This is a genomic window from Streptacidiphilus sp. EB103A (assembly GCF_041261405.1).
Classification (GTDB): domain Bacteria; phylum Actinomycetota; class Actinomycetes; order Streptomycetales; family Streptomycetaceae; genus Streptacidiphilus.
Genome location: NZ_JBGCAQ010000032.1, coordinates 1 through 99,187, shown reverse-complemented (window position 1 = coordinate 99,187; position 99,187 = coordinate 1). Strand labels below are relative to the sequence as shown.

Sequence of the window (99,187 nt, the reverse complement as noted above, 5' to 3'; positions counted from 1 at the left end):
CCGCTCGGCCGTCGCATAGTCCCCCCGTTCCTGCGCGATCATCCCCAGCTGGTGGTAGGCACTGGCGAGACCGGCGCGGTCACCCAGCTCCTCCTTGATGGCCAGCGAGTCCCGGTAGTACCGCTCGGCCGTCGCATAGTCCCCCCGTTCCTGCGCGATCATCCCCAGCTGGTGGTAGGCACTGGCGAGACCGGCGCGGTCACCCAGCTCCTCCTCGATGGCCAGCGCGTCCCGGTAGTACCGCTCGGCCGTCGCATAGTCCCCCCGTTCCTGCGCGATCATCCCCAGCTGGTGGTAGCTGCCCGCGAGACCGGCGCGGTTACCCACCTCCTCCTCGATGGCCAGCGAGTCCCGGTAGTACCGCTCGGCCGTCGTATAGTCCCCCCGTTCCTGCGCAATGATCCCCAGCTGGTGAAGCCAAGCAGAGCGAGGGTGGGAGTGGTCAGGATGCCAGGCGAGGGTCTCTTCAACCAAGCGCTGCTCCCAGTCCCAGGCACCCCAGGTATGCAGTTGCGAGCAGACCGTTTGGCTGCAAGCGTCAGCCTGATCGATGTCACCCGCCTCGAAGTAGTGGCTGCGGGCTTCCAGGAGTTGGGTGATGTCCGCAGCGCGGTCCTGCGGCCACACGCCGACGCGCCACATCCAGTAGGCGGCGGCCCGGCGGTGGGCGGCGATCAGCGCCTCGGAATCGGTGCGACGGGTCAGCGCGTCGGCGGTCCAGCGGTGCACCACCAGCCCGGTCGGCGCTGAGCCGGCCTCGTCCTGCGGCGCGGGCGCCGGGGTGACCAGGCCGAAAGTCAGCAATAACGCCAGGCCGTCCTCTGCCTGTTCATCCAGAGCAACCGGCGGCCGAGCCCTGTCCGCTTGGTCGCGCCGGTATCGGGCGAGGGTTTGGGGCGACAAGCCGAAGCCGTCCTCAGGTCCGGCTCCGGCAGCGCGGGCCTGGTTAACCTGCTGGTGCACGTCATTGATGCGCCGGACTAGTTCGGGGTCGGGGTCAGGTGGTCGGGTGAGGGCGGACAGCTGCCAGGCCGCGCCAGTGCAGTCGACCGGGGCGCGATACACCGCCAGGCCATCCAGCAGCAGCCGGGCCTGGGAAACTTGGTTCACACGGTCCAGCAGGCCGTCGAGGAGGACATCATCGACCGCCAAGGTGACGGTCTCGGCCAGGGCCCGGTCCAGGTCCCCCTCCACTCCGGCCAGCCACCGCTGGGGGCGGTGGATGCCGCGCCGCTCCAGCGCCGCCTCCATGCGGTCCGCGACCTGCGGGAACCGGGCCTGGCCACCGCGTAGCAGCGCGTCCAGGTATTCCAGGGCGCGGGGGTGGCCGCCGACGTCGGTGTAGGCGCGGCTCTGCTCGGCCGGGGTGAGGGCGTCCAGGCCCGGCAGGCGCCAGATGAGTTTGCGGATCTCCGCCTGCGAGAGCGGACCCAGGTGGTGGACGGCCAGCCTCCGATGAGCCCTGCCTGGGAGGATGAAGGGCTGGCGGCTGGTGACCAGAAGCCGGGCTTGCGGTCCGGCTGCCACCCAGGCACTCAGGAAGTCCGCGAGCTCACCGTCGGCCACTGCGAACCCGTCTCCGGCGGCGGCGAGCAGGTCCTCGGCGTTGTCCACGAACAGCAGTACCGGCGCCCGTCCCAGCAGCAATTGGCGGACCAGCTCCCACCGCTCCCGCCACGGCGGACGCGCATCGCTCAAGGCGATCGCCAGCCGGTGCAACGGGTCGTCCTGGGGCAGAGCGGTCCTCAGGCAGTGGGCTGTCAGCCGGCGGCGTAGTTCCTCAAGAATCTGGTCCACTGACAATGTCGTGGCGGCGGAGACGGGCACGACCACCCCGGCGTCGGCGCCCAGCTGGTGGAGGAGTTCCGCGGCCAGTGTGGACTTGCCCACCCCGCCGATGCCGTGGATGACCACTCCGGCCAGCAACGGGGCGCGCAGCGCGCCGAGCAGGTGGCGCAGTTCGGTTCGGCGCCCGACGAAGTCCCCCACCTGGCGGACAATCATCGAGGGGTCGAGGACCGGTTCCGGGGGGGCCTGGACCTGGGCGGTGCCGTGGCTGCGGTCGAACAGCGGCAGCGGCGGGCCGGCCAGGAACAGAGCCGGGGTTGCCCACTCCGCCAGCATCGCGTGCCGATCGCTGGAGGGAAGCCGGCGGCGCGCGCGCTCCAGCAGGTGGCGGGCTCTGGACAGGGCGGCCAGCGGCTCGGGGTGCTCGGCGCGGGCCAACTCCGCATACAGGTGGGCGGTCAACTCCGTGGCATAGGGATCGGTGACCGCGTCTGTCATCGCCAATACCGCCGGCACTCCGCCGGCCAGCAAGTCCCGGGCCAATCCGGCCCGCGCCCGGCCCGCCGCCGCCAGGGCGGTGTCCTCCCCGTCCTCCTCGCCAGGGCCCGCAGGAGTCTGGGCGGTCGAGCAGCCGGCCAGGACCACCAGCGGAACCCCCCGGCCCGGCGGCAATGCCTCGGTCAAGAGCCGCTGCGCCTCCACGAGGTCGCGTTGGCCGCGTTCGTCCTCCAGCACCAGGAAGCCCGGGGCGGCGTGGCAGGACAGGTGCAGCACATGGAAGCGCTCCTGCTCCAACGCCGCCCGGATCTCCGCCAGGCTGCCCCAGTTCAACACCCGCACATAGGCCCCTTGGTCGGCACGGGCCGGGTCGACCGTGTCCAGGATCCGCGCCAACTCCCGCTCGTAGTCCAACAACTCGCCCCCACCACGCTCCGGACTGGCCACCACCGCCAGGATCCGCAGCGGGCCGGGCACCTGAATGGCCACCGGAGCGATCTGGCGGGCGACGGTGCGATACAGCTGCACCTGATCGGACAGCACAAGCGGCTCCGTCAGGCCAGGGACGGTCAGAGTCTCCCAGGGCAAATCCACCCATCGCGGCTCGTCCACTCGCAGCCCCAGTCGCAGCTCGACATTGCGGGCCCGCACCGCCTCCACCTCTTGCCTCAGCGCAGCGCCCGCCGCCCCGTCCAGGAAGCCCTCGCCCAACGCCTTGCCCACCGCGAGCAAAGCCGCATGCATCGCGCTACCAGCAACCGGCGCTCCGTCGCGCGTACCCGTGCGAGTCACGATGCCGCGCGCAGCCTGCACCCGAGCCCGGTGCAACTCCCAGACCAGCCGCTCCAAGCCATGATCCACACCTTGAGGCGGATGCGTGGCCTCGGACCCTGCCGTGGAGAACACCACCGTCTGCGCGTCCAACCGCAAACCCGCTTGCACCGGACCGTCCGGACTGTAGAGCACGCCATCGGGCGCAACCACCGGGCCGCCACGCGCTGGACGCCGCCCGGTCGGAAGCCCCCGTACCGCCCGTTCCAGTTGCTCCACCAGGTTCTCGTACTGCCCGGGGGATGCGACGGTCCGAAAGTCGACGTACAGCCGGGACGCAATGAACGCGGGCAGATTAACTTCGCCTAGCAGCACGGGAATCACCCGCTGCTGAGCTGCCACGCTCGCAGCGAGCGCCGCCGCGAACTCCTCGTTGCACCAGCCCGAATCCACCCAAGACTGGCTCACCACAGCGACCAGAACGTCGGCCTTGGCTAGGCCCTCCTGCAGCCGAGCGGCCAAGAGCTCCCCGGCCACCAACTCCCACCGGTCCAAGAACACCTCAAGGCCCAGCCGGTGCAAATTCTCGGCCAGGGTCGTCGCCCACGGCCCATCCTCATGCGCATAGGAGACGAACACATCGAAACGCACGGTACCTGCCACGACGTACCCCCGTACCGCTCAAGCCCCGGAAGCGCCGTCCCGATCGCCGCTCGTAGGGTCTGAAACGTTAGAGCACACGCCACGCCCATGCCGCCAAAACGGTAGAAGACCACCCACACAGCCCACGCCGCCAACCAACTGACGGATGCGAATCATCACATGGCAACCCATCTTCAGATGGGGGCAGCCCTTGGTCACTGTCGACCCGTTGTCTCGCCACTGGCCCACGTGGGAGCGGATTTACAGACCGCGCTGCGAACCTGCTCCGACCAGCCGGGAAGCGCTTATCGCGGGCCTCCATCCCACATATCCCCTGCGGCGCGGTGGTGATGGTGTGTCAAGTGACGGCGGTGGGGCGTGTCACAGGTCTAGTGTCGTAGGCCAGTCCGGGTTGCGGCGTGGGGGTGCGGGCGGGATGAGTGGCGAGGATGTTGAGCGGCGGGTCTTCATCAGCCACGCAGGACCGGACCGGGCCTGGGCCGAGTGGGTGGCCTGGCAACTGGAGGACGCCGGCTACACCACCGAACTCGACTACTGGGACTGGGCGGCCGGCGAGAACTTCATCCTCAAGATGAACGACGCCCTGAAGAGCGGCCGGATGGTGGCCCTTTTCTCCGCCGCCTACTTCGAGCCCGGCCGCTTCACCACCGACGAGTGGACCGCTGTCCTGGCCGCCAAGGACAAGGGCAAACTGGTGCCGGTCCGGATCGATGCCACCGAGCCTCCGCCGATCCTCGCCCCGATCCTCGCCGCCAGCATCCACGGCCTGGAGGAGGCGCAGGCCCGCGCCGCCCTCCTGGGTGCCGTCGCCGGGCCCCGCCGCCCAGACCACGAACCCGCCTTCCCCGGCCCCGGCGGCGGCCGGCTGCGACGACTGGGGGCGACCAGCCCCCGCCTGCCCGGCACCCTGCCCCGCGTGTGGAACCTACCCGCCCGCAACGCCGGGTTCACCGGCCGCGACGACGTGCTCCTGCGCCTGCGCCAGGCCCTCACCAGCCACACCACCGTCGCGCTCCAGGCGGGGGACGGACGCGGGGGTATCGGCAAGACGCAGCTCGCACTCGAATACGCCTACCGCTTCGCGGGCGACTACGAACTCACCTGGTGGATCCGCGCCGAAGAACCCGGCCTGATCCCCGACCAGCTCACCGCCCTCGCGGTGCGGACCGGCGCCGCCCCCGCCGACACCACACCGGCCGACGCCTGGGACGCCCTCGCCGCCGACCTGCGCAGCCGCGGCCGCTGGCTCCTGGTCTTCGACAACGCCGAAGACCCCGCCGCCCTGCGCCCCTACTTGCCCGGCGGCACCGGCCATGTCCTGATCACCTCACGCAACCGCCAATGGCACACCATCGCCCACGCCATGGATGTCTACGCCTTCACCCGCCCCGAATCCGTACACCTGCTCCGCACCCGCGTCCCCACCCTCACCGAACAGGACGCCGACCGCCTCGCCCAAGCCCTGGACGACCTCCCCCTCGCCCTGGTCCAGGCCGCCGCCAGCCTCGACAACGGCCTCACACTCACGCAGTACCACCAGCTCTTGAACGCACAGGCCAGCGCCCTGCTCGACCAGGACCCCCCAGACGACTACCCGGTCTCCCTCGCCGCCCAGACCCGCCTCAGTCACCAGCGCCTCACCCACGACAACCCCGACGCCGCTCTCCTGCTCAACGCCTGCGCGCTCCTGGCCCCCGAACCCTTCCCCCTGCACAACTGCACAGCCCACAACGACGCCCCCGCCACCCTGAACACCCTGCTCGGCAAACCCCTGAGTATGAAGAACGCCCTGACCGCCGTCACCCGCCACGCCCTGGGCCGCGTCCAGGACGGCACGCTCCAGCTCCACCGTCTCACCCAAGCCATCCTCCGCGACCAACTCGACGACCAGCAGCGCACCCAAGCCGCACACAGCGCCGAAGCCCTCCTCGTCGCGGCACGACCAGGCGACGTCGAGGAACCAGCGAACTGGCCGGCGTGGAGCGACCTTGGCCCCCACCTGCTCACCGTCGATCCCCACGACATCACCACCGAAGCCGGCCGCGACGTGGTCCGCGATGGCTGCGCGCGACTCATCGATCGCGGCGACGCCATGACCGCTATCCACCGCCTAGAAGAACTCCACCAAGTCTGGGGCGAGCAACTCGGCCCGGACCACGAAGGCACACTGTGGACCGCCAACTACCTCGCCAACGCCTACAGCGCGGCCAGCCAGCACGAGCGCGCCCGCGAACTGGACCAGGACACCTACCAGCGCCGACGCCGCATCCTGGGCGACGACCACCCCGACACCCTCGCTAGCGCCGGCAACCTCGCCATCCGGCTCGCCGCCCTGGGCGACACCCAGGCCGCCGCCGACCTCGCCCGCGACACCTACCACCGCCGCAAAGGCACCCTGGGCGACGACCACCCCCACACCCTCACTAGCGCCCACAGCCTCGCCATCCGGCTCGCCGCCCTCGGCGACACCCAGGCCGCCGCCGACCTCGGCCGAGACACCTACCACCGCCGCAAGCACACCCTGGGCGAAGACCACCCCCACACCCTCGCCGGCGCCCACAACCTCGCCATCGACCTCGCCGCCCTGGGCGACACCCAGGCCGCCGCCGACCTCGGCCGAGACACCTACGACCGCCGCAAAGGCACCCTGGGCGAAGACCACCCCGACACCCTCACTAGCGCCCACAGCCTCGCCATCTGGCTCGCCGACCTCGGCGACACCCAGGCCGCCGCCGACCTCGGCCGAGACACCTACCACCGCCGCAAGCACACCCTGGGCGACGACCACCCCGACACCCTCAGCACCGCCCACAGCCTCGCCAACCGGCTCGCCAAGCTGGGCGACACCCAGGCCGCCGCCGACCTCGCCCGCGACACCTACCACCGCTGCAAGCGCACCCTGGGCGACGACCACCCCGACACCCTCAGCGCCGCCCACAACCTCGCCATCGACCTCGCCGCCCTCGGCGACACCCAGGCCGCCGCCGACCTCGGCCAAGACACCTACCACCGCCGCAAAGGCACCCTGGGCGAAGACCACCCCGACACCCTCAGCACCGCCCACAACCTCGCCATCGACCTCGCCGCCCTCGGCGACACCCAGGCCGCCGCCGACCTCGGCCAAGACACCTACCACCGCCGCAAGCACACCCTGGGCGAAGACCACCACAACACCCTGGCAAGCCAAGGCTTGCTCGCGCGACTCGAAGAAGGACAGACCGGCGGGAAGGACGACTGAACGGGTTCAGTGACTGCCGGGCACAGCTGCGAACAGGTTCGGCACCCCACATGCGCTGGCGAGAAGGTCCGCGTAGGCCGCCAGCACCCGACGTGTATCCGTGAGCGCGTCGCGAACCTCAGGCCCATGCCGGCGCAGCACCTCCCGAGTGGTGCCGAACAACGAGTACAGACTGCTAAGCGCCTCCCGAAGCAACCCCTCATCCGTGCCCAGCGGCACCACCGAGACCCGGGTCACCAACTCCACATACAACTCCCACGCAGCACGCCGCTCCGCATCGTTCGGCTCCCACGTCCCAGCAATCTCCAGGACATGCAGATTCAGCTTCACGTCCACACTCTTCGGAGCCCGAACCATCCCCACACCTCCACTCACCAACCCGACGCAGCCACGCTACCCGCGCAGCCGCACGACAGCGCCGGAATCTGCCACCACAGCCAGTGAAGGATCCGGCGCGAGGCCCACTCAATCGAGCACGTACACACGAGAGCGAAAGGGCCACTCCAGTTGACCCGCAGCTTTACAGACCGCTTGCCGAACCCTTGCTGACCAGCTGGGGAGCCCCACATATCCCCCACAGCGCTGCTCACCCTGTTCACTCCTGCAAGGCGCGCAGGCACAGCTCGCGCTGTTCGTAGCCACCGGCGACACCGGCCCCGACCGCCGCCCAGAACGGGCGTGCGTCACGCGCGTGTCCCCCGAGCGTGTGCCACGACACCCCCCTGTGGTCAGCACGCAGCGAGGCGAGTCCAGCCGAAGCCAGGCCGCACCGCTCGTACCGCGGTTCCGTGTAGGGCCAGTCCAGCCAGCCCAGGCGGCAGCGTCTGCACACCTGGTAGTTGACCTGGAATGCGAAGTCATCACCAATGACCGGCGCCCGCATCCGCCAGTTGGGCCGGTCCCCGGAACCTGTGTCCTGCCAGGGCGTACCGAGAATCGGGACCTCTTGATAGCCCATCAATCGTCCGTACCGCCCGCGACTCAGCCGCAGGAGCACTACGCGCCACAAGCTACGGCCGGGCGCCCTCCCGACCTGGTCAGCCTGCCCGGCGATCCAGCGGGCCAGTTCTCGCTCGTCACCGATAGCCACCCGCCCATGGTGCCCAAGCAAGCCACCAGCGGGAACCCGTGCGGCAGGATAGGAGGTGACCGCCACGGTCCAGAGCCGACGAAGGGACGCGCACGTGCCGCAGGCCAATCCGAGAGGTACGTATCTACAGATCTCCGAGTCACTGCGTCAGGACATCCAGGCGGGGAAGATCACCGATCGGCTTCCGTCCAAGGCAGAGCTAATGCGCCTGCACGGCGTCGGTGCCAGCACAGTGGAGCGCGCGCTGGCCGTCCTGACGGCGGAGGGGTTGCTGGAGTGTCGGTCCAAGGGAGCGGCGTGTTCGTCGCCGGCACCGGCGACCGCCGTCCACACACACCTGATGCCGAGTAGCGACGACCGAGCCCGTAAGGCGATGGACCGCGTGTTCCGTGCCCCCGATCTTGGGCTTGACGGCCCACAGACGGCCCCGGAGCCGTAAAACGACCGGAGGCCGACGGTTCGTGCCGGCCTCCGGCCTTCCGTACTGCTTTACCCCTGTGCTGAGCTGCGGTTACAGCACCGGGAGGTTCTTGCGGAGCTCGAAGGCGGTGACCTCGGAGCGGTACTCCTCCCACTCCTGGCGCTTGTTGCGCAGGAAGAAGTCGAAGACGTGTTCGCCGAGGGTCTCGCGGACGAGTTCGCTGCGTTGCATGAGGTCGATGGCCTCGCCGAGGTTCTGCGGGAGGGGTTCGATGCCCATGGCGCGGCGCTCCATGCTGCTGAGCGCCCAGACGTCGTCGTCGGCGCCGGGGGGGAGCTCGTAGCCCTCCTGGATGCCCTTGAGGCCGGCCGCGAGGATCACCGAGTAGGCCAGGTAGGGGTTGCAGCCGGTGTCCAGCGAACGGACCTCGACCCGGGTCGAGCCCTGCTTGCTGGGCTTGTACATCGGCACCCGGACCAGGGCGGAGCGGTTGTTGTGGCCCCAGCAGATGTAGGACGGGGCCTCGCCGCCGGCGCCCGCGGAGCGCTGGGAGCCGCCCCAGATCCGCTTGTAGGAGTTGACCCACTGGTTGGTGATCGCGGCGGACTCGGCGGCGTGCTTCAGCAGCCCGGCGATGAAGGAGCGGCCCACCTTGGAGAGCTGGTACTCGGCCCCGGCCTCGTGGAAGGCGTTGCGGTCGCCCTCGAAGAGGGAGAGGTGGGTGTGCATGCCCGATCCCGGGTACTGCGAGAACGGCTTGGGCATGAAGCTGGCGTTCACGCCCTGCTCCAGCGCGACCTCCTTCATGACCGAGCGGAAGGTCATGATGTTGTCGGCGGTGGACAGCGCGTCGGCGTAGCGCAGGTCGATCTCCTGCTGGCCCGGGGCGCCCTCGTGGTGGCTGAACTCCACCGAGATGCCCATCGACTCCAGCATGGTGATGGCCTGGCGGCGGAAGTCGTGGCCGACACCGCGCGGGGTGTGGTCGAAGTAGCCGGAGTGGTCCGCCGGGGTGGGCACCGAACCGTCGCCGGGGAGGTCCTTCAGCAGGAAGAACTCGATCTCCGGGTGGGTGTAGAAGGTGAAGCCCTGGGCCGCGGCCTTCTCCAGCGTGCGCTTGAGCACGTAGCGCGGGTCGGCGTAGGACGGGGAGCCGTCGGGCATCAGGATGTCGCAGAACATCCTGGCCGTGCCGGGCGCCTCGGAGCGCCACGGCAGTATCTGGAACGTCCCCGGGTCCGGCTTGGCCAGCATGTCGGACTCGTAGACCCGGGCGAAGCCCTCGATCGCGGAGCCGTCGAACCCGATGCCCTCCTCGAAGGCCTGGTCCAGCTCGGCGGGGGCGACGGCCACGGACTTCAGAAAGCCCAGGACGTCGGTGAACCACAGCCGGACGAACCGGATGTCGCGCTCTTCGAGTGTGCGGAGAACAAACTCCTGCTGCTTGCCCATGGCGACAGTCTCACCTCTGCTCTTTACGTTTACGTTACGTGGGGGCGGCCACCAGGGGGCAGCGCTCCGCGCGCTGACTCGTCCGCTTGTCGCATCATTGCAGATTCAGCGCCGGGAACAACTCCGTGCACGCAGCGCCGCGCGTCCCCGGGCGGGCGTCAGCGGTCGGGTCTCAGCGGTGGACACGACCGAAGAAGGTGGGGTAGTAGCCGGTGGACAGGACCGAGATCCGGACGTCCTTGCCCGGACGCGGGGCCTCGATGTAGCGACCGCCACCCAGGTAGAGGGCGACATGGTGGATGCCGGTCACCCGGCCGCTGTACGACCAGAACAGCAGGTCACCGCGGCGGAGGTCGGCTGCGGCGATCGGGCGGGCGGCCCGGAACTGGTCCGCGGACACCCGGGGCAGATGGAGGCCGGCCCGCAGGAAGGCCTGCTGGACCAGGCCGGAGCAGTCGTAGCCGTCGGGGCCGTTGCCGCCCCAGACGTACGGCTTGCCGAGCTGTGCCTCGGCGAAGGCGATGGCGGCGTCGAGGGAGGCCGTGCTGCCGACCGGGGGCGGTGGGGACTGGGGCGGCGGGGATGTCGGTGGGGTCGGGCTGCTGCTGCCGGAGGTGTAGCGGAGGTAGATGTCGTAGTGCGTCGTCCAGCGCCATTCACCGTGGTGCCGGAACCAGTAGCGGTGGCCGTCCCAGCCGGCGTGGGAGGGGGCGGGCTCGGCGCCGGCCGGCGCGGCGGTGGTCAGGGTGAGGGCGGTGCCGCCGACCGCGCCGCCGACGGCGACCAGGGCGCCGGTCGCGGCGAGGCGCAGCCTCGGACGGTGCCGCGCCGGGTGCGCCGCCAAGGGGGCGGGCGGAGCGGCGGGGGCGGTGCAGCGGGAGCAGCGGCAGACGCCGGGGTCGAGGGTGGCTGCGTCGAGGTCTATGAATCCGGGGGTCATGCGGCGGTGGCTCCGTTCGCGGAGGTGGCGGTACGGGGGGTGACGACGGTCGATGACGGGGCGTCGGGGGCCGGCGCAGGAAGGGCTGGGGCCGGTGCCTGTGCCGTCAGGAATGCCGTGACCAGGTCGCGGAGGAGGGCGGTGCGGGACTCCGGCGGCAGGGTCAGACCCTGGCTGTGCTCCAGCTGGGACACCGTCAGGGCGGCGGTCTCCAGGGCGTCGCCGACGATGACCTCGCGGGTGCCGGCGTCCAGCTCGGCGAGTCGGCGGCGGCGCATCGCCGCGGCGAAGTCCGCCGCGTAGTCGAGGGTGAGGGCCTGGGCCGAGAAGACGGTGATGCCCACCGGCGCGGTCTCGGCGGCCAGCAGCCGGGTGAGCTCGCCGCCCAGCCACTGCCCGTCGCGCAGGCTGGGGCCCGGACTGGCGAAGCTGTCGCACGGGAGCGTCGCCGCGACCCGGCACAGCGCGGCCTCGGCGACGGCGGACAGATAGGCCTGGTGGTCCGGGACCGCGAGGCGGGCCCGCGCGGTGTCCCGTACCGTCCAGACCAGCAGCAGTTCGGCCCGCAGCGGGGAGCCCTCGCGGTCGGTGGCGGCGATCGGCTCGCTGCGCCAGTGCCGCACCCTGACGTCCACCGAGCGCCGCTTGAGCAGCGGGTTCACCCAGACCAGGCCGGTGCGGCGGACGGTGCCGCGGTAGCGGCCCCAGCGGGTGAGCACCCGGGCGCTGCCGACCGGATTGGCCATCAGCCCGAACACGGCGACGGCTGCGACCAGGGCGCAGCCGACGAGCAGGCCGCCGGCCCCGGCGCTGCTCAGCGGAGCACCGGTCAGTGCCTCGCTGAGCCGGGCCGCGCCGGGGAGGCCGCCCGGCAGCGCCTGCTGCCGGGCCTGCACCAGGACGGCGGCGACCGTTACGCCGAGCAGGGCCACCAGGGCGACCCAGCCGGGGAGCACTCCCCTGGCCGGACGCTCCCTCAGCTCGCTGTCCACGCGCGGCGGTCGCCGTACGGCCGAACTGCCGAGGGCTGCGGCAGTGGAGGGGGTAACGGTTGCGGAGGGGCCTTCGACAGGGCTGGTGTGCTGATCCACGTGGACGGTCTCCCTCTTCGGGCCGTGGGCCCGGGTCAGATGCGGCAACGCTGGAGTCGGCTCTGCCGAGGATGGGCTGACGGTATCTTTATTTCGGACAAATCGTCAATACAGCTATATCTCATCCCAGATAGGGTGTCCCCGCTCGGAATGGTGGCGGAAACCACCCCCTGACGACCCGTCCGGCCGCATCCGAAGGGACATAGCGTCGATTAGACGATTAGAGTGAACGAGTGCCTTCTCTTCGCCTTGCGCTGAATCAGATCGACACGACCGTCGGTGACATCGCCGGGAACAGCGAGCTGGTCGTCCGGTGGACCCGACACGCGGCCGGCCAGGGCGCCCAGCTGGTGGCGTTCCCGGAGATGGCGCTCACCGGCTACCCGGTGGAGGACCTGGCGCTGCGCCCCTCCTTCGTGGACGCCTCCCGCGCCGCGCTGGTGGCCCTCGCCGAGCGGCTGGAGGCCGAGGGCCTCGGCGGTACCGCCGTCGTCGTCGGCTACCTCGGCAAGTCGACCACCGCTTCGCAGCGGCTCGGCCTGCCCGTCGGCTCGCCGCAGAACTGCGCGGCGCTGCTGCACGGCGGCCGGGTCGTCACCCGGCTGGCCAAGCACCATCTGCCCAACTACGGCGTGTTCGACGAGTTCCGCTACTTCGTGCCGGGCGACACCCTGCCGGTGTTCCGGCTGCACGGCGTAGACGTCGCCCTCGCCGTCTGCGAGGACATCTGGCAGGACGGCGGCCGGGTGCAGGCCGCACGGCAGGCGGAGGCCGGGCTGCTGCTGGTGGTCAACGCTTCGCCGTACGAGGCCGACAAGGACGACGTCCGGCTGGAGCTGGTGCGGCGGCGGGCCGCCGAGGCGGGCTGCACCCTGGCCTACGTCAACCAGGTGGGCGGTCAGGACGAGCTGGTGTTCGACGGCGACTCGGTCGTGGTCGACGCCTCCGGCGAGGTGCTGGCCCGGGCCCCGCAGTTCGAGGAGGGCTGCCTGCTGCTCGACCTGGACCTGCCGGAGGCGACCGCCGCAACGGACTCCCGGGAGCACAGCAGCCGCTTCGTCGCCGACGGCCTGGAGGTCGTCCGCACGGTGCTCTCCCAGGACGTCCTGCCTGCCCCCGCCGAACCGGTGACCGCAGGTCAGGGCCCTCGCCTCGGCCAGTTGGAGGAGATCTACGGCGCGCTGGTCGTCGGGCTGCGCGCCTACGTCCAGAAGAACGGCTTCAAGTCGGTGCTCATCGGCCTGTCCGGCGGCATCGACTCGGCGCTGGTCGCCGCGCTCGCCGTGGACGCCGTCGGCGCCGAGAACGTCCACTGCGTGTCCATGCCCAGCGCCTACTCCTCGCAGCACTCCCGCGACGATGCCGCCGAGCTGGCCCGCCGCACCGGGCTGCACTTCCGCACGGTCTCCATCGAGCCGATGTTCAACGCCTACATGGACGCGCTGGGGCTGACCGGCCTGGCCGAGGAGAACCTGCAGTCCCGGCTGCGCGGCACGCTGCTGATGGCGATCTCCAACCAGGAGAACCACCTGGTGCTGGCCCCGGGCAACAAGAGCGAGCTGGCGGTCGGCTACTCCACCCTCTACGGCGACTCGGTCGGCGGCTACGGCCCGATCAAGGACGTCTACAAGTCACTGATCTTCCGGCTGGCCCGGTGGCGCAACGAGGCCGCCGCCGAGCGCGGCGAGACCCCGCCGATCCCCGAGCACACCATCAGCAAGCCGCCCAGCGCCGAGCTGCGCCCGGGCCAGGTGGACACCGACTCGCTGCCCGACTACGACCTGCTGGACGCCGTGCTCACCGCCTACATCGAGCAGGACAAGGGCCGCGCCGAGATCCTCGCCGAGGGCTTCGACGCCGCGGTGGTGGACCGGGTGATGCGGCTGGTCGACACCGCCGAGTACAAGCGGCGGCAGTACCCGCCGGGCACCAAGATCTCGTCCAAGAACTTCGGCCGGGACCGCCGCCAGCCGATCACCAACCGCTGGCGCGAAGGGTCCTGAGCAGAAGTCAACGGGTGCGGGTCAGAGCTCGATGCGGGCGGCGATGGGGAGGTGGTCGCTGCCCGTCTGCGGGAGGGTCCAGGCGTCGGTCGGCGTGACTCCCTTGGTCATGATCTGGTCGATCCGGGCCATCGGGAACGCGGCCGGCCAGCTGAAGCCGAAGCCCGCCCCGGCCGAGCCCTGGGCCGAGCGCATCTGCGAGGTGATGGGGGCCAGGCTGCGGTCGTTCATGGTCCCGTTGAGGTCGCCGAGCAGCACCACCTTGGAGAGCTTCTCGGCGGCCATCGCCTCCCCCAGCGCCTCGGCGCTGCTGTCCCGCTGGTTCGCGGTGAACCCGCCGTCGAACTTCACCCGGACGGAGGGCATGTGGGCGACATAGACGGCGACGTCGCCGTGCGGTGAGGCGACGGTGGTGCGCAGCGCCCGGACCCAGCCGATCTTGATGTCCACCGGCCTGCTGTCGGAGAGCGGGTACTTGGACCACAGCCCGACCGTGCCCTCGATCACGTGGTACGGGTACGCCGCCGCCAGGTCCTGCCGGAAGGTGCCGACCTGGTTGGTGGACAGCTCCTCCAGCGCGATGACGTCCGGCTTCGCCGCCTCCAGAGTGGCCACTGTGCCGGGGATGTCGGAGTTGGTGGCGTTGACGTTGTGCTGGACCACGGTGAAGTCGTAGGAACCACCGCCCTTGTTTGTGAGCAGTGCTCCGAACAGGTTGACCCAGACCAGCACCGGCACCAGCAGCACGACCAGCGCCGTCGCCGAGCGCCGCAGCAGCCCGAGCACCAGCAGCACCGGCACGGCCAGGCCGGCCCAGGGCAGGAAGGTCTCCACCAGGCTGCCGAGGTTGCCGACGCTGTTGGGGAGGCCGGAGTGGAACAGCAGCAGCAGCGCCAGGGCCAGCGCGAGGGCGGCGAGGACCCGGCCCCGCCGCCAGGTGCTGCGGCCCCTGCCGTCCTGCCCCCAGCCACCGACGCCCGGGATCCGCGACCCCTTCGCAGCGGTGCGCGGCTGTGCTGTCTCTGTCTGTGCCATGGATGAACCCCAACGCCGTTCGCGTACCCACCGGCAACCCTAGGGGGTACGGGTGGGCCGGACTCCTCTGCGCTTCAGGACGCGCTGGGGCACGGCAAAGGTTCCTTTCTGCGGCAATTGCGGCTATCGGGCCAGGTCGCCGGGGGGTGCGATGCCCTGGAGCACGGTGTCCACGATGGTCGCGCTGAGCATCGGGTCGTCCAGCTCCGCGTCCGGCCGCAGCAGCGTCCTGGACAGCATCGGGCCGATGACCAGCTCGCCGAGCAGGTCCAGCTCGACGTCGCCGCGGATCTCGCCGTTCTCGACGCCACGGGCCAGCAGCTCCCGCATCCGGGCCCGGCGCGGTTCGATCACCTGCTGGTGGTAGCGGCGGTAGAGCTCGGGCATGGAGCGCAGCTCGGTCGACAGCATCGCCAGCGAGCTGTGCGCGCGCCGGGCCAGCGCCGCCTGGCGCAGGTACTCCAGGGCCGCGACCAGCGCGTCCCGCACGCTGCCCTCGTGCCGCGGCGGCTCCGGCTCGTCGACCCGCTGCAGCACGTCCAGCAGCAGTTCCTCCTTGTTGGGCCAGCGGCGGTAGATGGTGGCCTTGCCGACCCCCGCCTCGGCGGCGATCCCCTCGACGGAGAGCAGCGCGAGCGGGTAGCCCTGCTCGATCAGCCGCAGCACCGCCGCCACGATCGCCTGCTCGGCCGCCTCACTGCGCGGGCGCCCGCGGCGCGGCGCGGGGGCGGCCGCCGTCTCTTCGCCGGTGGGGGTCACGGGCCTATCCTTCCGGGTTCTCGGGGACGGCCGGCGGCCTGCCGGGCAGGAAGGAGAACGCCACCACGGCGCCGATCGCCGCCACCCCGCCTGCGGTCAGCGCGGTCACATGCATGGCGTGGATGAAGGCGTCCTTGGCCGGGTCGACCAGGGCGGCGGCACGCGGGCCGATCTTCTCCACCACGCCCAGGGTGCCCTCGATGGACTCCCCCGCCGGGGTGCGGTACTGCACGGGCAGCGCCGCCAGCTTGTCCTGGATGCCGCTGCGGTAGGTGGTGGACAGCATCGCCCCCAGCACCGCGACCCCGAGCGACCCGCCGACCTGGCGGAAGGTGTTGTTGACGGCGGATCCGGAACCGGCCTTCTCCCTGGGCAGGGTTCCCATGATGGTGACCGTGGCGGGCGGCATCACCAGTGCCATCCCGGTTCCCTGGAAGAAGGAGAGCACCTCCAGCACCCAGATCCCGGTGTCCCGTCCGAGCAGCAGGAAGCCGGCGAAGGTGGCGGCGATGAGCAGCATCCCGGTCGCGCAGGTCGCCCGTACCCCGAAGCGGTCGACCACGAGGCGGGCCCGGGGCGACACCAGCAGCTGGGCGGCGGCGAGCGGGAGCAGCAGCAGGCCGGCCTGCAGCGGCGAGTAGCCGCGCACGCTCTGCAGGTAGAAGACGCCGAAGAAGGTGACGCCCATCAGTGCGAAGAAGGTCAGCCCGACCGAGACCACGGCGGCGGAGAAGTGCCGGTTGCGGAACCAGCCCATGTCCAGCATGGGGGTGCGGCTGCGCAGTTGGTGCAGCACGAAGCCGGCCAGCACCAGCACGCCGACCACGATCGGCAGCCAGGACTGGGTGACGGTGAAGTCGGCGACCTGGCCGCCCTTGATGATCCCGTAGACGAGTGCGACCAGGCCGACCACGGACAGCAGCACGCCCAGCGGGTCGGGCCGGCCGGGGTTGGGATCACGGGAGTCCGGGACCAGCCAGACCATCCCGACCAGTGCCACCACCACGATGGGGACGTTGACCAGGAAGACCGAGCCCCACCAGAAGTGCGCCAGCAGCAGCCCGCCGGCGATCGGCCCGATCGCGATGGCCAGGCCGACCGCGCCGGACCAGATGCCGATGGCCCTGGGCTGCTCCTCGCGCTCGAAGACGTTCATGATGATGGCGAGGGTGGCCGGCAGCACGAAGGCCCCGCCGAAGCCCATCGCGGCGCGGTAGCCGATCAGTTCGGCGGGCGAGGTCGCCATGGAGCAGAGCAGCGACCCGGCGCCGAACACCACCATGCCGAACAGCAGGGTCCTCTTCCGCCCGAGCCGGTCCCCGAGCATGCCCGCGGTGAACAGCAGGCCCGCGAAGACCAGGGTGTAGGAGTTGACGGCCCATTCCAGCTGGCTCTGGGTCGCGCCGATGCCGGTGGGGGCGGGGCTGGCGATGGTCTTCATCGCCACGTTGAGGATGGAGTTGTCGAGCACGACGACGAGCAGGCTGAAGATCAGTACGGTCAGGATCCCCCAGCGGCGGCGGTGCACCGCCTCGGGGATCCGGCGTCCGGTGCTCGCGGACGTCCGGGATGTGGTGGCCATGGGCACCACGCTACCCCTATTTACGATACGACCCCGTCTCGTATCGTAAAGATTGGGCAATGCCCCGCTCTTTGCGGGCAGACGGCGACGTGTCAGCATGGAGGGGAATCCGGGGACGCCCTCCGCGGCGCCACGAGACGACCAACAGGAGATCAGCCATGCAGCACGGTTCGCTCCCGCCTGCCCAGAAGTCCGCCCAGACCGGTGTCGACAAGCCCGCGTCCGACAAGGCGCCGCAGTCCCTCTACGGCGGTGTCACCTCCCGCCGCGTGACCGTCCGCGACCTCGCCGCCGCCAAGCAGCGCGGCGAGCGCTGGCCGATGCTCACCGCCTACGACGCTCCCACCGCCGCCGTCTTCGACGACGCGGGCATCCCGGTGCTGCTGATCGGGGACTCGGCGGGCAACTGTCACCTCGGCTACGAGAACACCGTGCCGGTCACCATGGACGAAATGGTGATGATGTCCGCCGCCGTGGTGCGCGGCACCAAGCGCGCCCTGATCGTCGCCGACCTGCCGTTCGGCTCCTACCAGGAGTCCCCCGCCCAGGCCCTGCGCAGCGCGGTCCGGCTGATGAAGGAGGCCGGAGTAGGCGCGGTCAAGCTGGAAGGCGGCGAGCGCTCCGCCGCCGCGACCGAACTGCTGGTGCAGGCCGGCGTCCCGGTGATGGCGCACATCGGCCTCACCCCGCAGTCGGTGCACGCCTTCGGCGGCTACCCGGTCCAGGGCCGCGGCGACGAGGCGGCCCACCAGCTGCTCCGCGACGCCAAGGCCGTCCAGGCCGCCGGCGCCTTCGCCGTCGTACTGGAGGCTGTCCCGGCCGAGCTCGCCGCCGAGGTCACCGCCTCGGTCCACATCCCCACCGTCGGCATCGGCGCCGGCCTCGGCTGCGACGCCCAGGTCCTGGTCTGGACCGACATGGCCGGGATGACCGGCGGCCGGGTGCCCAGGTTCGTCAAGCAGTACGCCGACCTCCGCGCCACCCTCGGCGACGCCGCCCGCGCCTTCTCGGCCGACGTCATCGGCGGCACCTTCCCGGCGGAGGAGCACACCTTCCACTGACGGACCGTCTGTTCCCAGGCGTCGTCCGGGTCCCCGCCGGGACCCGGACGAATCCCGGGCGACGGGCGGGGCGCAGGGATGAGAGGGTACGCGACATGGAACGACAGAGGATTTCTGCCATCGCGCACCGCGACCACCCGATAGCCGCCCCGCTGGACCCCGACTCGGCCGACCGGCTGGTCCGCTGGGGCCTGCCGGTCGGGGACGAGCGGGTGCTCGACCTCGGCTGCGGGCGCGGGGCCTGGCTGGAGTTGGCGGTCAACGGACGCCCCGACATACAGGCGGTCGGGGTGGACCTGGACGCCGAGGTGATCGAGGAGGCCCGCAAGGCACTCGCCGGGGAGAACGTCGAGCTGGAGGTCGGGGACGCCGCGGCGTTCACGTCGGAGGAACCGTTCGAACTGGTGCTGTGCATGGGCGCCACCCACGCCTTCGGCGGACTGCTGCCGACCCTGGAGGCCGCGCGCCGGCACCTGGCCCCCGGCGGGGCCGTGCTCGTCGGCGACGGCTACTGGGAGCGCGAACCCGGTCCGGCCGCCCTGGAGATCTTCGGCGACGGCAGCGGCACCGACCCCTACACCGACCTGGCGACCACCGTCGACCGCGTGGTGCAGGCTGGCTGGACCCCGGTCTTCGGCTACACCAGCACCGCCGCGGAGCTGGACGAGTACGAGTGGTGCTGGACCGGGACGCTGTCCGAGTGGGCCCTGGACAATCCCGAGGACCCCGACAGCCCGACGGCCCTGAAGGCGGCCCGGGTGCACCGCGAGGAGTGGCTGCACGGCTACCGGGGCACGTTCGGCTTCGTCTCCCTCCTGCTGCGCAGGACGGACGGCGGGGCCTGACGAACAGTTGATGGACGCCCTCAGCTGGAACGCACTGCCGAACACGGTCGTTCCAGTGGTTGACACCTGGGTGTCGCTTGTCGCGGGGGAGGCGAGGCGGCATGATCGGCACTCCCCCGCCCTTCGGAGCCACGCACTGATGACCTACACCGACGCCCGTCCCACACCCTCGACCGACCGGAAGATCAGCGTGATCTTCTGGGTGCTGGTCGCCGTTCTGGCCGCCTCCGGGTGGGCCCTCTGGAGCGGATGGGGCAACGCCAGGGTCGGCGTCTTCCTCTTCGTGGTGGCCGGCTGGCTGATCTCGCTCTGCCTCCATGAGTACGCACATGCGCGCATGGCACTGCACGGCGGCGACATCTCGGTGGGCACCAAGGGCTATCTCACCCTGAACCCACTGAAGTACACCCACCCGATCTACAGCTTCGTGATGCCGCTGATCTTCATCATCCTGGGCGGCATCGCACTGCCCGGCGGTGCGGTCTTCATCGAGCGCGGCCGGATCCAGGGGAAGTGGAAGCACAGCCTGATCTCGGCGGCCGGCCCCGCCGTCAACCTGGTCCTCGCCCTGGTGCTGCTGCTCCCGCTGAGCCAGGTCGGCGTCGACACCGCCCACCCGGCGTTCTTCTCGGCCCTCGGGTACCTGGCGATGCTGCAGCTGATGGCAGGCATCCTCAACCTGGTCCCGATGCCCGGGCTGGACGGCTACGGAATAATCGAGCCCTGGCTCTCCTACGAGAACCGGCGCGCGTTCGGCAACCTGGCCCCGTACGGGATGATGATCGTCTTCCTGCTGCTGTGGAACCCGACGGTCAACAACTGGTTCTTCAACGACGTGATCTTCCGGGTACTGGGCTGGTTCGGCGACAGCGCACTGTTCGCCTCGGTCGGCTCCGGGCTGTTCCACTTCTTCAACATCCACCTGGGCAGCCTCTTCGGGAGCTGACCACCGGTCGGCCCCGCCGGGCTCACATCCGGGCGCGCCGCAGCTGCACCCAGCCGACGTTGCTGGCGATCCCCGCCAGCAGCACCCAGACCAGCCCGATCCAGAAACCCGCGAGCACCGAGACCACGGCGGCGACCAGGGCCAGGGCGGCCAGGACGAAGGCAAGCAGGGCGAAGCGGGGCATCGGGGACTCCGGGGAGCGGGACAACGGAAAGGGCCGGACGAGGACCATTGTGTCCGACGCCCGGCCCGACCCCTCCCAAGGGGTCTCAAATATCGGTGACCCGCAGACCCGCGTGGGCCTTGTAGCGACGGTTCACCGAGATCAGGTTGGCGACCAGCGACTCCACCTGGTGCGCGTTGCGCAGCCGTCCCGCGAACACCCCGCGCATCCCCGGAACCCGGTTGGCCAGCGCCTGGACGGCGTCGGTCGCGGCCCGTTCCTCGCCCAGCACCAGCACGTCGATGTCGACCTCCTCCACCGCCTGGTCCAGCAGCAGCACCGCCGAGAGGTGGTGGAAGGCGGCCGTCACCCGCGAGTCCGGGAGCAGCGCGGCGGCCTGCTGGGCGGCGCTGCCCTCCTCGGGCTTGAGCGCGTAGGCGCCCTGCTTGTCGAAGCCCAGCGGGTTGACGCAGTCGACGACGATCTTCCCGGCCAGCTCAGCGCGCAGCGAGGCCAGCAGCTCCGCGTGGCCCTCCCAGGGCACGGCGACGATCACGATGTCGCTGGTCGCCGCCGTGGTCGCATTGTCCGCGCCCCGCACGCCATGGCCCAGCTCGTCGGCCTTCTCCTGGGCGCGCTCGGTGCTGCGGGAGCCGATCACCACCTGCTGGCCGGCCTTGGCGAGCCGGTAGGCCAGGCCACGGCCCTGCGGCCCGGTGCCGCCGAGTACGCCGACGACGAGGCCGGAGACGTCCGGCAGGTCGTAGGGGCTGCGGGCGGGGGCCGGAGCAGCGCCGGCTGTGGTCTCTTGAGGTGCAGTCATTCCCGAATACTCCCATCAGCGGCGCCGACTACGGCAGCATGAGGGGCATGGATGCGGCCAGGGTCACAGTGCTGCGGGAACTGCTCGCCGGATCGGGCTGGCTGGAGCGGACCCAGGGCTTCGCGGGCGCGCTGCGCGGCGCGGTCACCCGCCCCTCCGCCGCGCCCGGCGGGCTGCTGCTGGTCGGCGCCGACGCGGAGGAGCCCTGGCACCTCGCCGCGCACCTGGACGACGAGGCCGCCTGGAGCGGGCTCCCGGCACTCTCCCCCACCCTGCTGCGCCGGACCGTACCCCCCGGCGCACCCCCGCATCTCTCCGTCCCGCTGCGACGGCTGGAACAGGCCGGACGCGGCGAGACCGTCCTGGTCGTCGCACCCGGCGGGTCCGACGGCGGCCTGCTGGAACGGGTGCACGACGCACGACGCGGCGGCGCCACGATCCTGGCCCTGGAGGCCGACCTGGGCACGGCCCACGGCGAGCTGCGCGGGCTCGCCCATGAGGCGCTGACCGTCCCCGACGGCGCCGGGTCGCCGAACTTCGACATCGTCCAGCACCTCGTCAGCGCGGCCGCCGGCGAGCCGTCAGCCCCCGCACGGCGCGGCCGCCTGCTGCGCGGCGCCCTGGCTCGCGCGATGGACCGGCTGACAGCCACGCCGCCACCGATGCGCTGGTGAGGGCAGTAGCCACGACCGCACCTACCCCCTCCGCCCCCGCACCCCCGACGCGACCGCCACCGCACCTCCCGCCGCGGCGAGGGCGAGGGCGGCGAACAGGCGGGCGGAGGGGCCCAGCGGGGTGGTGGGGAGAAGGGCTGCGGCCAGGACCGCGGCGGTGCCGCCGTAGGCGGCGAGGAGGGTGACCGGGCGGCGGAGCAGGCGGAGGCCGGGCGGGCCGGCGGCCACGGCGTCGACCGCGAGGAGGTAGGTGAGCAGCAGGACCGCGTCCACTGCGGCGAGCCAGGCCGGGGGTGGGTCGGTCGCGGCGAGGACGATGCACAGCACCGCGAAGGCGGTGTTGCGGTGCCGGGCCAGCCGCGCGAACCAGCGATAGCCGGTGGCGACCGGACGTGCCGCCAGCGGGGCCGCCGCGTAGCAGGCCGCAGCCAGGGCGAAGAGCGGCACGACCAGGTCGGGCAGGGGCCGGCCGGCCCAGGCGGTGGGGTCGGTGACCAGCAACGCCAGTGCGCAGCCGAGGAGTTGTACCGGACGGTCCAGCGTGGGGGTGGTCAAGTAGCCCTCCCGGAGAGGCGGCTGCGCAGCAGCGGGGCGAGGGACAGGTCGAGGGTGTCGCCCAGCCAGGGGACGACCGGGATGCCCTTCTCGACCAGGCTGAAGCGGACCGCCTCGCGGTCCAGCCGCCACAGCCGCAGGGCGAGCTGCTCGACGGGGTCGTCTGCCGCGATCCTGGGGTCGCCGATCGGGATCTCCACCACCGCTATCGGGTTGCCGCGCTCGGCGAGGCCGCCCAGCACGTCCATGATCCGGTTGTCGGCCAGCGGTGTCACCGCGTACACCAGTGCGCCGTGCGGGAGCGCGGGCGGGGGGAGCCGGTTGAGGTCGGGCGTGTGGAACGAGAGATCCCGGCGGACGTCCAGGACGGTCTGCACGATGCGGTAGAAGTAGGCGTCGCCGGTGCCGGGTTGGAGCCAGTGGAGCTTGCCGCCGACCGAGACGATGCCGACCCGGTCGTGGCTGCGCAGATAGGTGCGGACCAGGCCGGCGGCGACCCGTAGCGACTCGTCCAGGCTGGAGGCTCCGGTGACCGGATCCGCGACGTCGCTGAAGGCGTCGAGCAGGATCACCGCGTCGGCGGTGCGCTCGGCCGCGAACTGGTTGATCTGGATGCTGCCGCGCCGGGTCGTGGACGGCCAGTGGATGCGGCGCTGGCGCTCGCCCCACACATGCGGCCGCACCCCGATGACCTCGATGCCCTCGCCGGACTGGCGGGCGGTGTGCTCGCCGAGCCGGTCCGGCAGCCGGACCGGGATGGGGGTGAGGCTGCCGTCCGCCGGCACCGGGAAGACCTCGATCTCGCCGAGGTCGACCCGGACGGTGGAGCGGGCCAGCCCGCCCGCGTCGTAGAGGTCGAGGTCGACCACGCCGAGCGACCAGCGACCCCAACGGGCCGCGGTGAAGCCCAGGGTGACGACGGGTCCGGTCACGTCCACGGAGAGCAGCTCGGAGCCCGGGCCCGGGGCGACGCCGGGATCGATCCACCCGGCGGTGCCGTCGAAGCCGACGGTGATCTTCGCGGTGACCGTCTCGCCCTCGAAGTAGCGGCGCGAGGCGACCTCCGCGCTGGCCCTGGCCCGGTCGGGACGGCCGCCGGCGCCGGCCAGGACCAGCAGGCAGGCGGGGCCGACGGCCAGCGCGAGCAGCCAGGGCTGCCCGCTGAGCACGGCGGCGGCCGCCGCCGCGGCGGCCACGGTGGCCAGCCGCAGAGCCCGCTCTGACGGGCGGGCGCCCTCCGGGCCGGGGGCGGGCGGCTCCGAGTCCGGGCGGTGGGTACCGTCGCCGCCGAGGGCGCGGCGCACCTCCGGCGGGAGCAGGGGCGGCGGCGCGGCCGGGTCGGCTGCGGCGCCGACGCCGGGGCCCGCCGCACGCCCCGCTCCGGCCCGGGCCGACCTGCGCCGGTCGCGCTCCCTGCGGTCCGTACGGTCCGGCTGCTGCCGCGGCATCCGACCCACCGTCATGCCTGGCGCGGGACGGACCGCGAGGCGGTCTGTGGAGCGGTCTGCGGTGCGGTTCCCGGGACGGTCCGCGGCGTGGTCCGCGGGGTGGGCACGGTCTCCGCCACCGCCGCGATGACGTCGTCCGCGCTGATCCGGCGCACCCACAGCTCGGGCTTGAGGCTGATCCGGTGCGCCAGCGCGGGCACCGCCACCGACTTGACGTCCTCCGGGGTGACGAAGTCCCGTCCGGACATCACGGCCCGGGCCCGGGCCAGCTGCACCAGCGCGAGGCCGCCCCGGGGCGAGGCGCCGACCTGGATCTGGGCGTGCTTACGGGTCGCGTCGATCAGCGCCACGATGTAGTCGACCAGGTCGTCGTCGATCTCGACCCGCTCCAGGCTGTCCCGCATCGCCAGCACCTCGGCCGGGTCGGTCAGCGGCTTGAGGACGGCCTCCGGGGCGGACCGGTCCAGCCGCGCCCGCAGCATCGCGGCCTCGTCGGCGACCGGCAGGTAGCCCATCCTGACCCGGAGCAGGAACCGGTCGAGCTGGGCCTCGGGAAGGGTGTAGGTGCCCTCGTACTCGATCGGGTTGTCGGTGGCGATCACGACGAAGGGCGACGGCAGCCGGCGGGTGGTGCCGTCCACCGAGACCTGCGCCTCGGCCATCGCCTCCAGCAGCGCCGCCTGGGTCTTCGGCGGGGTGCGGTTGATCTCGTCCGCGAGCAGCAGGTTGGTGAAGACCGGGCCGGGACGGAACACCATCTCGCCGGTGCGCTGGTCGTAGAACGGGGCACCGGAGACATCGGAGGGCAGCAGGTCGGGGGTGAACTGGATCCGGCTGAAGTCCAGGCCGAGCACGGTCGCGAAGGAGCGCGCCAGCAGGGTCTTGCCGAGACCGGGCAGATCCTCGATCAGCACGTGCCCGCCGGCCAGGACACCGAGCATGACCAGTTCCAGCGCCTGCCGCTTGCCGACGACGGCGCGTTCGATCTCGGTCAGCACCTCGTGCGCGCGGCTGCCCGCCTGCTGGGGCGTCAGGACCGGGGCGTCCTGCTGGCTCACGGTTGTCACGGCGCTCCTCATGTCCGGGACGGACGGTTCCGGGATGGACGGTTCTGGCAGGGGCGGTATCGACGAGGCTGACGGATCGGGCGTCACGTCACATCTTTTCCAGGCGTTCGACGAGGGCGGTCAGGACGGGTCCGCTGATGGGGTCGGGTGCGAGCCGGGGGTCGACCCGGCGGGGCGCGTTCCGGCGCTGCCGGCCCGACGGGTCGATCCAGGGCCAGAGCTCGGGGCCGACGATCGCGGCGGCCTGCCGGGGCTGGGTCTCCAGGGAGACCCCGTGCCGTTCGGCCAGGCGTACCGCGTAGAGCCGCTGCAGCAGCGGCCGCAGGTGCAGCTCGTATCCGCTCATGGAGTCGAGGGCGTCCTCGATCGCGGCGTCCCAGTAGCGCAGGGTCGGCTCGCGACTGCCGACCAGGTGGACCTTGCGGCGGTAGTCGCTGTCCATGGCCTGGGCGCCGTGGACGTAACGCACCGCCACCAGCCCGGCGACGACGAACACGGCGGCTCCGGTGGCGGCCCCCGGCAGGCCGCCGACCAGGGCCAGCGCCACCTCGGAGCAGAGCGCGGCGGCACCGAGCCAGAGGAGGGCCTCGGGGAGCACGCCGAGGCGCGGGACGGCTCGCGGGCTCATCGGGCCTCGGCCCCCTTCGACATCGGCACCGCCGCTGCCGCCGCTGCGGCCTCGGCCGCCTGGCGCGCAGCCCGCTCCGCGAGCAGAGCACTGATCTCGTCGAGCGCGGCCCGCGCCTTGCGCAGGTCGGACTCGGCCATCGGATGGGTGGAGTAGCGCGCCTCGCGGAACAGCCCGGCCAGCTGATGCGGCGCCAGTCCGGCCAGCAGACCCGCCTCGGAGGCCCGGCGCAGCAGGTCGGCCGGGCTGTCGGCGGCCTGGCGGCGCACCCCGCCGGCGATCAGGGACTCCTCCATCGCCGCATAGCAGGCGATCACCGCGGCCCGGACGTCCTCGCCCTGGAGCGCCGTCCGCCCAGCCCTGACGGCGTCGCCGAGCGCGGCACTGTCGTCGTCCTCCGGTTCGAGGGTCGACCGCAGCGGCGGCGGGAGCGTTCTGCGGGCCTGGAGCCAGCGGGAGACGAAGAGGGTCAGAACCACCCCGGCCGCGACGGCCAGCAGGCCGATCAGGACGATCAGCACCACACCCGCCGGAAAGGGATGAGAGGTGCTGTTCTTCACCGGCGGCAGGCTGATCTGCGGCCCCGGGCTGGCCGGCGGGCCCGAAGCCGGCGTGACCGGCGTCAGATCGGTCGGCGGCAGATCCGGCGGGCCGGTGTGGGTCAGCCCGAGCACGGCCACCCCGGCGGTGGTCGCCACCCCTATGATGCCGAGGGCGGCCACGGTCAGGCTCTGCAGCCGCTCCTCGCGCGGCGTCCCCAGCGGCCGTTCGCCCTGCCGGGCCTGGTACTGCGCGACGGCGTACCAGCCGGCGGCGAAGACCACCAGGGCGACCAGCAGCCACAGACCGTGCAGTACGCCGACGCCGCCCAGCGGGGCCGAGCCGCCGGCCCGCAGGCAGACTGCGGCCACAGCGGTGCCGACGACGACGCCGAGCAGCAGGAGCGGTCCGCGGGCACTGCGGCGGGAGTCGGCAGGGCCTGACCCGGAATCACCGTTCTGCCGCTCTCCCGCCTCTGACCTGTCCGCCACCCGTGTGCGCCCCCGCCGTGCCCGTACCGTCACCGGTACGGGAGGTGCGTACCCGTTCCGGTCTCGACGGCCACCCTGGCACGATCAGCGCCTCCGCGCCAAGAAGCTGTCCGGAATATCCGGAATGCCAGCCCTTTGCGGCTCTTGACCGCGCGATCACTGCCAGCGGGGGTCGTTGTCCCACTCCTCGTTGCGTTCCTTGGTCTTCTCCAGTGCCCGTGCGGCCTCCGCCTCGGTCGCATACGGCCCGAGCCGGGTGCGCGCGGGACAGACCATGCCCTGCTCAACGGTCTTGTGCTTGAGGCAGTAATACCAGCCCTCGGCCTTGTCGACAGCGTCAGCCATCACTCATCTCCCTGCGTTCGCGTCCGCCATCAGCATCCTGCCCACGTCTTCGCGCCGCACTCCGGGGGCTGCCGGGCACCCCATAGAATCGCCCGCATGTCTCCACTCGTTCCCGGCACCCTGTCGCCCACCCGAAGCGTCCCGGCGCACATCCCGCGTCCCGAGTACGTCGGCCGCAAGGGTCCCGCCCCGTACACCGGCCCGGAGGTGCAGTCCGCGGAGACGATCGAGAAGATGCGGATCGCGAGCCGGATCGCGGCCAGGGCCATGGACGCGGCGGCCGCCGCCATCGTGCCCGGGGTGACCACGGACGAGCTGGACCGGATCGCGCACGAGTACATGTGCGACCACGACGCCTACCCCTCGGACCTGGGCTACCGGGGCTTCCCCAAGTCCATCTGCACCTCGGTCAACGAGGTGATCTGCCACGGCATCCCGGACTCGACCGTGCTCCAGGACGGCGACATCGTCAATCTGGACGTCACCGCGTTCATTCACGGCGTGCACGGCGACCTCAACGCCACCTACCTGGTCGGCAATGTCGACGAGGAGTCAAAGCTCCTTGTCGAGCGCACCAGGGAGGCCACCCGGCGCGGCATCGCCGCGGTCAAGCCCGGCCGGCAGATCAATGTCATCGGACGGGTCATCGAGTCCTACGCCAAACGCTTCAACTACGGCGTGGTGCGGGACTTCACCGGCCACGGCATCAACACCTCGTTCCACTCCGGGCTGATCGTGCCGCACTACGACAGCCCGTACGCGACGACGGTGATCCAGGCGGGGATGACCTTCACCATCGAGCCGATGCTGACCCTGGGCACCTATCAGCACGACATCTGGCCGGACGGGTGGACGGTGGTCACCAAGGACCGCAGGCGCACTGCGCAGTTCGAGCACACGCTCGTAGTGACCGAGACCGGCAGTGAGGTTCTGACTCTGCCGTGACCCCGGGTTCTGTCGGTGTTTGACCGCGGACCGTAGCCAGCTTGTCGCGCAGTTCCCCGCGCCCCTGGGTAGTGCAACTTACCCTCAGCGGGTCAGTTGCAGCACCTAGGGGCGCGGGGCTGTGTTTTTTAACTGCGTGCGCGACCAACCAGGCAGACGCCGCAGCTAACCGATCAGCCAGTGCTCGCCCACCGCGACGGCGCCGACGGCCGTGCACGCGTCCGTGAGGACGTCCAGCACGCGCAGCGGGTCCGGGAGGGTCCGGTCCGGGTCGCGTACCCAGCTGACCGTCGAGCCGTCGGCGAGGCGGGACGGCGGGAGCAGGACGTAGCTGCCACGCGTGTGCCACCGCAGACCCGGATGCTCGGAGACGTCCTCGGGGCTGGTGTCCAGTTCGGAGGTCCACCATTCGTCCTCGTCCAGCGCGGAGCGGCTGGTGGTGAAGAAGAGGTAGCGGTCCTCGCCGATCGCGGCGACCGGCCCCACCGCCACGCCCAGGCTGTCCATCCGCTCCAGCGCCAGCCGCCCGGCCTCCGCCGGTACGTCCAGCACGTCGTGGGTGCGGCCGGTCGCGGTGACCGCGTTGGCGTCGGGGTCCCGGGTCAGCCAGCGGGTGACCTGCTCGGTGTCGGCGGACGCCTGCGACTGCCAGGCGAAGGAGAGCGGATGCTGCGCGGGGGCCGGACAGCCGACCCGGCCGCAGGAACATCGGTAGTCGACGGCGTGCGCGGCCGGGGCGACCGGGAAGCCCGCGCGGACGGCGCGCAGCAGTTGTTCCAGTCGGGACTCCAGGCGGGCGGCAGCCTCCGCGGCGCCGAGTGGACCGGTTTCGCGCGCGCCCAGGCCCGAGCGCCTGCGCCACCAGTTGGATCGCCTGCCCGCGGATTGCATCGAGCCCCTCTCGCCACCGTACGCACCCCAGGGTTACCGGAATGTGTACAGATGAGGATACGGGTGCGACAGGGGTGGTGTGTGCCAGGGGCCGGAAGTGAGAGGGTGTGGTCCATGCGCCGAGCCCGGGTCCAGTTCGTGGGAGGGCCGCTGGACGGAAGGGTCGCGGCGGTCCCGGTCAATCTGGCCGAAAGAGTACCCCCGGAGCACCGGACGACCCTGCCCGCCCGCGCGGGCGCACCCGTCCAGACCCTGGTCTACGTCCGGGAGCAGTTCCACGGGGCGGACGGCCGTCGGCAGTGGCGCTACACCTATGTCCGGGCCGAGGCCGGTGCGGCCGGCGCCGAGGGCGTCAGCTCGTCACCATCTGGGTGAGCTGGCTCGCCGAGGGCACCTGGTCGGTGACGCTGAGGCCGTTCTGCGAGGCGGTCTTCTTCACACCGTCGACGACGCTCTGGACCTGGTTGAAGTCCGCGTCGGTGGCGCTGCCGCCCTTGATCTTGCTCGGCAGGTTCTTGATGCTCTCGATGCTGGACGACAGCGCGTCGGTGGCCTTGGAGAGGGTGGGGTCGCCCTTGGCGTCGTTGAGCGCGGCCTTCAGCCGGTTGTAGGTGAAGGCGCCGGCCAGCCCGCCCTTGACCAGGGCCACCGTCCTGCCCTTGGCGCCGCTCTTGAAGGTGCCCGCCTTGAACGGCTTGTAGAGCCACTGGTACGCGGCCCCCGCGGCCAGGCTCGCGTTGGCCACGAACTTGGTCTTGGCGAACTTGACCCGGTCCGCGCTGCTGGTCGGCGTCGCATTGACCGCCGCGCCGACCGCGTTGACGGAGTTCTTGGTGCTGCCGCTGCTGGAGCAGGCGGGCAGCACCAGCAGGGACGCGGCCAGCGTCCCCGCCGCGAGCATGGTGCGAAAGCGGGCGTTCGTCGGCACGACGGGTCCTCCGGAAAGTGCGGCTGTCTCGGAACCCTCACGCTCACACGCGCCCCACCGCTCAGCGACCCGCTGCGGACCGAACGGGTGAGCGTCCCTGCTGCGGCTCCGACTCCGGCCACGACTGGGGGCGCTTCTGACTACGCCTCACGCTCAGGACCCGGGCGGCGCCGACGGGAGGTCGAGTACGACGGTCAGCCCGCCCCCGGGGGTGTCCTCCAGCCGGGCCGTCCCGCCGTTGGCGGTGACCAGTCGGTGCACGATGGCCAGGCCGAGACCGGAGCCCCTGGCTTCGGGGTTGCCGAAGCGCCGGAACGCCGCCGCCTGGGCGGCCTTGCTCATGCCCGGGCCGTCGTCGACCACCGACAGGCGCACGGCGTCACCGGCACGGCCGCCGTCCAGCCGTACCCGGCCGCCCTCGCGCGCGGCGTCCAGGGCGTTGGCGATCAGGTTGTCGAGCACCTGCTCCAGATCGTCCGGTCCCAGGAACGCCTCGACCCCGGGCTCGCAGCGGCAGCCCAGCGAGACCTGCCGTTCGGCGGCGACCGGCTCCCAGGCCGTCACCCGCTCGGCGACCACCGCGTCCACCGCCACCCGCACCGGGGCCGGCACGGCGCTCTCGGCCCTGGCCACCGCGAGCAGCCCGCCGACCAGCCTGGACAGGCGTGCGATCTCCTCCTGCGCGCCGGCCAGTTCCAGTGCCGCGTCCTGGTCGACGTCGCCGGCCAGCAGGTCGAGCCGCAGCCGCAGCGCGGTCAGGGGTGTCCGCAGCTGGTGCGAGACGTCCGCGATCACCGTGCGGTGACCGTGGACCAGGGTCTCGTTGCGTGCCGCCATGGTGTTGAACGTCGCCGCCAGCCGCCGCACCTCCGGGGGGCCGTCCCCCACCGGCGCACGCACCTGCAAGGTCCCCTCGCCCAGCTGTCGCGCCGCCCGGTCGACGGCGTGCAGCGGGCGGCTCACCCAGCGGGCCAGGGCCACCGAGACCGCGGCGCCGGCCAGCAGGGTGACGAGCCCGATCAACGCCAGCCAGCCCCAGACGGCCGCGATCCGGTTGTGCAGCGGGGCCGCGGAACGGGTCAGCACAGCCACCCCGACCGAGTCCTCGGTCTCCCCGATCGGGGTGGCCACGGTCAGCACCCCGCCGCTCTCCCGGAGGTGCGTCCGCGCGTCGCGCAGTGCCGCGACCGCCAGGGACCGGACGCCGCTCTCGGTCGCCGTGCCGCAGGAGGTACGGGCGATCACGGCGGCGGTGCTGTCGTAGACCGCGGCGCAGTCGCCCTCGGCCTGGGTGCGGTCCAGCAACGCCAGCATCGGGGCGTCGGACTTGTGGTCGTTCAGATGCTCCTCGGCGACCGAGGCGACAGTGCGCCCGGAGGCTTCGGCGTCGGCTCGGAACGAGGTCTGCTCGCGCGCGCCGAGCAGCCAGGCCAGCGGCACCACTGCCAGCGCCAGCATTACGGTGACCAGGGCGAGCACGCTCAGCGCGATGCGGCGGTCCATGGTGTCTCGGCCTCCAGCCCTCAGCCCGGTTCGCCGAGCCGGAAGCCCCGCCCGTAGACGGTCTCCACCAGCCCCGGCGCGCCGAGTTTGCGGCGCAGCGCCGCCATGTGGACGTCCAGGACCTTGCTGGGGCCGTACCAGTGGGCGTCCCAGGCCCGTTCCAGGATCTCCTGACGGGTCACCACCCGCCCGGGGTCCACCGCCAGGCACTCCAGGATGTCGAACTCCTTGGGCGTCAGCGCGATCTCGGCCCCGCCGACGGTGACCTTGCGGGTGCGCGGGTCCACCGCCAGCGGGCCGTGCCGCAACAGCTCCGGTACGGGCGGGCGGGTGCGGCGCAGCACGGCGCGGATCCGGGCCAGCAGCTCGGCCAGCCCGAACGGTTTGACCAGGTAGTCGTCCGCGCCCTGGTCCAGGGCCGAGACCCGGTCGCCCTCCTCTCCGCGGGCGGTGACCACGATGACGGCGACGTCGGAGCGCCCGCGCAGGGTCCGGCAGACCTCGACCCCGTCCAGGTCGGGCAGTCCCAGGTCCAGCAGCACGACATCGGGCGGAGGGTCGACCGCCAGGGCGGCCCTGCCGGTCCCGACGCAGCGAGCCGCGTACCCGGCCCGTTCCAGTCCCCGTACCAGCGAACGCGCGATCCCCTGGTCGTCCTCGACGACCAGGACCTGGATCGCGCCGATCGCCCCGACCGCCCCGTTTTCCCCGCCTGCCCCCTGCATGCCGTCAGCGTAGGTCACGGGCGCAAGGTCTGGTCCGGAGCCCGTCTGCCTGGTACGACTGCCGGATGAACCATTCCCCTGCCGCAGTACCCACCCAGCGCCGCTACGACGTGGTGGTGGTCGGGGGCGGCCACAACGGGCTGGTCGCCGCCGCCTATCTGGCCCGGGCCGGGCGCAGCGTGCTGTTGCTGGAGCGGCTGGGGCACACCGGCGGCGCGGCGGTGTCGGAGCGCGCCTTCACCGGGGTGGACGCCCGACTCTCGCGCTACTCCTACCTGGTGAGTCTGTTGCCCGAGCGGATCAGGACGGATCTGGGGCTGGGGGTGGAGCTGCGGCGGCGCAGGGTGTCCTCGTACACGCCGGTGCAGCGGGCCGGGCAGGCGACAGGTCTGCTGGTCGACAACGGGGATCAGGCCGCGACGGCGGAGGGGTTCCGGCGGCTCACCGGTTCGGAGCGGGAGTTCCAGGCCTGGCAGGAGTTCTACGGGCGGACCGGGGAGGTCGCGAAGGCGGTGTTCCCGACGCTGACCGGGCCGCTGCCGACCCGCGCGGAGCTCCGGAAGCGCATCGGCGACGACGCGGCCTGGGAGGCCCTGTTCGAGCGGCCGCTCGGGGAAACGGTGGAGACGTCCTTCGCCGACGACCTGGTCCGCGGGGTGGTGCTCACCGACGCCCTGATCGGGACCTTCACCCATGCCCACGACCCCTCGCTGCGGCAGAACCGCTGCTTCCTCTACCACGTGATCGGCAACGGCACGGGCGACTGGGACGTCCCGGTCGGCGGGATGGGTGCGGTCACCGACGCCCTGGCGTCCGCCGCCCGGCGGGCCGGGGCCGAGCTGCTGACGGACTGTGAGGTGACGGCTATTCGGACCGACGGCAACGAGGCCGAGGTGGTGTTCCGCCACGGCGGGGAGGAGCAGCGGGTCGACGCGTCACAGGTGCTGTGTAACGCCGCGCCGCGCGAGCTGGAACGGCTGCTGGGCGAACCGCCGTCGGGCCCCGACCCGGAGGGCTCGCAGCTGAAGGTCAACATGCTGCTGCGGCGCCTGCCCCGGCTGCGCGACCGGGACGTGGATCCGCGTGCCGCCTTCGCCGGGACCTTCCATGTGGCGGAGTCCTACCGGCAGTTGGCGGACGCCTACCGGGACGCCGAGGCGGGCTCGGTGCCGTCCGTGGCGCCGTCCGAGCTCTACTGCCACTCGCTGACCGACCCGTCCATCCTCGGCCCCGAGCTGCGCGAGCAGGGCTATCAGACGCTGACGCTGTTCGGACTGCACCTGCCGGCCCGGCTGTTCGCCGGCGCCGACCACGACACCGTCCGCGAGGCGGCGCTCACGGCGGTGCTGGCCCAGCTGGACGCGGTGCTGGACGAGCCGCTGGCCGACTGCCTGGCCGTGGACGCCGACGGCAGGCCCTGCCTGGAGGCACGCAGCCCGCTGGACCTGGAGCACGACCTCGGCCTGCCCGGCGGCAACATCTTCCACCGCGACCTGGCCTTCCCCTTCGCCGAGGACGAAGCCGGGGAGGGCACGTCCCCCGGCCGCTGGGGCGTCGCCACCGCGCACCCCAACATCCTGCTCTGCGGGGCGGGCGCGGTGCGCGGCGGCGGCGTCAGCGGCATCCCCGGGCACAACGCCGCGATGGCGGCGCTGGGTTGGTGAGCGCGGCGAAACCCACGCCGCCGAACTCACGCCGCCTGCGTTGAACCGGAACGGCCCGGAATTCGTTACCGGGACTTTCTTCAGCAGCGGTTGAACCGGCGCTGAACCACCTCCGTGTTGAGGGTGCGAGCGTCACGAAGACGCACAGATCAACCCAAACCACCTTCTCTCAGGGGGAATTCGCCATGTCCAGGATCACCATGTCCAGGCTCGCCGCCCGCCGTCTGCTCGTCGCCTCCGCACTCGCCGCCGTCGCCCTGGGCGCCAGCGCCTGCGACCCGGTCGGCACCCACAGCTCCGCCGCCGGCGCGGCCGCCACCTCGGCCGCCGCGACCCCTGCCGCCCCGGCCGCCCCGGCCGCTCCGGTCGGCCCGGTCAAGCTGGTCGCCGTCGACTCGGCGAACCTGGGGCCGATCGTCACCGACGCCGCCGGGCGCACGCTGTACCGCTTCGACAAGGACACCAACAACCCCTCCGCCACCAACTGCACCGGCGCCTGCGCGGTGAAGTGGCCGCCGGCGACGGTCCAGGACACGGTCCAGCTCAACGGCGTGGACCAGAGTCTGGTCGGCACGGTGACCCGCCCCGACGGGACCAGGCAGCTGACGCTGAACGGCTGGCCGCTGTACCGCTTCTCCGGGGACAGCGCGGCCGGCCAGACCAACGGCCAGGGCGTCGGCGGCACCTGGTTCGCCAGCACCCCGGTGGGCCACAAGGCGGGCGGCGGCGCGGCGGCGGCAGCGCCGAGCCAGTCGGCGAGCGGCGACTCCAACGGCTACTCCAGCGGCTACTGACGGCTGGTCAGCCCCCGTACCTGCCACCGCGTACCTGCCACCGCACCGGAACCGTGGCCCGGAACCGCCTTGCCCCGCCGGGAACCCCCGGCGAGACTGACGCGGTGACCCCGGGCCGCGATCACCGGACGTTCGGCGGCGCTGCGCTGCCGGTCGGCATCCTGCTGTGCCTGACCCTGGGAGCCGGCCTGCTCGCGCTGCGGCTCTGGCCGACCGGCACCGGCCCCTCGCAGTACGTCCGGATCGGCGCCGTCCCGGCCGGCTCCACGTCCGGCCGGACCGGACCGGACGCCTCCACCGGCTTCTGGACCGAGGACTGCGGACGCGATCTGGAAGGGCACCGCAACGCCGACAATGTGGTGATCTCGCCGGGCATCACCGGCGGCGCCCACCACGTCCACGACTACGTCGGCAATCTCTCCACCGACGCGCTGTCGACCGACACCAGTCTGGCCGCCGCCGGGACCACCTGCGCCGGCGGCGACCGCTCCACGTACTACTGGCCGGTGCTGCGCCGTACCGACCGGATCGTCAGCACCGACGCCGAGCACGGCAACCTCGGTGAGATCCTCACCCCGGACTCCGTGTCGATCGAGTTCCTCGGCAACGCCTGGAGCAAGGTCGTGCCGATGCCGCGGTTCCTGCGGCTGCTGGAGGGCGATCCCACGGCGGCCACCGACGGCGGCGCCGACGGCCATGCGCAGTGGGGCTGCAGCGACTCACCGGGCCGCGCCACCGTTCTCTACCCGCTCTGCCCGGCCGGGCAGTTGCTCACCCGCACGCTGTCCTTCCCCAGTTGCTGGGACGGCCGCAGCACCGACACCCCGGACCACCGGGGCCAGGCGGTGTTCCCCGGCTCCTCCGGCGCCTGCCCCCGGGACACCTTCCCGGTGCCGCGACTGCGGGTGACCGTCAGCTACCGTCCGCCGCCGGGAAGGGCGTTCGCCCTGGACGCCTTCCCCGAACAGAAGCACAGCCCGGTCACCGACCACGGTGTGTTCATCGACGTCATGACCGACCGTCAGATGGCGGCACTGACAGCCTGTCTGAACGAGGGCCAGAACTGCCGGGCCGGCGCTTGAACCGATCGGCCGCACCGTACGTGCCTGCTGTGACAGATCCCGGTGGAGGAGTGAGCGGATGGCGGGGACACGATTCGGCACCCGGCAGCGACAACAGGGCGCGGCCGACGAGGCGCTGATCCGGACGCTCTACGAGGAACACGGCGGAGCGCTGCTGGCCTATGCGATCCGGCTGACCGGGGACCGGGCGGCCGCGGAGGACGTAGTGCAGGAGACCCTGATCCGCGCCTGGCGGCATCCGGAGGTGCTGACCAACGCCCGTGGTTCGGTGCGGGGTTGGCTGCTGACGGTGGAGCGCAATCTGATCACCGACCGGTTCCGGGCCAGGGCCGCGCGTCCCGCCGAGGTCGCGGAGGTGTCCGAGGCGACGGCGACCGTACCGGTGCAGCGGGACCACGCGGACACGGTGGTGGAGTCGTTGGTGATGATGGAGGCGCTGGAGCAGCTCTCACCCGACCACCGGGCGGTGCTGCACTCGCTCTACTTCCAGGGGCAGTCGGTGGCCGAGGCCGCCGAGCTGCTGGGAGTTCCGGCCGGGACGGTCAAGTCCCGCGCACACTATGCGTTACGCGCGCTGAAACAGTCCTACACAGGCGGTCCGGCAACGGCGAAGGAGGTGGCGGCATGAACACGGAGCAGCACGACGACAGGCACGAGCGGTACGCGGGGCTCCTCGGCGCCCACGTCCTCGGCGTGCTGGGGCCGGAGGAGGCCGGGGCGGTGGAGCAGCACCTGCTGGACTGCGCGTCCTGCCGCCAGGAGGTCGGCGAACTGCGGGAGATGGAGCAGGCCTTGGGCGAGGTGCCGCCTGAACTCTTCATGGACGGACCGCCCCAGGGCGGCGACCTGCTGCTTCAGCGGACGCTGCGGCAGGCCCGCGGTGAACGCGGAGCGGAGCAGCGCAGGCGCTGGGCGACCGTGGGGGTCGCGGCGGCGGTGGCCGCTGCGGTGGTGCTGGGCGGCGGCGTCCTGGTCGGGCGCAGCACCGTGGCCCAGCAGTCCGTCGCGGTCGGCCCGGCCCCGTCCGTCTCGGTCTCCCCGCCCCCGGCCGGCACCAGGACCGGCTCGGTGACGGACCCGGCGACGGGTGCCCGGATGACGCTGACGCTGACCCCGGCCGCCGGCTGGGTCCGGCTGAGCGCCGCGGTCACCGGCATCCCCGCAGGCCAGCGCTGCCACCTGGTGGTGCACGGCAGGAGCGGGGCCAAGGTCGACGGCGGCAGCTGGCTGGTCTCCCCCATCGGCGCCAGGAACGGCACCACCCTCGAAGGCTCCGCCCTGGTCACCCCCTCCGACGTCACCTCGGTGTCGGTGGTGAACGAGTCCGGCCGGACCTTCGTGACCGTGCCGGTGTGATCGCCGCCCAGCCGCCTGAATCAGCCCGGCAGACACGGAACCAGGTCGGCCCGCGAGCCGGCCTGGTTCGGCGGTCAGTCCGTCGGTTTGCGGTAGCGGGCGCCGTGCAGGCGGGGTTCCAGGCCGATCCAGATCACCGACATCAGCCGGGCGGCGGTCTCCTCCGGCGGCTCGGGGCCGGTGTCGAGGACCCAGCCGGCCAGCGCGTCGGCGGCGCCGACGATCGCCTGGGCGACCGCGGCGGCCTCGCCGCGGTCGGGGCGCTCGTCGGGGCGCTGCGGCGGTACCGAGTCCAGCGCCGCCCTGCGGACCAGCGCGGTGACCGCGGCGGTGACCTGGCGGCGGGCCGCGGCGACCTCCTCGACCACCGGCTCGCCCTGGGCGCGGGCCTGCTGGTAGAGCACGATCCAGCTCTCGCGGTGCTCGGCGACGAAGCCGAAGAACGCGGTGAGCCCGCGCCGCAGCTGCTCCCCCGCCTCGAGTCCCGGCTCCGCCGCCTGGCCCACGGCCACGATCAGCCGGTCCGCCTCGCGCCGGATGCAGGCGGCGAAGAGCTCCTCCTTGGACCCGAGGTAGAGGTAGAGCATCGGCTTGGAGACCGCGCACTCCTCGGCGATCTCGTCCATCGAGGCGGCGTGGTAGCCGGAGCGTGAGAAGACGCGCACGGCGGCGTCCAGCATCTGCTGCTCGCGCTGGGCCCGCGGCACCCGCTTCGCCCTGGGCGCGGGCGCGGCTGCGGGCGCGCCGGTGGCACTCTTGGCAGCGGGGTGTGCATCCGATCGCATTGGCTGAGTCTATGGGTTCGCGGGGGAGCGGAATCGCTCACCGCAGGCATCGGATTTCGCCAAGCTGCTGACCCGATCCACCGGTCCGCCCTAGATTTGGGGCATCCGCGGCATTCGAAGCCGCCGGCAGGAGGAGGCCTCATGGCCACCGTCCAGCAGCCCGTGCCCGTCGGCGCCGTGCGACCCAATGACCACCTCTGTTTCGTCTTCGGCGACGAACGCGAACGCGCCGCGGTGACCACGGCCTTCGTCCGGGACGGCGTCCAGTGCCACGACAAGGTCATCTACATCGCCGAGGACGACGGCCCCGCCCCGGTCAGGGTGCGGGGGACGCTGACCGGCGCCGGCATCGACGTGGACGGCCTGGTGGCCAGCGGTCAGCTGCTGATCCTCCCGGCCGACCTGGTGTACATGATCGACGGCTACTTCGACATCGACCGCACCGTCGCCATGATGGACGGGCTGATCGAGCAGACCGCCGCCGAGGGCTACCGGCTGCTGCGGGTCACCGGCGAGACCGGCTGGGTGCCCAGGCACGGCATCGCCATGCAGCAGATCGTCGCCTACGAGCAGGCGGTCTCCCCGCTGGCGGTCGGCGGCAAGGTGCTGGCGCTGTGCCAGTACGACCACCGTGCCTTCGCAGCAGCGGACATGGCGGTCGTGGACGCGGCCCACAACGGCAGGGCCGCCGAGAACGCGCAGTTCGAGGACGGCGAGCTGGTCATCCGCCGCCGCGGCGGGGCGACGCCGGGGCTGGGGCTGAGCGGCGCGGTCGGCGACGGCGGTCACAGCCCGCTGGCCCAGGCGCTGAAGGCGGCCCTGGCCGACGGAGCCGACTTGGAGGAAGACCTCCATGTCGACATGTCGGGTCTGGACTTCATCGACCTGGAGGGCCTGCGGCTGCTGATGGCCACCCGGCAGGACCTCAGCGACGGCCGCTCGCTGCACCTGGAACGTCCGGCCGCCCATGTCCGACGGGTCATCAGGATGGCCGGCTGGGACACCGCCGACAGCTTCCGCTCCACCGCCCCGGACTTCCGGCACCAGGTCTGCGTCTACGGCTCCGACCAGGAGTTCCTGGCCATGGCGCTGCCCTTCGTCGAGGAGGGCTTCCGCAGGGGTGAGCCGGTGCTGGCCGCCACCACCTCCGCCAATCTGGAGCTGCTCAGCGAGGCCCTGGGCGACCGGGCCGACCGGCTGGACTTCGCCGAGACGGCATACTTCGGCCGCCGCCCGCCGCAGCGCGTGGCCGCGTTCGAGCGCTACTGGCGGCACACCGCCGCCCACGCGGGCGGCGCCGCGAACGGGACCGGCCCCCGCCATGTCCGGATCATCGCCGAACCGGTGTGGGCGGGCCGCTCCCGGGCCGAGGCCGCCGCCTGGAAGCAGATGGAGTCGCAGCTCAACGCACTGCTCACGGACACCAATATCTGGATGATCTGTCCCTACGACGCCCGGGTCGCCGGCCCCGACGTGCTGGCCGACGCGCTGCGCACCCATCCGCAGCGGATCGACGGCACCCGGATCACCGCCTCCGACGACTACTTGGAGCCGGTCCACTTCCGCGCGCAGAGCCCGGCCGCCGCACCGCTGGAGCCGCCACCGGCCCGCGCCGCCCGGCTGAGCTGGAGTTCGCCCGCCCCCAGCAGCGCCGAACTGCGCGGCTTCGTCGCCGACCACGCGACGAGCCTGGGCCTGGAGCGGGAGCGCGCCGAACTGCTGGTGCTGGCCGTCGCCGAGGTCGCCCGGCTGCTGGCCCACGCCGCGGCGGAGGCGGAGGGCTTCCCCTTCTCCAACGGATCGGTCGCGATCTGGTCCCAGGCGAGGACCGTCTCGGTGGAGCTGACCCAGCCGGGCCCCCGCCCCGCCGACACCGCCTTGGACGACCCCACTCTCGGCTACCGCCTCCCCCGCCCGGACGGCCCGCAGCCCGGCGAAGGGCTCTGGCTGGCCCGCCAGATCTGCGAGAGCGTCGAGGTCAGGACCTCGGACACCGGCTGCACCGTGCGCATGGAGCTGGCCGGGGCGCGGGCCGAGGAACTGCGCCAGCGTGAGGTGCCGTTCCCGTCCTGACCGCAGTGCACCGTGCTGCACCGTGATGTGCAGCACCCGGTACGACACTTGCGTCGTAGCTGTCGGCAGCGATTAATGAGCATTGCTAGTTTATGTCGGCAGTGCAGCCGTGCGACGGAAGGACCACCTGGTGCAGCAGCATGGAGATCAGTACATCGGCGGCGAGTGGGTCGTGTCCCTCGGGACGGACACCATCCCCGTACTGAACCCGGCGACCGAGGAGGTCATCGCTTCCGTCCCGGCCGGCACCGCCGAGGACGTGGACGCCGCCGTGAACGCCGCCCGGGCGGCGGCCCGCGCCTGGGGCGCGACCACTCCGGCCGAGCGGCTGGAGCCGCTGACCCGGCTGCGGGACGGCCTCGCGGCCCGCCAGCAGGAGATCGCCGCCACCGTGGTCGCCGAACTCGGCTGCCCCATCGGCTTCGCCACCACCGTCCAGGCCGCGCTCCCGCTCGGCGTCGCCAGCTCCTACCTGTCCATCCTCGCGGGGTACGAGTTCACCGAGCAGGTCGGCAACTCGACCGTCTACGCCGAGCCGGCCGGGGTCGTCGCCGCGATCACCCCGTGGAACTACCCGCTGCACCAGGTCGTCGCCAAGGTCGTCCCGGCCCTCGCCGCGGGCTGCACCGTCGTGCTGAAGCCGGCCGAGGACACCCCGCTGGTCGCCCGGCTGTTCGCCCGGATCGTGCACGAGGCCGGCTTCCCGGCCGGGGTGTTCAACCTGGTCACCGGCGTCGGCACGGTCGCCGGCGCGGCCCTGGCCGCACACCCGGAGATCGACCTGGTCTCCTTCACCGGCTCCACCGCCGTCGGCGCGAGGATCGCCGGGATCGCGGGCGGCGGCATCAAGCGGGTCGCCCTGGAGCTCGGCGGCAAGTCCGCCAACGTCGTCCTCCCCGGCGCCGACCTGGCCCGCGCCGTCAATGTCAACGTCGGCAACGTCTTCGCCAACTCCGGCCAGACCTGCACCGCCTGGACCCGGCTGCTGGTCCACCAGGACCAGTACGAGGAGGCCGTCGCGATCGCCGCCAAGGCCGCCGCCAAGTACGTCCCCGGCGACCCGACCTCCCCCGAGACCCGTCTCGGCCCGCTCGTCAACGCCAAGCAGCGGGACCGGGTCCGCGGCTACATCGAGACCGCGGTCGCCGAGGGCGCCCGGGTCGTCGCGGGCGGCCCCGAGGCCCCCGAGGGCCTGGCGACCGGCTTCTACGTCCGCCCGACCGTCCTCGCCGACGTCACCCCGGACGCCACCGTCGCCCAGGAGGAGATCTTCGGCCCGGTGCTGTCGATCCTGTCCTACCGCGACGAGGCCCACGCGTTGGAGATCGCCAACGGCACCGCCTACGGCCTCGCGGGCGGCGTCTGGGCCGCCGACAACGAGACCGCCGTCGCCTTCGCACGCGGGATGGACACCGGCCAGATCGACATCAACGGCGGCCGCTTCAACCCGCTCGCCCCGTTCGGCGGCTACAAGCAGTCCGGGGTGGGCCGCGAACTGGGCCGCCACGGCCTGGAGGAGTTCCTCCAGCCGAAGTCGCTGCAGTTCTGACCCGTACCCGTTTCACCCAGCTCCCCCGTCTCACCGAGAAAGGCCCGAGTCATGGTCCGCGCCGCCCTGCTCTCCTCCGTGGGAGCCCCGCTCGAACTCACCGAGATCGAGCTCCCCGAGCCCGGCCCCGGCAAGGTGCGGGTGAAGCTGGCCGCCGCCGGCGTCTGCCACTCCGACCTCTCGCTCAGCAACGGTGTGCTCAGGACCAAGACCCCGGTGGTCCTCGGCCACGAGGGTGCGGGCACGGTCGTCTCCGTCGGTGAGGGCGTGGACTCCGTCCGCCCCGGCGACCCGGTCGTCCTCAACTGGGCTCCCGCCTGCGGCACGTGCCACCTCTGCGCGATCGGCGAGCCCTGGCTCTGCGAGAACCAGTACGCCGCCTCGGTCGAGACCTACGCCGCCCTCACCGACGGCACCGGCCTCTACCCCGGCCTGGGCGTCGCCGCCTTCGCCGAGGAGACGATCGTCAACGAGAACGCGATCATCCCGCTGCCCGAAGGCGTCCCGCTGACCTCCGCGGCGCTGCTCGGCTGCGCCGTGCTCACCGGCTACGGTGCGGTCCACAACGCGGCGCGAGTACGCGTCGGCGAGTCCGTGGTCGTCTTCGGCCTCGGCGGCGTCGGTCTCGCCGTCCTCCAGGCGGCCCGGATCGCGGGCGCGTCCCCGATCATCGCGGTGGACGTCACCCCCGAGAAGGAGGAGCTGGCCCGGCTCCACGGCGCCACCGACTTCCTGCTCGCCGACGAACAGACCCCCAAGGCCGTGCGCGGGCTCACCGGCGGCAACGGCGCGGACCACGCCTTCGAGTGCGTGGGCCGCAGCACGACCATCCGCGCGGCCTGGTCCGCAACCCGCAAGGGCGGAAGGGTGACGGTCATCGGCATCGGCGGCAAGGACGATCTGGTCTCCTTCTCGGCCCTGGAGATCTTCCACTTCGCCCGCACCCTCACCTCCTGCGTCTACGGCAACAGCGACCCGGTCAAGGACATCCCCGTCCTCGCCGAACACGTCCGAGCCGGACGCCTCGACCTGGACGCCCTGATCACCGACCGCATCACTCTCGAAGAGATCCCGGCCGCCTTCGACCGCATGGCCGCGGGGCGCGGCGGCCGCTCCCTGGTCGTCTTTTAGGTTTTTAGGGGCGCGGGGAACTGCGCGAGCGACCCTCTACGGCGGTGCATGGTTGGCGGCGCAGTTCCCCGCGCCCCTGTTGTGGTTCGACTCTGCGGCACGTTCCTCGTTAAGGTGGTTTGTTCGCCCGTACTGCAAGTACCGCCCGCATGCCCGAGGACCGAGGAATTCACGTGAGCTCCGACCAGCCCGTCAGCGCGACCCAGGTCCTCCAGGAAGCCTCGCGGCGGCGAACCTTCGCCGTGATCAGTCACCCCGACGCCGGAAAGTCCACCCTCACCGAGGCCCTCGCCCTGCACGCGCAGGCGATCACCTCCGCCGGAGCCGTCCACGGCAAGGGCGGACGCAAGGGCGTCACCTCCGACTGGATGGAGCTGGAGAAGGAGCGCGGCATCTCGGTCACCTCCGCCGCGCTCCAGTTCGGGCACCGCGACCATGTGATGAACCTGGTCGACACCCCCGGCCACGCCGACTTCTCCGAGGACACCTACCGCGTCCTCTCCGCCGTCGACTGCGCGATCATGCTGGTGGACGCGGCCAAGGGCCTGGAGGAGCAGACCCGCAAGCTGTTCTCGGTCTGCCGCCACCGCGGCGTCCCGGTGATCACGTTCATCAACAAGTGGGACCGCCGCGGCCGCGAGGCCCTGGAGCTGCTGGACGACATCCAGAACATCCTGGACATCACCCCGGTGCCGGTGGTCTGGCCGGTCGGCGACGCCGGCAACCTGCGCGGGCTGGTCGAGGCGAGCAACCCGGAGCAGATGCGCCGCTTCACCCGCGTCCCCGGCGGCACCCACAAGGCCGAGGAGGAGAAGCTGACAGCTGATCAGGCCGTCGAGCAGGAGGGCGAGGTCTGGCAGACCGCCCTGGAGGAGATGGAACTCGTCCTCTCCTCGGGTCCCGGCTGGGACGAGGAGGCGTTCCGCGCCGGAAAGATCACCCCGGTGTTCTTCGGCGCGGCCCTCACCAACATCGGCGTCGGACTGCTCCTCGACGCCGTGGTCGACCTGGCCCCCGCCCCGGGCCCGCGCCCGCTGGCGACCACCGGCACGCGCCCGGTGGAGTCCGACTTCTCCGGCCTGGTCTTCAAGATCCAGGCGAACATGGACCCGGCCCACCGCGACCGCATCGCCTTCGTCCGGGTCTGCTCCGGGGTGTTCGAGCGTGGCATGTCCGTCACCCGGGCCGCCAGCGGCCGCTCCTTCGCCACCAAGTACGCCCACACCGTCTTCGGCGCGGAGCGCACCGTCGTCGACACGTCCTACCCCGGCGACGTGGTCGGCCTGATCAACGCGACGGCGCTGCGCGTCGGCGACACCCTCTACACGGGCAAGAAGGCCGAGTTCCCGCCGCTCCCCGCATTCGCCCCCGAGCACTTCGCCGTGGCGCGGCCCAAGGACATCAGCCGCTCCAAGCAGTTCCGCAAGGGCATCTCGCAGCTGGACGAGGAAGGCGTGGTGCAGGTCCTGGTCTCCGACCGCCGGGGCGACCAGGCCCCGGTCCTCGCCGCCGTCGGCCCGATGCAGTTCGACGTCGTGCTGCACCGGATGGAGCACGAGTTCTCGTCCCCCATCGCCCTGGACTACCTGCCCTACAACATCGCCCGGGTCACCGACGCCGAGGGCGCCGCCGTCCTCGGCCGCAGCCGCCTGGTCACCGGCGAGGCCCTGACCCGCCGCTCGGACGACGTACTACTGGCGCTCTTCGGCGACAAGTGGCAGATGAACAGCTTCGTCCGCAGCAACCCGGACGTAAAACTGGAAACCCTCATCGCCACCGCCGACTAGCCCCCCGGCACCGACCCTCACCTGCGCCAACGGCTCCCGCCACCCCGCTCCTCCCTCGCGACCAGGTCCACCGCGTCCTTGGCCTCCCGCAGGCCCGCGTGGGTGACCTCCCGGTACGCCTTGATGGCCTGGATCAGCTTGTCCTGCCGGATCCAGGCCATCACCTCGGGCATCCCCCGCGGATCGTCAGCGTCATACACCACCGGCACGGCGTCCACCGGCGCTGCCGCTACCGTCGAGGTTCCGCTGACACCGATCCCCAAGTGCGCGATGATCACGTCGAGCTTGGTCTCGATATCGGCGAGCCGCTTGTCCGTGGTCCGAATGTCGATCTTGTCGAACATATCCATGGCCAGAACCTAGAGCATCGACCAACGCTTGCGGGACCGATAGGCAGGGGTGGCGCTCCACGCTTGCAACGGCAGCGTGCGGTGGCGCGAGTTGGCCACCGTCTCCCGGGCTCCGCCCGGAAAGAAGCGGCTCCGCCGCGCGACAACGGCCGGGGGCGGCCCAGGTCCGGCGCGGAGCGCTCGCCGGGGGCGCGGGGCGGGGCGAGGGCGTCCCCCAATCGGGTTACCTGGGGGGAGGTACAACCACACTGGGGGGCGTAGCACCCATATATGGGTGTAATTCACCCCAGCGTGGTTGTAACTCCCCCCAGCACGGGTAATCCGGCCCGAAGAAACGTTTCTGCAGGCCCGCCACCGGCGCGCCGCCCGGCAACGCACGCCCCGCCGACCGCCCCCGCTCCTCGTGGTTGCCGCGAGGCGGAGCCGAGCCACCCCAGCCAGGGACCGACCGACGTGCCCCACGGAGGCGACGGAGGATCAGCGGGAGCGAACGCGCACGTCACAGACGGCATCGGGACGGGGGCTCGGCCGCGCGACGAACCCCGCCCCGCCACCGACGACGCCCCGCCTCCCCAAAAACCAACCTACGCCGACCCCCGCACCACCAGCGTCGGGTGGAACACCACCGACTGCAGCGACACCTCCGGCTCCGCGATCTGCTGGAGCAGCAGCGTCGCCATCCGGGCCGCCATCTCCTCCAGCGGCTGCCGGACCGTTGTCAGTTGGGGGTCGCAGGCGAGGGCCGCGCTGCTGTCGTCGAAGCCCACCAGGGCGACGTCCTCGGGGATGCGGCGGCCGGCCCGGTTCAGGACGGGGACGGCGCCCAGGGCCATCAGGTCGGAGGCGATGAAGACCGCGTCCAGGTCGGGCGACTGCTCCAGCAGCAGCCGCATCGCGGCCGCGCCGCCCGCCTGGGTGAAGTCGCCCTCGACCATGCCGGCCTCCTCCAGGCCGTGGGCGGCCATGGCCTGCCGGAAGCCGGCCAGCCGCTCCTGCGCGGACGGCATGTCCAGCGGTCCGGTGAGCGTCGCGATCCGGCGGCGTCCCGTCGTGACCAGGTGGTCGACCGCGAGCACCGTGCCGGCGCGCTGGTCGGCCTCGACGAAGCTGATCGGGGTGGTCTGTCCCGGCCGCCCGGACAGCACCGCGGGGACGGCCGCCTCGGCGAGCAGCCCCGGCAGCGGGTCCGCGGCGTGGCCGGAGATCAGCACCACCCCGTCCACATGCCCCTGGCGCAGATAGCTGACCAGGTGGGTGCGGGAGTCTGCGTCGTCCACCAGCATCAGCACCAGCTGGACGCCGCGCGGGCGGATGACCTCCATGACGCCGGTGACCATCCGGCCGAAGAACGGGTCGGTGAACATCCGGCCGAGGAAGGGGTCGGCGACGGTGCGCTGCTCGGCCTCGGAGACCACCAGGGCGATGGAGTCGGTGCGCCGGGTGACGAGGGAGCGGGCGGCCCGGTTGGGAACGTAGTCGGTGGCGGCCACAGCGTCCTCGACCAGGCGCCGCATGGCCGGGTCGACCGTGGTGCTGCCGTTGATGACACGCGAGACCGTGGCCCGGGACACCCCTGCGACCCGGGCCACGTCCTCGAGCGTGACCGAACCACTGGACGGCGGCTTCCTGTTCATGACGTAGTTATACCTGGTGTCACGAGGCAGGGAGCCGCCGCCCGCCTGGTCAGTCGATCACGGGTGGCTGATCACGGGTAGCTGGGGAGGTAGACGTTGTTGGTGGTGGAGTTCGCCGCCGCTCCGGTGTTGTTGATGACATGGCTGATCGTGCCCACGCCGCCGAGCGACACCGTCAGCAGGTCGTGGAACTTCACGCCCGCCGTGTCCGGCACCTCGAACGCGCGGTCGGAGACCACGGCCGGGTTGACGTTGAAGTAGCAGTAGCTGCCCACGCCCCAGGCTTCATGACTGGTCACCGAGTCCGCGACCTTGTAGGCGGCGTAGCCGTTGGTGCTGCCGTTCATCCAGGCCGCCTGGTTCGGCGGGTCGTAGGGCATCTCGTTCTGGAAGAAGTAGGTCCGGCCGCCGTTGGCGTTCCAGAGCACCTCGTACTTCTGGTAGTGCTCCACGGCCAGCCCGTACATGGTCATGTTGTCGCCGTTGACGACCATGCCGTAGTCGGCGGTGTTGACGGTCCAGCCGGTGTTGCTCCCGTGGTCGGCGCGCCACAGCCAGAAGTTGTCACCGATGGTGTTGCGGCTGTTGATCACCAGGCTGGTGGTCGCCTTGCCGACCGCTCCGGTGCCGCCGATGCGGACGAAGAAGTCCTGGATCACGGCCGGGTCGGCGCTGTGGTCGGCGCTGGCGCCGGCCGGACCGATCTGGACCAGGGTGGTGGAGTTGGTGGTGCCGGCGTCGATCAGGAAGCCCGCGATACGGGTGCCGTTGACGTCCGCCGTCTGGATCGCGGTGACGCCGTTGTCCGGGACCAGGGTGGCCATGCCCATACCGAGCATCACCGTGTCCGGCCTGGTGATCTGCAGGGTCTGGTCGAGGTGGTAGACCCCAGGGGTGACCAGCAGGTTGTCACCGGCCGCCAGGGCGGAGTTCATGGTCTCGGCAGTGTCGCCGGGCTTGGTGACGTAGAAGGTGTGCATCGCCAGCGACGTTCCGGCCGGGGTGCCGTTGATCCAGCTGGCGCCCGCCGAGTTGGTCTGCAGTCCGGGGACGAAGACCTTGTAGGTGCTGCTGGTGGTGTCCCAGTAGAGGAACGGAGCCTCGGCCGAGACCGGGGTCTGGTTGACCACGGTGTGCGAGGGGTTGGGGAAGTTCTGGGCCGGAGCACCGGTGTCGCCGACGAAGACCATGTTCCAGACCGAGCCGTTCCAGCTGCCCATGGTGGTGTTGCGGGTCAGCCACTGCTGCTGCGAGCCGGAGTTGACCGCACCGCTGACCCGGGAGTCGGCGAGGAAGCCGCCGCTGGCCCAGTAGTCGCCGGTCGGGTCCAGCTTGAGGTTGCCGTGGACGTCGACCCGGCGCAGCGAGGTGCCCTGGGCGGTGGCCCAGGTGTCGGTGCCGCTGGGCGGGGTGATGGAGAGGTTGCTGGCCTCACGCCAGAAGTTCTGGGTGGCGTTGCCGTTGAACCAGCCCGCGTCGACGGTCACATAGCCGTTGATGTTGACGTCGTCGGGCGACAGGCCGAGGCCGGAGACCTGGGTGTTGAAGCCGACGTTGGCGCTGACGCTGTAGTTGCCCGGCTTGAACAGCAACGCGTTGCGCTGGGCGCCGAACTGGTTGGTCTGCTGCTGGTTGAAGACGGTGTCGAGGGTGCTCTGGATGCTGCTGGTCGACATCGACGGGTCGAAGACGGTGACGTTCGGGCCGAGGTCGGGGGTGTCCGTGGTGGGCGGACCGGACGGTGGGGGCGTGGTGGTGCCGCCGCTGCCGGAGGTGTAGATGCCGAACTCCCAGAGGGAGTAGCCGTATCCGGTCGCGCGCACGGCGCCGTACATCCGGACGTAGCGTCCGGTGCCGGTCACGCTCAGGGTCTCGATGCCGCCCGCACCGGTGGTGGTGGAGTAGACCGAAGTCCAGTTCGTACCGTCGGCCGACGTCTGGATCTGGTACGCCTTGCCGTACGCCGTCTCCCAGTTGAGGACGACCTGGCAGATCGTCTGGGAGGAGCCGAGGTCGACCTGGAGCCACTGCGGGTCACTGGCCGCGCTGGACCACCGGGTGCCGGTGTTGCCGTCCACCGCGTTGGCGGCCGGGGTGCCGGCGTTCTCGGTGGAGGAGGCGGTGGCCGTCTTGCCCTGCGCCACATTGGTGGTGCCGCAGCCGGTGGGCGGGGCGGTGGCGCCGGTGGTGCCGTAGACCTGGAACTCCCAGAGGGAGTAGCCGTATCCGGTGGCCCGCGCGGTGCCGTACATCCGGACGTAGCGTCCGGTGCCGGTCACACTCAGGGTCTCGATGCCGCCCGCACCGGTGGTGGTGGAGTAGACCGAACTCCAGTTCGTACCGTCGGCCGAGGTCTGGATCTGGTACGCCTTGCCGTACGCCGTCTCCCAGTTGAGGACGACCTTGTCGATGGACGCGCTGGCGCCGAGGTCGACCTCCAGCCACTGCGGGTCGCTGAAGGCGCTGGACCAGCGGGTGCCGGTGTTGCCGTCGACCGCGTTGGCCGCCGGGGTGCCGGCGTTCTCGGTGGAGGACGTGGTGGCCGTCCTGCCCTGCGAGAGCAGGGTGTCGGCGGCATGGGCCTGGGTGGACGGCAGAGCGAGGAACGCGAGCATCGCGGCGAGCACCAGCAGCACGCTCGCCAGGGCGAACGGCCGACCGGCCAGGTACTGGCCCTGTCCCTGACGCTGGTGCTGATGCTGATACCGGTACTGCGCTCGGGTGCGAGCTGATCTCATGTGCATCTCCTGCGCGATGAGACGGAGGGTGGGGGAAGGCATGGCGGAGTCACGCCTGACCCTGGCTCGGGCCGGCGTCCGCATGACCGTTGAACCGCGAGGCGCTCCATGAGGGATGGGAGAGCGCTCTCTCGCGCTGCGAGTTTTGCGCCCGCCCACCTCCGCGTCAAGACCATGAGCATGCCGGAACCGCCAACCCCGTTCCGGAACCACCACGCCTCGCCCGGAGCCTCCCGCCGCACCCTCCGACCGTCGCGACGTTTCACAGGGTGACCAGGGGGAACCATGCGGGTGCCCAGCATATTAGTCAGTGCTACTATTTCTGATGTGGGCTAGCCCTATGAACTTCGGTTCTTCGAGGATGTGCTGGACTGGATCAAGACGCTCGCCAAGGAGGACCCGGAAAGTCATCTCCATGTGATTGCCGCGCTGGAACGCCTGCAAGAAGTCGGCCCCACGCTGCGAAGGCCGACGGTCGGCGCAATCGAGAAGAGCACCTATCGCAACATGCGGGAACTGCGCCCACCCAGTCTCATCGCCGGCAACAAGGCAACCAGGAAGCAGTGGACGGCGTGGTATTCCAAGGCGATCAAGGAGGCTGACGCGAAGTACGCGTCCTACCTCGAAGCGCTGGCAATCGAGAATAAGGAGCACAGGAAGCAATGAAGCTTGGCGACATGGCCGACCTCACGGCCGACCTCACTCCCGACAAGCGTGAGCGCATCGAAACCATCAAGTCGCAGATGGTCGATGCCGAGCGCGGATTCGAACTTGCCACGCTGCGCAAGGCTCAGGGCATGACCCAGGTCGAGGTTGCCGCAGCGATGGGCGTCACCCAGGGACGCGTCAGTCAGATAGAGCGCGGCACGCAACAACTCGATACCACCACCATGGCCGCCTACCTCAAGGCCATCGGCGGCGAGTTGACGATAACGGCCACGGTCGGCAACATCTCCGTCCGCCTCTGATCCGCCCAGGGGGATGGACTACCCGCGTCCGCAGCCCGTTCCAGTCCGCAACCGGTGGACCGAGAGCTGAGCTCGTCAGTGTTGGAACGGGTCCCGGCAAAAGACAAAGGCAAGGAGAGTTCTCTCTCCTTGCCACTCTCAACTTATAGCGCACAGGGGGGCTTGCGGCAAGGCCCGGGTAGTGCCGCAGAATCGTCGGCCGAGGCCACAACCTGCGGAAATGAGGGCACGACGTGCGGGTCGAGCGGTACGTGTTGGATCTTCAAGAGGTCGACGAGACTCAGGTCGCGGTCGTCGGCGGCAAGGGCGCGCAGCTGGGCGGGCTGTCGCGGATCGAGGGCATCCGTGTGCCGGCCGGCTTCTGCGTGACGACGGACGCCTTCCGGCGGATCGTGGCGGAGGCGCCGTCGATCGACGAGCGCATCGATCAGCTGTCGGGCCTGAACCCTGACGACCGTGAAGCGATCCGCACGCTCAGCGCGGAGATCCGCTCGACCATCGAAGGGATCGCCATCCCGGGCGATCTCGCCGCGGCGATCACCGGCGCGCTCGCCCGGTTCGGCGAGCAGGCCGCCTACGCCGTCCGGTCCAGCGCGACGGCGGAGGACCTGCCGACGGCCTCCTTCGCCGGCCAGCAGGACACGTACCTCAACATCGTAGGGCCGGCAGCGATCCTCCGGCACATCAGCCAGTGCTGGGCCTCGATGTTCACCGAGCGGGCTGTGACGTACCGTCAGCGGAACGGCATCGACCACCGTACGGTCCAGATGGCCGTGGTCGTGCAGCAGATGGTCCTCCCGGACGCGGCCGGGATCCTGTTCACCGCCGACCCGGTCACGGGCAACCGGAAGGTCGCCGCCGTGGACGCCGGCTTCGGCCTCGGCGAGGCCCTGGTCTCCGGCCTGGTGAACCCGGACGTCTTCAAGGTGCGCGACGGCGAAGTCGTCGCCAAAGCAATCGCCGCCAAACAGCGTGCCGTCCACGCCCTGCCGGCGGGCGGAACCCAGGAAGTGACGGTCGACCCGCAGCGCCAGGGGCAGCCGACGCTGACGGATGCTCAGGTCGTGCGGCTCGTGCAGCTCGGGCGACGGATCGAAGCGCACTTCGGCCGCCCGCAGGACATCGAATGGTGCCTGGTGGACGACGAGTTCCAGATCGTCCAGAGCCGGCCGATCACCACGCTGTTCCCCATCCCCAAAACCGGTGACTCGGAGAACCACGTCTACCTCTCCGTCGGCCATCAGCAGATGATGACCGACGCCATGAAGCCCCTGGGCGTCTCCGTGTGGCAACTGACGGCCATGGCGCCGATGCTGGAGGCCGGCGGGCGGCTGTTCGTCGACGCCACCCCGCGCCTGGCCTCGCCCGCAAGCCGCGCCGGCTTCCTGGAGCTGGTCGGCAGAGGCGATCCGCTGACCAGGGACGCGCTGGAGACCGTCCTCGCCCGCGGCGACTTCGTCCCGACGCTCCCGGACGCCCCGCCCAACCGGTCGCAGTTCATCAGGCTGCCGACCCCCGGCGCGTCCGCCCCGGCCGAGGCCGATCCGGCCATCGTCGCCGAACTGATCGAGCGCAGCCAGGCGTCCACCGCCGCCCTGCGGCGCGACATCCGGACGAAGACCGGACCGGCGCTGTTCGACTTCCTGCTGGAGGCATTCGCGGAGCAGAAACACGTCCTCGGTGATCCGCTGAACATGCAGGCGATCATGGCGGGGATGGAGGCCACCTGGTGGCTCAACGACCAACTGCAGGAGTGGCTGGGCGAGAAGAACGCGGCCGACACGCTCACGCTCTCCGCCCCCGACAACGTCACCTCGGAAATGGGACTGGCGCTGCTCGACGTCGCCGACGTGATCCGCCCGCACCCGGAGGTGGTGGCGTTCCTGCAGGGCGTCGAGAGCGAGAGCTTCCTGGACGAGGACGAGCTGCCGAAGCTCGCGGGCGGGACCGAAGCGCGCGACGCCATCGAGGCCTACCTCGACCGGTACGGCATGCGCTGCGTCGGCGAGATCGACATCACCAGGCCGCGGTGGCGAGAGCGCCCCACCACGCTCGTGCCGGTGATCCTCGACAACGTCCGGAACTTCGAGCCGGGCGCAGCCGCGCGGCGCTTCGAGCACGGGCGGCAGCAGGCCCAGCAGAAGGAACATGACGTGCTGTCACGCCTGCGGGCCCAGCCGGACGGGGAGCAGAAGGCCGACCGGGCCAAGCGGATGATCGACCAGGTCCGGAGCTTTGTCGGCTACCGGGAGTACCCGAAGTACAACATCATCAGCCGCTACTTCGTCTACAAGCAGGCCCTGCTGGAGGAGGCCGAGCGCCTGGTGCGGGCCGACGTGCTCGCTGAGCAGGAGGACATCTTCTACCTCACGTTCCAGGAGCTCCACGAGGTCGTGCGCACCAACCGGGTGGACGGCCGGCTCATCCAGCAGCGCAAGGACGCGTTCCGGTCGTACCAGGCGCTGACGCCGCCCCGGGTGCTCACCTCGGACGGCGAGGCCGTCGCCGGGTCGTACCGGCGCGACGACGTGCCGGCCGGCGCCCTGGTCGGCCTGCCGGTCTCCGCCGGGACCGTCGAGGGCCGGGCCCGCGTCATCCTCGACATGGCGCAGGCCGATCTCGATGCGGGCGACATCCTGGTCACGGTCTGCACGGACCCCAGCTGGTCACCCCTGTTCGTCGGAATCACCGGCCTGGTGACGGAGGTTGGCGGCCTGATGACCCACGGCGCGGTGATCGCCCGGGAGTACGGCCTGCCGGCCGTCGTGGGCGTGCAGCAGGCCACCCGGCTGATCCGGGACGGGCAGCGAATCCGTGTGCACGGAACCGACGGGTACGTCGAGATCCTGCCCTGACCGCGGCGGTCGCGTGTCGGCACGGCGGTCAGGCGTTGCTGCGGTACCGGGTGCGGGCGTGCTGGTTGAAGGGTGCGGGCCGGACGGTGGCGCGGATGCGCGGGCACCCGAGATCGGCCTCGGGGTCGGTACCCGCGCCGGGGTGCCGGCCCCAGACCACAGAGACACCTGTGTGCCGGGCCCGGCTGGCGCCAGCTAACCGGGCTGCGGTAGCCGGCGATGCGTTCCAGGCGGCGCCGGCGGGCCTGGGGGCGTTGGGCGCCGTGGGCGCCGTGGGCGAAGCGTGGCTGCGAGGCGTGCGAGGCGCCAATTCGGACACCAAGGCTCCCGAGGATGTCGACGTGCATCGGAGGGCCGGGACGAGCGGTCTTGCTCGACCACGCCGCTGCTGCCTGATCGGGCGTCAGGCGAGGGTGGCCAGGGCGGCGTCGAGGCGGGCGGCGGCTTCGTCGGCTACGGGCTTGAGGTCCTCGAGTCCGGTCAGGGCGACCATGGTCTGCGGGTCCAGGGCCTGGACCAGGGTGTGGTCACCGTCTTGGCGCACAACCACGTTGCAGGGCAGGAGCAGGCCGATGGTGCGGTCGGCGTCCAGGGCCCGGCGGGCCAGCGGCGGGTTGCAGGCGCCCAGGATGAGGTAGGGCTCCATGTCGTGGTCGAGCTTGGCCTTGAGGGTGGCGGTGACGTCGATCTCGGTGAGGATGCCGAAGCCCTGGGCGGACAGCGCCTCGCGCACGTCCGCCACTGCGGTGGCGAAGTCGCGGTCCAGTCGCACGGTGCGGTCGTAGTTCATGGTCTCTCCCTGAAGGGTTGCGGGCTGTGCAGTCCACCTCAGAATACCCCCAGGGGTAAAGTGGCCCCCTCTGGGATACGGGTAGGGGTATCGGTTACCCTCGATCCCACAGTTACCCCCAGGGGTATTTTCGAGGAGGCTGCATGACCACCGCCGACACGGCCACGCACCACACCGGCGCACCCCCGCCCGACGGTCCCACCGCTCCCCGCCTGGGGCGGCTGGGCCGCCTGGGGACGTGGGCGGCCAGGCATCTGCGCCTGGTCGCGGTGGTGTGGCTGGCCCTGGTCGCGGGGCTGGGGATGTTCGCGCCTCAGGTCACCTCGCAGCTGGCCGGGGCCGGATGGCAGGCCAACGGATCCCAGTCGGTCCAGGTGCGCGACCTGGCCCAGGCCCACTTCGGCGGCAACGCCTCCTCCGCCCTGCAGGTCGTCGTCACCGCCGACCAGCCCATCACGGACCCCGCCGTCCAGCAGGTCATCCACCGCGCCACCGGCCTCCTGCAGGCCGACCCGCGGATCGCCCAGGTCATCGCCCCGCAGCCGGGCGTCACCATCAGCACCGACGGGCGCACCGCGATCCTGCTCGCCGGAGCGGGCGCCGGCACCGACGACATGGTCCGCGCCGCCGACGCCCTCAAGGCGCCCCTGGCCGCCCTGTCCGGCCACGGCATCCAGGTCAGCGCGACCGGCGCCTCCATACTGTGGAGCGACTTCAACACCGCCAACCACAACGCCATGTTGACCTCCGAGATGCTGTCCTGGCCCGTCACCCTGGGCATCCTGGTCCTGGCCTTCGGCTCACTGGTGGCCGCCGGGCTCCCGCTGCTGCTGACCGTGGCCGGGCTCGGCGCCTCCGCCGGAGCCCTGGTCCTGCTCAACCACCTGACCCCCACCTCCATCTGGGCGATGAACTTCGCCATGATGTTCGCCCTGGCCCTGGGCATCGACTACGCCCTGTTCCTGGTGGTCCGCTACCGGGCCGCCCTGACCCGCAGCGGCGACGCGCGCCGCGCGGTCGGCGAAACCATGGACACCGCAGGCAAGGCGGTGGCACTGTCCGGCATCACCGTTCTGGTCAGCCTGTCCGCCGTCATGCTCGTCCCCTCGCCGGCGTTCCGCTCCATGGCGCTGGGCATCATGCTCGCCGTCGCCTTCGTCCTCGCCGCCACCCTGACGCTGCTGCCGGCGGTCCTCGGCAAGCTCGGCGCCAGGATCAACAGCGCCGCCCTGCCCTGGACCCGCAGGAACACCGCCGCCACCGCCGCCACCGACGGCACCGGCGACACCGGCGGCTCACCGCGCTTCACCGCCTGGGGACAGCGCCTGTGGGACCACCCGCTGCGCTACGGCCTCCCCGCCCTACTCGTCCTGCTCGCACTGGCCGCACCGATCATCGGGCTGCGCACCGCGATGCCCTCGATCACCGTGGTCCCCGCCGACTCCTCTGCCCGCGCCGGCTACGCCACCGTCCAGAAAGCCTTCGGCCCCGGCGCCCCAGGCACCCTGCAGATCATCACCCCCACCAGCCAGGCCACCGTTACCGAGACCGTGCTGAAGGCCGCCCCCGGCGTCTCCGCCGTCATGCCCGCGCAGCAGGCCGCCGACGGCTCCGGCTACACCCTCATCGAGGCCGTCCCCACCACCGACCCCTCCGACCCGGCGCTCAAGGCCACCGTCGCCGACCTGCGCCAACAGCTGCCCGTCCAGGCCCTGGTCGGCGGCGCGGCCGTGGAGAACCTCGACCTGCAGGCCGCCCTGGACGCCAAGACCCCGCTGGTCATCGGCACCATCCTGGCCCTCGGCTTCCTCCTCCTCGTCCTCGCCCTGCAGGCACCCCTGATCGCCCTGATCGGTACCGTCACCAATCTGCTGGCCACCGCCGCAGCCTTCGGCGCGGCCCGCCTGATCTTCCAGGACGGTCACGGAGCCGGGCTGCTGGGCTTCACCTCGCAGGGGTTCCTCGACGGCTGGGCACCGGTCTTCTTCTTCGCCATGATCTTCGCCATCGCCATGGACTACACCGTCTTCCTGCTCTCCTCCGCCAAGGAGCACTATGAACAGACCGGGAACCCCCGTCAGGCCATGGTCGGCGCCCTGGCCCACTCCGGACGTGTGATCTTCGCCGCCGCCGCGGTCATGGTCGCGGTCTTCTTCACTTTCGCCCTGTCCGGCCCACTGCCGCCCAAGGAGATGGGTATCGTCCTAGGACTCGCCGTCCTGCTGGATGCCGCCCTGGTACGCCTGGTGCTGCTGCCCGTGCTGCTGCGGCTGACCGGCTCCGCCGCCTGGTGGACGCCGTCCTGGTTGCGCAGGCTCCTGCCGAACATCCGCTTCTCCCACGATTGACCCCGTGTCGACACAGTCGCTCAAGGCCATGGAAGCCGCGGGAGTCCAAGGCTGCGGGATCGTCGGTGACCTCGGCCAGGCCGGTGGCGAGCACAGTGCCGAAACGGGCCATGTCCGGGAATTCGGGCGGACGTCGCATGGGCGCTCCCCTCCGACGAACCGACAGGGACCGGCCCGGCGCTGCGGCGTCGGGCCGGTGGCCGCGAGGGCAACAGGGTCAGGTGTTGCTGCGGTACGCGGTACGGGCGTGCTGGTTGTACGGTGCCGGCTGGACGATGGCGCGGATGCGCGGGAACCCGAGGTCGGCCTCGGGGTCGGTACCGGCGCCCGGGTGCTCGCCCCACACCACGGAGATCTCCGTGCCCGGTGCCGCGTGCTCGCCGTCGACCAGGGCCAGGGCCAGGATCGCCCCCGCCGGGTCGATGCTCGCGGTCTGCATGGTGACCCCGACCAGGCCCTTCGCGCTCTCGACCCGGTTGCGGGCGTAGCTCAGGACGAAGCCGGGGTCCTCACCCAGGACACGGCGCACGTCCTGGCCGTCGAAGACCAGGGTGACCTTGGTGCGCCGGGGGCTGTCCCTGAGGGCCAGCAGGGCGTCGCGGCCCAGGAAGTCGTGGCTGAAGGAGACCATCTTCCCGTAGCCCAGTTCGTACGGGGTGACGTAGTAGTCCTCGATGTCCGGCGAGTAGAGGCTGCCATTGAGCGGCCGCTTGCCCTCGATGCCGAACAGGGGCAGCTGCTTGCGGTACTCCAGCAGAGCTGGATCGGTGTAGATGCCGGGGACCGGGGAGGGGATCCAGCCGCTCTCGACGCTGGGCGTGGTGTAGGCCAGCGCGCCGACCCGGACGACACCCAGCGGCTCACCGGCCTTGAGCAGGGCTTCGTGGACCGCCTCCGCGTGCTCCCAGGGTCCGATGAACTCGTAGCCGGCCTGGCCGGCCATGCCGTGCCGCAGCGCGTGGAAGTCCCGGCCCTCCAGGGTGACGGGGGCGGAGTGGAAGAACTTGGTCTCCGGCAGCGGTCCGCCGAACGCGCGCGCTACCAGGTCCAGGGCCAGCGGGCCCTGGACCTGGTAGCGGAACAGGACGGGGTCCCCTCCGCCGTTGCGGAACGCGCTGGACGGGTCGGTGACGAAGGAGACGTCGTAGCCGCCCTTCTCGGCGTGGTACTGGACCCAGTGCTGGGCGGCGGGAATGCCGCTGAGGGTGTACCGGTCCACCGCTTCGCGGGCGAGGATGCCGTCGGTGACGATGTTGCCGTCCGCGGTCGCCGGGACGTACTGCTTGGCCTGGCCGATGGCGAAGTTCTCGAAGTTGTTGGCACCGTGGTCGGCGAGCAGCCGGGTCGCGTCGGGGCCCTCGATGAACAGGTCGAACATGTGGTGGGAGAGGTTGAGGATCGCCACTCCGTCGTGCCAGGCGGCCTGCTCCCGGCGCCAGCCGGAGTACTCGCGCCCCACGACCTCCGGGGTCCACGGGGCCGCGTTGGGCTTCCACAACAGGTCCACAGGCGACCCGGCCTGGTCGATTCCGTCCTGGAGGCTGGGCATGGACATTACGGCTCCTGTCAACGCTGACGTGGCGAGCGATACTTAATCGATCTAGCGGGACGTTAACAGCAGGCGTCGGCCGCTGGGGAGAGTCCTGCACGGACTTCTTTCAACCGTCCGGAACGCGGGCGTCCAACCCTCGCCTGTGCCGCTCGCCGTCTGCTACCGTCCCCGCTAGATCGATTTAGCTAAATCGATCTAGCGATGATTTGACCGAAGGAGCCCGATGGAATCGCCGCCCACAGTGGCCACGGCAGGGCCCGTCCCGCTGCTGGCGCACTTCTCCCTGGAGATGACCGGCAAGGACGTCGCGAACCTGGAGGAGGCGCGGCACGCCATCCCCGCGGGCACCCGGGTCAACGTCACCTTCCTCGGCAACGAGAACCTGGAGCTGCGGCTGGCCGCCGCGCGGGCGGTCAAGCGCCACGGCCTGGTTCCGGTGCCGCACATCTCGGCCCGCCGGCTCCCCTCCCGCGCGGCGTTCGCCGAGTTCCTGGCCCGGCTGCAGGAGGACGGCACCGGTGAGAGCGTCTTCGTCGTCGGCGGTGACCCGGACACCCCCGCGGGCCCCTACCGGGACTCCCTCGCCCTGATCGAGTCCGGCCTGCTCCAGGAACACGGCGTACGCCAGGTGGGCATCAGCGGCTACCCCGAGGGACACCCGGCCATCAGCGAACCGCAGTTGTGGGCGGCGCTGGAGGCCAAGCACGCGCTGCTGGCCGAACACGGCCTGAGCGGCGGAATCATCACCCAGTTCGGCTTCGACGCCCAGCCGGTCCTGGCCTGGATCGAGGCCGCCCGTGAGCGCGGCGTCGACCTGCCGGTGCGGGTGGGCGTACCGGGACCCGCCGGGGTACGGCGGCTGCTGTCCTACGCCGCCCGGTTCGGGGTCGGCACCAGCACCGGCATCGCCAGGAAGTACGGCCTCTCACTGACCAACCTGATGGGCACGGCCGGCCCCGACCGCTTCGTCCGCGCCCTCGCCGACGGTCTCGACCCGCGCCGTCACGGCCGGGTCGAGATGCACTTCTACCCCTTCGGCGGGCTCAGGGCCACCTCCGAATGGGTCGCCGCATTCACCGAAGCGCACAGAGATCACAAAGAGCACAAGGAGAACGCCATATGACTGTCATTCAGGCCGAGTCGCGCAGCACCGCCCGCTCCGCTCCGAGCAGTCATGCCTCGCTGATCGTCCAGGGCCGGGACGGCAACGGCATCGTCGCCGCGGTGGCGTCGGTGCTGGCCGCGCACGGCGCCAACATCGTCTCCCTGGACCAGTACTCCGACAATCCGCAAGGCGGCGCGTTCTTCCAGCGCACCGTCTTCAGCCGCGACGACCTCCAGGCCGTGCTGCCCGCCATCGATGCCGAACTCGCCACCCGGCTCGCGGAGTTCGACCTGGACTACACCCTGCGCGACATGTCCGTGCCCAAACGCGTGGCGATCCTCGCCTCCAAGTCCGACCACTGCCTGCTCGACCTGCTCTGGCGCCACCGCCGCGGCGAACTGCCGCTGACCATCAGCATGGTCATCTCCAACCACCCAGACACCGCCGAAGAGGTCCGCGGCTTCGGCATCCCCTTCTTCCACACCCCCTGCTCCGGTCCCGACAAATCCACCGCCGAAGCACAGAACCTGCGCCTGCTCAAGGGCAACGTCGACTTCGTCGTCCTGGCCCGCTACATGCAGATCCTCTCCGGCGACTTCATCCGCGACCTCGCCGTGCCCGTCATCAACATCCACCACTCCTTCCTGCCCGCCTTCATCGGCGCCGGCCCCTACGCCAAGGCCAAGGAACGCGGCGTCAAACTCGTCGGCGCCACCGCCCACTACGTCACCGAGGACCTGGACGAGGGCCCGATCATCGAGCAGGACGTCGTCCGCGTCACCCACGCCCACACCGCCTCCGACCTCACCCGACGCGGCGCCGACGTCGAACGCGCGGTCCTCAGCCGCGCCGTCCAGTGGCACAGCGAAGACCGCGTCATCCGCCGGGGCAACCACACCATCGTCTTCGCGTGACAGAGGGTCCGGGCGTAGCGGCGGCCGGGTCAGTCCTCGCCGTCGAGGTCGGCGCCGGAGATCAGCACCGGCCGTACCAACACACCGTCACGGACCAGCTGCGGCTCGAGTTTGAGGCGGATCAGCTGGGTGTCACTGCGGGTGTGCTTGGCGTCCGCGCCGACCTCCGCCACCCAGAAGCGCACCTTGCCGCCGGCGCCCGCCTCACGCTGCAGGGCGACGGAGACTTCGAGCTCGACCGGACCCAGGCTGAACTGCAGTGCCTCGCCGGCCCCGGCCGCCATGGCCGTGGTCAGTTCCGAGCGCAACTGACTGATCAGATCCGCGAGTTCGATCATTCCATGCCTCCAGGGGACGGACGGAGTGGGACGGGTCAGTGGTCGAGGCCGTCGGCTGCTGCGAGCAGCCAGGCGGCGGCGATGATCTCGGCGTTGCCGTCCAGCGCCGCAGCGGCACGGCGAAGCGCTGCTGCGACGTCCGCGGGCGAGTCGGTCAGCGCACGGGCCGCCGTCGCCAGTGCACCGGCTGCGGACGCCTCCGCCGCGCCGGCGCCGCCGAACGCGGCGACGGCCCGCTCCGCGCGGTCGGCGGACTGCTGCGGTCGGCCGTCGCACCAGTACGCCCAGGCCAGGTTCAGCAGACAGACGCCCTCCGTGCGCGGATTCTCCATCAGCGAGGCCTCCTGGCACGCCTCCTCCAACACCGGCACGGCGCGCTCCGGTGCGCCCAGCGCCAGCAGGGCGATGCCCTGGGCGTTCAGGGCGTAGGCGACGGCCTCCCTGCTGTCGGCCTGCCGGTAGTCGCGGACCGTCGCGATGGCCGAGTCCACGGTCTCGTCCCAACGCTGCAGGGTCAGCAGGGCGATGGTGCGCGCATTCCCGACCCGGGCGCGGGCGAGCGGACCACCGTCGCCATCCGCGGCACCGGAGGCCAGCAGGGCAAGTCGGTCGGCGACCGCCAATGCGGCGGCGCCGTCGCGCAGATAGCTGTGGGTCAGGCTGAGCGAGAGCAGCGCATGCATCTCGCGTGTGGCGTCTCCCGCCTCGTGGGCCAGTTCGGCGGCACGGGCGATCGGGCCGATCGCGGCAGCCGGACGTCCGGCCTGACGGTGGGCGTCGCCCAGGCCGAACAGCGCGTACTGCAGCACGGTACGTTCATCGAGGGCCTGGGCCAGCGTCACCGCCTGCTCGAACAGCTGGACTGCCTGCTCGATCGGCCCGGCGGAGAGGCGGGCGTGGGCGTAGCCGGTGAGGTGGGCCAGGCGCAGCCGCTCCTCGACGATCCGGCCGTCGACCTCAAGGTGCATGGCGACGGCGGTGAGCACCGAGCCGTGCCAGACCAGCCATTCGCTGATGCCGATCAGAACGCGTGCGGCGTCATCGTGGTCGCCGGCCCGGACCAGGTGCTCGAACTGCTTGCGATGCGGCGTCAGGTCGTCCGGGTGGCGCCAGTCCCCCGCCGTCCCGGTCTGCCCGGCGTACCAGTCGGCGATGCGCCGCTCCATGGCCTGCCTCCCCAGCGGCCCGCTTTCACTCATCCCACGGTAGGCGATCTCGGCGTCCAGGGGGTGGAGCGAGACAACTCCGTGCTCCCGGTCCACCGTCACCAGGTGCACCCGGGCCAGGGCACGGAGGACGGCGGCGACCGGCAGCTCCGGGGTCGGGCCGGCCAGGATCTCCTCAAGCGCGGTGTAGCGGGCGGCAGTTCGCAATGTCGCGAGGACTTGCAGCACCGTGCGGGCCGGCAGGTCCAGGCGCTTGTAGCGGTCCTCGGCGAGTTCCTCCACCACATCCGCGCGGAGGATGAAACTCTGCACCACCTCGCGCAGCGTGGGCAGAACCAGCGAGTCGTCGTCGGCCACCGCGCCGACCAGCAGCTCCAGCGCCCGCGGGATGCCGTGCACCCGGACCGCCGCGTTCAGCAGCTCGCTGTCGGAGAGTCCGGCGATGCCGAGGCGGCCGCCCTGGTCGAGTTCGCGCAGCAGCTCGACGGCTTCTTCGGGGCCCAGCCCCTCGGCGATCGACACGGTGGCGGTGTAGCGCTGCTGCTCCGGCCGCAGCCGCAGCGGAACCTGACTGGTGATCAGCAGCTTGGGGGTGGCCCGGTGAGCCCGGAGCAGCCAGTCGAGGATGGCAGCGAACTCCTGGTCCACCACGGTGCCGTCGTCGTCGAGCAGGTCCTCCAGGTTGTCCATCAGCAGGATGATCAGCCGATCGTCGATGGCACTGCTGAGAGCGGCCAGGTGCTCCTGTGCACTGCCTCCGGCCAGCCATCGCTCCGTCAGCCGTTCCTCCTCTGCCGGGCCGAGCAGTTCGGCGCAGTCGAAGTAGACGCGCTGAAGGGTAATGCCTGTCGTCCGGGTAGAGAGGTTGACCAGGCCGAACGGCACCGGGCCGGGTGTCGGCCCCAGCCACTCCCCCCGGTCCAGTTGGTCCATCATCTTCGCTGCCAGCGCGCTCTTGCCGACGCCGCGCCGTCCGGTGACCATGACCAGCCGCACCGCCGGATCGGCCAGCCGCGCGGCGATCTCGTTGCGTTCCTTCGCCCGGTTCTTGAACAGCTCGATGCCGTACGCCACCGGTATGCCCACCACCCGCACCCGCGGCTCCGGCTCGGCCGCCTGCTCCGGCCGGGTGGACGTGGCATCGGCGCCCACCAGCGGCAGCCTCGTCTCCTGCTCCTGCGGGAGGCAGAGCAGCGTCAGCAGCCGACTCCGCGTCCCGCCGTCCATCTTCGTCAGCGCCTCGTCCAGCCGAACCGCGCTGAGCCGGCCCAGCCCCTCATGGCGGTGGTGCTCCGCGACCACGCCCACGATGCGGTCACCCACCCACACGGCGGCGCCGGACATGCCTGCCCAGGGGGAGACCGTCGGATCCGGGTCCTCGCCGGACGGCGTCACCACCAGCTCCAGCATGCCCTCGCGAAGGTTGGACAGCACCGCTATCCGACCGTCCGCGACGACGAGCTCACGGAACCGCCGGCCGTCGCTCCTGGTGCGCTGCTTCCACAACGGGAAGCCTCCGGCGTGCGCCGCGACCACCTCGTGCTTCTCGTCCGACACCCTGCCGAACATGGCGGCGGGCGCTGTCGGCGCGGCCGGCGCTGTGGGCACACTCAGCACGGCAAGGTCGTTGTCCCGGTCGAGCCAGGCCACGGACGCCGGGGCGGACCATTCGCCGGGGCGGTCGGCCGCGCACCGCACCGTCACCTGCTGTGCCTCGGCCACCACATGCGCGGCGGTGAGCACCGTACCGGTGGCAACCAGATAGCCGGAGCCGCGCTGCCGCCCGGCGGCCGTCACCACGATGACCTCGGCGATGCGCACGGGGTCGACGCCCGCAGCTCCGACGGCGTCCAACCCTGCCCGGGCGGCCAGAGGCCTCGGCACCGCGCGTCGCCCCCGCCCCGCTCGGCCTGGCCCGGTTCTGGCCTGGACTCGGTCAACTCCGCACGATCATAGCGACTTGACCGTGAGAGCAGGACCGGAACAGCACCCCTATCCCACCGACGTCACAACGCGCGGCGATACCCCGCCCAGGCGATGTGCGACTCACGCAACTGAATCCGAAGGCCCGTCAGCCCGGCTGCCCCGTCCCCGAGTCTGCCCTCCTTGACGCGGTCCGCCAATCCGTCGGCGATCACCCGGGCCAGGTACTCCGTGGTGGTGTTGACACCCTCGAACTCGGGCCGCTCGTCGAGGTTCTGATAGGACAGCGCGCCGACCAGCTCGCTCAACTCGGCAGCTGCCAGCGCGATGTCGACGACGATGCCGTCACTGTCCAGCTCCGGACGTTCGAAGGTCGCATCGACGACGTAGGTCGCCCCGTGCAGGCGCTGCGCCGGGCCGAACACCTCGCCGCGGAGGCTGTGCGCGACCATCAGGTGGTCGCGCACGGTGACGGAGAACATGACCGGTTCCTTCCATGGGGGCGACGGGAATGTCGGACTTCGACTCCGCCTTCAGCGATAGCGGACGCGGTGACACAGGCCCGGCCGCCGCCCGTCGGCGATCTCGGCCATGACCTGCGGAAGTTCGTCGAACTCCGACTCACTGGTGATCAGCGCGTCGAAGCGGGGGTCCCGCAGCAGTTCGAGTGCCAGGGCGAGCCGGGCGGAGGTGCTGAAGCGGGCGCGCCGGTCCGGCGGAACGGCGCCCACCTGGCTGCTGCGCAGCGTCAGCCGTCCGGAGTGGAAGTGCTCCCCGAGCGGCAAGGTGACCGGCTGGTCCCCGTACCAGCTCAGGTCGACCACGGTGCCTTCGGGGGCCAGGAGTTCCAGCGAGCGGCGCAGCCCCTGCTCGGTCCCACTGGCATGGAAGACCAGGTCGCACCCGGTGTCTGCGTCGGCGGGCGGCGCGAACGGCACTCCCAGGACGGCGGCGGTCTCCGCGCGCCCCTCGTCGATGTCGACGAGTTGCGCACGCACCCCCGGGAAACGGGCCAGCAGCGCGGCGACGCTGCACCCCACCATGCCGCCGCCCACGACCGCGATCCGGTCGCCGATCCGCGGTGGCGCGTCCCACAGCGCGTTGAGCGCCGTCTCCACCGCGCCGGCCAGCACCGCACGGCCGGCCGGTACCCCGTCCGGGACGAGCGTCAAATCATGGGCCGGTATTCGGAACCTGGCCTGATGGGGAAACAGACTGAACACGGTCCGCCCGACCAGCTCCGCCGGCCCCTGCTCCACCTGACCGACGTTCAGGTAGCCGTACTTGACCGGCCCGGGGAAGTCCCCCTCCTGGAACGGGGCCCGCATGGCCTCATACTGACTGCTCGGCACCCGGCCGAGGAACACCAGCGACTCCGTGCCGCGGCTGACACCGGAGTACAACGTCCGGACGACAGCATCGCCCGCGGACAGGGCCGGCACCGGGCGGGCGGGCGGGCGGGCGGGCGGGGTTCAACGATCTCACCCTGCCCAGGGGTTACGACCCAGAAGGCGCGACTTTCACCCACCGTGTTGACCCTCCGCCCCCAGCACCCGATACTGCCCTCCCCGCCCACGCGAGCCCGAGTGATCCTAGACGACCCAACCACCCACCGCACCCCTTGGCCCCGCGCAAGCGCCCCGCATCGCCGCAGGCCTGGGCACGGGCTCCGTCAGCCTCACCCATCCGAAGGTCGAGCCCGGCCGCACCATCGGCACCCGCGCGCTACGGTGGACCAATGGCGTCGATCAAGAAGTTCCAAGTCACCTTCGACTGTGCAGACCCCGAGCGCGTCGCCCGTTTCTGGTGCGAGGTGTTGGGCTACGTCGTGCCGCCACCGCCCCCGGGGTTCGCCGACTGGGACGAATTCGACCGCTCCCTCCCGTCCGAACGCCAGGGCTCGGCGTTCGCCTGCGTCGATCCGTCCGGTGAGGGCCCGCGGCTGTTCTTCCAGCGTGTCCCCGAAGGCAAGGTCGTCAAGAACAGGGTGCACCTCGATGTGCGAGCCGGCACCGGCCTCGTGGGCGAGGAGCGCCTCGCCACCCTGGAGGCCGAGTGCGCCCGCCTCGTCGCCCTCGGCGCGACCTGCGTCCGGGTCCTGCGCGCCGACGGCTTCGACGAGTCCTGCATCGTGATGCAGGACGTCGAAGGCAACGAGTTCTGCCTCGACTGACGCGTACCCCCGCGCACGCGAACCGACTCCGCAGGAAGCGGCCGACCTCCCGGACCCCGACGGGCCGCTGCTCTACAGCCGTGACGTCGTCTTCAGCGGGACGGTCTGCACCGGCGGCCAGGCCGAGGCCGTGGTGACCGCCACCGGGATGAACACCGAGCTGGGAAGGGTCGCCGCGCTCAGCCAGGGCGACAAGCGCGACGAGAGCCCACTGGAGCACCAGGTGAAGCGAGTGGCCTGGCTGATCGCCGCAGTGGGCCTGGGCGTCGCGGCTGCGTTCGTGCCGCTGGGCCTGGTGGCCGGGCTGTCCATCGCGGCCGCGATCACGCCGAGCCCACCACCGACGCGCGGCGGCACGAAGGCCGGTGAGCCTGAGTCCTCTCCTGCCGTCACCCGCGAACGGGTAACCGGTCTCCCGATGGGTGGCTCAGGGCTGGTCGTCCATCAGGTCGAGGTCCCCCTGGCAACCGCCCCACGCCTGGAAGCCGGCCGGACCGCAGCCCGGACCCTGCAAGGAGCCAGACCCGAGTTCACCCTGCGCGCCCAGGTCCAGCCGGCCGCCGGCATCCTGCGAGCCGCGACCACCACGGCCGCCCGCCTGGTGCGCATGGAAGGCCAGATCGGCACCCTGGCCGTCGGAGCCCACGCCGACCTCCTCGTCCTCGACGGCAGTCCCCTCGACGACATCCGCGTCCTCACCTGACCGCCGCGGCGGGGTTCACTCGGTCTGCTCGCCGGCGGTGAAGCGGACTTCTTCGTTGTCCAGGGCTGCCTGGAGGCGTCGCAGCACAGTGTCGTCGATCTGTCGTTCGTCGCGCAGGCGGACGACGGTTGACCGTTTGTGGGCGATCAGGGCCAGGCGCAGGTCGGTGTAGTGGCGGTTGTGGAGCAGGACGGGGTCGTCGTCGGTCCCCGCGCCTCTGGCTCGCACCGTCGCCAGGTAGGCCTCGTACTCCTGGCGCAGCCATTCGGTGACCTTCGCGTCGGTGCCCAGATCGGCCGCCAGCTGCGGCAGGGCCTTGAGGGCCTCCTCGTTGGCCGTCATCTCGGCCAGGAGCTGCTCCTGTTCGACGGAGGTGTCGCGCGGCAGCCGAGCCCAGCGCACCACGGCAGGCAGGAGCAGTCCCTGGACGACGAGGGTCACCACGATCACGCCGGAGGTGACGAAGACGATGAGGTCGCGGTCGGGGAAGGGTTGGCCCGAGTTGAGGGTGTGGGGGACCGAGAGCGCCACGGCGAGCGAAACAGCGCCGCGGAAGCCAGCGAACGCGCTGACGACGCGGGCCCGGTGGCTGATGCGGAGCAGCCGCTGCCGGGGGCGGCGGTCTACCGCGCGGATCAGGTAGGCGGAGGCGAACAGGAACGCGAACCGGACCGCGATGAGCACCAGGGTGACCAGGGCGGTCGCGGCCAGGCCGCGGACCAGCACGGAGTGGCTCAGATGCCGTACGGAGTATTGAAGTTCCACACCGACCAGGACGAACAGCACACCGTTGATGACGAAGGTGGCCAACGGCCACAGGGCCAGTGCCTGGCGGCGGTGGTCGGCCCGGATCAGACGGGGAGCGACCTGGGCCATGATCAGGCCGCTGACGACGACCGCGACGACACCGGAGGCGTGGATCAGCTCGGCGAGCAGGTACGCGGTGAACGGGGCCAGGATCATGACGAGGTTGCCCAGCAGCGGGTTGTCCAGGCGGCGGCGCAAGTTCATGTTGATCCAGGCGACCAGCAAACCGACCGCGGCGCCGCCGCCGTAGGCGAGCAGGAACAGCGCTGCGACGTGCGGCAGGGTGAGGTGTTCCTCGCCGACGGTGAGTCCGACCGCCAGTCCGAAGATGACCAGGGCTGTGCCGTCGTTGACCAGGCTTTCCGCGCGCAGCACGGTGACCTGGCGGCGCGGCAGGGTGCCGGCCAGGGCGCCCACCGCTGTCGCGTCGGTGGGCGCGACCGCCGCCCCGAGCACCCATGCCGGGCCCCAGGGCAGCCCGAGCGCGTGCCCGACGGCGGCTACGGCGCACGCGGTGAGGATGACCAGCACGGTGCTGAGCAGGACGATGCCGCGCAGGTTCGTCCTGATGTCCCGGCTGGAAGTGGTCAGGCTCTCCCAGTACAGAAGGACCGGGAGGAACAGCAGCAGGACCACTTCCGGGGGAAGCTCCATCCGGCGCACGGCCGGGACCAGTCCCAGCAGCACGCCGACGGCGAGCAGCACGACAGGCGCAGCCACGCGCAGACGCTGGGCGACGACCTGGCCCAGTAGGACGGCCACGCCGAGAAGCACGACGAGTTCGAGACCGAGCATGGCGTGTGTCTCCTGTGAGGGGCGGGCGCCCCGGCGGGGCGGACGGCTCGGGGGATGCCTGTCCACCCCGCCGGGAGACGGGGAAGGTCAGGGCTTGAGCAGCGCCTTGATGGCGCGGCGCTCGTCCATGGCCTTGTACGCCTCGGCGACCTGGTCGAGCGGCAGGGTGAGGTCGAAGACCTTGCCGGGCTCGATGCGGCCGTCGAGGACCCGCTCGATCAGGTCGGGCAGGTAGTCGCGTACGGGGGCGGGGCCGCCGCGCAGGGCGACGTGGGAGAAGAACAGCTCCTCGGCCGGCACGTTCACGTCGTGCGGCATGCCGACGAAGCCGACGTTGCCGCCCGGGCGGGTCGAGCGAAGCGCCTGCAGCATCGACTCGTTGGTGCCGACGCACTCCAGCACCGAGTCGGCGCCGATCCCGCCGGTCATCTCCTTGATGCGGGCCACGCCCTCGTCCCCGCGTACCTCGACGATGTCGGTGGCGCCGAACTGAAGGGCGAGCTTCTGACGGGAGGCGTGGCGGCTCATTGCGACGATGCGCTCGGCGCCCATTTCCTTCGCGGCGATCACACCGCACAGCCCGACCGCGCCGTCGCCGACGACGACCACGGTGGAACCGGGCCTGACCTCCGCGGCCTTGGCGGCGTACCAGCCCGTTCCCATGACGTCGGACAGGGCCAGCAGGCTCGGGATCAGCTCGGCGGCAGGGGGCTCGGGGGTGGTGACCAGGGTGCCGTCCGCGAGCGGGACGCGGATGTACTGGGACTGGCAGCCGTTGGGGAAGTCCCGGTTCAGGCAGGAGGTCTGGTAGCCGTTGCGGCAGTTGGCACAGGTGTTGTCGGAGGCGATGAAGGATCCGATGACGAACTGGCCCGGCTTGACGGTGGTGACCTCACTGCCGACCTCCTCGACCACGCCGACGTACTCGTGGCCGATCGGCTGCGGGGAGGTGACCGGGTTGATGCCGCGGTAGGGCCACAGGTCCGAGCCGCACACGCAGGTGGCGACGGTGCGGATCACGGCGTCGGTCGGGTGGACGATCTGCGGATCGGGGCGGTTCTCGATCCTGATGTCCCTGGTGGCGTGCAGCACTGTTCCGAGCATGACGGTTCCTTACGGGTGTGCGTTGGTTCAGGTGGTCGACGGGCGCGGTCGCGGGAAGTTCAGGGGTTCGGTTCGGTACAGCGCCGCCAGGACGCCGACGGTGACCAGACTGCGGTCCCTGGGCGAGAACTGCGGGTGCTCCCACACGTCACCGAAAGCACCTGGTCGGTCAGCTCCGCCAGCTTCGGCGCGAAATCCCGCAGCGGCGCCGGTGCTGTGGACTTGTCTTCGGGCATGCTCTGTCACTACTCCTTGCGGCGAGGATCTGGGGGCATCGTGGCCTGCGGCCGGCCGATCCGCCGGGATTGGGATGAGGATGTGCGCCAAATGGCGGAGGACCTGATCCGTGCGCCTCATCCGGTCACGCTGCGACAACCGTGCCACGCATTCCATCCAACCCAAAAGAGGAGAACTTCATCCAGGGATGATTCCCTCCCCCCTTCGCCGAACAGGCACGATGGCTGTCCCCGATCCCCTGCATACCGCACGGCGGGTGCTGTTCCCACGGAGGAAACTCTCCCCCTCACAAACACTTCGCGCCGTGCCATCGTGGAAACCATGCCCCGGAACCCGAACCTCAACGAACTGGGAGAATTCCTCAAGGCACGACGCGCCGAACTGAACCCCGGTGACCTCGGACTGCCAGTGGACCCGCAGCCACGGCGGGTGCCCGGCCTTCGCCGCCAGGAAGTGGCACTGCTCGCCGCGGTCAGCACCGACTACTACACCCGCCTCGAACAAGGCCGCATCAACCCCTCCGCCCCGGTCCTCGGCGCCCTCGCAAACGTCCTGCGGCTGAGCGAGAACCAACGCGCCCACCTGTTCCACCTCGCCGGCACCGACGCCCTCCAGCGCCCCCGCCGGCGCCCCCGCCAGCAGGCCCAGCCCGAACTGCTGCGCCTGCTGCGGGACCTGGGCACCACCCCCGCGCTCGTGCTGGGCCGCCGCACCGACATCCTCGCCTGGAACAGCCAGGCCGCCGCCCTGCTCACGGACTTCGGCCGGATCCCCGTCAAGCGCCGCAACTACATCCGGCTGCTGTTCTCCGATCCCTCCATGCGCACGCTCTACCAGGACTGGGAGAACATCGCCCGCACGGCGGTGGCCCAGCTTCGGACGGAAGCCGCGCGCACTGCGGGCGACCAGAGCCTGAACGCCCTGGTCGGTGAGCTGTCGACGCAGGACGAGCAGTTCCGGACCTGGTGGGCCGGCCACGTCGTCACCCGCCTGTGCGTGCGCACCAAGCAGCTCAACCATCCGGTGGTGGGTCCCCTCGCTCTCGACTGGGCCACCCTCACCTCGACCACCGACCCCGAACAGCACCTGATCACCTGGAGCGCCGAACCCGGCAGCCCTTCCGACGACGCGCTGCGCCTGCTCGCGTCCTGGTCCGCCACCTCGCGCGGGCTCCCGTCCGCCTCCACCGGCACCGTGGCCTGACCACCCCCTCACGCACGGCCCGACCGCCCCGCGGGGACAACCCGGCCCCGCCGCGCACGGTCCGGTGAACCGGGCGCGCCGCGGGCCGCGCGGTAACCATGCCGCGTCTTCCCCTTTTCTCTCGGCCCCGGCCTGCCGCCGGGGCCCTTTGATGGAAAGGTTTCACGCCCACGCGCCGCCATCCAGGGATGATTTCATCCCCCCGTCGGCCGGCATCGACCGGCGCGGGCAACGAAAGCGTTCTTGCCACGCAGTCTTCTTTGACGCATTCAAGTGATGAGAGACCTGCCGAGCGCCGAAAAGCGGGGAGGGAATCATCCGGGGAGGAATCTGTCCCTGTTTTAACTGGGCCGGCCGATGCAGTGTGGTGGACGTCCCCCGATTACCTCTCTTTCTGAGGAGCGCCACCGCCATGTATTCCCCGGTCCGGCCCAGCGTCGCCATAGCGTTCCACTCCGGCTACGGACACACCGCCGTCCTCGCCGAGGCGGTCGCCCGAGGCGCCGCCTCCGAGGGCGCCGACGTCGTGTCCGTCGCGGTGGACGCCATCGGCGAGGAGCAGTGGGCCCAGTTGGACGCCGCCGACGCGATCGTCTTCGGCTCGCCCACCTACATGGGCACCGCCTCCGCCGCCTTCCACGCTTTCGCCGAGGCGAGCAGCAAACGCTGGTACACCCAGACCTGGGCGGACAAGCTCGCGGCCGGCTTCACCAACTCCGGCGCCAAGGCGGGCGACAAGTCCTCCACTCTGGGCTACTTCCAGACCATGGCCGCTCAGCACGCCATGCACTGGGTCAGCCTGGGCCTGCAGCCGGGCCAGGCGTCGACCACCGGCAGCGAGGCGGACCTGAACCGGCTCGGTTTCTTCGCCGGCGCCGCCGCCCACAGCCCCGTCGACGCCGGCCCCGAGGCGGTGCACAAGTCCGACATCGCCACCGCCGAACACCTGGGCGCCCGCGTCGCCCGCGAGGCCCGGATCTTCGCCACGGGCCGCGCCGCCCTCGCCGCCTGAGCCACCCACCCCGTCACACCGTCCAAGGAGCACGATCATGTCCGACAACGCCAACATCACCATGGTCCGCCGCCTCTACGACTCCGGCATGGCCCCCGAGGTCACCGCCGAGATCATGGCCCCGGACCTGGTCTGGGACATCACCCCCGGCTTCCCCAACAGCGGCGTCTACCACGGCTGGGACAGCGTCGCCCGCGACTTCTTCGGCCCGATCATGGCCAACTACGAGACCTTCGGCGCCAAGGCGGAGCAGTTCTTCGGCGACGACGAGGTCCACGTCTTCGTGCTCGGCCACTACCACGCCGAGACGAAGACCGGGAACACGGCCGACGTCCGCTTCATCCACCTGTGGACCGTCCGCGACGGCAAGCTCGCCCACCTGACCCAGGCCGCCGACAGCCACGTCCTGCAGGAAGCCCTCAAGGGCTGACCTCACCCCACCCACTCCACCGATCCGATCTTCAGGGAGCACCCATGGCAAAGATCCTTTTCCTGGTCACCGCCGCCACCCACTGGACCCTCGCCGACGGCTTCCAGCAGCCGGCCGGGTTCTGGGCCGAGGAGGCGCTGGGCCCGTACGCGGTCTTCAAGGAGGCCGGCTACAAAATCGCCTGCGCCACCCCGGGCGGTGTCCCGCCGACCGCCGACGCGCTCAGCCTCACCCCGGACTTCAACGGGGGCGAGGAGGGCGCCGAGGCCATGAAGCAGGCGCTGCGCGACGCCACCGAGCTGCAGCACCCCATGCGCATCGAAGACGTCCGCATCGACGACTACGCGGCCGTGTTCGTCCCCGGCGGCTGGGGCCCGATGGAGGACCTGCCCGACAACGCCGCCTCCGGCAAGCTCCTCACCGACTGGCTCGCCTCCGGCAAGCCCGTCTCCCTGGTCTGCCACGGCCCGGCCGCGCTGCTGGCCACCGTCGACGCCGACGGCGACTCCCCGTTCCACGGCTACCGCCTCACCGGCCTGTCCAACGCCGAGGAGCGGCAGAACGGCCTCGCCGACCGCGCCAAGTGGCTGCTCCAGGACCGCCTGGTCGCCGACCTGGGGGCCGACTACCGCGAAAGCGAGCCGTTCACCGCCCACGTCGAGGTGGACCGCACCCTGTTCACCGGCCAGAACCCCTACTCGGCCGTCCTGCTGGCCCAGGAAGTCGTCAAGGCGCTCAGCTGACCCCTGAACCGCCCCCGCTCACGCCGGTCGAACACCGGTCCAGGGACAAAACTCTCCCCCTGACACACCGATCCCAGAGTGCCAGGCTGTTGCCATGAAGCGCGATGACCACCGCAACGAGCTGGGGGACTTCCTCAAAGCACGCCGCGCCGAGCTCACCCCGGCCGCCGTCGGCCTGCCCGACGGCGGCCCGCGCCGTGTCGCGGGCCTGCGCCGTGAGGAGGTCGCGGTACTGGCTGCCATCAGCACCGACTACTACTCCCGCCTCGAACAGGGCCGCATGCCCGCGTCGCCAGCCGTGCTGGCATCCCTGGCCCAGGTCCTGCGCCTGGACGACGACCAGCGCGATTACCTGTACGAACTCGCGGCCAAGGACGAGTACCGACCCCACCGGCGTCCGCCGCGCCCCAGGGTCCAGGCGCAGCTGCAACGGATGCTCGACGACATGGCGCACACTCCCGCGTTCGTGATCGGCCCGCGCACCGAGGTCGTCGCCTGGAACGCGATGGGCGCCGCCCTGATCACCGACTTCGGCAAGATCCCCGAGAAGCACCGCTACTACATAAGGATGCTCTTCGCCGACCCCGCCATGCGCCGGCTCTATGCGGACTGGGAAGGAATCACCCGGCTGGCCATCGCCCAGATGCGCATGCACAACGCGAACAATCCCACAGACGCCAAGCTGGCCGAGCTCGTCGGTGAACTCTCCGTTCACGAGCCCCAGTTCCGGCAGTGGTGGGCGGACCACCACGTCGCCACCAGAGGCACCGGAACCAAGCACCTGCGCCACCCCGTCGTCGGCGACCTCCACCTCGACTGGAACGCCGTCACCTGGGCCGCCGACCCCGACCTCCAGATCATCGTCTGGACCGCCCAGCCCGGCAGCCCCACCCACGACGCGCTCCGACTGCTCGCCGCCTGGGCCGCCGACCCAGCCCGCGCCGTCAGCGGCTCCCCTAGCTGAAATCGAGTTCTGGTCGGACATCGTCTGCCCCTACTGCGGGCCGATGCACCACCGGCTCGACCAGGCGCTGGAGCGCTTCGCGCTGCATCGCGCGGTCCCTGTCGCTCGAAGTCCCGACAGCGGACGACGGTCGCTGACCGGTCTCATGTCGCCGGAAGAGGACGGCGATCACAGCGATCCGGATTTCCCTCAGCCAGGACCTTCTGCGTTTTCGAGCTTGGCCCAAATCCGGGCGATGGCAGCAATGTCATCGTCGTCGAGGGGATCGACAAAGTATTTCTTGACCGAATCCTCGAAAGTTCGTCTGACCGACTCGGCGAAGTGCCGTCCGCTTTTGGTGAAGCTGATGAGCGACACCCGCCCGTCGCCTTGGTCGGCGCCACGCTGGAGGTGCCCGGCATCGATCAGATTCTGGACCAACCGTGATGCTCGAGTGGGGCTCACGCTGACGAGTTCGCCAGACAGAACTCGAACCGACTGAGGCTCGGTTTCCAGGAGCCAGCACAGGATCTCGACGGTGCTGAACGAGATCTTGTGCTGGTCCATCAGCGCGGCGTCGATCCGCCCGGTAACTGTGGCGTGGGTCAGCAGCAGCGCAAACCAGCCCTTGACTTGGTCCGGGGAAATGATTCGCGGTTGCGACACGGGTGCCTTCACACCCAGCAGCATACCCGGAAACTGAGTGCCTCCCCAGTTAGATGCGCGCGCACGCATCTGGTACGGTGAGCATGTAGTCACGAACGGGAGAACAGCCCCGCAGGGTCCCCGCATCGTTCGGCCCTGCGGCCGACAGAAGGATGAAAGTCAGCATGCCCAAGCTCGATGGCAAGGTCGCCGTGATCACTGGAGCAACCTCTGGGATGGGGTTGGCAACGGCCAGGTTGTTCGTCGCCGAAGGCGCCGACGTGTTCATCACCGGACGAGACAAGCGCCGGCTGGATGAGGCGGTCGCCTCCATCGGCCACAACGTGACGGGCGTACAGGCGGACTCGGGAAATCTCGACGACCTGGCTCGCTTGGCCGAGACCGTGCGGGAGCGTCACGGACGAGTCGACGTCCTCTTTGCGAGCGCCGGCCTCGGATCGGTTTCGGACCCGCTGGGAAGCATCACCCCAGATACGTTCGATGCGCTGGTGGGCGTGAACTTCCGCGGCACTGTGTTCACCGTTCAGTACCTGCTGCCGCTGATGAGCGACGGTGCGTCGATCATCCTGAACGGCACGACCAGCGCGACCAAGGGCATTCCCGGTGCCGGGGTCTACTCCGCGAGCAAGGCCGCCGTGCGTTCACTCGCCCGCACCTGGGCCGCGGAGCTGAAGGTCCGCGGCATCCGGGTGAACGTCGTCAGTCCCGGTTCGATCGACACCGCGCTCTTCAGCACCGTATCCCCCGAGGTTCGGGAGCAGATCACCGCAGCCATCCCGCTGGGACGGCTGGGAAGCAGCGAGGAAATCGGAGCTGCTGCGCTGTTCCTGGCCTCCTCGGACGCCAGCTTCATCACCGGCGCAAACCTGGTCGTCGACGGCGGGTTCAGCCAGATCTAACAGCGAGCGACGACCGGAGAAGCGCCTCATGTCGGCGCTCGTCAGCGCCCTGATCCGACAACACGCCGTGGGCGACGACGTCGCGCGTCGCGGCTGACCACACACGAACGACTGAAGGAGACGTCGATGCCTGACTATGGTCATCCCCTGCGTTTCGCAACATTCATCGGTCCCACGAACTCCCCGGCGACCCGTCCGGTCGAGTTGGCGCAGCTCAGTGAGCGGCTCGGTTTCGACTTCGTGACCTTCCAGGATCATCCCTACCAGTCGAGCTTTCTCGATACCTGGACTCTGCTGAGCTGGGTGGCCGCGCGGACTGAGCGCATCGGTCTGTCCGGCAATGTGCTCAACCTGCCGCTGCGTCAGCCCCCCGCCGTGCTCGCCCGCGCGGCCGCCAGCCTCGACCTGCTCTCCGGTGGTCGGATGAGCCTCGGGCTCGGGGCCGGCTTCTACTGGGATGCGGTGCAGGCGATCGGCGGACGTCGATTGACCCCGTTGCAGTCAGTGGCGGCGTTGAGCGAGGCGATCGACGTGATCCGCGGGGTGTGGGACGCCGACGGGCCCGGACGACTGGATGTCGACGGGGAGTTCTATTCGGTCCACGGCGCCGAGCGCGGACCCGCGCCCGCACACGAGATCCCGATCTGGCTAGGAGCCCACAAGCCGAAGATGCAGGGCCTGGTGGGACGTAAGGCCGATGGCTGGTTGCCGTCGCTGCCGGTCATGGAGCCAGGCGGCCTCCAGAAGGGAAACGCGATCATCGACGCCGCCGCGCGGGCCGCTGACCGCGACCCCCGCGAGATCACCCGGCTGCTGAACATCTTCCCGAGTCAGCAGACTGCGGAGGCACTGGCCCAGATGGCCGTCGAGGACGGTGTCAGCGTCTTCATCCTGGCCAGCGACGACCCGGACGTACTCGAACGCTTCGCCGCGGAGACCATCCCCGCTGTACGCGAACACGTCGCCCGCGAACGCTCTTAGCACGCCCACCACACCGGCAAGACCCCTATGACCCAGCAGTTGATCGATAGACAGCAAAGGAAAACGTCATGACCACCATCAGCATCATCGGCTCGGGCAACATGGCCACCGCCATCGGCACCCGGGCGGCGAAGCACGGCCACACCATCGAGCTCATGAGCCGCAACACCGTCAAGGCTCAGGCGCTGGCCGACCAGATCGGCAATGGAGCCACCGCCGGCGTGTTCGGTGCAACGCCGGCAGGTGACATCGTCATCGTGGCCGTCCCGTACACCGGCGCAGTCGACGCGGTCATTCGCTACGACGGCGCGTTGGCCGGCAAGATCCTCGTCGACATCTCCAATCCCTTTAACACCGACGCCGACGGGCTCGCGACTGCCCCAGGTCGCTCGGCGGCACAGGAGATCGCCGCTGCCGCCCCCGAGGGCACACCGGTCGTGAAGGCGCTGAACTCGATATTCGGCCACGTCCTCGCTCACGACAAGCCCCTGGACGCGTTTCTTGCCGGCGACGACGCAGAGGCGAAAGCCCAGGTCGCGGCATTTCTGAAGAGCATCGGCTTGCGGCCTCTCGACGCCGGAGGGCTCCAGATGGCGTCGGTCCTTGAATGGACCGGCCTCCTGCTCATGGGGCTGGCCCGCCACGGCGCCGGCTTCGACATCGCCCTCGGCGCAGAATCCAACTGAAGACCTGGCTGTCTCGGCTGCCCCGTGCTGATCGGGTGAGGTAGTTGGGCGGCTGTGTGACTGGCACGGCCTCCGGGTGGCGCGACGGGATCGAGGTCGTCGCGATGGACGGGTTCACCGGCTTCAAGACTGCTACCACCGAGGAGCTCCCTGACCCGACGACCGTGATGGACCCGTTTCCTGAACCGGCGCCCCGAGGCGACCATCGAAGACATCGCGAAGGCGGCGGGGATCAGCCGGCAGACGGTCTACGCGCACTTCATCTCACGTGACGCGCTCCTGCAGGCGCTGCTGGAACGGGCCACGGAACGGGTGATCGCCGCCATCGACGCCGCCGACTTGGACACCGGGCCCGCCGACGCCGCCCTGATGCGGTTCCTGGAGGCGGGCTGGAACGCGTTCGACACCGACCCGTTCCTGCTGCACCTGGCCGTCCCCCCGCTCGACCCGGAGCAGGAACGCGACCGGCACGGTCCGATCCTGGCCCGCCTGGAGCAACTGGTCACCCGCGGGCAGAAGCAGGGCGAGATCGACCCGCAACTGCCGGTGGCCTGGGTCCTCTCCGCCACCCTGGCGCTGGGCCATGCCGCGGGCGAGGAAGTCCGCGCCGGACGGCTAACCTCCGCCGAGGCGGTTCAGGCGCTACGGAGCAGCATCCCGCGCCTGCTCCACCCGGAGCGCTGACCCAGGCGGCGCCGGACTCCGCACCGCTGCCGGAGGACGCAGCCGGGTGCCGCCCTGTCCGCAGGCGGGCATGGAGGCGCGGGTCAGGGGTTCCTGGCCCCGGGCCGCTGACCTGGGTGTTCGCCCAGGTCCCCGGCCAGGCAGCGGACGAGTCGGCCTGTACGCCGGGTTTTGTCTCGCGGGGGCCTTGCGGCCCGCGCGGAGGCGGTCATCCATCTACGACTGCCGTTGCCGACAGCCTCCAGCGGTCTACCCGCAGGCTCGGGCGGGCAGCCCTCGAACGCCTGCGCGGAGCGCCGTTCGGCGTTCCATCTTGACCTTGCTCCGGGTGGGGTTTACCTAGCTGCCCAGGTCACCCTGGGCACTGGTGGTCTCTTACACCACCGTTTCACCCTTACCAGCCGCCGAAGCGGCCGGCGGTCTGTTTTCTGTGGCACTGTCCCGCGGGTCACCCCGGGTGGGCGTTACCCACCACCCTGCCGTGTGGAGCCCGGACGTTCCTCGGCACACCCTGGGAAGGGTGCAACGCGACCGCCCGGCCGGCTCGTCCGCCGTGTGGACCATGGTAGCCGCTCCCTGCGAGGCATCAGACCCCGTGACTTCGGCGTAGTCGCCTCGTTGGCCGATCGGGTCAGTTGTGGAGCGCCACATGCTCGGGTGGGGAGGAGCACTCACATGACGGTTGGGCACGAGGAGTTCACCCACAGGGAACTGCTCGACATTCTTGTCACTCTCGAAGCTCCCCCTGGCTTCAAGGCCGAACTGGTGCGTGGGGAAATCGTCCTCTCACCTCACGGACGTGTGGACAGCGAGATCATCCTGGCGGGGCGAGAAGCGGCCCTGTCCGCCGGGTTGCCACGCTGGCGGGTCATGTCGGACGTGCTGAGCCCGTTTCCCCACACCAGGAGCGGTTTCTGCCCCGATGTCTCGATTCTGCGGAGCACCTCCTCCAGGACTGCCAAGCCTCTGCCCCGGAGCGACATCGCGGCAGCGATCGAGGTCGTCTCCAGTGACCTCGGCGAGAAGGACTACGGCATCAAAGTCCAGGAGTACGCAGTCGCGGGGATTGACGCCTACCTCATCGCCGACCCCTACCAATGCCTGTGCACGCTGTTCACCGGGCCGGAGAACGGTGCGTACCCGGAGCCCGAGACCTTCCCCTTTGGCGCAACGGTGACTTTCACCGCCGACGGCACCGAATTTGTGCTCGACACCTCCGACTGGCCGCGAATCGGCTGACCAATCCTCAGGCCGGGGCGAAGCGGAGGGTGCGGGTGGCCGGGTCCGCCGTGGTCAGCCGAACCCGTAGCGGTGTGCCCAGCGGGAGCGCCACCGCGCCCGGGCGGTCGTCGGAGAGGCGGGCGCGGACGGCCGGGTCGCGGAGCTGGACGGTGCCGGTGAGGTGCTTCCGCTCGTCCACGTCGACGACCACGCCGTCGAAGACCTCGCCCTCACGGCCGCGCAGCAGTTCCGCCTCGACCAGGTCGACGCAGGCCCGCTCGACCTCGTGGGCGCGACGGTCGCCGGTCTCCATCAGCCGGGGGATCTCCGGCAGTGCCGCCCGCACCCAGTCCGGTACGGCTTCGCCCGCCGCCAGCGCCACGCAGACCTCGCCCGCGAAGCGGTCGGCCAGCCGGCGCAGCGGGGCGGTGCAGTGGGCGTACGGGGCGGCTACGGCGGCGTGGGCGGGCTCCGGCGGAGCGGAGCCGTCGAAGGCGGTGTACGCGGCGCCGCGCAGCAGGCCCGTGCACTCGTTGAGGAAGGCGGCGTGGGCCGGGAGCTCGGGGTTGAGCGACCGGATCAGTTGTGGGTACAGGAGGCCGGCCGGCCAGTCGACGCCGAGCGCGGCGGCGGTGAGGTGCAGCCGGTCGTGCGCGCTCTGCGGCGCAGCCGGGAGGGTGCGCAGCAGGCCGACCCTGCCGTCGAGCATCATCTCGGCTGCGGCCATGCCGGTGAGCAGGGAGATCTGCGCGTTCCAGCCGTCGGCGGGGCGCGGAGCGCGGTAGTTGAGGGCGTAGCCGCCGTCGACGGGCTCGATCTCCTGCTCGGGGATGGGCAGGCTGATGCCGCCCCGGTCCTGCTCGCGTTCCTCGCGCAGCGGCCCGATCACCCCGAGCAGCGCGAGGGCCTCGTCGGCGGTGCCGCTGTCGATGGCCTGTTGCACACCGGCGTAGTCGAGCCTGCGACGACTGCGGACCAGGGCACGGCGCAGGTCCGCGCAGACCAGCGCACCGTCGGCGTCCAGGTCCAGCTGCCAGAGCAGGGCCGGGGCGTCCTGTCCCGGGAGCAGGCTGGCCGCGCCCTCGGAGAGCTGCGGCGGGTGCAGCGGCACGCGCAGGTCAGGGAAGTAGAGGGTCTCCACCCGACGCCTGGCCTCCGCGTCGATCGCCCCGCCGGGCCGTACGAACGCGCCCACGTCCGCGATGGCGTAGTGCACCCGGAAGCCGGTGCCGCGCCGCTCCAGGTGCATCGCCTGGTCGAGGTCGCGCGAGTCGGGCGGGTCGACGGTGAACAGCGGCAGCGCGGTGGCGTCCTCGTCCGGAAGCCGAGGTGCCCGGACCGCCCGCTCGACCTCGGCGAGGACCTCCGGCGCCCAGCGGTCCGGGATCTCCATCCTGGCCCGGAGTTCGGCGAGCTCGCTGTCGATCCGGGCGGTGCCTGCGGTGCGCAGGTTGAGATGGCGGCGGGGCATGGGTGCAGCGTACGAGGGTGGGGCCGGGGTCGCCCCTCAACGTCCCCGGCCCGGTCATCCAGCGAACCAAAACACACAGCAAGCGTCAATATCAAACACAGACTGACGTCATTACGGCCGGTGGTGGTGGCTTTCTTTGGATTCGTCCTGGAGACGTCAGGCCCTACAGTGGCGCGGGGGCTGTTCCCGATCCGCCGCGTCACCGAGGAGTACTGCTGTGCTGGTGCTGTTGCCGCCGTCCGAGGGGAAGGCCGCCGCCGGTTCGGGGGCGCCACTGGCGCTGGACGGGCTCGTCCTGCCGGAGCTCGGCCCGGCGCGGAGCCGGGTGCTGGACGCGCTGGTCACGCTGTGTGCGAGCGGTGACGAGGACCGGGCGGCCGCTGTGCTGGGGCTCAGCCCGGGGCTGCGCGGGGAGATCGCCCGCAACACGGTGCTGCGGACGGCCCCGACCCTGCCGGCCGGCGAGCTCTACACCGGCGTCCTCTACGACGCGCTGGAACTGTCGACGCTCAGCCCCGAGGCCTACGCCCGGGCCGAGCGCTCGCTGCTGGTGTTCTCCGGGCTCTGGGGTCCGGTCCGGATCAGTGACCGAATCCCGCCGTACCGCTGCTCGGGAGGGGTGAAGCTGCCCCCGCTCGGCCCGCTGGGCAGCTACTGGCGCAAGGAGACCGCGGCGGCGATGCAGCGCGCGGCCGGCGGCGGGCTGGTGCTGGACCTGCGGTCGTCGGCGTACGCGGCGCTGTGGCGGCCGCAGGGGGAGGTCGCCGGACGGACGGCCACGGTGCGGGTGCTGCACGAGCGAGAGGTGGGAGGAGTGGTCAAGCGAACGGTGGTGAGCCACTTCAACAAGGCGACAAAGGGACGAATCGTCAGAGAGCTTCTCGAGTCCGCCGCCGAACCGGAGTCACCCGCCGAACTCGCCGAGGTGCTACGGGAGTTGAAGTACACCGTGGAAGCCGAGGCACCTGCGGCGGGGAAGGCTTGGACGCTGGACGTCGTCGTCAGCGAGCTGTGAGGGGCTTGTCGCGCAGTTCCCCACGCCCCTGACAGTGCAACAGCTAGCGCAGGTGCGCGGTGTCGTTGAGCAGCCGCAGGGACGCGTTGCCGTCCGCGTAGTACTGGATCGCGGAGAACGAGGCTGCCGACAACTCCATCCGGAACATCGACTCCGGCGGGGCCCCCAGAGCCAGCCTGACCAGGGTCTTGACCGGTGTGACATGGGAGACCACCAGGACGGTCCGCCCCGCGTAGCGGGCCAGCAACTTGTCGCGGGCGGCCGCGACCCGGTGGGCGACGGTGGCGAAGCTCTCGCCGCCCGGGGGCGCCGTGTCGGCGGAGGCCAGCCAGGCGTCCAGCTCGACCGGGAAGCGCTCCTTGGCCTCGGCGAAGGTCAGCCCCTCGAAAGCCCCGAAGTCTGTTTCCCGCAGCCCCTCCTCGATGCGTACCTCCAGGCCGAGCCGGTCCGCCGTGGCCTGCGCGGTCTGCCGGCAGCGCAGCAGCGGAGAGCTGACGACCGCCTGGACGGTGCCGCGCGCGGCGAGGGCCGCGGCCACCAGGTCGGCCTGGGCCCGGCCGCGTTCGGACAGTTCGGGATCGCCGCCGCCGCTGCCGGAGAAGCGCTTCTCGGGGGTGAGCGCGGTCTCGCCGTGGCGCAGCAGCACCAAAGTGGTGGGGGTGCCCAGGTCCGCCGCGCCCCAGCCGACCGGGGCGGCGGGGACCTCCGGGAGCGGTTCGGAGAGCACCGGCGTTGCCGTCGGCTGCGGCAGCGGTTTGGCGACCCACTGCCTCCCGGCCTGGCTGGCATCCATGGCCTCGTTGGCCAGCCGGTCCGCGTGCTTGTTCTGGGCACGCGGCATCCACTGGTAGCGGACCCTGCCTGGCGGGAAGATCCCCTGGGCCTCGGCGGCCAGTGGCCGCATGTCCGGGTGCTTGATCTTCCAGCGGCCCGACATCTGCTCGACGACGAGCTTGGAGTCCATCCGGACCTCGACCGTCGCCTCCGGGTCGATGGCACGGGCCGCCCGCAACCCGGCGATCAGACCCCGGTACTCGGCGACGTTGTTGGTGGCCACGCCGATGTACTCGGCGGCCTCGGCGAGCAGTTCGCCGGTGTCGCCGTCGCGCAGGGCAGCGCCGTAGCCGGCCGGCCCCGGGTTGCCCCGGGAGCCGCCGTCAGCCTCGATGATGAACCGTCGGGTGGACGCCATGAGGGGCGAACCGCTCTCTAGAGGCCGGAGTCGGAGGTGCGGATCAGGATGCGGCTGCAGTTCTCGCAGCGGACCACCTCGTCCGGCGCGGCGGCGCGGATGGTGCGCAGGTCGGCGGTGGCGAACTCGACCCGGCAGCCCTCGCAGCGGCGCTGGTAGAGCCGGGCCGCTCCGGTGCCGCCCTGGGTCTCGCGCAGCCGAGTGTAGAGCTTCAGCAGATCGGCGGGGATGACGGCGGCGATGGCCGCGCGTTCCCTGGTGACCTTCTCGGCCTCGGCGTCGATCTCGGCCTGCGCCACGTCCCGGCGGGCCTCGGCCTCGGCCAGGCTGTGCTGGGCGTCGTCGCGGCGCGCGGTCATCTCGGAGACCCGGGCCTGGCCGGTCTCCAGCCGCTCCATGATCTCCAGAACCACGTCCTCCAGGTCGCTCTGACGCTTCGCCAGGGCGCCGACCTCGTGCTGGAGGTTGGCGAGGTCCTTGGCGGAGCCCACCGCGCCGGAGTCCATCCGCTGCTGGTTGCGGGCGGCGCGGGTGCGGACCTGGTCCACGTCCTGCTCGGCCTTGACCAGTTCGCGCTGGGTGTCGCTGAGCTGGGTCTCGGCGGCGACGGTGAGGGAGCGCAGTTCGGTGAGATCGGTGCTGCGCTGCTGGATGTCGGCGTGCTCGGGAAGGGTGTTGGAGCGGTGGGCGAGCTGGTCCAGGCGGGAGTCGAGGGCCTGCAGGTCGAGCAGGCGGATCTGGTCGGCGGGCGCGGCGTTCAGGGGGTGCTCCTCGGGGTGGTGCGTCGGTCGGTCAGGGGGCTTGCGTGGCTATTCCGGGGCTGCGGCCGGCATCGGCGTGTGCAGCGTCCAGGCGTCGGTGACCTGCGTGGACACCCGGGTGTCGAGCGTCCAGCCGTGCTTGTCGGCGGCCGCCAGCAGTTCGCGTTCGGCGCTGCGCAGCCAAGGCCACTCGGTGGCCCAGTGGGCGGCGTCCAGCAGCGCCAGCGGGCTCGCCTCGCGGGCCTCGGAGACCGGGTGGTGCCGCAGGTCGGCGGTGAGATAGGCGTCGACGCCGGCCGCGCGGACCGCGTCGAAGAAGGAGTCGCCGGAGCCGCCGCAGACGGCGACCCGGCGCACCGGCGCGTCCGGGTCGCCCGCGGTGCGGACGCCCTGCACGGTGGCGGGGAGCCCGGCGGCGACCCGGGCGGCGAAGGCGGCGAGGGGTTCGGGCTCGGGCAGTTCGCCGATCCGTCCGGTGCCCCGGCGGCCGGCCGGGTCGGTCGGGTCGGGGATCAGCGGTCCGGTGACGCGCAGGCCGACGGTCTCGGCTAGGGCGTCGGAGACGCCGGGGTCGGCCGAGTCGGCGTTGGTGTGGGCGGTGAGCAGGGCGATCCCGTGCTTGATCAGGGTGTGCACGACGCGGCCCTTGAAGCCGGTGGCGGCGACCGAGGTGACTCCGCGCAGATACAGCGGATGGTGGGTGACCAGCAGGTCAGCGCCCCACTCCAGGGCCTCGTCGACCACTGCGGCGACCGGGTCCACGGCGAACATCACCCGGCCCACCCCGGCCTCCGGATCCCCGCAGACCAGCCCGACCGCGTCCCAGGACTCCGCCCTGGCGGGCGGGTAGAGCTCGTCGAACACGCTGAGGACGTCGGAGAGTATCGGCACCCGTCGAGATTACACGCAGGCCACCTGGCGAGGTCCCGTCCGGCTCGAGCCCGCCACCTCGGGGTTTCGCAGGGGTCCGGGGTGTCGCGCCCCGAAAAGTTGGAGCACGCAGGGCCAGTGCCGACCGCCCGTGCGCCGGGCGGCCCGGTGCCTGGGCTTACGCATACCTGCCCGTCCTTGGGCTCACCCCTTTGAGTGAAGGGGCAGCGATCCGTTCGGGTGCCGGGGGTGGCGTAAGTAGCGTCTGTGGTGCGGCGGGGGCGGCAACGCTCGGTTGGTCCCGGCTGCGGGCCCGCGGCTGGGAGCCGTTCGGGTCCGACCCCCATGACACCTGGTTGGTGACCTCCCATGACTGCGACACCTCTCACTCTCGTCGGCGCCTTCCCGCACACCAGGGCGGCACCCGCGCTGCGCCGGGTCGGCTTCACGTTCTCGGCCGGCGGCGGCTACGCGGCCTGCATGGCCTCCTCGGGCGAGGGCGGCTGGTACGTAGAAAGCTGGCGGCTGGACACGGCAAGCTGGCGGCTGGACACGGCAAACCGGCAGCTGGACACGGCGCCGACCGGGGACTCCGCGGAGCAGGTCGTCGGCGGCCTGATCGTCGGCGGCCTTGGCGGCGCCGATCCCGGCAGCGGCGCGACCGGCGGCGCCATACCCGTAGCGCTGCCGCAGGCCCCGGGCGCGGCTCCGGAGAGTCTGCGCTCGCAGCTGGTCTCGCTGCCCGACGGACGGGTGCTGATCTGCCGCCTCCACGGCGAGAGCCACGACCTGGTGGTGCGCACCCCTGCCTCGGTGCGGGAGACCTTCGTCGGCAGCCTGCGGATGCCGGGGCTGCGGCTGATGGCGCTGCCCGCGCCCGGTCCCGGCGCGCCGGTCGCGGTGGCGCTGGGCACCGACAGCCGCGCGGTGACCTCGGTCTGGCTGGTGAGCGCCGACGGCGGCGCGCAGCCGCAGCAGGTCGCGGAGTTCCCCGGGATGTCCGGCGGCGGGGTGTGGCTGGACCGGGGCGGGCGGATGCTGGCCCTGGACCACCTGGTGCCGGGCGCCGCCGGGGGATCCTCCGCGCCCACGGTCAAGACGGTGGTGCTGGATCTGGCGACGGGGACGGTCAGCCCCTTCCTGGAGCTGGCCCCGGGCAGCAACGACCGCCTGGTCGCCGCGGACCCGGAGAGCGGGCTGATCCTGGTGCGCAGCGACGCCCCGGGTCAGGACCGTCTCGGCTGGGGTGTCCTCGGCGAGGACCAGCCGCTGCGCTTCCCCGACTGCCTGCACCGGACCAGGGAGTTCCTGCGCCCGGTGGCGATCGAGCCGGGCCGCGCAGGGGTTCCCGCGAGTGAGCAGCGGGTGGCGTTGCAGGGCGACTGGGGCGCCGGCTCCACCCTGGCGGTCTGGCGGCCCTCGTCCGGGCAGCTGGAGACGCTGCCGGTGCCGGCCGGGCGGCTCGGCGGCGTGGGCCACTGGTCCGCGGCGGGGCTGCGGCTCCCCTACTCCTCCCCCGACCATCCGGCGGGCATCGCCACCGTGCAGGTGGACCGTCTGCTGGCAGGCCCGCCGGAGGCAGAGGACCCGGTGCCGACGATGCCGCTGCGGCTGGCCCCGCTGCAGGGCGGCGCCGCCGGGATGGGGAGCGTGATCCGGATACTCCCTTCGCCGCGGTCCCTCCGGGAGGGCCGGCTCCGTGCCGCGTCCGGCTGGCGGCTCGACGGCAGCGCCGCTCCGGGCGACGGCGGACGCTGGCACGGCGCCCGGGCGGTGGAACTCGCCGGGGCGGCCGGGCCGATGGAGGCCGTGGTCTACGGCGGGGACACCTGGCTGACGGCGCAACACCTCGTCGTCGCCCTGCACGGCGGCCCGGCGGACGCCTGGCGGCTGGAGTTCGATCCGGCCCTGCAGCGGATGGCCGGCGAGGGCCTGGCCGTGGTCGCCGTCAACCAGCGCGGCAGCACCGGCTACGGCGTGGAGTACGCACAGGCGCTGCAGAACGCCTGGGGCGGCCCCGACCTCGACGACGTGCTGGCGCTGCTGACGTCCGTCAGCGGCCAGCGGGCGGCGCTGGGACTTGAGCCGGCGTCACTCTTCGGGGTGAGCTACGGGGCGTTCCTGGCCCTGCTCGCCGCCTGTTCGGCGCCCGAGCAGGTCGCCCGCTGCGCCGTGGTCGCCCCGTTCCTGTCCGGCCCCCGGCTGCTGGCCGAGGCCGGCCCCGCCGTCCAGGCGCTGACGCAGCGTCTCGGCGGCACGCACGAACCGGAGGACGGCAGCGGCGCGCGGGACGTCCTGCGGATGTGCCACCGGCTGACCGCGCCACTGCTGGTGGTGCACGGCGACCGGGACGAGGTGGTGCCGGTGTCGCAGTCGCGCACGTTGCGTCAGGAACTGCTGCGGATGGGGCACACGGAGAGTGCCGACTTCCGCTATGTGGAAGCGGCGGGGGCCGGGCACGAGGTGCTGGCCGAGGACGGCGCGCCGGTGCTGCACGAGCTGCTGGCGAGCTTCCTGCGGACCGGGCGCCCGACCTGACGGCGGCCGGAACCGCGCCTGACAGCCCGTACCGGCGAGTACCGATCGTGCACCCTTTGTTACCGACCCGACAGGACCTGGGCAGGGTCCATTGCATAGGGTGATCACGACAGATGACGTAACAAAGGCATTGAAGCTCACACAACGGAGAGACGACTTCTCATGTCAGATGCCCTCACAGACATCACTGAGAACCGCCTGGACGCTGCTCCGGGGGATACACACGACCAGTTCGACACCGCGGGCAAACACCGCGGCTCGGTGGCCGACGACGATGTGGAGGGCCGACGCGAACCGGCCGGCCACGGCCGCCACCGCCGGGTGCTGCACAACGGGATGTCGGCCGACTGACCGGCACGACAACGAGCCTGCGGCACGGCGACAGAGGGACCCGACGGTCCGTCAGTCCCCGTGCCGCAGGCCCAGGACCGCGAGGCTGGCGTAGCCGTCGCCCGGGGTGCGCCCCTGGTAGAAGGGGCTGAGCAGGTCGTCCAGCTCGGCCGGGGTGAACAGGTCCTTGGCCGTGTCGAACTTCGCCAGCACCGGCGGCGACCCGAGCACCGCCACCATCCCGCCGTGCGCCACGAACAGCTGGCCGTTGACCCGCTCTGCGGCGGGCGAGGCGAGATAGCCGACCAGCGGTGACACATGCTCGGGCGCCAGCGGGTCGAGCCCCTGCTCAGGAGCGCCCATCGACCCAACGAACACATCGTCGGTCATCCTGGTGCGCGCCCGCGGGCAGATCACATTGGACGTCACCCCGTAGCGGGCCAGCGCCGAGGCGCAGCTCAGGGTCAGTCCGACGATGCCGCCCTTGGCGGCCGCGTAGTTGGGCTGCCCGGCCGAGCCGGCCACGAACGCCTCCGAGGAGGTGTTGACGATCCGTCCGTACACCGGCCCGCCTGTGGCCTTGGAGCGCTCGCGCCAGTGCGCGGCGGCGAAGCGGGTCGTCGCGAAGTGGCCCTTGAGGTGGACGTGGAGGACCGAGTCCCACTCCTCCTCCGACATCGAGAAGACCATCCGGTCCCGCAGGATGCCCGCGTTGTTGACCAGGATGTCGAGCTGCCCGTAGGTGTCCACCGCAAGGTCGACCAGGGCGCGGGCGGCGTCCAGGTCGGCGACGTCGCCGTAGTGAGCCACCGCCCGGCCGCCCTCGGCGACGATCTCCGCGACGGTCTCGTCCGCAGGGGTGGCCGAGGCCCCGCCGCTGCCGTCCCGGCCGGGCGCGCCGAAGTCGTTGACCACGACGTTGGCGCCGAGCCTGGCCAGTTCCAGTGCCTCGGCGCGGCCGAGACCGCGGCCCGCACCGGTGACGATCGCGGTCCTGCCGGAGAGAGAGGTGCTCATGCCGGGGTGACTCCTTCTCAGTGGCCGTGCTACGGAGATCGTGCTGCAGAGGCTTCAGAGGTCGATGACGGTGCGGAGGGCCTCGCCGCTGCGCATCTGCTGCACCGCGTCGTTGATCCCCTCCAGCCGGACGTGGTGGGTCACCATGCCTTCCAGGTCCAGCCGCCCGGCCCGCCACAGGTCGATGACGGTGCGGTAGCCGCGGAGCACGTCGGTGCCGCCGTAGAGGGAGGGCAGGATGCGCTTCTCGTTGAAGAACAGCTCGAACATGTTGAACTGCACCATGTCGTCCATGGCCCCCGCGCCGACCACGACCAGAGCGCCACCGCGCCGCACCGCGTCGTACGCCGCCCTGACCGTGGCCGACCTGCCGACCACCTCGAAGGCGTAGTCGAAGCCCTCGCCGCCGGTCAGCCGCTGCTGCGCCTCGGCCAGCCCCTCGGGCGCCACCGCCTCGGTCGCCCCGAACCGCAGCGCCCACTCGCGGCGGGCCGGGACCGGGTCCACGGCGACGATCTGCGCCGCGCCCGCGACCCTGGCGCCCTGGATCGCGGCGATGCCCACGCCGCCGCAGCCGATGACCACCACCGAGGACCCCGGTTCGACCTTGGCGGTGTGGATCGCCGCGCCCACGCCCGTGGTCACCCCGCAGCCGATCAGCGCGCCGACCTCGAAGGGCACGTCGTCGGGCAGTTTCACCGCGCAGCCGGCCGCGACGACGCTCTCCTCCGCGAACGTCCCGGTGCCGGAGAAGCCGAAGATGTCGGTGCCGTCGTGGTGGTAGTTGGGGCTGCCCATGTTGGCGAAACCGGCGAGACAGAGGTTGCCCTCGCCCCGGACGCAACTGGGACAGCTGCCACAGGGCGGCATCCAGCAGACGACCACATGGTCGCCGACGGCCAGTCCCTCGACACCCGCGCCGACCTCGGTCACCTCGCCCGCGCCCTCGTGGCCCGGCACGAAGGGGGCGGGCTGTGGCAGCACGCCGCTCATCGCGGACAGGTCAGAGTGGCACAGACTGGCCGCCCGCAACCGGACCCTGACCTTGCCGGGGCCCACCTCGGGGAGGGTGACCCCCTCGTGGACCTCCAGCTTCTCCTGACCTGTCTCGTGCAGGACTGCTGCGCGCATGGCTGCTCCCCTGGGGCTGATGCGGATCGGACGAGCGGATCGGACGAGTCGACGTTCAGTAGAGTTCCGTGGCAGTTCAGTGGTAGGTGATGACGGTGTCGGCGAGGACCGGCGCGTCGGCCCGGTCGACCGAGGTCGCGGAGACCACGAGCCTGCCGCCGCCCTCGTCCCAGACCCGGATCCGGAGGGTCTCGCCGGGGAAGAAGATCCCGGCGAAGCGGGTGCTGTAGCTGAGGACGCGGCTCGCGTCGCCGCCGAGGACGGTGTCCACCACGGCTTTGAGGGTGGTCCCGTACGAGCAGAGACCGTGCAGGATGGGGCGGTCGAAGCCGGCCAGCTTGGCGAAGTCGGGGTCGGCGTGCAGCGGGTTCCAGTCGCCGGAGAGCCGGTAGAGCAGCGCCTGGTCGTGACGTACCGGGACCTCGCGCTCCCACTCCGGCGCCCGTTCGGGCGGGACGATGCGGTTGCTCTCGCCGCGCTCGCCGCCGAAGCCGCCCTCGCCGCGGACGAAGACCTCGGTGTCGGTGGTCCACAGCGGGCCCGCCTCGTCGGCGGCCTCGCCGCGCATGACCAGGACGGCCGCCTTGCCCTTGTCGTACGCCGCGGCGAGTCGGCTGGTGAGGACGGCGCGGCCCTCGACCGGGACCGGCCGGTGCAACTCGATCCGCTGGCCGCCGTGCAGCACCTGGGCGAGGTTGATGTCCAGCCCGGGCAGGGTGAACACACCCGCCTTGGCCAGGCCGCCGCCGGCGACGGTCACGAAGCTGGGGAGGACCTGGAGGTCCTTCTCGTAGGTGTAGCGGAGTTCGTCCGGGTCGGTCGCCGGGTGCTGGGCTCCGGCGCCGACGCCCAGGTGGTACAGCAGGACGTCCTTGGCCTCCCAGGCGAGATCGGTGGTGCGCGGCGGGGCCGCGAGTGCCGTGGCGGCGTCGATGGGCATCAGTCCTGCTCTCCTCTTGTCTTGCCTGCCTCGTGCCTTGCGTGTCTCTAATCCTGCTGGTCCTGCCGGTCCTTCCGGCCCTGCCGGTTGGTGGACCCCGACGCGTCCGTCCGCACCGTCGTACGCGTCGGGGCCGCTCTGCGCGGGTCGCGGCTCCGTGGGACGGCCGCACCCGCGAGTCTGTTGGTCGAGCTCCTGCTGGAGCTCCTGTTCGCACCTTAGTAGAACGTGTTTCACCTGACTCACCGTCAGGTATAACGCATCGCGCGGCCCTTGAGAACTCCCCCGAGCCACCGGACCGGCCGCCGGCATGTCAGCGCCGCAGCATGGTCACCACCGCGGCACCGCCCAGCCCGATGTTGTGGGCCAGGCCCACCCTCGCGCCCGCGACCTGCCGCTCCTCCGCCTCGCCGCGCAGCTGCCACACCAGCTCGGCGCACTGCGCCAACCCGGTGGCCCCCAGCGGATGCCCCTTGGAGATCAATCCCCCGGACGGGTTCACCACCCACCGCCCGCCGTAGGTCGTCGCACCCTCGGCGACCAGCTTTCCACTCTCCCCGTCCGCGCACATGCCCAGCGCCTCGTAGGTCAGCAGCTCGTTGACGGAGAAGCAGTCATGCAACTCGACCACGTCCACGTCCTCGATGCCGAGCCCCGACTGCTCGTACACCGCCAGCGCCGCGGCCCGGCTCATCGGCTTGCCGACGACGTCGATGGACGATCCGGAGGCGAAACTGGACTCGGTGTCGGTGGTCATCGCCTGGCCCAGGATCTCCACGGCACGGTCATGCAGGCCGTGCTGCTCCACGAACCGCTCCGAGACGACCACGGCCGCCGCCGCGCCGTCCGAGGTGGGCGAGCACTGGAGCTTGGTCAGCGGCTCGTGGATGGTCCTGGACGCCAGCACCTCCTCCAGGGTGCAGCTGTCGCGGAACTGGGCCCGGGGGTTGGCGGCGGAGTGGCGGTGGTTCTTCACCCCGACCAGGGCCAGCTGCTCCGCGGTGGTGCCGTAGCGCTCCATGTGCTCCCGGGCGGCATTGCCGAAGATCTGCGCGGTCGGCGGTGTCGCCGCGAAGCCGTGCCTGGCCGCCATCACCCCGTAGTGCCGCGCCACCGGGCTGGTCGAGAAGTCACCGGCCCCCGCACCCGCGCCGAGCGCGCCGCGGCTCATCTTCTCGAAGCCCAGCGCGAGGACGCAGTCGCTGATCCCGCCCGCGACGAACTGACGGGCCATCATCAGCGCCGAGGAGCCGGTGGCGCAGTTGTTGTTGACGTTGTAGACCGGGATCCCGGTCAGGCCCAGCTCGTACACGGCCCGCTGTCCGGCTGTCGACTGCTGCTGGCAGTACCCCACCGGCGCCTGCTCGACCAGCGCGTAGTCGATCCCGGCGTCGGCCAGCGCGGCCTGCCCCGCCTCGCGGGCCATGTCCCAGTACTGCCAGTCCCGGCTCTCCGGCTTCTCGAAGTTCGTCATGCCGACGCCGACGAGGTAGCTCTTTCCAGGCATTGCCTCACTCCTCCGGTCCATGGTGGTCATGGTCACTCCCTCGACGGCGGTCAGTCCCTCGGCAGACCGAGGATCCGCTCCGCCACGACATTCAGCTGCACCTGCGTGGTGCCGCCCGCGATGGTCAGGCAGCGCGACATCAGGAAGGCCCGCGCCGCCTGCCCGCCCACGCCTTCGGCCACCGCGCCCGCCGGACCGCACAGCTCCAGCGCCAGTTCGGCGACCTGCTGGGCGTGCGGAGCGGACACCAGCTTGCGGACGCTGGCGCCGGGCCCGGGGTCGAGACCGTCCAGGCTGCTCAGCGCCGTCCTGAGGTCGATGCAGGTCAGCACGCGCTCGACGGCGACCAGTCGGCCCAGCCTGGCCCTGCGGTCGCCGTCCGCGCCCGGCAGCGCCAGTAGCCTGCGCACCGCATCGGCGGTCGGACTGGAGTCCGCCATATGCACCCGCTCATGGCCCAGCGTGTGCCTGGCCACCCGCCACCCGCCGTCGACCTCGCCGACCACGGCATCGGGAGGAAGGGTCACGCCGTCGAGGAAAACCTCGTTGAAGACCGAATCGCCGGTGAGCTCGCGCAGCGGCCGGATGTCGATTCCAGGAGTCGTCTTCATATCGACAAGGAAGTAGGTCAACCCCTGATGCTTGGGCCGGTCCGGCGAGGTCCGCGCCAGCAGGATCCCGAAGTCGGCGGTGCGGGCACTCGACGTCCACACCTTCTGCCCGTCCACCCGCCAACGTCCGTCCGGCAGCCGGACGGCGCGGGTGCGCAACGACGCCAGATCCGAGCCCGCTTCGGGCTCGGAGAAGAGTTGACACCAGGTCAGGTCGCCCTTGAGCGTCGGCATCACAAAGCGCTCGCGCTGCTCGGCTGTGCCATGGGCGACGATCGAGGGCACCACCCAGGTGCCGATGGTGAGATCGGGCAGCACCACCCCCGCCGCCCGCAGCTCCTGCTCCACCACCAACTGCCGCAGCGCGTCGGCCCCCAGCCCGTAGGGCGGCGGCAGATGCGGAGCCGTCCAGCCACCCGGAGCCAGCCTGCGCCGCTGCTCGGCCGGCTCAAGCCCCTGCACGGCAGCTGCGGCGGCACGCGGCGCAGGACGGAACTCCTCAGCCTCGGGCGGCAGTTCCAACACCGGCCGGTCCAACCCATGCCCCGCGGCAAACCCCGCCACCCGCCCGTACAGCGAGGCCCGGGACCCGGACTCCGCCCCGGACCCGAACCCCAGGAGCTGACGCAACGTCACTGCCCGCCGCAGCCGCAGATGCGCCGGATGCTCCCAGGTGAACCCGATACCGCCGAGGACCTGGATGCAGTCCTTGGCGTTCTCGACCGCCGCCTCCATCGCGAGCACAGCCGCGACCGCCGCGGCCAGCGGCTCCGGGTCGCGCGCCGCCTGCCAGGTCGCGGCCCTCGCCGCCTCGGCACGGACCAGCATCCAGGCGCAGAGGTGCTTGACCGCCTGGAACTGCCCGATCGGCCGCCCGAACTGCTCGCGGACCCTGGCATGGCCGACGGCCGCGTCCAGCGCCCACCCCGCGATCCCGCAGGCCTCCGCCGCCAGGACCACCGACGCGAGCGAACCGACCCGCTCGCCGTCCACCGCGAGCCGCTGCTCCTCGCTGAGCAGCAGTCCGCCGGCCCCGGCCCCGACTGTCGCGAGCCCCCGGGTCAGGTCCAGCGCCGGCAGCGGACGTACCGTCAACACCGCAGCGTCCACCGCGAACCAGGCGGACTCCCCGCCCTCCAGCATGGCGGCGAGCAACACCACATCAGCCTCGTCGCCCCCGAGGACCGGTCCGGCGTCCCCGCTCAGCCGCCATCCCCCGGGGACAGGCTCGGCACACAGCCCGCCGGGCTCCAGGGCGACCGCCCCGGTGCAGCTCCCGTCGGCCAATCCGGTCAACCGACGCTTGGCCTCCGCCCCACCGGCGGCGGCGAGCACAGTGGACGCAAGCACCGTCGGCAGATAGGCACCCGGCAGTACGGCACGCCCTGCCTCCTCCACAACCACGGCCAGGTCCAGCAGATCTCCCCCGCCCCCGCTGTACTCACCGGCCAGGTGCAGTCCCAACAACCCCTGCCCAACCAATCCGCCCCACCACGCCGCCCGCCCGGAGGGCACCCGCACCTTCCCATCCTCCGCGAGCCCATCCCGCACGACCTCCGGTGAAACCTCGCGCTCCAACCACCCCCGCACGGCCGCCTGCACCTGGCGATGGTCCTCGCTGATCCCTATGGCCATGCGCTCCCCCTCGACTCCGGTCGCCCTGGCGGCCCACGCGCTCCAGCAATCTGACGCATCGTCAGATTAGAACCCGCCGCACCTTTCGGAAACCCCGCCCCGCAGAACCGTCCCGGAGCGGGAGCCTTCGCGACCACAGAGAGCCCGGCGGCAACCACTCGACGCGGAACGTTCGACGAGGGCGCGGGCAGCGCTCCACAGCTGCAACGGCAGCGTGTGGCGGGGCGAGTTGGCCGCCGTTTCCCGGGCTCCGCCCGGAAAGATGCGGCTCCGCCGCGCAACTGGTGCAGGGGGCGGGGTCGCTCTGGCGCGGAGCGTTTCGCGGTGGGCGGGGGTAGCGCTCCACGCTTGCAACGGCAGCGTGTGGCGGGGCGCATCTCCCGCCGCTTCCCGGGCTCGCGCCCGGAAGGAAGCGGCTCCGCCGTGCGACAGGGGCCGGGGGCGGGGCCCCACGATTGCAACGGCAGCGTCGGATGGGGCGAGTTGAGCGCCGTTTCCCGGGCTCCGCCCGGACCGAAGCGGCTCCGCCGCGCGACAACGGCCGGGGGCGGCCGGGGCCTGGCGCGGAGCGTGCGGCGGGGGCGCGGGGCGGGGCGAGTTCACCGTTTTGGGGTCACTCGACCTACTTTGGGGTCACTCTTTCGACGCCATATCGGACATAGCGGTCACAATTCGTCGGACGAGTGACCCTAAAGTAGGTCGAGTGACCCCAAAACGGGGGATCAGGGCGAACCGGGGTCACTTCGGGACAAGATGTCACTTGATCATGCCGTTATGCCCGATTCATTCCGGTATTCTTGTACCAAAAGTGACCCGGTGTACGAAAAGTGACCCCGGTTCAGCCGAAGACACACAGAAGGAACGTTTCTGCAGCCCGGCCCCGGCGCGCCACCCGGCAACGCACGCCCCACCACCCCCTCCCCTCCGCGCAGTTGGCCGCGAGCGACAGCGAGCCACCCCAGCCCGGGACCAACCATCGCGCCCCACGGAGGCGACGGACGGCCAGCGGGAGCGAACGCGCACGTCAGAGACGGCGTCGGGACGGGGGCTCGGCCGCGAGACGGCCCGCCGGCGGCGACGCCCCGCCTCCCCCGCGAACCGTCCTCCAGTAGGGTCCCCCGAGTACGTACGGCCACAACCACAGAGGAGAAGCGGCGAGCATGACGGACACCGACACAGCGGCCACCACCGGTGCGCCCTCGGCCGCCGTACTCGGGGCGTTCGAGGCGGCGACCGGGTTCATGCCTGTGAACGAGGGGCTGGCGCTGTACGCGGCGGGTGCCGCTGCCGCGGCTGGGACCGGGTTGCCGCTGCTGGAGGTGGGGAGCTACTGCGGGCGCTCCACTATCCTGCTCGCCGATGCCGCTCGGCGGGCGGGCGTGGTCACGCTGACCGTGGACCACCACCGTGGCTCGGAGGAGCAGCAGCCCGGCTGGGAGTACCACGACGCTTCGCTGGTCGACCCCGAAGTCGGCCGGATGGACACCCTGCCGCGGTTCCGCCGTACCCTGCACGCGGCCGGCCTCGAAGACCATGTGATCGCCCTGGTGGGACGGTCCCCGCAGGTGGCGGCCGTGTGGGGCGCTCCGCTGGGCCTGGTGTTCATCGACGGCGGTCACACCGACGAGCACGCCACCGGCGACTACGAGGGCTGGACGCCGCACCTGGCCCCGGGCGGTCTGCTGGTGGTCCACGATGTGTTCCCGGATCCCGCCGACGGCGGGCAGGCCCCGTACCGGGTGTATCTGCGTGCGCTCGCCGAGGGTTTCACCGAGGTGTCGGTGACAGGTTCGCTGCGGGTGCTGCGGCGGGGCTGAGGTCGTACCAGCTCATCCCCTTTGTGGCACTGATCACAGGCAAGCTCCGCTCGCCCGAGTCGGGCTTCGGTACGGTTGCGGGAACAGTCGCGCACGCGGGAGGCGGGAGGGACCGGCAATGACCGAACCGGAGGAGAGCGCGCCCGCGGTGTGGGACCCGACAGCCAGGAACGGGGCGGGCGGCTGGGTCCGCCGTCGCGACCCGGCGACGGCGGCGATGTGGCAGAAGCCGGAGACGGCTGAACCCTCGACGACCCCGAGCCCGGAGGCGCAGTCGCCGGAGGCCGGGCCCGCCGACGACCCGAGGGCCGCGTCCGACCTGTCACCCCCGCCCGTCCCGCCGCCTGCCGTCCCACCAAGCACGCCGACCCTGCCCACTCAGGGGGATGCGTCGGGTCCCGCCTCCGGTCCCGCCTCCGGTCCCGCCTCCGCCCCCCGCGACGACGGAGACGAGCCGACCTCCGTCATACCCCCGCTGCCGAGCGTGCCGCCGCGCACCGAGTTCGATCAGCCGCTGGGCCGTCCCTACGTCCCCACGGCCAAGGACCTTCCGAAGGTCATGGAGCCCCAGGCGCCCCAGGCATCCCGGCCGCCCCAACTGCCCCAGGCGCCCCGGACGCCTCCGGCCCCCCAGGCGCCGCCGACCGCACCCGGGGCCGGGTACGGCTACCCGCCGCCCGGTTACCCGCAGTCTCGCTACAGCGCGCCCGGCTACGGCGCGCCGGGCTACCGCGCTCCGGGAGCCCCGGGAGCCCCGGCCGCGCCCTCCTACGGCCCGCCCCCCGGTGCTCCCGGCGGACCCCCGGCCTCCTACCAGGGCGCGACGATGCCCGGCCAGGAGTTCCGGGGGCCCAACCAGCAGCCCGGCCAGCCCCCGGTCTACCCGATCCAGCCGCACCAACAGCAGTACGGCCAGCCTCCGGCGTACCCCGGTAGCGCCGGTGCCCCCGGCGACCCCAGCAGCGGTGACGGCAACGGGGACGGCGGCCGGAGGAACCTCCCGCTGCTGATCGCGCTGGTCGTCGTGGTCGCCGCGCTGCTGGGTGTGGGCGTGGTCTGGGGTCTCGGGCTGACCAAGAACAAGCAGGCATCGAGCCGGACCTCAACGCCACCGGTGGCCACCAGCGGCGCCGTGCCGAGCGCATCGTCGACCGGCTCGGCCTCGCAGAGCGCCGGTCCCTCCGACTCGGCCTCGGCCAGCCAGTCCGCGAGCCCGTCGGCGACGGACACAGCGAAGGCCAAGTCGCAGGCCGCCGCCGTCGACCAGTTGCTGGCGAACTCGACGAGCTCTCGTGCCCAGGTCTCCAACGCCGTCCAGGCAGTCGACAACTGCACCGACTACGCCTCGGTCTCCAACGCGCAGAGCGTGCTGACCCAGGCCGCCCAGGCCCGCCAGACGCTCTCCCAGCAAGCGGCCTCGCTCGACGTGTCGCAGCTCCCAGCCGGGGCTGCCGCCGCGATGAAGACGCTGAGCCGTGCCTGGTCGGAGTCGGCCGCCGCCGACACCGACTTCGCCAACTGGGCCGGGGCGATGGCCAACGGCGGCTGCTCCCCCGGCAACGCGCCGCACAACACCGATTGGAACAACGGTTTGAGTCAGAGCACCTCCGCCACCACCGACAAGAAGAGCTTCGTCGCGGCCTGGAACCCGATCGCGACCCAGTACGGACTGGCGACAAGGACAGACGGTGAGATCTGAACACCCGCTCGACCACTACGACGCCCCGGAGCAGCGCCCCCACCGGGCCCGAGCAGCGACGGCCGCGATGGTCCTGGCCGCCCTGGTACCGCTGGGGTTCGCCGGCTGGCTGGGCTGGAAGGCCGTCGCCGGATCCCAGGACGCTGGGCACAGTGTGGCCGTGGGCGATGTCACCGCCCCCGCTCTCGCCCCCGTGCAGCAGGGAGCGCAGGCAGGGGGCTCGTCCTCGTCGGCGGCCTCGTCGGCGTCTTCCTCAGCGGCCGCCTCCGGGAGCACAGGTTCGTCCGCCTCTGCCTCAACGCCCAACTCCGCCTCCAGCGCCGCCACTGCCGCCGCCAAGGTTCCGGCCTCGTCAGCGCACCCCCTCTCCGGAAAGACCGTGGTGATCGACCCGGGCCACAACCCCGACAACGGCAAGTACGCCAGTGAGATAAACAAGCTGGTCCAGATCGGCAACGGCAGCACCACCTGCGACACCACCGGCACCGAGACCGACAGCGGCTACCTGGAGGCCGACTTCACCCTGGACGTGGCCCGGCGGGCCCGCACCCTCCTGGAGGCCGAGGGCGCCAAGGTGGTGTTCACCCAGGACGGGAACACGGCCTGGGGACCGTGCGTCACCCAGCGTGCCGCCATCGGCAACGCCGCCCACGCCGATGCGGCGATCTCCATCCACGGCGACGGAGCCGGGGCGAGCGACCGCGGCTTCCATGTGATCCTCCCGGCCGCCGTGGACCAGGGCGGCGCCGACAACCGCGCCATCGTCGCCCCCTCCCGCACCCTGGGCCTCGACGTCCGCTCGGCGTTCCACAGCGTGACCGGCGAGCCCTTCGCCAACTACATCAGCGGCGGGTCGGGCCTCGACGTCCGCAGCGACCTGGGCGGATTGAACATGTCGACGGTTCCGAAGATCTTCATCGAGTGCGGCAACATGCGCAACGCCACCGACGCCAAGGAGATGACCTCGGCGTCCTGGCGGCAGCTCGCCGCCCAGGGGGTCGTGAACGGGATCACCGCCTACCTGGAGAGCGGCAACTGACGGAGTGTACGCCCCGGCCCCCCTCGGACCCGTCACGGACCCGCCACGAACCCGTCACGTCAGCACCACCGTCACCGGCAGTGACTTTGACGCGCACACGAAACCGGAATGATCCAGACGTCTCCTTCAAAGCCCGAACACCGTACGCTATGGGCGGTCCAAGCTTTCGCCCAACCAATCACGAGAGGGCTCTCACGGTGAACCCCAGAACCGTCACCAGGGGAGATGCGGCGGTCGCGGCTGCGGCACTCCTATTGCTGATCTCCTCGTTCCTGCCCTACTACAGCGCCGACTGCGGCAGCGCCGGCAGTTGCACCGCAAACGCCTGGCACGGCGGCTTCTTCCCGCTGCTGCCCGCGGTGTTCCTGCTGGGCGTGATCGGCGCGGCACTGGTGCTGGCCGGTCGGCTGCTGCCGCAGGCGCCCAAGGTCGCGGGAATCGAACTGGCGCACTGGGGCACGGTCCTGACGGTCGCGGCGCTCTGGTCGTCGCTGTGGTCGCTGTTCTCCACCCCGTCGCCGCTGCTGAGTCACTCGTTCGGGGCCTACCTCGGCTTCCTGTTCGCGCTGCTGCTCGCCGGTGCCGCGCTCGCGACACCGCTGCTGCCCGCGCTCGCCCTGCCGCTGACCACCGCGTCGCCGACGGCGCCGCAGCAGATGACCGGCCCCGGCGGCTATCCGACGTACGGTCAGCCCGGCCGGCCCGGCCAGCCGATGCAGCAGCAGCCCTACCAGCCGCAGCCCGGCCAGCAGTTCCACCACGGTCAGCCGGTGCAGCAGGCCCAGCCGGGCCAGCCCTTCAGCGGACCGATCTCGCCGGCCCCCGCCCCCGGGCCGAACCCGGCCCAGGCCTACCAGCCGCAGCCCAGCGGCTACGGCTACCCGCAGCCCACCGCGGCGGCCCCCGCACCGGCCGCGACCCCGCAGGACGCCCCGCCCGTCGAGCGCGAGGACAACGCGACGGCGCTGCTCACCCCGGTGGTGAAGCCGCAGTCCTCCGCCGCCGCGGAGGAGCAGGCCGCCGAGCAGAGGTCTCCGGAGGCCGCCGCACCCGCTCAGCCGCACAGCCTGGAGAAGGAGGCGGCCGCCCAGCCCGAGCCCGCCCCCGCTGCGGAGACCCCGGCCGCTCCGGCGTTCGCGCCGTTCTGGTTCGCCGTTCCCGCACCCCGTGCGCTGGCTCCGGAGGGTGCTTCCGACGGCCCGTCCGTCGGGGAGCTGGTCCCCGGCACCTGGTACCTGGCCATCGCGCAGCGCGGCGACGCCCTGCTCACCCAGACCCAGGAGGGCAAGCGCGGCCTGCTGTCCGACACCTCGGGCATCCAGCGCGGCTGACGCCCTGCGCATGAAGCGCGAAAAGCGCGGGAAGCGCGGGAAGCCGCCGACGAAGACGGGCGCGGGGGGGGGGCGGGGCCCCCGGGCCCGCCCCCCCCCCCGGGGGGGGGCCGCCCCCCCCCCCCCCCCCCCCCCCCCCCCCAAAACCCCCCCCCCCCCCCCCGCTTTGGGGGGCCCCCCCGCGC

The 99,187-nt window shown here is 71.4% G+C and carries 85 protein-coding genes, 1 other RNA gene and 4 pseudogenes; 45 read left to right on the top strand and 45 right to left on the bottom strand.

Annotated features, from left to right (window positions below):
• On the bottom strand, positions 1-3,720 hold a 3,720-nt coding region (locus ABH941_RS38090), incomplete at its 3' end, for a TIR domain-containing protein (RefSeq protein WP_370135621.1).
• Positions 3,721-4,135: 415 nt separating this feature from the next.
• Between ABH941_RS38090 and fxsT the strand changes: the two genes are divergently transcribed.
• The gene (gene fxsT / locus ABH941_RS38085) at positions 4,136-6,958 is read left to right on the top strand and encodes an FxSxx-COOH system tetratricopeptide repeat protein (protein ID WP_370135616.1); all 2,823 of its coding nucleotides are present in this window, start codon (positions 4,136-4,138) and stop codon (positions 6,956-6,958) included.
• A gap of 6 nt (positions 6,959-6,964) precedes the next feature.
• Here the strand turns inward: fxsT and ABH941_RS38080 are convergent, their stop codons facing one another.
• The gene (locus tag ABH941_RS38080) at positions 6,965-7,288 is read right to left on the bottom strand and encodes a hypothetical protein (protein WP_370135611.1); all 324 of its coding nucleotides are present in this window, start codon (positions 7,286-7,288) and stop codon (positions 6,965-6,967) included.
• Positions 7,289-7,553: 265 nt separating this feature from the next.
• Entirely contained in the window at positions 7,554-8,048 is a 495-nt protein-coding gene (locus ABH941_RS38075) for a hypothetical protein (RefSeq protein ID WP_370135608.1), read from the bottom strand.
• Positions 8,049-8,103: 55 nt separating this feature from the next.
• On the opposite strand from ABH941_RS38075, the gene ABH941_RS38070 reads away from it, so the two are divergent.
• Positions 8,104-8,487 (top strand): winged helix-turn-helix domain-containing protein, encoded by a 384-nt coding sequence (locus ABH941_RS38070; RefSeq protein ID WP_370135605.1) that lies wholly within the window; start codon positions 8,104-8,106, stop codon positions 8,485-8,487.
• A gap of 72 nt (positions 8,488-8,559) precedes the next feature.
• Here ABH941_RS38070 and ABH941_RS38065 read toward each other — a convergent pair whose 3' ends face one another.
• The 3 genes from ABH941_RS38065 to ABH941_RS38055 form a co-directional block, all read right to left on the bottom strand.
• The gene (locus tag ABH941_RS38065; protein WP_134010109.1) at positions 8,560-9,921 is read right to left on the bottom strand and encodes a glutamine synthetase family protein; all 1,362 of its coding nucleotides are present in this window, start codon (positions 9,919-9,921) and stop codon (positions 8,560-8,562) included.
• Between the two features lie 172 nt (positions 9,922-10,093).
• Positions 10,094-10,861, bottom strand: a complete 768-nt coding sequence (locus ABH941_RS38060; RefSeq protein WP_370135601.1) for a C40 family peptidase — start codon at positions 10,859-10,861, stop codon at positions 10,094-10,096.
• Positions 10,858-11,952 carry an SPFH domain-containing protein gene (locus tag ABH941_RS38055; protein WP_370135598.1) on the bottom strand — a complete coding sequence of 365 codons (1,095 nt, stop codon included), beginning with the start codon at positions 11,950-11,952 and terminating at the stop codon, positions 10,858-10,860. Before ABH941_RS38055 ends, ABH941_RS38060 begins: the two co-directional genes overlap by 4 nt.
• Positions 11,953-12,185: 233 nt before the next feature.
• On the opposite strand from ABH941_RS38055, the gene ABH941_RS38050 reads away from it, so the two are divergent.
• Positions 12,186-13,955, top strand: coding sequence for an NAD+ synthase (locus tag ABH941_RS38050; protein ID WP_370135594.1), 1,770 nt, complete (start codon positions 12,186-12,188; stop codon positions 13,953-13,955).
• Between the two features lie 21 nt (positions 13,956-13,976).
• Here ABH941_RS38050 and ABH941_RS38045 read toward each other — a convergent pair whose 3' ends face one another.
• From ABH941_RS38045 to ABH941_RS38035, 3 genes are all read right to left on the bottom strand, one after another.
• Positions 13,977-14,990, bottom strand: coding sequence for an endonuclease/exonuclease/phosphatase family protein (locus tag ABH941_RS38045; RefSeq protein ID WP_370135591.1), 1,014 nt, complete (start codon positions 14,988-14,990; stop codon positions 13,977-13,979).
• Positions 14,991-15,113: 123 nt separating this feature from the next.
• Positions 15,114-15,749, bottom strand: a complete 636-nt coding sequence (locus ABH941_RS38040) for a TetR/AcrR family transcriptional regulator (protein ID WP_370135587.1) — start codon at positions 15,747-15,749, stop codon at positions 15,114-15,116.
• Positions 15,750-15,753: 4 nt separating this feature from the next.
• Positions 15,754-17,331 carry an MFS transporter gene (locus tag ABH941_RS38035; protein WP_370135583.1) on the bottom strand — a complete coding sequence of 526 codons (1,578 nt, stop codon included), beginning with the start codon at positions 17,329-17,331 and terminating at the stop codon, positions 15,754-15,756.
• 158 nt (positions 17,332-17,489) lie between these two features.
• Between ABH941_RS38035 and panB the strand changes: the two genes are divergently transcribed.
• The 3 genes from panB (at position 17,490) to ABH941_RS38020 (ending at position 20,183) form a co-directional block, all read left to right on the top strand.
• Complete coding sequence (panB, locus tag ABH941_RS38030) at positions 17,490-18,392, top strand: 3-methyl-2-oxobutanoate hydroxymethyltransferase (RefSeq protein ID WP_370135580.1); 903 nt, start codon at positions 17,490-17,492, stop codon at positions 18,390-18,392.
• 95 nt (positions 18,393-18,487) lie between these two features.
• Positions 18,488-19,237, top strand: coding sequence for a trans-aconitate 2-methyltransferase (locus ABH941_RS38025; protein ID WP_370135577.1), 750 nt, complete (start codon positions 18,488-18,490; stop codon positions 19,235-19,237).
• A gap of 139 nt (positions 19,238-19,376) precedes the next feature.
• Positions 19,377-20,183, top strand: coding sequence for a site-2 protease family protein (locus ABH941_RS38020; RefSeq protein ID WP_370135574.1), 807 nt, complete (start codon positions 19,377-19,379; stop codon positions 20,181-20,183).
• A 22-nt stretch (positions 20,184-20,205) separates the two neighbouring features.
• Here ABH941_RS38020 and ABH941_RS38015 read toward each other — a convergent pair whose 3' ends face one another.
• Complete coding sequence (locus ABH941_RS38015; RefSeq protein ID WP_198037329.1) at positions 20,206-20,367, bottom strand: hypothetical protein; 162 nt, start codon at positions 20,365-20,367, stop codon at positions 20,206-20,208.
• 85 nt (positions 20,368-20,452) lie between these two features.
• Positions 20,453-21,169, bottom strand: a complete 717-nt coding sequence (npdG, locus tag ABH941_RS38010; RefSeq protein ID WP_370135572.1) for an NADPH-dependent F420 reductase — start codon at positions 21,167-21,169, stop codon at positions 20,453-20,455.
• Between the two features lie 47 nt (positions 21,170-21,216).
• Between npdG and ABH941_RS38005 the strand changes: the two genes are divergently transcribed.
• Positions 21,217-21,843 carry a hypothetical protein gene (locus tag ABH941_RS38005; protein WP_370135569.1) on the top strand — a complete coding sequence of 209 codons (627 nt, stop codon included), beginning with the start codon at positions 21,217-21,219 and terminating at the stop codon, positions 21,841-21,843.
• Positions 21,844-21,864: 21 nt separating this feature from the next.
• On the opposite strand, the gene ABH941_RS38000 is transcribed toward ABH941_RS38005, so the two are convergent.
• From ABH941_RS38000 to ABH941_RS37975, 6 genes are all read right to left on the bottom strand, one after another.
• The gene (locus tag ABH941_RS38000) at positions 21,865-22,398 is read right to left on the bottom strand and encodes a hypothetical protein (RefSeq protein ID WP_370135566.1); all 534 of its coding nucleotides are present in this window, start codon (positions 22,396-22,398) and stop codon (positions 21,865-21,867) included.
• Positions 22,395-23,846, bottom strand: a complete 1,452-nt coding sequence (locus tag ABH941_RS37995; RefSeq protein WP_370135561.1) for a DUF58 domain-containing protein — start codon at positions 23,844-23,846, stop codon at positions 22,395-22,397. Before ABH941_RS37995 ends, ABH941_RS38000 begins: the two co-directional genes overlap by 4 nt.
• A gap of 11 nt (positions 23,847-23,857) precedes the next feature.
• Positions 23,858-24,913, bottom strand: a complete 1,056-nt coding sequence (locus tag ABH941_RS37990; RefSeq protein WP_370135557.1) for an AAA family ATPase — start codon at positions 24,911-24,913, stop codon at positions 23,858-23,860.
• Positions 24,914-25,001: 88 nt separating this feature from the next.
• A complete protein-coding gene (locus ABH941_RS37985) occupies positions 25,002-25,541 on the bottom strand; it encodes a hypothetical protein (protein WP_370135554.1) in 540 nt (179 codons plus the stop codon).
• Positions 25,538-26,572 (bottom strand): DUF4129 domain-containing protein, encoded by a 1,035-nt coding sequence (locus tag ABH941_RS37980; RefSeq protein WP_370135552.1) that lies wholly within the window; start codon positions 26,570-26,572, stop codon positions 25,538-25,540. The genes ABH941_RS37985 and ABH941_RS37980 overlap by 4 nt, the downstream gene beginning before the upstream one ends.
• Before the next feature lie 156 nt (positions 26,573-26,728).
• The gene (locus ABH941_RS37975; RefSeq protein WP_370135549.1) at positions 26,729-26,917 is read right to left on the bottom strand and encodes a hypothetical protein; all 189 of its coding nucleotides are present in this window, start codon (positions 26,915-26,917) and stop codon (positions 26,729-26,731) included.
• A gap of 96 nt (positions 26,918-27,013) precedes the next feature.
• On the opposite strand from ABH941_RS37975, the gene map reads away from it, so the two are divergent.
• Positions 27,014-27,862: a type I methionyl aminopeptidase gene (gene map / locus ABH941_RS37970; RefSeq protein WP_370135547.1), complete on the top strand. Its 849-nt coding sequence runs from the start codon at positions 27,014-27,016 to the stop codon at positions 27,860-27,862.
• Between the two features lie 165 nt (positions 27,863-28,027).
• Here map and ABH941_RS37965 read toward each other — a convergent pair whose 3' ends face one another.
• Positions 28,028-28,753 carry a bifunctional DNA primase/polymerase gene (locus tag ABH941_RS37965; RefSeq protein WP_370135544.1) on the bottom strand — a complete coding sequence of 242 codons (726 nt, stop codon included), beginning with the start codon at positions 28,751-28,753 and terminating at the stop codon, positions 28,028-28,030.
• A gap of 114 nt (positions 28,754-28,867) precedes the next feature.
• On the opposite strand from ABH941_RS37965, the gene ABH941_RS37960 reads away from it, so the two are divergent.
• Positions 28,868-29,128 carry a hypothetical protein gene (locus ABH941_RS37960; protein WP_134010073.1) on the top strand — a complete coding sequence of 87 codons (261 nt, stop codon included), beginning with the start codon at positions 28,868-28,870 and terminating at the stop codon, positions 29,126-29,128.
• Here the strand turns inward: ABH941_RS37960 and ABH941_RS37955 are convergent.
• The 3 genes from ABH941_RS37955 to ABH941_RS37945 form a co-directional block, all read right to left on the bottom strand.
• Positions 29,106-29,681 carry a hypothetical protein gene (locus tag ABH941_RS37955; RefSeq protein ID WP_370135540.1) on the bottom strand — a complete coding sequence of 192 codons (576 nt, stop codon included), beginning with the start codon at positions 29,679-29,681 and terminating at the stop codon, positions 29,106-29,108. The genes ABH941_RS37960 and ABH941_RS37955 overlap by 23 nt on opposite strands.
• A 153-nt stretch (positions 29,682-29,834) precedes the next feature.
• Positions 29,835-31,184, bottom strand: coding sequence for an ATP-binding protein (locus tag ABH941_RS37950; protein ID WP_370135538.1), 1,350 nt, complete (start codon positions 31,182-31,184; stop codon positions 29,835-29,837).
• Between the two features lie 20 nt (positions 31,185-31,204).
• Positions 31,205-31,927 (bottom strand): response regulator transcription factor, encoded by a 723-nt coding sequence (locus ABH941_RS37945; RefSeq protein ID WP_370135535.1) that lies wholly within the window; start codon positions 31,925-31,927, stop codon positions 31,205-31,207.
• Positions 31,928-31,974: 47 nt separating this feature from the next.
• Here ABH941_RS37945 and ABH941_RS37940 point away from each other — a divergent pair, with 47 nt between their 5' ends.
• The 5 genes from ABH941_RS37940 (at position 31,975) to ABH941_RS37920 (ending at position 36,805) form a co-directional block, all read left to right on the top strand.
• Positions 31,975-33,573, top strand: a complete 1,599-nt coding sequence (locus ABH941_RS37940; RefSeq protein ID WP_370135534.1) for a phytoene desaturase family protein — start codon at positions 31,975-31,977, stop codon at positions 33,571-33,573.
• 185 nt (positions 33,574-33,758) lie between these two features.
• A complete protein-coding gene (locus ABH941_RS37935) occupies positions 33,759-34,367 on the top strand; it encodes a hypothetical protein (protein WP_370135533.1) in 609 nt (202 codons plus the stop codon).
• A gap of 104 nt (positions 34,368-34,471) precedes the next feature.
• The gene (locus tag ABH941_RS37930; protein WP_370135530.1) at positions 34,472-35,449 is read left to right on the top strand and encodes a DUF1996 domain-containing protein; all 978 of its coding nucleotides are present in this window, start codon (positions 34,472-34,474) and stop codon (positions 35,447-35,449) included.
• A 58-nt stretch (positions 35,450-35,507) separates the two neighbouring features.
• Complete coding sequence (locus tag ABH941_RS37925) at positions 35,508-36,077, top strand: sigma-70 family RNA polymerase sigma factor (protein ID WP_370135528.1); 570 nt, start codon at positions 35,508-35,510, stop codon at positions 36,075-36,077.
• Positions 36,074-36,805 (top strand): anti-sigma factor, encoded by a 732-nt coding sequence (locus ABH941_RS37920; RefSeq protein WP_370135526.1) that lies wholly within the window; start codon positions 36,074-36,076, stop codon positions 36,803-36,805. The genes ABH941_RS37925 and ABH941_RS37920 overlap by 4 nt, the downstream gene beginning before the upstream one ends.
• Before the next feature lie 74 nt (positions 36,806-36,879).
• Here ABH941_RS37920 and ABH941_RS37915 read toward each other — a convergent pair whose 3' ends face one another.
• Entirely contained in the window at positions 36,880-37,590 is a 711-nt protein-coding gene (locus ABH941_RS37915; protein WP_370135522.1) for a TetR/AcrR family transcriptional regulator, read from the bottom strand.
• A 141-nt stretch (positions 37,591-37,731) separates the two neighbouring features.
• Here ABH941_RS37915 and ABH941_RS37910 point away from each other — a divergent pair, with 141 nt between their 5' ends.
• The 4 genes from ABH941_RS37910 (at position 37,732) to ABH941_RS37895 (ending at position 44,130) form a co-directional block, all read left to right on the top strand.
• A complete protein-coding gene (locus tag ABH941_RS37910; RefSeq protein ID WP_370135519.1) occupies positions 37,732-39,663 on the top strand; it encodes an anti-sigma factor RsbA family regulatory protein in 1,932 nt (643 codons plus the stop codon).
• A gap of 130 nt (positions 39,664-39,793) precedes the next feature.
• Positions 39,794-41,212 carry an aldehyde dehydrogenase family protein gene (locus ABH941_RS37905; protein ID WP_370135517.1) on the top strand — a complete coding sequence of 473 codons (1,419 nt, stop codon included), beginning with the start codon at positions 39,794-39,796 and terminating at the stop codon, positions 41,210-41,212.
• A gap of 51 nt (positions 41,213-41,263) precedes the next feature.
• A complete protein-coding gene (locus ABH941_RS37900; RefSeq protein ID WP_370135514.1) occupies positions 41,264-42,343 on the top strand; it encodes a Zn-dependent alcohol dehydrogenase in 1,080 nt (359 codons plus the stop codon).
• 173 nt (positions 42,344-42,516) lie between these two features.
• Entirely contained in the window at positions 42,517-44,130 is a 1,614-nt protein-coding gene (locus ABH941_RS37895; protein WP_370135511.1) for a peptide chain release factor 3, read from the top strand.
• 17 nt (positions 44,131-44,147) lie between these two features.
• Here the strand turns inward: ABH941_RS37895 and ABH941_RS37890 are convergent, their stop codons facing one another.
• From ABH941_RS37890 to ABH941_RS37880, 3 genes are all read right to left on the bottom strand, one after another.
• Positions 44,148-44,480 (bottom strand): hypothetical protein, encoded by a 333-nt coding sequence (locus ABH941_RS37890; RefSeq protein WP_370135509.1) that lies wholly within the window; start codon positions 44,478-44,480, stop codon positions 44,148-44,150.
• 584 nt (positions 44,481-45,064) lie between these two features.
• On the bottom strand, positions 45,065-46,114 hold the full coding sequence (locus ABH941_RS37885; RefSeq protein WP_370135508.1) for a LacI family DNA-binding transcriptional regulator: 1,050 nt from the start codon (positions 46,112-46,114) through the stop codon (positions 45,065-45,067).
• A 71-nt stretch (positions 46,115-46,185) separates the two neighbouring features.
• The gene (locus ABH941_RS37880; RefSeq protein WP_370135630.1) at positions 46,186-48,729 is read right to left on the bottom strand and encodes a discoidin domain-containing protein; all 2,544 of its coding nucleotides are present in this window, start codon (positions 48,727-48,729) and stop codon (positions 46,186-46,188) included.
• A 486-nt stretch (positions 48,730-49,215) separates the two neighbouring features.
• Between ABH941_RS37880 and ABH941_RS37875 the strand changes: the two genes are divergently transcribed.
• From ABH941_RS37875 to rph, 3 genes are all read left to right on the top strand, one after another.
• Positions 49,216-49,518, top strand: coding sequence for an addiction module toxin RelE (locus tag ABH941_RS37875; protein ID WP_370135505.1), 303 nt, complete (start codon positions 49,216-49,218; stop codon positions 49,516-49,518).
• Positions 49,515-49,820, top strand: a complete 306-nt coding sequence (locus ABH941_RS37870) for a helix-turn-helix domain-containing protein (RefSeq protein ID WP_370135502.1) — start codon at positions 49,515-49,517, stop codon at positions 49,818-49,820. Before ABH941_RS37875 ends, ABH941_RS37870 begins: the two co-directional genes overlap by 4 nt.
• A gap of 233 nt (positions 49,821-50,053) precedes the next feature.
• Entirely contained in the window at positions 50,054-52,675 is a 2,622-nt protein-coding gene (rph, locus tag ABH941_RS37865; RefSeq protein ID WP_370135499.1) for a rifamycin-inactivating phosphotransferase, read from the top strand.
• A gap of 403 nt (positions 52,676-53,078) precedes the next feature.
• Here rph and ABH941_RS37860 read toward each other — a convergent pair whose 3' ends face one another.
• On the bottom strand, positions 53,079-53,465 hold the full coding sequence (locus tag ABH941_RS37860) for a DUF302 domain-containing protein (protein ID WP_370135497.1): 387 nt from the start codon (positions 53,463-53,465) through the stop codon (positions 53,079-53,081).
• Between the two features lie 143 nt (positions 53,466-53,608).
• Here ABH941_RS37860 and ABH941_RS37855 point away from each other — a divergent pair, with 143 nt between their 5' ends.
• Positions 53,609-55,813, top strand: a complete 2,205-nt coding sequence (locus ABH941_RS37855) for an MMPL family transporter (protein WP_370135494.1) — start codon at positions 53,609-53,611, stop codon at positions 55,811-55,813.
• Between the two features lie 217 nt (positions 55,814-56,030).
• Here ABH941_RS37855 and ABH941_RS37850 read toward each other — a convergent pair whose 3' ends face one another.
• On the bottom strand, positions 56,031-57,368 hold the full coding sequence (locus tag ABH941_RS37850) for an aminomethyl transferase family protein (RefSeq protein WP_370135492.1): 1,338 nt from the start codon (positions 57,366-57,368) through the stop codon (positions 56,031-56,033).
• Positions 57,369-57,588: 220 nt separating this feature from the next.
• Between ABH941_RS37850 and ABH941_RS37845 the strand changes: the two genes are divergently transcribed.
• Positions 57,589-58,488 (top strand): methylenetetrahydrofolate reductase, encoded by a 900-nt coding sequence (locus tag ABH941_RS37845; protein WP_370135489.1) that lies wholly within the window; start codon positions 57,589-57,591, stop codon positions 58,486-58,488.
• The gene (purU, locus tag ABH941_RS37840; RefSeq protein WP_370135486.1) at positions 58,485-59,384 is read left to right on the top strand and encodes a formyltetrahydrofolate deformylase; all 900 of its coding nucleotides are present in this window, start codon (positions 58,485-58,487) and stop codon (positions 59,382-59,384) included. Before ABH941_RS37845 ends, purU begins: the two co-directional genes overlap by 4 nt.
• 29 nt (positions 59,385-59,413) lie before the next feature.
• Here the strand turns inward: purU and ABH941_RS37835 are convergent, their stop codons facing one another.
• From ABH941_RS37835 to ABH941_RS37820, 4 genes and pseudogenes are all read right to left on the bottom strand, one after another.
• On the bottom strand, positions 59,414-59,722 hold the full coding sequence (locus tag ABH941_RS37835; protein WP_370135484.1) for a trypco2 family protein: 309 nt from the start codon (positions 59,720-59,722) through the stop codon (positions 59,414-59,416).
• Positions 59,723-59,757: 35 nt separating this feature from the next.
• Entirely contained in the window at positions 59,758-62,772 is a 3,015-nt protein-coding gene (locus tag ABH941_RS37830; RefSeq protein WP_370135482.1) for a trypsin-like peptidase domain-containing protein, read from the bottom strand.
• Between the two features lie 122 nt (positions 62,773-62,894).
• Entirely contained in the window at positions 62,895-63,293 is a 399-nt protein-coding gene (locus tag ABH941_RS37825; RefSeq protein WP_370135480.1) for a 6-pyruvoyl tetrahydropterin synthase family protein, read from the bottom strand.
• A gap of 51 nt (positions 63,294-63,344) precedes the next feature.
• Positions 63,345-64,339: pseudogene (locus ABH941_RS37820) on the bottom strand (zinc-binding alcohol dehydrogenase).
• Between the two features lie 210 nt (positions 64,340-64,549).
• On the opposite strand from ABH941_RS37820, the gene ABH941_RS37815 reads away from it, so the two are divergent.
• Both ABH941_RS37815 and ABH941_RS37810 read left to right on the top strand, forming a co-directional pair.
• Entirely contained in the window at positions 64,550-64,984 is a 435-nt protein-coding gene (locus ABH941_RS37815; RefSeq protein WP_370135477.1) for a VOC family protein, read from the top strand.
• A gap of 67 nt (positions 64,985-65,051) precedes the next feature.
• Positions 65,052-65,687 carry an amidohydrolase family protein gene (locus tag ABH941_RS37810; RefSeq protein WP_370135627.1) on the top strand — a complete coding sequence of 212 codons (636 nt, stop codon included), beginning with the start codon at positions 65,052-65,054 and terminating at the stop codon, positions 65,685-65,687.
• A gap of 15 nt (positions 65,688-65,702) precedes the next feature.
• Here ABH941_RS37810 and ABH941_RS37805 read toward each other — a convergent pair whose 3' ends face one another.
• The 3 genes and pseudogenes from ABH941_RS37805 to ABH941_RS37795 form a co-directional block, all read right to left on the bottom strand.
• Complete coding sequence (locus ABH941_RS37805) at positions 65,703-67,289, bottom strand: Na+/H+ antiporter (protein WP_370135475.1); 1,587 nt, start codon at positions 67,287-67,289, stop codon at positions 65,703-65,705.
• Positions 67,290-67,376: 87 nt separating this feature from the next.
• Positions 67,377-68,393 carry a zinc-dependent alcohol dehydrogenase family protein gene (locus ABH941_RS37800; RefSeq protein ID WP_370135473.1) on the bottom strand — a complete coding sequence of 339 codons (1,017 nt, stop codon included), beginning with the start codon at positions 68,391-68,393 and terminating at the stop codon, positions 67,377-67,379.
• 60 nt (positions 68,394-68,453) lie between these two features.
• Positions 68,454-68,629 (bottom strand): annotated as a pseudogene (locus tag ABH941_RS37795) (carboxymuconolactone decarboxylase family protein); the annotation flags it as partial.
• Between the two features lie 322 nt (positions 68,630-68,951).
• On the opposite strand from ABH941_RS37795, the gene ABH941_RS37790 reads away from it, so the two are divergent.
• The 5 genes from ABH941_RS37790 to ABH941_RS37770 all read left to right on the top strand — a co-directional run bounded on the left by ABH941_RS37790 (position 68,952) and on the right by ABH941_RS37770 (position 72,982).
• Positions 68,952-69,833 carry a helix-turn-helix domain-containing protein gene (locus ABH941_RS37790; RefSeq protein ID WP_370135470.1) on the top strand — a complete coding sequence of 294 codons (882 nt, stop codon included), beginning with the start codon at positions 68,952-68,954 and terminating at the stop codon, positions 69,831-69,833.
• 412 nt (positions 69,834-70,245) lie between these two features.
• A complete protein-coding gene (locus tag ABH941_RS37785; protein WP_370135468.1) occupies positions 70,246-70,845 on the top strand; it encodes a flavodoxin family protein in 600 nt (199 codons plus the stop codon).
• A gap of 37 nt (positions 70,846-70,882) precedes the next feature.
• On the top strand, positions 70,883-71,275 hold the full coding sequence (locus ABH941_RS37780; RefSeq protein WP_370135465.1) for a nuclear transport factor 2 family protein: 393 nt from the start codon (positions 70,883-70,885) through the stop codon (positions 71,273-71,275).
• A 44-nt stretch (positions 71,276-71,319) separates the two neighbouring features.
• Complete coding sequence (locus ABH941_RS37775; protein ID WP_370135462.1) at positions 71,320-72,018, top strand: type 1 glutamine amidotransferase domain-containing protein; 699 nt, start codon at positions 71,320-71,322, stop codon at positions 72,016-72,018.
• A gap of 94 nt (positions 72,019-72,112) precedes the next feature.
• Positions 72,113-72,982 (top strand): helix-turn-helix transcriptional regulator, encoded by an 870-nt coding sequence (locus ABH941_RS37770; protein ID WP_370135458.1) that lies wholly within the window; start codon positions 72,113-72,115, stop codon positions 72,980-72,982.
• A 189-nt stretch (positions 72,983-73,171) separates the two neighbouring features.
• On the opposite strand, the gene ABH941_RS37765 is transcribed toward ABH941_RS37770, so the two are convergent.
• Positions 73,172-73,639 carry a MarR family winged helix-turn-helix transcriptional regulator gene (locus ABH941_RS37765; protein ID WP_370135456.1) on the bottom strand — a complete coding sequence of 156 codons (468 nt, stop codon included), beginning with the start codon at positions 73,637-73,639 and terminating at the stop codon, positions 73,172-73,174.
• A gap of 152 nt (positions 73,640-73,791) precedes the next feature.
• Between ABH941_RS37765 and ABH941_RS37760 the strand changes: the two genes are divergently transcribed.
• The 6 genes and pseudogenes from ABH941_RS37760 (at position 73,792) to ABH941_RS37735 (ending at position 76,877) form a co-directional block, all read left to right on the top strand.
• The gene (locus tag ABH941_RS37760) at positions 73,792-74,526 is read left to right on the top strand and encodes an SDR family NAD(P)-dependent oxidoreductase (protein ID WP_370135454.1); all 735 of its coding nucleotides are present in this window, start codon (positions 73,792-73,794) and stop codon (positions 74,524-74,526) included.
• 126 nt (positions 74,527-74,652) lie between these two features.
• Positions 74,653-75,507, top strand: a complete 855-nt coding sequence (locus tag ABH941_RS37755) for an LLM class flavin-dependent oxidoreductase (protein ID WP_370135452.1) — start codon at positions 74,653-74,655, stop codon at positions 75,505-75,507.
• Positions 75,508-75,575: 68 nt separating this feature from the next.
• On the top strand, positions 75,576-76,193 hold the full coding sequence (locus ABH941_RS37750) for an NADPH-dependent F420 reductase (protein ID WP_370135450.1): 618 nt from the start codon (positions 75,576-75,578) through the stop codon (positions 76,191-76,193).
• Between the two features lie 77 nt (positions 76,194-76,270).
• A pseudogene (locus ABH941_RS37745) lies at positions 76,271-76,372 on the top strand (transposase); the annotation flags it as partial.
• A 1-nt stretch (position 76,373) separates the two neighbouring features.
• Positions 76,374-76,442: pseudogene (locus ABH941_RS37740) on the top strand (hypothetical protein); the annotation flags it as partial.
• Between the two features lie 63 nt (positions 76,443-76,505).
• Positions 76,506-76,877 (top strand): hypothetical protein, encoded by a 372-nt coding sequence (locus ABH941_RS37735; protein ID WP_370135447.1) that lies wholly within the window; start codon positions 76,506-76,508, stop codon positions 76,875-76,877.
• Between the two features lie 144 nt (positions 76,878-77,021).
• Here the strand turns inward: ABH941_RS37735 and rnpB are convergent.
• Positions 77,022-77,424, bottom strand: an RNA gene (gene rnpB, locus ABH941_RS37730) — RNase P RNA component class A.
• 128 nt (positions 77,425-77,552) lie between these two features.
• Here rnpB and ABH941_RS37725 point away from each other — a divergent pair.
• Positions 77,553-78,116: a Uma2 family endonuclease gene (locus ABH941_RS37725; protein ID WP_370135443.1), complete on the top strand. Its 564-nt coding sequence runs from the start codon at positions 77,553-77,555 to the stop codon at positions 78,114-78,116.
• Between the two features lie 7 nt (positions 78,117-78,123).
• Here ABH941_RS37725 and ABH941_RS37720 read toward each other — a convergent pair whose 3' ends face one another.
• On the bottom strand, positions 78,124-79,569 hold the full coding sequence (locus ABH941_RS37720; protein ID WP_370135440.1) for an RNB domain-containing ribonuclease: 1,446 nt from the start codon (positions 79,567-79,569) through the stop codon (positions 78,124-78,126).
• 217 nt (positions 79,570-79,786) lie between these two features.
• On the opposite strand from ABH941_RS37720, the gene yaaA reads away from it, so the two are divergent.
• A complete protein-coding gene (gene yaaA, locus ABH941_RS37715; protein WP_370135437.1) occupies positions 79,787-80,584 on the top strand; it encodes a peroxide stress protein YaaA in 798 nt (265 codons plus the stop codon).
• Positions 80,585-80,627: 43 nt separating this feature from the next.
• Here the strand turns inward: yaaA and ABH941_RS37710 are convergent, their stop codons facing one another.
• Genes ABH941_RS37710 through ABH941_RS37700 form a run of 3 tightly spaced genes read right to left on the bottom strand, consistent with a single transcriptional unit; the run spans position 80,628 to position 83,428 of the window.
• Entirely contained in the window at positions 80,628-81,776 is a 1,149-nt protein-coding gene (locus tag ABH941_RS37710; protein ID WP_370135433.1) for a bifunctional RNase H/acid phosphatase, read from the bottom strand.
• A 17-nt stretch (positions 81,777-81,793) separates the two neighbouring features.
• Positions 81,794-82,537 (bottom strand): zinc ribbon domain-containing protein, encoded by a 744-nt coding sequence (locus ABH941_RS37705; RefSeq protein WP_370135624.1) that lies wholly within the window; start codon positions 82,535-82,537, stop codon positions 81,794-81,796.
• 48 nt (positions 82,538-82,585) lie between these two features.
• The gene (locus tag ABH941_RS37700) at positions 82,586-83,428 is read right to left on the bottom strand and encodes a Nif3-like dinuclear metal center hexameric protein (protein WP_370135431.1); all 843 of its coding nucleotides are present in this window, start codon (positions 83,426-83,428) and stop codon (positions 82,586-82,588) included.
• Between the two features lie 348 nt (positions 83,429-83,776).
• Between ABH941_RS37700 and ABH941_RS37695 the strand changes: the two genes are divergently transcribed.
• The gene (locus ABH941_RS37695; protein ID WP_370135428.1) at positions 83,777-85,945 is read left to right on the top strand and encodes an alpha/beta hydrolase family protein; all 2,169 of its coding nucleotides are present in this window, start codon (positions 83,777-83,779) and stop codon (positions 85,943-85,945) included.
• 162 nt (positions 85,946-86,107) lie between these two features.
• On the top strand, positions 86,108-86,296 hold the full coding sequence (locus ABH941_RS37690; protein ID WP_370135425.1) for a hypothetical protein: 189 nt from the start codon (positions 86,108-86,110) through the stop codon (positions 86,294-86,296).
• Positions 86,297-86,347: 51 nt separating this feature from the next.
• Here ABH941_RS37690 and ABH941_RS37685 read toward each other — a convergent pair whose 3' ends face one another.
• From ABH941_RS37685 to ABH941_RS37665, 5 genes are all read right to left on the bottom strand, one after another.
• Complete coding sequence (locus ABH941_RS37685; protein WP_370135422.1) at positions 86,348-87,292, bottom strand: 3-oxoacyl-ACP reductase; 945 nt, start codon at positions 87,290-87,292, stop codon at positions 86,348-86,350.
• Between the two features lie 54 nt (positions 87,293-87,346).
• The gene (locus ABH941_RS37680; protein ID WP_134009988.1) at positions 87,347-88,423 is read right to left on the bottom strand and encodes a Zn-dependent alcohol dehydrogenase; all 1,077 of its coding nucleotides are present in this window, start codon (positions 88,421-88,423) and stop codon (positions 87,347-87,349) included.
• Positions 88,424-88,499: 76 nt separating this feature from the next.
• Positions 88,500-89,363 (bottom strand): MaoC/PaaZ C-terminal domain-containing protein, encoded by an 864-nt coding sequence (locus tag ABH941_RS37675; RefSeq protein ID WP_370135419.1) that lies wholly within the window; start codon positions 89,361-89,363, stop codon positions 88,500-88,502.
• A 313-nt stretch (positions 89,364-89,676) separates the two neighbouring features.
• Entirely contained in the window at positions 89,677-90,870 is a 1,194-nt protein-coding gene (locus ABH941_RS37670; protein ID WP_370135417.1) for a lipid-transfer protein, read from the bottom strand.
• A 50-nt stretch (positions 90,871-90,920) separates the two neighbouring features.
• A complete protein-coding gene (locus ABH941_RS37665) occupies positions 90,921-93,116 on the bottom strand; it encodes an acyl-CoA dehydrogenase (protein WP_370135413.1) in 2,196 nt (731 codons plus the stop codon).
• A 1,160-nt stretch (positions 93,117-94,276) separates the two neighbouring features.
• Here ABH941_RS37665 and ABH941_RS37660 point away from each other — a divergent pair.
• The 4 genes from ABH941_RS37660 (at position 94,277) to ABH941_RS37645 (ending at position 99,002) form a co-directional block, all read left to right on the top strand.
• Entirely contained in the window at positions 94,277-94,933 is a 657-nt protein-coding gene (locus tag ABH941_RS37660) for a class I SAM-dependent methyltransferase (protein WP_370135410.1), read from the top strand.
• Positions 94,934-95,051: 118 nt separating this feature from the next.
• Entirely contained in the window at positions 95,052-96,632 is a 1,581-nt protein-coding gene (locus ABH941_RS37655; protein WP_370135407.1) for a hypothetical protein, read from the top strand.
• On the top strand, positions 96,622-97,671 hold the full coding sequence (locus ABH941_RS37650; protein WP_370135403.1) for an N-acetylmuramoyl-L-alanine amidase: 1,050 nt from the start codon (positions 96,622-96,624) through the stop codon (positions 97,669-97,671). The genes ABH941_RS37655 and ABH941_RS37650 overlap by 11 nt, the downstream gene beginning before the upstream one ends.
• A 197-nt stretch (positions 97,672-97,868) precedes the next feature.
• Positions 97,869-99,002, top strand: a complete 1,134-nt coding sequence (locus ABH941_RS37645) for a hypothetical protein (protein WP_370135400.1) — start codon at positions 97,869-97,871, stop codon at positions 99,000-99,002.
• Positions 99,003-99,187 lie beyond the last annotated feature (185 nt).

What these genes read in the sequence shown, in the direction of transcription:
- fxsT (WP_370135616.1), top strand. Translation starts at nt 4,136, where the DNA reads ATGAGTGGCGAGGATGTTGAGCGGCGGGTCTTCATCAGCCACGCAGGA.
- ABH941_RS38065 (WP_134010109.1), bottom strand. Translation starts at nt 9,921, where the DNA reads ATGGGCAAGCAGCAGGAGTTTGTTCTCCGCACACTCGAAGAGCGCGAC.
- ABH941_RS38060 (WP_370135601.1), bottom strand. Translation starts at nt 10,861, where the DNA reads ATGACCCCCGGATTCATAGACCTCGACGCAGCCACCCTCGACCCCGGC.
- ABH941_RS38045 (WP_370135591.1), bottom strand. Translation starts at nt 14,990, where the DNA reads ATGGCACAGACAGAGACAGCACAGCCGCGCACCGCTGCGAAGGGGTCG.
- ABH941_RS38035 (WP_370135583.1), bottom strand. Translation starts at nt 17,331, where the DNA reads ATGGCCACCACATCCCGGACGTCCGCGAGCACCGGACGCCGGATCCCC.
- panB (WP_370135580.1), top strand. Translation starts at nt 17,490, where the DNA reads ATGCAGCACGGTTCGCTCCCGCCTGCCCAGAAGTCCGCCCAGACCGGT.
- ABH941_RS38025 (WP_370135577.1), top strand. Translation starts at nt 18,488, where the DNA reads ATGGAACGACAGAGGATTTCTGCCATCGCGCACCGCGACCACCCGATA.
- ABH941_RS38020 (WP_370135574.1), top strand. Translation starts at nt 19,377, where the DNA reads ATGACCTACACCGACGCCCGTCCCACACCCTCGACCGACCGGAAGATC.
- ABH941_RS38015 (WP_198037329.1), bottom strand. Translation starts at nt 20,367, where the DNA reads ATGCCCCGCTTCGCCCTGCTTGCCTTCGTCCTGGCCGCCCTGGCCCTG.
- npdG (WP_370135572.1), bottom strand. Translation starts at nt 21,169, where the DNA reads ATGACTGCACCTCAAGAGACCACAGCCGGCGCTGCTCCGGCCCCCGCC.
- ABH941_RS38005 (WP_370135569.1), top strand. Translation starts at nt 21,217, where the DNA reads ATGGATGCGGCCAGGGTCACAGTGCTGCGGGAACTGCTCGCCGGATCG.
- ABH941_RS37995 (WP_370135561.1), bottom strand. Translation starts at nt 23,846, where the DNA reads ATGCCGCGGCAGCAGCCGGACCGTACGGACCGCAGGGAGCGCGACCGG.
- ABH941_RS37985 (WP_370135554.1), bottom strand. Translation starts at nt 25,541, where the DNA reads ATGAGCCCGCGAGCCGTCCCGCGCCTCGGCGTGCTCCCCGAGGCCCTC.
- ABH941_RS37975 (WP_370135549.1), bottom strand. Translation starts at nt 26,917, where the DNA reads ATGGCTGACGCTGTCGACAAGGCCGAGGGCTGGTATTACTGCCTCAAG.
- map (WP_370135547.1), top strand. Translation starts at nt 27,014, where the DNA reads ATGTCTCCACTCGTTCCCGGCACCCTGTCGCCCACCCGAAGCGTCCCG.
- ABH941_RS37965 (WP_370135544.1), bottom strand. Translation starts at nt 28,753, where the DNA reads ATGCAATCCGCGGGCAGGCGATCCAACTGGTGGCGCAGGCGCTCGGGC.
- ABH941_RS37960 (WP_134010073.1), top strand. Translation starts at nt 28,868, where the DNA reads ATGCGCCGAGCCCGGGTCCAGTTCGTGGGAGGGCCGCTGGACGGAAGG.
- ABH941_RS37950 (WP_370135538.1), bottom strand. Translation starts at nt 31,184, where the DNA reads ATGGACCGCCGCATCGCGCTGAGCGTGCTCGCCCTGGTCACCGTAATG.
- ABH941_RS37940 (WP_370135534.1), top strand. Translation starts at nt 31,975, where the DNA reads ATGAACCATTCCCCTGCCGCAGTACCCACCCAGCGCCGCTACGACGTG.
- ABH941_RS37935 (WP_370135533.1), top strand. Translation starts at nt 33,759, where the DNA reads ATGTCCAGGATCACCATGTCCAGGCTCGCCGCCCGCCGTCTGCTCGTC.
- ABH941_RS37925 (WP_370135528.1), top strand. Translation starts at nt 35,508, where the DNA reads ATGGCGGGGACACGATTCGGCACCCGGCAGCGACAACAGGGCGCGGCC.
- ABH941_RS37920 (WP_370135526.1), top strand. Translation starts at nt 36,074, where the DNA reads ATGAACACGGAGCAGCACGACGACAGGCACGAGCGGTACGCGGGGCTC.
- ABH941_RS37915 (WP_370135522.1), bottom strand. Translation starts at nt 37,590, where the DNA reads ATGCGATCGGATGCACACCCCGCTGCCAAGAGTGCCACCGGCGCGCCC.
- ABH941_RS37910 (WP_370135519.1), top strand. Translation starts at nt 37,732, where the DNA reads ATGGCCACCGTCCAGCAGCCCGTGCCCGTCGGCGCCGTGCGACCCAAT.
- ABH941_RS37900 (WP_370135514.1), top strand. Translation starts at nt 41,264, where the DNA reads ATGGTCCGCGCCGCCCTGCTCTCCTCCGTGGGAGCCCCGCTCGAACTC.
- ABH941_RS37890 (WP_370135509.1), bottom strand. Translation starts at nt 44,480, where the DNA reads ATGGATATGTTCGACAAGATCGACATTCGGACCACGGACAAGCGGCTC.
- ABH941_RS37885 (WP_370135508.1), bottom strand. Translation starts at nt 46,114, where the DNA reads ATGAACAGGAAGCCGCCGTCCAGTGGTTCGGTCACGCTCGAGGACGTG.
- ABH941_RS37880 (WP_370135630.1), bottom strand. Translation starts at nt 48,729, where the DNA reads ATGCTCGCGTTCCTCGCTCTGCCGTCCACCCAGGCCCATGCCGCCGAC.
- ABH941_RS37870 (WP_370135502.1), top strand. Translation starts at nt 49,515, where the DNA reads ATGAAGCTTGGCGACATGGCCGACCTCACGGCCGACCTCACTCCCGAC.
- ABH941_RS37860 (WP_370135497.1), bottom strand. Translation starts at nt 53,465, where the DNA reads ATGAACTACGACCGCACCGTGCGACTGGACCGCGACTTCGCCACCGCA.
- ABH941_RS37855 (WP_370135494.1), top strand. Translation starts at nt 53,609, where the DNA reads ATGACCACCGCCGACACGGCCACGCACCACACCGGCGCACCCCCGCCC.
- ABH941_RS37850 (WP_370135492.1), bottom strand. Translation starts at nt 57,368, where the DNA reads ATGTCCATGCCCAGCCTCCAGGACGGAATCGACCAGGCCGGGTCGCCT.
- ABH941_RS37845 (WP_370135489.1), top strand. Translation starts at nt 57,589, where the DNA reads ATGGAATCGCCGCCCACAGTGGCCACGGCAGGGCCCGTCCCGCTGCTG.
- purU (WP_370135486.1), top strand. Translation starts at nt 58,485, where the DNA reads ATGACTGTCATTCAGGCCGAGTCGCGCAGCACCGCCCGCTCCGCTCCG.
- ABH941_RS37835 (WP_370135484.1), bottom strand. Translation starts at nt 59,722, where the DNA reads ATGATCGAACTCGCGGATCTGATCAGTCAGTTGCGCTCGGAACTGACC.
- ABH941_RS37825 (WP_370135480.1), bottom strand. Translation starts at nt 63,293, where the DNA reads ATGTTCTCCGTCACCGTGCGCGACCACCTGATGGTCGCGCACAGCCTC.
- ABH941_RS37815 (WP_370135477.1), top strand. Translation starts at nt 64,550, where the DNA reads ATGGCGTCGATCAAGAAGTTCCAAGTCACCTTCGACTGTGCAGACCCC.
- ABH941_RS37805 (WP_370135475.1), bottom strand. Translation starts at nt 67,289, where the DNA reads ATGCTCGGTCTCGAACTCGTCGTGCTTCTCGGCGTGGCCGTCCTACTG.
- ABH941_RS37800 (WP_370135473.1), bottom strand. Translation starts at nt 68,393, where the DNA reads ATGCTCGGAACAGTGCTGCACGCCACCAGGGACATCAGGATCGAGAAC.
- ABH941_RS37790 (WP_370135470.1), top strand. Translation starts at nt 68,952, where the DNA reads ATGCCCCGGAACCCGAACCTCAACGAACTGGGAGAATTCCTCAAGGCA.
- ABH941_RS37785 (WP_370135468.1), top strand. Translation starts at nt 70,246, where the DNA reads ATGTATTCCCCGGTCCGGCCCAGCGTCGCCATAGCGTTCCACTCCGGC.
- ABH941_RS37780 (WP_370135465.1), top strand. Translation starts at nt 70,883, where the DNA reads ATGTCCGACAACGCCAACATCACCATGGTCCGCCGCCTCTACGACTCC.
- ABH941_RS37775 (WP_370135462.1), top strand. Translation starts at nt 71,320, where the DNA reads ATGGCAAAGATCCTTTTCCTGGTCACCGCCGCCACCCACTGGACCCTC.
- ABH941_RS37770 (WP_370135458.1), top strand. Translation starts at nt 72,113, where the DNA reads ATGAAGCGCGATGACCACCGCAACGAGCTGGGGGACTTCCTCAAAGCA.
- ABH941_RS37760 (WP_370135454.1), top strand. Translation starts at nt 73,792, where the DNA reads ATGCCCAAGCTCGATGGCAAGGTCGCCGTGATCACTGGAGCAACCTCT.
- ABH941_RS37755 (WP_370135452.1), top strand. Translation starts at nt 74,653, where the DNA reads ATGCCTGACTATGGTCATCCCCTGCGTTTCGCAACATTCATCGGTCCC.
- ABH941_RS37750 (WP_370135450.1), top strand. Translation starts at nt 75,576, where the DNA reads ATGACCACCATCAGCATCATCGGCTCGGGCAACATGGCCACCGCCATC.
- ABH941_RS37725 (WP_370135443.1), top strand. Translation starts at nt 77,553, where the DNA reads ATGACGGTTGGGCACGAGGAGTTCACCCACAGGGAACTGCTCGACATT.
- ABH941_RS37720 (WP_370135440.1), bottom strand. Translation starts at nt 79,569, where the DNA reads ATGCCCCGCCGCCATCTCAACCTGCGCACCGCAGGCACCGCCCGGATC.
- ABH941_RS37710 (WP_370135433.1), bottom strand. Translation starts at nt 81,776, where the DNA reads ATGGCGTCCACCCGACGGTTCATCATCGAGGCTGACGGCGGCTCCCGG.
- ABH941_RS37695 (WP_370135428.1), top strand. Translation starts at nt 83,777, where the DNA reads ATGACTGCGACACCTCTCACTCTCGTCGGCGCCTTCCCGCACACCAGG.
- ABH941_RS37690 (WP_370135425.1), top strand. Translation starts at nt 86,108, where the DNA reads ATGTCAGATGCCCTCACAGACATCACTGAGAACCGCCTGGACGCTGCT.
- ABH941_RS37685 (WP_370135422.1), bottom strand. Translation starts at nt 87,292, where the DNA reads ATGAGCACCTCTCTCTCCGGCAGGACCGCGATCGTCACCGGTGCGGGC.
- ABH941_RS37680 (WP_134009988.1), bottom strand. Translation starts at nt 88,423, where the DNA reads ATGCGCGCAGCAGTCCTGCACGAGACAGGTCAGGAGAAGCTGGAGGTC.
- ABH941_RS37675 (WP_370135419.1), bottom strand. Translation starts at nt 89,363, where the DNA reads ATGCCCATCGACGCCGCCACGGCACTCGCGGCCCCGCCGCGCACCACC.
- ABH941_RS37670 (WP_370135417.1), bottom strand. Translation starts at nt 90,870, where the DNA reads ATGCCTGGAAAGAGCTACCTCGTCGGCGTCGGCATGACGAACTTCGAG.
- ABH941_RS37665 (WP_370135413.1), bottom strand. Translation starts at nt 93,116, where the DNA reads ATGGCCATAGGGATCAGCGAGGACCATCGCCAGGTGCAGGCGGCCGTG.
- ABH941_RS37660 (WP_370135410.1), top strand. Translation starts at nt 94,277, where the DNA reads ATGACGGACACCGACACAGCGGCCACCACCGGTGCGCCCTCGGCCGCC.
- ABH941_RS37655 (WP_370135407.1), top strand. Translation starts at nt 95,052, where the DNA reads ATGACCGAACCGGAGGAGAGCGCGCCCGCGGTGTGGGACCCGACAGCC.